Source organism: Mesocryomonas fontinalis, assembly GCF_055730125.2.
Genome location: NZ_JBUZWG020000001.1, coordinates 508,135 through 619,866, shown reverse-complemented (window position 1 = coordinate 619,866; position 111,732 = coordinate 508,135). Strand labels below are relative to the sequence as shown.

The 111,732-nt window shown below is 66.0% G+C and carries 105 protein-coding genes, 2 tRNA genes, 1 other RNA gene and 1 riboswitch (2 of these 109 cut by a window edge); of the genes, 39 read left to right on the top strand and 69 right to left on the bottom strand.

What is annotated here, in order from left to right; all coding sequences use genetic code 11:
- Window positions 1–305 carry the final stretch of a coiled-coil domain-containing protein gene (locus ACZL02_RS02855; RefSeq protein ID WP_472938670.1) on the top strand. The gene continues 793 nt to the left of window position 1, outside the view, so only the last 305 of its 1,098 coding nucleotides appear in the window; the start codon falls outside the window, past its left edge; the stop codon is at window positions 303–305.
- Here ACZL02_RS02855 and ACZL02_RS02850 read toward each other — a convergent pair.
- Window positions 278–1,102 (bottom strand): TrmH family RNA methyltransferase, encoded by an 825-nt coding sequence (locus ACZL02_RS02850; RefSeq protein ID WP_472938669.1) that lies wholly within the window; start codon window positions 1,100–1,102, stop codon window positions 278–280. The genes ACZL02_RS02855 and ACZL02_RS02850 overlap by 28 nt on opposite strands.
- A gap of 201 nt (window positions 1,103–1,303) precedes the next feature.
- Between ACZL02_RS02850 and ACZL02_RS02845 the strand changes: the two genes are divergently transcribed.
- Window positions 1,304–1,765 (top strand): hypothetical protein, encoded by a 462-nt coding sequence (locus ACZL02_RS02845; RefSeq protein ID WP_472938668.1) that lies wholly within the window; start codon window positions 1,304–1,306, stop codon window positions 1,763–1,765.
- 185 nt (window positions 1,766–1,950) lie between these two features.
- On the opposite strand, the gene ACZL02_RS02840 is transcribed toward ACZL02_RS02845, so the two are convergent.
- From ACZL02_RS02840 to ACZL02_RS02790, 11 genes are all read right to left on the bottom strand, one after another.
- Window positions 1,951–3,864: a methyl-accepting chemotaxis protein gene (locus ACZL02_RS02840; protein ID WP_472938667.1), complete on the bottom strand. Its 1,914-nt coding sequence runs from the start codon at window positions 3,862–3,864 to the stop codon at window positions 1,951–1,953.
- 229 nt (window positions 3,865–4,093) lie between these two features.
- Window positions 4,094–4,444, bottom strand: coding sequence for a DUF8776 family protein (locus tag ACZL02_RS02835; protein ID WP_472938666.1), 351 nt, complete (start codon window positions 4,442–4,444; stop codon window positions 4,094–4,096).
- A 32-nt stretch (window positions 4,445–4,476) separates the two neighbouring features.
- Window positions 4,477–5,010, bottom strand: coding sequence for a chemotaxis protein CheD (locus ACZL02_RS02830; protein ID WP_472938665.1), 534 nt, complete (start codon window positions 5,008–5,010; stop codon window positions 4,477–4,479).
- Window positions 5,007–5,396 carry a response regulator gene (locus ACZL02_RS02825; RefSeq protein ID WP_472933699.1) on the bottom strand — a complete coding sequence of 130 codons (390 nt, stop codon included), beginning with the start codon at window positions 5,394–5,396 and terminating at the stop codon, window positions 5,007–5,009. Before ACZL02_RS02825 ends, ACZL02_RS02830 begins: the two co-directional genes overlap by 4 nt.
- An 86-nt stretch (window positions 5,397–5,482) precedes the next feature.
- Entirely contained in the window at window positions 5,483–6,502 is a 1,020-nt protein-coding gene (locus tag ACZL02_RS02820) for a protein-glutamate methylesterase/protein-glutamine glutaminase (protein WP_472938664.1), read from the bottom strand.
- The gene (locus tag ACZL02_RS02815) at window positions 6,499–7,380 is read right to left on the bottom strand and encodes a CheR family methyltransferase (protein ID WP_472938663.1); all 882 of its coding nucleotides are present in this window, start codon (window positions 7,378–7,380) and stop codon (window positions 6,499–6,501) included. The genes ACZL02_RS02820 and ACZL02_RS02815 overlap by 4 nt, the downstream gene beginning before the upstream one ends.
- Before the next feature lie 70 nt (window positions 7,381–7,450).
- Window positions 7,451–7,909: a chemotaxis protein CheW gene (locus ACZL02_RS02810; RefSeq protein ID WP_472938662.1), complete on the bottom strand. Its 459-nt coding sequence runs from the start codon at window positions 7,907–7,909 to the stop codon at window positions 7,451–7,453.
- A 2-nt stretch (window positions 7,910–7,911) separates the two neighbouring features.
- Entirely contained in the window at window positions 7,912–10,170 is a 2,259-nt protein-coding gene (locus tag ACZL02_RS02805; protein ID WP_472938660.1) for a chemotaxis protein CheA, read from the bottom strand.
- A 116-nt stretch (window positions 10,171–10,286) separates the two neighbouring features.
- The gene (locus tag ACZL02_RS02800; protein ID WP_472938659.1) at window positions 10,287–10,655 is read right to left on the bottom strand and encodes a response regulator; all 369 of its coding nucleotides are present in this window, start codon (window positions 10,653–10,655) and stop codon (window positions 10,287–10,289) included.
- Window positions 10,652–10,951 carry an STAS domain-containing protein gene (locus ACZL02_RS02795; protein ID WP_472938658.1) on the bottom strand — a complete coding sequence of 100 codons (300 nt, stop codon included), beginning with the start codon at window positions 10,949–10,951 and terminating at the stop codon, window positions 10,652–10,654. The genes ACZL02_RS02800 and ACZL02_RS02795 overlap by 4 nt, the downstream gene beginning before the upstream one ends.
- Window positions 10,952–11,066: 115 nt before the next feature.
- A complete protein-coding gene (locus ACZL02_RS02790; RefSeq protein WP_472938657.1) occupies window positions 11,067–12,785 on the bottom strand; it encodes a methyl-accepting chemotaxis protein in 1,719 nt (572 codons plus the stop codon).
- 267 nt (window positions 12,786–13,052) lie between these two features.
- Here ACZL02_RS02790 and ACZL02_RS02785 point away from each other — a divergent pair, with 267 nt between their 5' ends.
- Window positions 13,053–13,331 (top strand): hypothetical protein, encoded by a 279-nt coding sequence (locus tag ACZL02_RS02785; RefSeq protein WP_472938656.1) that lies wholly within the window; start codon window positions 13,053–13,055, stop codon window positions 13,329–13,331.
- A 320-nt stretch (window positions 13,332–13,651) separates the two neighbouring features.
- Here ACZL02_RS02785 and ACZL02_RS02780 read toward each other — a convergent pair.
- Both ACZL02_RS02780 and ACZL02_RS02775 read right to left on the bottom strand, forming a co-directional pair.
- Window positions 13,652–13,726 (bottom strand) — tRNA-Glu (locus tag ACZL02_RS02780).
- 100 nt (window positions 13,727–13,826) lie between these two features.
- Window positions 13,827–14,159, bottom strand: coding sequence for a fimbrial protein (locus ACZL02_RS02775; RefSeq protein WP_472933708.1), 333 nt, complete (start codon window positions 14,157–14,159; stop codon window positions 13,827–13,829).
- Between the two features lie 90 nt (window positions 14,160–14,249).
- Between ACZL02_RS02775 and ACZL02_RS02770 the strand changes: the two genes are divergently transcribed.
- Together ACZL02_RS02770 and rpoH are read left to right on the top strand one after the other, a co-directional pair.
- Complete coding sequence (locus ACZL02_RS02770; protein WP_472938655.1) at window positions 14,250–15,296, top strand: RluA family pseudouridine synthase; 1,047 nt, start codon at window positions 14,250–14,252, stop codon at window positions 15,294–15,296.
- 236 nt (window positions 15,297–15,532) lie between these two features.
- Window positions 15,533–16,438: an RNA polymerase sigma factor RpoH gene (rpoH, locus tag ACZL02_RS02765; RefSeq protein WP_472933710.1), complete on the top strand. Its 906-nt coding sequence runs from the start codon at window positions 15,533–15,535 to the stop codon at window positions 16,436–16,438.
- Between the two features lie 111 nt (window positions 16,439–16,549).
- Here the strand turns inward: rpoH and ACZL02_RS02760 are convergent, their stop codons facing one another.
- From ACZL02_RS02760 to ybgC, 15 genes are all read right to left on the bottom strand, one after another.
- Window positions 16,550–18,379, bottom strand: coding sequence for a hypothetical protein (locus ACZL02_RS02760; protein ID WP_472938654.1), 1,830 nt, complete (start codon window positions 18,377–18,379; stop codon window positions 16,550–16,552).
- A gap of 226 nt (window positions 18,380–18,605) precedes the next feature.
- Window positions 18,606–19,898: an adenylosuccinate synthase gene (locus tag ACZL02_RS02755; protein ID WP_472938653.1), complete on the bottom strand. Its 1,293-nt coding sequence runs from the start codon at window positions 19,896–19,898 to the stop codon at window positions 18,606–18,608.
- Window positions 19,899–20,145: 247 nt separating this feature from the next.
- On the bottom strand, window positions 20,146–21,738 hold the full coding sequence (gene serA, locus ACZL02_RS02750) for a phosphoglycerate dehydrogenase (protein ID WP_472938652.1): 1,593 nt from the start codon (window positions 21,736–21,738) through the stop codon (window positions 20,146–20,148).
- Between the two features lie 282 nt (window positions 21,739–22,020).
- Window positions 22,021–23,196 carry a phosphoserine transaminase gene (locus ACZL02_RS02745; protein WP_472938651.1) on the bottom strand — a complete coding sequence of 392 codons (1,176 nt, stop codon included), beginning with the start codon at window positions 23,194–23,196 and terminating at the stop codon, window positions 22,021–22,023.
- Window positions 23,197–23,401: 205 nt separating this feature from the next.
- Window positions 23,402–24,232, bottom strand: coding sequence for an outer membrane protein (locus ACZL02_RS02740; protein WP_472938650.1), 831 nt, complete (start codon window positions 24,230–24,232; stop codon window positions 23,402–23,404).
- Between the two features lie 286 nt (window positions 24,233–24,518).
- Window positions 24,519–25,868 carry a phosphoglucosamine mutase gene (glmM, locus tag ACZL02_RS02735; protein WP_472933717.1) on the bottom strand — a complete coding sequence of 450 codons (1,350 nt, stop codon included), beginning with the start codon at window positions 25,866–25,868 and terminating at the stop codon, window positions 24,519–24,521.
- Between the two features lie 213 nt (window positions 25,869–26,081).
- Window positions 26,082–28,007 (bottom strand): ATP-dependent zinc metalloprotease FtsH, encoded by a 1,926-nt coding sequence (gene ftsH / locus ACZL02_RS02730; protein ID WP_472938649.1) that lies wholly within the window; start codon window positions 28,005–28,007, stop codon window positions 26,082–26,084.
- Window positions 28,008–28,132: 125 nt separating this feature from the next.
- A complete protein-coding gene (tilS, locus tag ACZL02_RS02725) occupies window positions 28,133–29,440 on the bottom strand; it encodes a tRNA lysidine(34) synthetase TilS (protein WP_472938648.1) in 1,308 nt (435 codons plus the stop codon).
- Between the two features lie 77 nt (window positions 29,441–29,517).
- Entirely contained in the window at window positions 29,518–30,501 is a 984-nt protein-coding gene (gene ybgF / locus ACZL02_RS02720) for a tol-pal system protein YbgF (protein WP_472938647.1), read from the bottom strand.
- A 216-nt stretch (window positions 30,502–30,717) separates the two neighbouring features.
- Window positions 30,718–31,260: a peptidoglycan-associated lipoprotein Pal gene (gene pal, locus ACZL02_RS02715; protein ID WP_472938646.1), complete on the bottom strand. Its 543-nt coding sequence runs from the start codon at window positions 31,258–31,260 to the stop codon at window positions 30,718–30,720.
- Between the two features lie 274 nt (window positions 31,261–31,534).
- Window positions 31,535–32,845 (bottom strand): Tol-Pal system beta propeller repeat protein TolB, encoded by a 1,311-nt coding sequence (tolB, locus tag ACZL02_RS02710; RefSeq protein ID WP_472938645.1) that lies wholly within the window; start codon window positions 32,843–32,845, stop codon window positions 31,535–31,537.
- A gap of 97 nt (window positions 32,846–32,942) precedes the next feature.
- Window positions 32,943–34,079, bottom strand: coding sequence for a cell envelope integrity protein TolA (tolA, locus tag ACZL02_RS02705; protein ID WP_472938644.1), 1,137 nt, complete (start codon window positions 34,077–34,079; stop codon window positions 32,943–32,945).
- Between the two features lie 10 nt (window positions 34,080–34,089).
- On the bottom strand, window positions 34,090–34,539 hold the full coding sequence (tolR, locus tag ACZL02_RS02700) for a protein TolR (RefSeq protein WP_472933724.1): 450 nt from the start codon (window positions 34,537–34,539) through the stop codon (window positions 34,090–34,092).
- An 87-nt stretch (window positions 34,540–34,626) separates the two neighbouring features.
- A complete protein-coding gene (gene tolQ, locus ACZL02_RS02695; protein ID WP_472933907.1) occupies window positions 34,627–35,334 on the bottom strand; it encodes a protein TolQ in 708 nt (235 codons plus the stop codon).
- A gap of 246 nt (window positions 35,335–35,580) precedes the next feature.
- Window positions 35,581–36,030, bottom strand: a complete 450-nt coding sequence (ybgC, locus tag ACZL02_RS02690; RefSeq protein WP_472938643.1) for a tol-pal system-associated acyl-CoA thioesterase — start codon at window positions 36,028–36,030, stop codon at window positions 35,581–35,583.
- Window positions 36,031–36,139: 109 nt separating this feature from the next.
- Here ybgC and ACZL02_RS02685 point away from each other — a divergent pair, with 109 nt between their 5' ends.
- Window positions 36,140–38,341, top strand: coding sequence for an esterase-like activity of phytase family protein (locus ACZL02_RS02685; RefSeq protein WP_472938642.1), 2,202 nt, complete (start codon window positions 36,140–36,142; stop codon window positions 38,339–38,341).
- Window positions 38,342–38,714: 373 nt separating this feature from the next.
- Here ACZL02_RS02685 and ruvB read toward each other — a convergent pair whose 3' ends face one another.
- The 11 genes from ruvB to ACZL02_RS02630 all read right to left on the bottom strand — a co-directional run bounded on the left by ruvB (window position 38,715) and on the right by ACZL02_RS02630 (window position 46,875).
- Window positions 38,715–39,764, bottom strand: a complete 1,050-nt coding sequence (gene ruvB, locus ACZL02_RS02680; RefSeq protein WP_472938641.1) for a Holliday junction branch migration DNA helicase RuvB — start codon at window positions 39,762–39,764, stop codon at window positions 38,715–38,717.
- A gap of 71 nt (window positions 39,765–39,835) precedes the next feature.
- The gene (locus ACZL02_RS02675) at window positions 39,836–40,237 is read right to left on the bottom strand and encodes a type II toxin-antitoxin system VapC family toxin (protein WP_472938640.1); all 402 of its coding nucleotides are present in this window, start codon (window positions 40,235–40,237) and stop codon (window positions 39,836–39,838) included.
- Window positions 40,234–40,494, bottom strand: coding sequence for an AbrB/MazE/SpoVT family DNA-binding domain-containing protein (locus ACZL02_RS02670; protein WP_472938639.1), 261 nt, complete (start codon window positions 40,492–40,494; stop codon window positions 40,234–40,236). Before ACZL02_RS02670 ends, ACZL02_RS02675 begins: the two co-directional genes overlap by 4 nt.
- 71 nt (window positions 40,495–40,565) lie before the next feature.
- Window positions 40,566–41,189 (bottom strand): Holliday junction branch migration protein RuvA, encoded by a 624-nt coding sequence (gene ruvA, locus ACZL02_RS02665; RefSeq protein ID WP_472938638.1) that lies wholly within the window; start codon window positions 41,187–41,189, stop codon window positions 40,566–40,568.
- A complete protein-coding gene (locus tag ACZL02_RS02660) occupies window positions 41,186–41,599 on the bottom strand; it encodes a type II toxin-antitoxin system VapC family toxin (protein WP_472938637.1) in 414 nt (137 codons plus the stop codon). Before ACZL02_RS02660 ends, ruvA begins: the two co-directional genes overlap by 4 nt.
- Window positions 41,580–41,849: an AbrB/MazE/SpoVT family DNA-binding domain-containing protein gene (locus ACZL02_RS02655; protein WP_472938636.1), complete on the bottom strand. Its 270-nt coding sequence runs from the start codon at window positions 41,847–41,849 to the stop codon at window positions 41,580–41,582. Before ACZL02_RS02655 ends, ACZL02_RS02660 begins: the two co-directional genes overlap by 20 nt.
- Before the next feature lie 71 nt (window positions 41,850–41,920).
- Window positions 41,921–42,439 carry a crossover junction endodeoxyribonuclease RuvC gene (gene ruvC, locus ACZL02_RS02650; RefSeq protein WP_472933731.1) on the bottom strand — a complete coding sequence of 173 codons (519 nt, stop codon included), beginning with the start codon at window positions 42,437–42,439 and terminating at the stop codon, window positions 41,921–41,923.
- 150 nt (window positions 42,440–42,589) lie between these two features.
- Entirely contained in the window at window positions 42,590–43,339 is a 750-nt protein-coding gene (locus tag ACZL02_RS02645; protein ID WP_472938635.1) for a YebC/PmpR family DNA-binding transcriptional regulator, read from the bottom strand.
- Window positions 43,340–43,573: 234 nt separating this feature from the next.
- Window positions 43,574–44,629 carry a TerC family protein gene (locus ACZL02_RS02640; protein WP_472938634.1) on the bottom strand — a complete coding sequence of 352 codons (1,056 nt, stop codon included), beginning with the start codon at window positions 44,627–44,629 and terminating at the stop codon, window positions 43,574–43,576.
- A 345-nt stretch (window positions 44,630–44,974) separates the two neighbouring features.
- Complete coding sequence (locus ACZL02_RS02635; protein WP_472938633.1) at window positions 44,975–45,796, bottom strand: TIGR00282 family metallophosphoesterase; 822 nt, start codon at window positions 45,794–45,796, stop codon at window positions 44,975–44,977.
- Window positions 45,797–45,954: 158 nt separating this feature from the next.
- A complete protein-coding gene (locus ACZL02_RS02630) occupies window positions 45,955–46,875 on the bottom strand; it encodes a class I SAM-dependent DNA methyltransferase (RefSeq protein WP_472938632.1) in 921 nt (306 codons plus the stop codon).
- A 166-nt stretch (window positions 46,876–47,041) separates the two neighbouring features.
- Here ACZL02_RS02630 and ACZL02_RS02625 point away from each other — a divergent pair, with 166 nt between their 5' ends.
- On the top strand, window positions 47,042–48,052 hold the full coding sequence (locus ACZL02_RS02625) for a ligase-associated DNA damage response exonuclease (RefSeq protein ID WP_472939093.1): 1,011 nt from the start codon (window positions 47,042–47,044) through the stop codon (window positions 48,050–48,052).
- A gap of 25 nt (window positions 48,053–48,077) precedes the next feature.
- Here the strand turns inward: ACZL02_RS02625 and ACZL02_RS02620 are convergent, their stop codons facing one another.
- Window positions 48,078–49,994, bottom strand: coding sequence for a potassium/proton antiporter (locus tag ACZL02_RS02620; RefSeq protein WP_472938631.1), 1,917 nt, complete (start codon window positions 49,992–49,994; stop codon window positions 48,078–48,080).
- A 304-nt stretch (window positions 49,995–50,298) separates the two neighbouring features.
- Window positions 50,299–51,312 carry a type I glyceraldehyde-3-phosphate dehydrogenase gene (gap, locus tag ACZL02_RS02615; protein WP_472938630.1) on the bottom strand — a complete coding sequence of 338 codons (1,014 nt, stop codon included), beginning with the start codon at window positions 51,310–51,312 and terminating at the stop codon, window positions 50,299–50,301.
- Window positions 51,313–51,710: 398 nt separating this feature from the next.
- On the opposite strand from gap, the gene ACZL02_RS02610 reads away from it, so the two are divergent.
- Window positions 51,711–51,995, top strand: coding sequence for a DUF4164 domain-containing protein (locus ACZL02_RS02610; protein WP_472933739.1), 285 nt, complete (start codon window positions 51,711–51,713; stop codon window positions 51,993–51,995).
- A gap of 1 nt (window position 51,996) precedes the next feature.
- Window positions 51,997–52,359, top strand: coding sequence for a cell division protein ZapA (locus ACZL02_RS02605; RefSeq protein WP_472938629.1), 363 nt, complete (start codon window positions 51,997–51,999; stop codon window positions 52,357–52,359).
- A gap of 27 nt (window positions 52,360–52,386) precedes the next feature.
- On the opposite strand, the gene ACZL02_RS02600 is transcribed toward ACZL02_RS02605, so the two are convergent.
- Together ACZL02_RS02600 and ACZL02_RS02595 are read right to left on the bottom strand one after the other, a co-directional pair.
- The gene (locus tag ACZL02_RS02600; protein WP_472938628.1) at window positions 52,387–53,148 is read right to left on the bottom strand and encodes an ABC transporter permease; all 762 of its coding nucleotides are present in this window, start codon (window positions 53,146–53,148) and stop codon (window positions 52,387–52,389) included.
- On the bottom strand, window positions 53,145–54,122 hold the full coding sequence (locus ACZL02_RS02595; protein WP_472938627.1) for an ABC transporter ATP-binding protein: 978 nt from the start codon (window positions 54,120–54,122) through the stop codon (window positions 53,145–53,147). Before ACZL02_RS02595 ends, ACZL02_RS02600 begins: the two co-directional genes overlap by 4 nt.
- 160 nt (window positions 54,123–54,282) lie before the next feature.
- Here ACZL02_RS02595 and ssrS point away from each other — a divergent pair.
- From ssrS to ACZL02_RS02575, 4 genes are all read left to right on the top strand, one after another.
- Window positions 54,283–54,440, top strand: a non-coding RNA gene (gene ssrS, locus ACZL02_RS02590) — 6S RNA.
- A gap of 66 nt (window positions 54,441–54,506) precedes the next feature.
- Window positions 54,507–55,097: a 5-formyltetrahydrofolate cyclo-ligase gene (locus ACZL02_RS02585; protein WP_472938626.1), complete on the top strand. Its 591-nt coding sequence runs from the start codon at window positions 54,507–54,509 to the stop codon at window positions 55,095–55,097.
- Between the two features lie 61 nt (window positions 55,098–55,158).
- Window positions 55,159–55,812: a YitT family protein gene (locus ACZL02_RS02580; protein WP_472938625.1), complete on the top strand. Its 654-nt coding sequence runs from the start codon at window positions 55,159–55,161 to the stop codon at window positions 55,810–55,812.
- Window positions 55,813–55,852: 40 nt separating this feature from the next.
- On the top strand, window positions 55,853–58,369 hold the full coding sequence (locus tag ACZL02_RS02575; protein WP_472938624.1) for a ligase-associated DNA damage response DEXH box helicase: 2,517 nt from the start codon (window positions 55,853–55,855) through the stop codon (window positions 58,367–58,369).
- A gap of 184 nt (window positions 58,370–58,553) precedes the next feature.
- Here ACZL02_RS02575 and ACZL02_RS02570 read toward each other — a convergent pair whose 3' ends face one another.
- The gene (locus ACZL02_RS02570) at window positions 58,554–59,027 is read right to left on the bottom strand and encodes a MerR family transcriptional regulator (protein ID WP_472938623.1); all 474 of its coding nucleotides are present in this window, start codon (window positions 59,025–59,027) and stop codon (window positions 58,554–58,556) included.
- A gap of 288 nt (window positions 59,028–59,315) precedes the next feature.
- Here ACZL02_RS02570 and ACZL02_RS02565 point away from each other — a divergent pair, with 288 nt between their 5' ends.
- From ACZL02_RS02565 to ACZL02_RS02550, 4 genes are all read left to right on the top strand, one after another.
- On the top strand, window positions 59,316–63,176 hold the full coding sequence (locus ACZL02_RS02565; protein ID WP_472938622.1) for a peptidoglycan-binding protein: 3,861 nt from the start codon (window positions 59,316–59,318) through the stop codon (window positions 63,174–63,176).
- Between the two features lie 128 nt (window positions 63,177–63,304).
- A complete protein-coding gene (locus ACZL02_RS02560) occupies window positions 63,305–64,234 on the top strand; it encodes a sulfite exporter TauE/SafE family protein (RefSeq protein ID WP_472938621.1) in 930 nt (309 codons plus the stop codon).
- The gene (locus ACZL02_RS02555) at window positions 64,234–65,178 is read left to right on the top strand and encodes a TIGR02186 family protein (protein ID WP_472938620.1); all 945 of its coding nucleotides are present in this window, start codon (window positions 64,234–64,236) and stop codon (window positions 65,176–65,178) included. The genes ACZL02_RS02560 and ACZL02_RS02555 overlap by 1 nt, the downstream gene beginning before the upstream one ends.
- 4 nt (window positions 65,179–65,182) lie before the next feature.
- Window positions 65,183–65,647: a DUF3429 domain-containing protein gene (locus tag ACZL02_RS02550; protein WP_472938619.1), complete on the top strand. Its 465-nt coding sequence runs from the start codon at window positions 65,183–65,185 to the stop codon at window positions 65,645–65,647.
- A gap of 107 nt (window positions 65,648–65,754) precedes the next feature.
- Here the strand turns inward: ACZL02_RS02550 and pdeM are convergent, their stop codons facing one another.
- On the bottom strand, window positions 65,755–66,471 hold the full coding sequence (gene pdeM / locus ACZL02_RS02545) for a ligase-associated DNA damage response endonuclease PdeM (RefSeq protein WP_472938618.1): 717 nt from the start codon (window positions 66,469–66,471) through the stop codon (window positions 65,755–65,757).
- Between the two features lie 315 nt (window positions 66,472–66,786).
- On the opposite strand from pdeM, the gene ACZL02_RS02540 reads away from it, so the two are divergent.
- The 6 genes from ACZL02_RS02540 to ACZL02_RS02515 all read left to right on the top strand — a co-directional run bounded on the left by ACZL02_RS02540 (window position 66,787) and on the right by ACZL02_RS02515 (window position 73,252).
- Window positions 66,787–68,580, top strand: a complete 1,794-nt coding sequence (locus tag ACZL02_RS02540) for an acyl-CoA dehydrogenase C-terminal domain-containing protein (protein ID WP_472938617.1) — start codon at window positions 66,787–66,789, stop codon at window positions 68,578–68,580.
- A 26-nt stretch (window positions 68,581–68,606) separates the two neighbouring features.
- Window positions 68,607–68,813: a hypothetical protein gene (locus ACZL02_RS02535; RefSeq protein WP_472938616.1), complete on the top strand. Its 207-nt coding sequence runs from the start codon at window positions 68,607–68,609 to the stop codon at window positions 68,811–68,813.
- Complete coding sequence (locus ACZL02_RS02530; RefSeq protein ID WP_472938615.1) at window positions 68,806–69,231, top strand: type II toxin-antitoxin system HicB family antitoxin; 426 nt, start codon at window positions 68,806–68,808, stop codon at window positions 69,229–69,231. Before ACZL02_RS02535 ends, ACZL02_RS02530 begins: the two co-directional genes overlap by 8 nt.
- A 54-nt stretch (window positions 69,232–69,285) precedes the next feature.
- The gene (locus ACZL02_RS02525) at window positions 69,286–70,494 is read left to right on the top strand and encodes an acetyl-CoA C-acetyltransferase (protein ID WP_472938614.1); all 1,209 of its coding nucleotides are present in this window, start codon (window positions 69,286–69,288) and stop codon (window positions 70,492–70,494) included.
- Between the two features lie 75 nt (window positions 70,495–70,569).
- Window positions 70,570–72,771, top strand: coding sequence for an FAD-dependent oxidoreductase (locus tag ACZL02_RS02520; RefSeq protein WP_472938613.1), 2,202 nt, complete (start codon window positions 70,570–70,572; stop codon window positions 72,769–72,771).
- A 109-nt stretch (window positions 72,772–72,880) separates the two neighbouring features.
- Complete coding sequence (locus ACZL02_RS02515) at window positions 72,881–73,252, top strand: DUF4260 domain-containing protein (protein WP_472939092.1); 372 nt, start codon at window positions 72,881–72,883, stop codon at window positions 73,250–73,252.
- 101 nt (window positions 73,253–73,353) lie between these two features.
- Here the strand turns inward: ACZL02_RS02515 and ACZL02_RS02510 are convergent, their stop codons facing one another.
- Complete coding sequence (locus ACZL02_RS02510; RefSeq protein ID WP_472938612.1) at window positions 73,354–74,421, bottom strand: YihY/virulence factor BrkB family protein; 1,068 nt, start codon at window positions 74,419–74,421, stop codon at window positions 73,354–73,356.
- Between the two features lie 186 nt (window positions 74,422–74,607).
- Here ACZL02_RS02510 and ACZL02_RS02505 point away from each other — a divergent pair, with 186 nt between their 5' ends.
- The 3 genes from ACZL02_RS02505 to ACZL02_RS02495 all read left to right on the top strand — a co-directional run bounded on the left by ACZL02_RS02505 (window position 74,608) and on the right by ACZL02_RS02495 (window position 76,813).
- On the top strand, window positions 74,608–75,225 hold the full coding sequence (locus tag ACZL02_RS02505) for a 2-hydroxychromene-2-carboxylate isomerase (RefSeq protein ID WP_472938611.1): 618 nt from the start codon (window positions 74,608–74,610) through the stop codon (window positions 75,223–75,225).
- A 120-nt stretch (window positions 75,226–75,345) separates the two neighbouring features.
- Window positions 75,346–75,993 (top strand): S24 family peptidase, encoded by a 648-nt coding sequence (locus tag ACZL02_RS02500; protein WP_472938610.1) that lies wholly within the window; start codon window positions 75,346–75,348, stop codon window positions 75,991–75,993.
- Between the two features lie 55 nt (window positions 75,994–76,048).
- Window positions 76,049–76,813, top strand: coding sequence for a thermonuclease family protein (locus tag ACZL02_RS02495; RefSeq protein ID WP_472938609.1), 765 nt, complete (start codon window positions 76,049–76,051; stop codon window positions 76,811–76,813).
- Between the two features lie 13 nt (window positions 76,814–76,826).
- Here ACZL02_RS02495 and ACZL02_RS02490 read toward each other — a convergent pair whose 3' ends face one another.
- Complete coding sequence (locus ACZL02_RS02490) at window positions 76,827–78,506, bottom strand: lysine--tRNA ligase (RefSeq protein WP_472938608.1); 1,680 nt, start codon at window positions 78,504–78,506, stop codon at window positions 76,827–76,829.
- A 129-nt stretch (window positions 78,507–78,635) separates the two neighbouring features.
- A complete protein-coding gene (locus tag ACZL02_RS02485) occupies window positions 78,636–79,442 on the bottom strand; it encodes a transporter substrate-binding domain-containing protein (protein ID WP_472938607.1) in 807 nt (268 codons plus the stop codon).
- 151 nt (window positions 79,443–79,593) lie between these two features.
- On the opposite strand from ACZL02_RS02485, the gene ACZL02_RS02480 reads away from it, so the two are divergent.
- A complete protein-coding gene (locus ACZL02_RS02480) occupies window positions 79,594–81,579 on the top strand; it encodes a glycosyltransferase family 2 protein (RefSeq protein WP_472938606.1) in 1,986 nt (661 codons plus the stop codon).
- Window positions 81,580–81,977: 398 nt separating this feature from the next.
- Entirely contained in the window at window positions 81,978–82,214 is a 237-nt protein-coding gene (locus ACZL02_RS02475) for a hypothetical protein (RefSeq protein ID WP_472938605.1), read from the top strand.
- 154 nt (window positions 82,215–82,368) lie between these two features.
- On the opposite strand, the gene ACZL02_RS02470 is transcribed toward ACZL02_RS02475, so the two are convergent.
- From ACZL02_RS02470 to ACZL02_RS02460, 3 genes are all read right to left on the bottom strand, one after another.
- Window positions 82,369–82,626 carry a hypothetical protein gene (locus ACZL02_RS02470; protein ID WP_472938604.1) on the bottom strand — a complete coding sequence of 86 codons (258 nt, stop codon included), beginning with the start codon at window positions 82,624–82,626 and terminating at the stop codon, window positions 82,369–82,371.
- Window positions 82,627–82,935: 309 nt separating this feature from the next.
- Entirely contained in the window at window positions 82,936–83,199 is a 264-nt protein-coding gene (locus ACZL02_RS02465) for a hypothetical protein (protein WP_472938603.1), read from the bottom strand.
- A 345-nt stretch (window positions 83,200–83,544) separates the two neighbouring features.
- Window positions 83,545–84,975: an aldehyde dehydrogenase family protein gene (locus ACZL02_RS02460; RefSeq protein WP_472938602.1), complete on the bottom strand. Its 1,431-nt coding sequence runs from the start codon at window positions 84,973–84,975 to the stop codon at window positions 83,545–83,547.
- Between the two features lie 200 nt (window positions 84,976–85,175).
- On the opposite strand from ACZL02_RS02460, the gene ACZL02_RS02455 reads away from it, so the two are divergent.
- The 6 genes from ACZL02_RS02455 (at window position 85,176) to ACZL02_RS02430 (ending at window position 89,964) form a co-directional block, all read left to right on the top strand.
- Window positions 85,176–85,439, top strand: coding sequence for a helix-turn-helix domain-containing protein (locus ACZL02_RS02455; protein WP_472938601.1), 264 nt, complete (start codon window positions 85,176–85,178; stop codon window positions 85,437–85,439).
- A 129-nt stretch (window positions 85,440–85,568) separates the two neighbouring features.
- Window positions 85,569–85,643 (top strand) — tRNA-Gly (locus tag ACZL02_RS02450).
- A 722-nt stretch (window positions 85,644–86,365) separates the two neighbouring features.
- Window positions 86,366–87,685 (top strand): amidase, encoded by a 1,320-nt coding sequence (locus ACZL02_RS02445; protein WP_472938600.1) that lies wholly within the window; start codon window positions 86,366–86,368, stop codon window positions 87,683–87,685.
- Entirely contained in the window at window positions 87,682–88,464 is a 783-nt protein-coding gene (locus ACZL02_RS02440) for a transporter substrate-binding domain-containing protein (RefSeq protein WP_472938599.1), read from the top strand. The genes ACZL02_RS02445 and ACZL02_RS02440 overlap by 4 nt, the downstream gene beginning before the upstream one ends.
- Window positions 88,465–88,546: 82 nt before the next feature.
- A complete protein-coding gene (locus ACZL02_RS02435) occupies window positions 88,547–89,269 on the top strand; it encodes an ABC transporter permease (protein ID WP_472938598.1) in 723 nt (240 codons plus the stop codon).
- Window positions 89,269–89,964, top strand: coding sequence for an ABC transporter permease (locus ACZL02_RS02430; RefSeq protein WP_472938597.1), 696 nt, complete (start codon window positions 89,269–89,271; stop codon window positions 89,962–89,964). Before ACZL02_RS02435 ends, ACZL02_RS02430 begins: the two co-directional genes overlap by 1 nt.
- A 332-nt stretch (window positions 89,965–90,296) precedes the next feature.
- Here ACZL02_RS02430 and ACZL02_RS02425 read toward each other — a convergent pair whose 3' ends face one another.
- The 6 genes from ACZL02_RS02425 to ACZL02_RS02400 form a co-directional block, all read right to left on the bottom strand.
- The gene (locus tag ACZL02_RS02425) at window positions 90,297–90,623 is read right to left on the bottom strand and encodes a hypothetical protein (RefSeq protein ID WP_472938596.1); all 327 of its coding nucleotides are present in this window, start codon (window positions 90,621–90,623) and stop codon (window positions 90,297–90,299) included.
- A gap of 271 nt (window positions 90,624–90,894) precedes the next feature.
- Window positions 90,895–91,392: a hypothetical protein gene (locus ACZL02_RS02420; protein WP_496258396.1), complete on the bottom strand. Its 498-nt coding sequence runs from the start codon at window positions 91,390–91,392 to the stop codon at window positions 90,895–90,897.
- Window positions 91,393–91,614: 222 nt separating this feature from the next.
- Entirely contained in the window at window positions 91,615–91,968 is a 354-nt protein-coding gene (locus ACZL02_RS02415; RefSeq protein WP_472938595.1) for a RidA family protein, read from the bottom strand.
- Complete coding sequence (locus tag ACZL02_RS02410; protein WP_472938594.1) at window positions 91,965–93,095, bottom strand: NAD(P)/FAD-dependent oxidoreductase; 1,131 nt, start codon at window positions 93,093–93,095, stop codon at window positions 91,965–91,967. Before ACZL02_RS02410 ends, ACZL02_RS02415 begins: the two co-directional genes overlap by 4 nt.
- A gap of 330 nt (window positions 93,096–93,425) precedes the next feature.
- Window positions 93,426–94,373 (bottom strand): LysR family transcriptional regulator, encoded by a 948-nt coding sequence (locus ACZL02_RS02405; RefSeq protein WP_472938593.1) that lies wholly within the window; start codon window positions 94,371–94,373, stop codon window positions 93,426–93,428.
- A 219-nt stretch (window positions 94,374–94,592) separates the two neighbouring features.
- Complete coding sequence (locus ACZL02_RS02400) at window positions 94,593–94,991, bottom strand: winged helix-turn-helix transcriptional regulator (protein ID WP_472938592.1); 399 nt, start codon at window positions 94,989–94,991, stop codon at window positions 94,593–94,595.
- A 181-nt stretch (window positions 94,992–95,172) separates the two neighbouring features.
- Here ACZL02_RS02400 and ACZL02_RS02395 point away from each other — a divergent pair, with 181 nt between their 5' ends.
- Window positions 95,173–95,550 (top strand): VOC family protein, encoded by a 378-nt coding sequence (locus tag ACZL02_RS02395; protein ID WP_472938591.1) that lies wholly within the window; start codon window positions 95,173–95,175, stop codon window positions 95,548–95,550.
- A 28-nt stretch (window positions 95,551–95,578) separates the two neighbouring features.
- Here ACZL02_RS02395 and ACZL02_RS02390 read toward each other — a convergent pair whose 3' ends face one another.
- Genes ACZL02_RS02390 through ACZL02_RS02370 form a run of 5 tightly spaced genes read right to left on the bottom strand, consistent with a single transcriptional unit; the run spans window position 95,579 to window position 100,490 of the window.
- Window positions 95,579–96,235, bottom strand: a complete 657-nt coding sequence (locus ACZL02_RS02390) for an ABC transporter ATP-binding protein (RefSeq protein WP_472938590.1) — start codon at window positions 96,233–96,235, stop codon at window positions 95,579–95,581.
- On the bottom strand, window positions 96,228–97,034 hold the full coding sequence (locus tag ACZL02_RS02385; protein ID WP_472938589.1) for an ATP-binding cassette domain-containing protein: 807 nt from the start codon (window positions 97,032–97,034) through the stop codon (window positions 96,228–96,230). Before ACZL02_RS02385 ends, ACZL02_RS02390 begins: the two co-directional genes overlap by 8 nt.
- Window positions 97,035–97,036: 2 nt before the next feature.
- Complete coding sequence (locus ACZL02_RS02380) at window positions 97,037–97,891, bottom strand: ABC transporter permease (protein ID WP_472938588.1); 855 nt, start codon at window positions 97,889–97,891, stop codon at window positions 97,037–97,039.
- Entirely contained in the window at window positions 97,888–98,916 is a 1,029-nt protein-coding gene (locus tag ACZL02_RS02375) for an ABC transporter permease (protein WP_472938587.1), read from the bottom strand. Before ACZL02_RS02375 ends, ACZL02_RS02380 begins: the two co-directional genes overlap by 4 nt.
- Complete coding sequence (locus ACZL02_RS02370; RefSeq protein ID WP_472938586.1) at window positions 98,901–100,490, bottom strand: ABC transporter substrate-binding protein; 1,590 nt, start codon at window positions 100,488–100,490, stop codon at window positions 98,901–98,903. The genes ACZL02_RS02375 and ACZL02_RS02370 overlap by 16 nt, the downstream gene beginning before the upstream one ends.
- 196 nt (window positions 100,491–100,686) lie before the next feature.
- On the opposite strand from ACZL02_RS02370, the gene nikR reads away from it, so the two are divergent.
- Window positions 100,687–101,097 carry a nickel-responsive transcriptional regulator NikR gene (nikR, locus tag ACZL02_RS02365; protein WP_472938585.1) on the top strand — a complete coding sequence of 137 codons (411 nt, stop codon included), beginning with the start codon at window positions 100,687–100,689 and terminating at the stop codon, window positions 101,095–101,097.
- Window positions 101,098–101,333: 236 nt separating this feature from the next.
- Here nikR and ACZL02_RS02360 read toward each other — a convergent pair whose 3' ends face one another.
- From ACZL02_RS02360 to zigA, 4 genes are all read right to left on the bottom strand, one after another.
- Entirely contained in the window at window positions 101,334–102,098 is a 765-nt protein-coding gene (locus ACZL02_RS02360) for an ABC transporter ATP-binding protein (RefSeq protein WP_472938584.1), read from the bottom strand.
- Window positions 102,095–103,099, bottom strand: coding sequence for a FecCD family ABC transporter permease (locus ACZL02_RS02355; RefSeq protein ID WP_472938583.1), 1,005 nt, complete (start codon window positions 103,097–103,099; stop codon window positions 102,095–102,097). Before ACZL02_RS02355 ends, ACZL02_RS02360 begins: the two co-directional genes overlap by 4 nt.
- 32 nt (window positions 103,100–103,131) lie before the next feature.
- Window positions 103,132–104,178, bottom strand: coding sequence for an ABC transporter substrate-binding protein (locus tag ACZL02_RS02350; RefSeq protein WP_472938582.1), 1,047 nt, complete (start codon window positions 104,176–104,178; stop codon window positions 103,132–103,134).
- A 239-nt stretch (window positions 104,179–104,417) separates the two neighbouring features.
- Window positions 104,418–104,690, bottom strand: a riboswitch (cobalamin riboswitch).
- Window positions 104,691–104,865: 175 nt separating this feature from the next.
- Window positions 104,866–106,068 carry a zinc metallochaperone GTPase ZigA gene (zigA, locus tag ACZL02_RS02345; protein ID WP_472939091.1) on the bottom strand — a complete coding sequence of 401 codons (1,203 nt, stop codon included), beginning with the start codon at window positions 106,066–106,068 and terminating at the stop codon, window positions 104,866–104,868.
- Between zigA and ACZL02_RS02340 the strand changes: the two genes are divergently transcribed.
- Entirely contained in the window at window positions 105,997–106,479 is a 483-nt protein-coding gene (locus ACZL02_RS02340) for an ImmA/IrrE family metallo-endopeptidase (protein WP_472938581.1), read from the top strand. The genes zigA and ACZL02_RS02340 overlap by 72 nt on opposite strands.
- Window positions 106,480–106,575: 96 nt before the next feature.
- On the opposite strand, the gene ACZL02_RS02335 is transcribed toward ACZL02_RS02340, so the two are convergent.
- Both ACZL02_RS02335 and ACZL02_RS02330 read right to left on the bottom strand, forming a co-directional pair.
- On the bottom strand, window positions 106,576–107,343 hold the full coding sequence (locus ACZL02_RS02335) for a hypothetical protein (RefSeq protein ID WP_472938580.1): 768 nt from the start codon (window positions 107,341–107,343) through the stop codon (window positions 106,576–106,578).
- Between the two features lie 4 nt (window positions 107,344–107,347).
- Window positions 107,348–107,983, bottom strand: coding sequence for a HupE/UreJ family protein (locus ACZL02_RS02330; RefSeq protein WP_472938579.1), 636 nt, complete (start codon window positions 107,981–107,983; stop codon window positions 107,348–107,350).
- A 431-nt stretch (window positions 107,984–108,414) separates the two neighbouring features.
- Between ACZL02_RS02330 and ACZL02_RS02325 the strand changes: the two genes are divergently transcribed.
- Both ACZL02_RS02325 and ACZL02_RS02320 read left to right on the top strand, forming a co-directional pair.
- A complete protein-coding gene (locus tag ACZL02_RS02325; RefSeq protein ID WP_472938578.1) occupies window positions 108,415–109,611 on the top strand; it encodes an efflux RND transporter periplasmic adaptor subunit in 1,197 nt (398 codons plus the stop codon).
- Window positions 109,611–111,732: the 5' portion of an efflux RND transporter permease subunit gene (locus ACZL02_RS02320; RefSeq protein WP_472939090.1), read on the top strand. 1,058 nt of this gene lie beyond the right edge of the window; the window shows 2,122 of its 3,180 coding nt (coding positions 1–2,122); the start codon lies at window positions 109,611–109,613; its stop codon lies off the right edge, out of view. The genes ACZL02_RS02325 and ACZL02_RS02320 overlap by 1 nt, the downstream gene beginning before the upstream one ends.

The following is a 111,732-nucleotide window of genomic DNA, read 5'->3' as shown; positions in this document are numbered from 1 at the left end:
TGGGAAGCGGCTCTGCCGGGCAGCGCCTGCGGGCAGCGCTCGAGCGCCAGAACGGCCGAGCGGACGCCACCTCCGCCAGTCCTGCCGAGATCGGCGACGCGATCTCCGACCTTGCCGCCCGCGTCATCCGCATGGTGGCGGTGTCCGAGGGACCGACGTCGCCGCTGGCCCCCTTGATGAAGGCCGAGACCGCCGTCGCCCGTCCGGGCCCGCGGACGCTGGCCGAGCGCGTGGCCTCGCTGACGGACGCTGAGGCGCGCGGCGCGGCAGCTAGCGCTCAACCGGAGCCGGCGCGACCGGCATAGATCCGGTGAAGGGCGATGGCGGCCGAGGTCGCGACGTTGAGGCTGTCGAAGCCCGGCGCCATGTCGATCCGCACCGCCTCCATCGCCTGCATCAGCGAAACCGGCAGCCCCTCCCCTTCCGTCCCGAGAAACAGCGCGGTCGCTCCGGGGCGCTCCAGCGCTTCGGCGCCGAGCTGCCCGCCCGGCGATAGCGCGACACAGCGGAAGCCTGCCGCGGCCAATTGCGCCGCCGCCGCCGCTCCCGTCGCCACCCGCCGGTAGGGGACGGTGAAGACGCTGCCGACGGAGACGCGGATCGCCTTGCGGTAGAGCGGGTCGCATGCGGCATCGTCGACGAGCACCATGCCGGCCCCGAAAGCCGCGGAATTGCGGAAAATCGCGCCCATGTTGTCGTGGTTGGATATCCCGACCGCCACGACGACGCAGCCGCCGGTCTTGGCCAGGCGGCGGAGCGTCCCGTCGTCCTCGACAGCATCGGGGAAGCGCTGCTCGCCATGGGCGAGGACGCCGCGGTGGACGGGGAAGCCGGCAATGCCGTCGAAGGTCGCGCGATCGGTGACGTGAACCGGCGTCGAGGCCGGCAGGCGCGCCAGCAGCGGCTTCAGCCCTTCCAGCCGGTTTTCCAGGATGAGCAGCCGGGTGGCGGCAAAGCGCGGCGATTCGATCAGCTGGCCGATCACCACCGTTCCCTCGGCGATGAAGCCGTTGCGCCCGACGAGATCGCGCTCGCGCACGTCGCGGAAGACCGAGACGCGCGGGTCGTCCAGGTCGGTCACGCGCAGATATCGCTCGTCCATCGCTCGCTTTCGAAAGGTGGCGGCTCGGCGCCAGGTCAGGGCCCAGCGCGGCCGGGCGTCAGTTTCGTGGAGCCGCCCGGCCGCCGCATGACGGCGATGCGAACGGCGGCTTCACGAAATGCGTTCTGCCGCGTGACAAAGTGTCCGCGCCATGCGGACGAAAGTCTTTACTTATCAGGTGAATCAGAAGAACCAAGTCGCATGCGCCATCGTCTCATCATTGCCGGCCTGATCATCACGAGCCTTAGCGGCTGCTCCGGCATGAACGCCCCGAAGATCGATCTCTCGGGCATGGCGCTGCCGCGTTTCGAGCTGTTTCGCTATGGCGTGCCGGAAGCCAGCGTGGCGACGACGCCCTACACGCTGACGCCGGTGCAGCTGGCCGACGTGAAGGCGCAGTTCTCCGCCGAATTCGAGGATGGACGGACGCTGGAGTTCGGTCCGGTCTCGGCGCGGCGCCAGTCCTCGGGCGACCTGGTGATCTGCGGTCTCGTCAACATCAACGAGGCCAGCGGCTCCGCGTCGGGGATGACGCTGTTCGACGGCAGCGGCAAGCCGAACACCGCCGATGGCACCCTCGCCTTCAAGGCACGCCGGGTGGCCGGTGCCAATGCGAAGGCGATCGACATCTACAGCGCGTGCCGCGACGCCGGCGTGCTCTAGATCCAATAAGACAGAGCGTTCTTTATGCGTCCTTCGGGACGTACGGCGCTCTGAGGCCGGACATACCGAACGCTCCCCACCGCCCGTGCAGCACGATCACAAAGGCCACCGACCGCGTGTCGCGACCGGTAGCCTGGTGTCTTTAAATTGCGTGAGGCTGCCGTATCAGCGGCGGACGCGGACGGTCAGAATTCTTCCCAGCCGTCCTGGGCCACCACAGCCTTGACGGCGGCGCCGCCGCTCCCGGTCTGACGCATCTGGACGACCTGGCCGGTGCCCCTCGCGACCGGCGCGCGCGCCAGCGCGGCCTGCCGCTTGGCCGGTGCCGAATGGCTGGTCCGGAACTGCTGGACGAGCCCGGCGAGTTCCGTCGTCTCGGTCGACAGGTTCTGAGCCGCGGCGGTGGTCTCCTCGACCATCGCCGCGTTCTGCTGGGTCACCTTGTCCATCTGGTCGGCGGCGACCGAGACTTCGCGCAGGCTGACGGCCTGCTCGCGGGCCTTGGTGGCGATGCCGGCGACGGCACCGGCCATTTCCGCCACTTGCGTCACGATCTCGTCGAGCGATTTTCCAGACGCCGTCACCAGCGCGACGCCTTGCTCGACTTGGCTGCGCGAGGTGGAAATCAGCGTCTTGATTTCCCTTGCGGCATCGGCAGAGCGCTGGGCGAGGCCGCGCACTTCCTGGGCGACGACGGCAAAGCCCCTGCCCGCCTCGCCGGCCCGCGCCGCCTCGACGCCGGCATTGAGCGCCAGGAGATTGGTCTGGAAGGCGATCTCATCGATCACCCCGATGATCTTGCCGATCCTGTCGGACGAGGTCTCGATCTGGTTCATCGCCTCGACCGCACGCCCGACGACCTCGCCGCCGCGTTCGGCATTCTGCTGCGCGGTGGCGGCGGTCGCCTGCGCCTTTTCCGCGCTCGTCGCCGCCTCGTTGACGGAGCGCGTGACCTCGCTCAGCGCCGCGACCGTTTGCTCGAGGCTCGCGGCCTGCTGCTCGGTGCGCTGCGCGAGGTCTCCGGACGCCACCGAGATCTCGTTGAGGCCGATCCGGATGACGCCGACGGCACCGACCACGGACCCGATCGTCGTCTCCAGCTTGCCGACGCTTTCGTTGAAGGTCGCGCGGATCGGCTCGAACTCGGGCGCCACCGCCTGATCCATGCGAACGGTGAGATCGCCGTCCGAAAGGGCCGCGAAGCCCCGCTCGACCGTCTGGACGAAGAGCCTGAGATCATCGGCCTTGGCGTGATCGACGGCCTTCTGCTCGTCCTGCCGCGCCTCCTGGGAGCGCTGCGCGACGACCGCCGCCTCCTCGAGCCGGATCTTTTCGAGGGCCGCCAGCTTGAAGCTCTCGACCGCCCTCGCCATTTCGCCCACCTCGTCGCGGCGATGGGTCGAGGGAACGTCGAGGTGCGTGTCGCCATCGGCGAGGCCGCGCATCGCCTGCGTCATCTGGGTGATCGGCCGGCCGACGGATCGGGCGAGAAGCAGGCCGAGCCCGATCGCCAGAAGCCCCTCGAAAACCGCGCTGCCGGCGAGAACCTTCACCGCCGTCGCCTCGGCTTCATCGGAGGCGGCGACCCGTCCGGCGACGATGGATTTCTGGGCCTCGGCGATAGACGCGAGGATCGCCTCGCCGTCGCCGAGCCCCATCTTGCCGGTCATCGCCAGGGCCTGCTTGCGCTTGGCCGGCTCCCGCCAGAGCGCCATCTGCGGCTCTGCCTGCTCCTTCTGCCAATTCGCCACGAAGGCCTGCAGCTGCGAGATGCGCTTGCGCTGCTCCGGCAGGACCGTCTCCTGCTGGAAGCGATCCGCCTTCGACGCGAAATCCGCCTGCGCTGCCTGGTAGGCAGCGACGAAGCTCTCGTCACCGGTCAAAAGGAAGCCACGGACCGCGCTCTGCTGCTCGATCATGGACTTCGACAGGTGCTCGACCTCGGTCGAGAGGATCATGCTGTTGCGGTTGGCATCGTCCAGCGCGGCGACGGCCTGGATCTTCTCGTAGACGAGGCCGGTGGCGACGCTCGACATCACGAAGATGGTCGCGAAAGCGATCAGCAGCTTCCGCGAGATGCGAAGGTTCTGGAAGGACATGGACTCTGCTTTCAGGTATGCGGGCGCATGCCTGAAACATAAGTCGCGGCTAATAAAATCCCGTTAAGGTTGATGCTTCTTTGATGTCCGGCTTGCCCGGACATGTCGCGCGCTCGAAAGAGTGTGTCACCGGCCTTGCAGCCCCCCCGGCCGCGCCCCCCACCCGGACGGACCGACGCCAGATGGCAGATGCCGCAGGCGTGCCGCGTCCCGACGGGCTCTGTCCGGCTCAGAAGAACTCGGTTTCGCCTTCATCCTCGGCCTCGACAGCGGCATCCGGCGCATCCTCGAGGCGGCGGCGGAGGTCGCCGAGGGTGATGAGCTGCAGCGCCTGGGTCGGGTTGAGCGTCAGGTCCACCGGCGACGCCATGGCGAGGCAAGCGGTGAACTCCGAGAGGTTGGCAAGGATCTGCTGGGTGTGATCGATGCTCTGCGTCGCACGGATGTATTCGGCATCGTTCAGGCGAGCCGCCACATCGTCCGAGAAGGCGAGGTGGTGGAAATCGTCCGTCGCATCGGCCAGCGCGTGCAGCTCGTACGAAAGGCGGGCGAGGATCGAAGAAACTTGCGTTTGCGACATGGGAGCGGTCCTGGTCGGAAAGGGAGCAGACACTAGAAGAGTTCGAGGTCGCCGTTGGATTGCTGCAGACGAACCGGTGGTGCCGGCAGTGCTGCGGACTTTTCGAGAAGGATCTGACGGGCTCGGCCGGTGTGCGGCCAGTATTCCAGCCGCCGGCCGTTCTCGCCGCCGACATTGCCCCCGGTGTAGGTGATGCCCTCCACGTCCAGAAACTGCTTGGCGAAGGCAGCGTTCTTGGCGCCGATGTCCGACAGGCCGCCGACCGTGCGGGCGCCGCCGAAGAGCTTTGCCTCCAGACGCTCGCGCCGGGCGCCGAGCTTCAGCAAGCCGTTGATCAAGAGCTCCATCAGGTAGAGCCCGTAACTCTCGGAACGCGACTGGCCGTGTCCCTCGCCGCCGCCGGGCAGCAGGAAATGGTTCATCCCGCCGACGCCGGCGATCGGGTCCCGGATGCAGGCCGAGACGCACGAGCCGAGCAGCGTGGTGAGGACGAGGTCCTCGCCCCTGCCCCACTTGGCCTCGCCTTGAATGATGTGCAGGCGTCTTCTCGGTAAGGCTTCGTTCACTGGAGTCTCCCCAGCACGGTTTCGAGGGTCTTCAGGAGCACGGGCGCCGTCAGCGGCTTGATCAGGAAGTTGTTGGCCCCGAGGGCGGCCGCCTTCTGCACCAGTTCGCGGTCGCCACGACCGGTCAGGATGAAGAACGGGGTCTTCTTGGTCGCGGGGAAGGCGCGGATCGCCTTCAGGAGCTGCAGGCCATCGAGCTTGGGCATGTTGAAGTCGGAGATCACGACGTGGCTCGGCGCGGTCATCATCATCTTCAGGGCCTCCTCGCCATCGGCAGCGAAGGCGATCTGGCGGATACCGATCTGGTCCAGCGCGTCGTTGATCAGCATGCGGCTGGTCCTCTGGTCGTCGACCACGAGAACTTTGAGCTGTGCCTTGAAAGCCATGGCTGGCTCCTTTGCATTTTAGAATTGAAGGGTGTCAGACAAGCTCTCGGCATGACGTGCCCGGCCTGCAGAAAGAGGTTGCTCGCTTATCCGAATGTTTCCCGCGCGACGTCGCGCAAGGCTACCTGCTGGGCGGCGGCGCCGATGTCGAAGGCGACCCGCGGCATGCCGTAGACGAGCGAGGTCGCCTCGTCCTGGGCCATGGTCCGCGCGCCGCGTTCGCGCATGCGCAGAAGTCCTTCGGCACCGTCCCGGCCCATCCCTGTGAGGATGATGCCGGTGGCGCGTCCGTCGAAATTGTCGGCGATCGAGTGGAAGAGACGGTCGACCGACGGCCGGTGTCCGGTCATCGGATCCTCCTGATCGAGCTTCAGCCGAGGGCCCCGGCGCCCCTGCACGGTCATGTGCTGGCCGCCGGGCGCGATGTAGACATGGCCGGCCTTCAGCTCCTCGCCATCCTTCGCCTCGCCGACACTGGCACGGCAGATCTTGTCGAGCCGGGCCGAGAACGACGTGGTGAACGCCGCCGGCAGATGCTGGACGATCAGCGTCGGCGGGCAGGCCGCCGGGAAATCCGAGAGCACCTGGATCAGCGCCTCGACGCCGCCGGTCGAAGACCCGATGGCCACGAGATCAGGCCAGCGAGCGCTGTGGACAGCGTCGGGCCGCTGCAGATGCGGCGCCTTCACCTGCGCGTGCTGCTGGGCCATGCGGCGCTTCGCCTTCGCCGCCTCCTTGATCAGCCCCGGCAGATGATCCAGCGTGTTGCCACCGGCGCCGCCCGGCTTGGAGATGCAGTCGAAGGCGCCGATCTCCAGCGCGCGCAAGGTGGCGCCCGCCCCCGGCTGCGTCAGGTTGGAGACCATGATCACGGGCGTTGGCCGCAACCGCATGATCTTCTCGAGAAATTCGAGGCCGTTCATCTTCGGCATCTCGATGTCGAGCGTCACGACATCGGGGTCCAGCGCTTTGATCATGTCGCGGGCCTCGACCGGGCTCGCCGCCTCGCCGACTACCTCGATCCCCGCGTCCTGAACGAGCGCATGCCTCAGCAAGGCCCGCATGGTGCGCGAATCGTCGACGATGAGCACCTTGACCGGGATCATGCCACCGCTCCCTCGAGCCGGCGGTACGAGGTCGTCCCCTCGTAGACGAGGTGGTTGGTGGCAGCCCCCGTCAGCCGCTCGGAATGGCCCATGAACAGGAACCCCTGCGGATGCAGCTGCTGGCAGAAGCGGTGCCAGATCTTCTCGCGCGTCGGCTGGTCGAAGTAGATCGTCACGTTGCGGCAGAAGATGGCGTCGAAGCCGCCGCGCATCGGCCAGGCGCCGATCAGGTTGAGCTCGCGGAAGGAGACGAGCTCGCGCATCGGGTCGGTGACCTCGAGGCCGCCTTGCGCCGGCCGGAACCAGCGCTGCTGCATCGGCCGCGGCACCGGCTCCAGCGCGTTCTCGTCGTAGATGCCGGCGCGGCCGAACGCGACGACATTGGGATCGATGTCGGAAGCGAGGATCTTGATGTCACGCTCGGCGGCATCGGGCATCATCGACAGGATGGTGAGGGCGATGGAATAGGGTTCGTGGCCGTTCGAGCAGCCGGCCGACCAGATCCGGACGCGCCCGCCGCGCTTGGCGGCGTCGAGCAGCGGCGGCAGGACCTGGGCCTTCAGGAACTCGAAATGGTGCTTCTCGCGAAAAAAATGCGTGACGTTGGTGGTCAACGCCGCCAGCATGGTCATCCGCTCGGTGGCACCCTCGGCGCCGGCGATGTAGCCGCAGTATTCCTTGAAGCTGCCGAGGCCGAGCGCCCGCAGCCGCTTGGCAAGGCGCGAATAGACGAGATCACGCTTCGCCGGCACGAGCAGGATGCCGGAATCGTCGTGCAGGATCTTGGCGATGGTCGCAAAATCGTTTTCCGACAGGATGTACTCGTTCGAGCCGCCGCGCTGGCTGGCTTCGGCTCGCTCTGCTTCTGGTCTGGCCATCGGGGCGCCCTTGCGCGAAGTTCAGGCGTCGCCGGGTCTGCCCGGACGACGCACCTTGAAGAAGTCAGTATCAGGCGGCGAGTTCGGTCTGCGGCAGCACCGAGTCGACCGCGATCATCGAGATCATCCGCCCCTCGAAGGCCATGACCCCCCGCACGAAGCTGCGGGCGATCTCCGAGGCGACGTCGGGCGTCGGCTGCAGCAGGTCGTCGGTGACGGTCAGGATGTCCGACACCGCGTCGACCAGGAGACCGACGAGCTGGCGACCGATCCGCACCACGATAACGACCGAACGGGCCGTCGGAACGGTCGGGCCGAAGCCGAGACGGGCGGCGAGGTCGACGATCGGCAGCACCGTGCCGCGCAGGTTGATGACGCCGACCACGAAGTTCGGGGCGTGCGGCAGCGGGGTCGCCGCCGCGAAGCCGCGGATTTCGCGCACGGTGATGATGTCGACGCAGAATTCCTGCTCGCCGATCCGGAAGGCGATGAGCTCGCGCATGCCGGCGTTTTCGCTATGACTGTCCATGGTCACTCCGCTGCCTGTAGATTGTTTGAAAAGAAGCTTGCCTCGAACCGCGAGGTGGCAGTGACGGCGTCGACGTCGAGGATGAGGGCCACCCGCCCGTCGCCCATGATGGTCGCGGCGGCGACGCCCGGCACGTGGCCGTAATTGGCCTCGAGGCTCTTGATCACGACCTGGCGCTGGCCCTGGATGCCATCGAGCAGAAGCGCCGAACGGCTGCCGTTCTCGGCTTCGACGAGGATCGCTACACCGGTCATCGCGTCGGTGGCGCCTTCGCGGTAGCCGAGCTGCTGGGCGACGTCGATCAGCGGCAGGAAGCTGTCGCGCACCGAGATCAGCCGCTGGTCGCTGCCGAAGCCGCGAACGTCGCTCGCCTTCGGCTTTAGCGTCTCGATGATGGCGGTGAGCGGCACCACCAGGGTCTGGGTGCCGGCTGAGACGATCATGCCGTCGAGCACGGCCAGCGTCAGCGGCAGGCTCATCGAGAAGATCGAGCCCTCGCCGGGCTTGGAGGCGATGGACACCCGGCCGCCGAGAGCCTGGATCGAGCGCTTGACCACGTCCATGCCGACGCCCCGGCCCGACAGCTCGGAGACTTCCTCCTTGGTGGAGAAGCCCGGCAGGAAGATCAGGTTGTCCGTCTCTTCGTCGGTCAGCGCCGCGTCCGGCGGGATCAGGCCCTTCTTGATGGCGATGTCGCGGACGACCGGCCGGTTGATGCCGGCGCCGTCGTCGGAGATCTCGATGACGATGCGTCCCGAGCGGTGCATGGCGGCGACGCGGACCGTGCCTTCCTCCGGCTTGCCGGCGGCGAGACGCTTGGCCGGCAGTTCGAGGCCGTGGTCGATGGCGTTGCGGATCATGTGCGTCAAGGGATCCGACAGACGCTCGATGACCGTCTTGTCGACCTCGGTGCCTTCGCCCTCGGTCACCAGCTTGACCATCTTCTTGGTCGCGTCGGCCACCTCGCGCACGAGGCGCGGCAGTCGCTGGAACACCGACTTCACCGGCTGGGCGCGGATCGCCATGACGCTGTCCTGGATTTCGCGGGTCAGCTGCTCCAGCTCGTCTAGTCCGACGGCAACGTCGGTCGCCCGCGCCAGACCGGCGAGCGTCACGCGCTGCGAGAGCATGACCTGGTGGATCACCAGCTCGCCGACGAGGTCGATCAGGCGATCGACGCGCTCGAGATCGACGCGGATGGTGGCGCCCGGCTGGGCACCGCCGCCCTCGCCGGATGTGGCCGCGGGCGCCGCCGCGGCAGGCTTGGCAGCCTTCTGGGCGGCCGGCTCCTCGGCCTTCGACGCGACAGGCTTTGCGGCAGCGGGCATGGCCGCCGCTGCCGGAGCCGGTGCGGCTTCCGGGTCCTCGGCTCCACCGCCGGCCATCAAGCGGGCGAGAAGCGCCGCGGTCTCGGCGTCGACCGCCTCGTTGCCATCGTCATCCGGACCTTCCGGGTTCTCGGTGATCAGCGGCTCGATGGTCAGGGCGCAATCGAACTCGGCAAACTCGAAGATTTCGCGGACCGCGTCCTCGCCGACTTCCGTGTTCAGCGTGACCGTCCAGGACAGGAAGGCGCTTTCCGGATCAAGGTCGCTGAGAAGCGGGGTTTCGGACGTGTCGCAATCGATGTCGATCGCGCCGAGTGCGGCGAGCTCGCGGATCAGCCGGGCGCTCTCGTTCGCCTTGGCGTACATATCGGAGGTCGGCTTGAAGGTGATGCGAAATCCCGACAGCGTGCCGCCCATCAGGTCGTCGAAGTCGATCGCCACCGGGACGAAATCGAACCCGTCCATGCCGTCGCCATCGCCATCGGGGAAGAGCGCGCCCTCGTCCTCGTCCATCGGCTCGGGCACGGCGGCCATCCGGGCGCTGGCGGCGCCCGGGACCAGGTCTTTCAGTTCGGCGACGAGGACCTTGGTGCGCGCCGCATCGACCGAACCGCCGTCGCGGGCGACGGTGATGAGGTCGGCGAGCACGTCGGCGGCGCGCAGCATGATCTTGACGACGTCGTTCGTCGCCTCCAGCCGGTCGGAGCGGACCTCGTCCAGGGTCGTCTCGAAAATATGGGCGAAGTGGACGAGATCGTTCAGGTTGAACGCTCCCGCCCCGCCCTTGACCGAATGAACGGCGCGGAAGACGGCGTTGACGGTGTCGGAATCGGCCTCACCGTTCTCCATGGCCAAAAGGCCGATTTCCAGTTCACCCAGCTGCTCGACGCATTCTTCAAAGAATGTCGCCCGGATTTCCGCCATCGCGTCCATCGCTCAGTCCTCTTTAGCCAGCTCTCTTGGCCGCGCCGTAAGGCGAGTCGGCCATTCCCGCCGCTCGGACGGGATGGTTACGGATGCGGTTTCAACCGGGCTCGCCGTGGCGAGTGTCAGGCTGCGACGCGCCGAATGGCGTCGACCAGCTTGACCGGGTCGAAGGGCTTGACGATCCAGCCGGTGGCGCCGGCCTTGCGGGCACGGGCCTTCTTCTCGACATCGCTCTCGGTCGACAGAACGAGGATCGGGATGACCCGGCGGGCGTGCTCGCTGCGCACTTCCTCGATGAAGGTCAGCCCGTCCATGCGGGGCATGTTGACGTCGGTGATGATCACGTCCGGGTGTTCCATGCCGTCGAGGACCTCGAGGCCGTGCACGCCGTCCTCGGCCTGCACCACGTTGAAACCGCTTTCCTCGAGCGCCCGGCGCAGCATCTCGCGCATGGTCCGGGAATCATCGACCGTCAGAATGGTCATTTTCATTGGGAAATCTCCTTGTCGAGCAAGCTGTCGAGGCTAAGGCCGAGCAGCCTGAGGCCGCCCTCGAAACCGGGTGAGGCGTTGGCGATGTGAAGCGGAACCGAGTCCGCCTTCCAGGTGACGACCGCCGAGAGAAGCACCTGCAGGCACTGCCCGCCGAGGCTTTCGACCTTGGACGCATCGATCTCGAGCGCTTCTCCGCGCAGGCCGAGCAATTGCTCATGCAGCGGTGCAGCGGCGGTCAGATCGAGGCGCGCGGGCAACTCGACGGCCGCGCCCTTTGATGTGTCGCTCGTCATCAGAAGCCTCCACGGGCGCTGGCTGGCCGAATGGGGGTGGTGTTCAGGCGCATGAAAAGACCTTTCTTGAGGACTGCGCTTCGCGTGTCGTCGGCGGCGGCAGGGTTCCGGGCACTCATGCCCGGGCCCCGAAAGCCTGGGTGACCCGTCTGTTCAGCTGGTGCACCGGGGATCCCTGGCGGGTGTGCGCACCGTCTCCGAGGCTGAAGCCTTCGAGCAGATCCGTCAGCGAGTGGGCCTGTTCAGCCAGCTCGTTGCTGGCCGCGGTCGACTCCTCGACCATGGCGGCATTCTGCTGCGTGCCCTTGTCGATCGTGCCGACGGCTAGGCTGATCTCTTGAAGCCCTGTCGACTGGCTGTGGGTCGATTGCACGATCGAGGACACGTGGCTGTCGACCTCGGCCACCCGCCGGGCGATCGACTCCAGCGCCTCGCCAGTCTGGCTCACCAGCCGGACGCCGGCCTCGACCTGATGGCCGGAGGTCGAGATCAGTTGCTTGATCTCCTTGGCCGCCGTCGCCGAACGCTGGGCAAGGCCACGCACCTCCTGCGCCACCACGGCAAACCCCCTGCCCGCTTCACCCGCCCGTGCCGCCTCGACGCCGGCGTTGAGCGCCAGGAGATTGGTCTGGAACGAGATCTCGTCGATGACGCCGATGATCTTGCCGATCTCGTCCGACGAGGTCTCGATGAGGCTCATCGCCGCGATGGCCTCGCCGACGATCAGGCCGGAGCGTTCCGCGTCGGCCCGGGTCTTGGCCACGAGGACACCGGCCTCGTCGGCCCGGCTGCTGGAGAGCTTCAACGTGCCGGCCATCTCAGACAGGGCGGCCGAGGTTTCCTCCACCGCTGCAGCCTGCTGCTCGGTACGGCGGGCAAGATCGTCAGCGGCAGAACGGAGCTGGTCGGCACTCGAATGGATCGCCGTGGCGTTGTCGCTGACGGAGCGCATGGCGACGTTGAGCTTCTGGACGGACTGGTTGAAGTTGGTCCGCAGCGATTCCAGCGAGGGAATAAAAGCCGCATCGAGGTGCTGGTCGAGGTCGCCCTCGGCCAGCCGTCCGAGGGCGAGGCCGATGGTGTCGACCGCCTTCATCCGGTCCGTCAGGTCGGTTGCGAACTTCACCACCTTGGTCACGGCGCCGCGGTCGTCGAGGATCGGGTTGTAGGAGGCCTGGATCCAGACCTCGCGACCGCCTTTGCCGAAGCGCTTGAAGTCCGCGGCCTGATACTCGCCATTGCGCAAGGCGGTCCAGAAGGCCGCGTATTCAGGGCTCCGGGCATAGGAGGGGTCGACGAACATGCTGTGGTGCCGGCCGACGACTTCGTTGGCGGTATAGCCGAGGGCCTCGAGGAAGTTGCCGTTGGCCGCCAGGATGTCACCTTTCGGGGTGAACTCGATGATGGCCTGGGACTTGCCGAGGGCCGCCAGCTTGCTGGCTTCTTCAAGGGCGATGCGCTTGGCGGCGGTGACGTCGCTGGCGAACTTCACCACCTTGTAGACCTTGCCGCGGGCATTGGTGACGGCGTTGTAGGAGGCCTCGATCCAGACGGCTTCGCCGGTCTTCGAGAGCCGCTTGAACTGTCCGGAGACGAACTCGCCGGCCGCCAGCCGCGTCCAGAAGTCTCTGTATTCCGCAGAGTGGCCGTAGGCGGGATCGACGAAAATCGAATGATGCTGACCGACGATGTCAGGGAGTTCGTAACCAAGGACGTGGCAAAAGTTCTTGTTGGCCGTCAGGATCTTGCCGGTGGGGTCGAGTTCGATGATGGCAAAGGATTTACCCATCGCGTTCAACACGTCGGCAGCACTGGACTTGAAGAATGAAACCATCAGGGACTCCTACGCCAACTGCGTCGTCCTTTAGCCTGCTAACAATATGCGACAATCGCTAAGACGCCTCTAATTTCTTAGGTGACTAAAATGTTTCGTCGGGTCAGGTCTTCGATGCCCGTCTGTCGATGCCCCCCCGCAGGCCTTGGAAAAGCCGCTACGCGGTTCCTTCGGTCACGACGCGACGGCGCTGTCCGGTGGCGGGAATTGGTGTTTCAGCCGGAAGGGCGCATAAGCACGGTTTACCAAGCAAAGCAGGGATCACACATGGCCGGCAGGGCAGCATACGAAGACCGCGTCTATACCGTCGTCGAAACCGTCGAACTGGATGGCGGCATCACGCTGACCAAAGGGCAGTATCCCGGACGGTTGCAGTGGACGGAATTCGCCCAGCCAGGCGGCGAGCCGCGGATCGTCAGCAAGCGCTTCGTCCTGCCGCTCTCGGGAGAGCAGGTTCTCGCCCTCGGCGGCAAGCTTGGCCGAACGCAGAAGCTGCGGGAACTCGACGTGACCAAGCTGATCGCAAGCGGCTCGATCACCGTCTGATCCGCAGCCTCCTCGGCGACCCGCGGCTGAAGCCGGATCGTTCCCGGTCGAGGGTCGCCGAGGAAGTACGCCCAACTCTTCGCGCGGCGGCGGGACCGACAGGCTGATCGGGGCATCGAGCCTGAATGTCTACGAAGGGGTACGGCTCTTCGGCGAGGCGGGCTTCGCATCGAGGCGCGCCCGTCATCCGCCGCGCGCTCGGAAGAGCCGTCGACGTCGCGACGTGCCATCCGCAGCCAGCGGCTGTCGCCATTTCACAAGGTTCTCGCGATCAAGCGCAAGCAACACCGGAATTCAGATAGTTATTTAGAAGGGGAGCCTGGTACGCCCAAGGGGAATCGAACCCCTGTTTACGCCGTGAGAGGGCGTCGTCCTAACCGCTAGACGATGGGCGCGTGACCAGTGACGCGGATATAGCCAGGGGCTTTCGGGATGGCAACCCCTTTTCTGCGCCGGAGAGGCGAGCTTGTGGAAAAACCTGCGGGGCGCAGGCGATCAGGGCGCAGAGATACGATAGCGGGCGGTGATGATGCCGGTGGCGAGATCGACCCGGACGAGATCGTCCGCACCGCCCGAAAGCCGCAGCAGCGCCTCGCCGCCATCCAGTGCCATGCTCTCGATCCGGCTTCCGGCGGGCAGCTGCAAGGCGATCTCGGCGGTGCTGGGAACGGCGCGCGTCTGGTTGATCTTGTAGACAACGGCGCCGAGCACCGCCATAACGCCGATCAGCATGGTCGCCACGGCGACCGCCAGCAGCCGCACCATCTTTCGGCGCAGGCGCTCGGTGGCGGGATCGAGCGGGGCCTCGTCGTCGGGCAGGTCGGTCATATCAGTCGCTTTCTTTCCATCGCCCGCAAAGACCCTTCCGCGCGCGGCCGAAGCGGGCGCGGGTCATCGGGGCCGCAGAACTGTCCCGCCATGTCGGAGGATTTCATCGTTACCGGTCCTACAATCCCCGAAGATGCGGAAGCAAGCAGCTTCACCGTCGATGAGGCCTCCAGCGGGCTGAGGCTCGACCAGTTTCTCAGCGCGCAGTTTCCGGGCGTGCTCTCGCGCAGCCGCATCCAGGCGCTGATCGAGGCAGGCGACGTGACGGTGGGCGGAGCCCCGGCGCGCATCACCAAGCGCAAGGTGGCAGAGGGCGACGTCGTCGAGATACTGGTGCCGGAAGCGGTCGATGCCGACCCTCTGCCGGAGAACATTCCGCTGACGATCCTCTACGAGGATGCAAGCTTCGTCGTCGTCGACAAGCCGTCGGGGCTGGTCGTGCATGCCGGCCCCGGCAACTGGACGGGCACCCTGGTCAACGCCCTCCTCCACCATTGCGGCGACAGCCTGTCCGGCATTGGCGGGGTGAAACGCCCCGGCATCGTCCACCGGCTGGACAAGGACACGACGGGCGTCATGGTGGTCGCCAAGAGCGACATCGCGCACCGCTCGCTCGCCGAGCAGTTCGCCGCACACGGCCGCGACGGGCGGATGCAGCGGGCCTACCGGGCGCTGGTCTGGGGCGCCCCGCTCCGGCGCAGCGGCTCGATCGAGGCCGCGCTCGGCCGGTCGAATACCGACCGCACCAAGCGTACCGTCGTCGCCGCCGACCGGCCGGACGCCCGCGAGGCGATCACCCATTTCGACGTCATCGCGCGCTCTTCTCCCGGCGAGGATACGCTGGCCTCGCTGGTCGAATGCCGGCTGGAGACCGGGCGAACGCACCAGATTCGCGTGCACATGGCCCATATCGGTCACCCGCTGATCGGCGACGAGACCTATGGCGGCGGGTTCATGACCAAGGTGAACAAATTGGAGCCATCGGATCGCGTCGTCGTGGAGCAGTTCGGGCGCCAGGCGCTGCATGCCTTCCAGTTGGGCTTCGAGCATCCGGTGACCGGGGAACCGATGCTGTTCGAAAGCGATATCCCTTCAGACATGCGCAATCTCGCCACTGCCCTCGGAATGACGGTCTGAAATCCGGATCTCCCAAACGAGCGCTGCGGCTTCCCGGACGAAGATGCGCACGATCGTGTGAAAAGGGCTGGCGGTTTTATACCGACCGGTCTATTTAAGAGGTCACGCCGCATTTCAGGCGCGAACCTTTGCGATGTCAGGAGAACATCGAGTTGGCCGGGATCGGCGGAGACGCGGTCCAAGGCACGGTCGGCCTCAGAAGAGGCTGCCGGTCACGTCAAGGAGGGTGCAGTATCATGGCCCAGTCCAATCTGCCGAGCATTGCCTCGGGCGAAGGCGGCCTCAGCCGCTATCTCGAGGAAATCCGCAAGTTCCCCATGCTGGAACCGCAGGAAGAATACATGCTCGCCAAGCGGTATGCCGAGCATGACGACCGCAAGGCCGCCCACCGCCTCGTGACCAGCCATCTGCGCCTGGTGGCGAAGATCGCCATGGGCTACCGCGGATACGGCCTGCCGATCGGTGAGGTCGTGTCGGAAGGCAATGTCGGCCTGATGCAGGCGGTCAAGCGCTTCGACGCCGAGCGCGGCTTCCGCCTGGCGACCTATGCGATGTGGTGGATCAAGGCTTCGATCCAGGAATACATCCTGCGCTCGTGGAGCCTCGTGAAGATGGGGACGACCGCCAATCAGAAGCGGCTGTTCTTCAACCTGCGCAAGATGAAGTCGAAGATCCAGGCGCTGGAGGAAGGCGACCTGAAGCCCGACCAGGTGGCGCACATTGCGACCCAACTCGGCGTCAGCGAGGAGGAGGTCATCTCGATGAACCGCCGCCTCTCTGGCGACGCCTCGCTGAACGCACCGATCCGCGCGACAGAGGGCGAGTCCGGCGAGTGGCAGGACTGGCTGGTCGACCAGTCGGAGAGCCAGGAGGCGATGCTGGTCGAACAGGACGAACTCGACCAGCGGCGCAGCATGCTGCACCGGGCGATGGACGTCCTCAACGACCGCGAGCGTCGGATCTTCGAGGCACGGCGGCTGTCGGAAGACCCGCTGACGCTCGAGGCGCTGTCGGACGAGTTCGACATCAGCCGCGAGCGCGTGCGCCAGATCGAGGTGCGTGCCTTCGAGAAGGTGCAGAAGGCGGTGAAGGACACCGCCGAGGCCGCCCAGCGGCAGTTGCGGGTCCTCGAGCCAGCCTGATCAGCGCCTCTCCGATGACGAAAACAAAAAAGGCCCCGAAATTCGGGGCCTTTTCTTTTTGGCGGGACTTTTCCAACCCCGGATAGCGGCGCGGAACGCCGCAGATGGGGTTTAGGTTTTGGCGGCCCAGGCGTCCATCGCCTGCTTGAACACGCGGTCGCCCGGAATGCCCTTCTCGATGGAGATCAGCGCACGGCGTCCGCTGGAATAGGCGAGCGGAATGTCGATCCACTGTTCCTTGCCGAGCAGGCCGAGATTGGTCTGCGTCGCCTGCGCCAGATTGTTCAGCGCGACGATGAAGAAGCCGTCCGAGATCTTGCCGGCAACGCCGATCAGCGGCTCGCCGCGGGCTTCCTCCGTCGGCTTCAAGGCCAGCCGCTGCACATTGGCGATCTGGCCACCGGCAAAGTTCGCGGGAACGTCGAACATCATCTCGATGACGTGGCTCGCCGGCAGCGTGTCGTCGGTGTTGCGGCGGATGGTCATGGTCAGCCGCAGGTTCTCCTCCGGCACATCGGCAACGGCGCGAATCGCCGGCTCCGGCGGGGCCCCGTCGCTCGGCGCTTCCTCGACGACGCTCCAGACGACGTTGCCGCCGCGCTGCGAGCCTTGCTCGGTCTCGGTGCGCTCCTCGTAGAAGACGGCCTTCTGCGCGACCGCGGGCACTGCCGCATCGCCGGGCGTCAGCGCAGCCGTTTCGGTCGTGGGCGCAGGCGTCGCCTCGGCAGCGGCCGGCGGCGCGTCCGCTTCCGCTTCCGGATCCGTCCCTTCGGGGTCGGTCCCTTCCGTCGCGGTGTCCTCCGGCGTCGTCGCTTCGGGCGCGGTCGCCACCTGTGGCACCAGCGGCGCCGGGCTCACGTCCGGCGAGGCGGCGGCGATGTTGGTACCCTCGCCGAAGTCTGCGCCGGTGCCGGCACCGGGGCCCTCGTCGACCTCGGTCCCGTCCGGCATCAGCCGCTGGGTGAAGCGGCGCTTCGGCGCGGCGGTGCCGGTGCTCGTGCCGGTAGCGGACGGCGGCGAGAGAGCCGCGACATCGCCGCCATCGACGGTCGCCGGCGTGGAAGCGGAGGTACCGGCGGACGGCGTCGCCGTGGCGGTCGCCGTCGTGTCGGCCGTGTTCGGCCCCACCAGCATCGCTTCGAGCTGGTCCTTGTAGACATAGGCAAGCGCTGCCGCACCGCCGAGCCCGATGACCACGGCGATGCCGGCCAGCGCCGGGGAGCGGCTGCGGGTCTTCTGGCTGGGCCGGCGGCCATTGGCATAGCGCGGGGCGGCGACATCGGCGACCGGGATGGCGGAAGTGTCGAGACCGGAAGCGCCACTCGTCCGGGCGCCCGGCGACGGCATCATGCCCTCGGCGCTCGGCTCCCGCCGCTCGGGCGGACGGTTCGCGCGGACTTCTGTCCGCGGGGCGTCGAGGCCGCTTCGGCCGGCGTCGGGGACGCGCGGCGCGTCCGGCTCGCCGCGCACCGGGTCGCGGCGCGGATCGGCGCGTATGGCAAGTTCGCTGCCGCTGCTCGTCGCCGTCGGCCAGGCCGGCTTCTGGACGCCTGCCGAAGGACGAGGGCCACGATCGACGTGCGGCAGCGGCGCGGAGGACGCGGGCGGGGCGGACGGGGTCGCGACTGGCGCTCTCGGCGGCGGCGCCGGCGTCGCCGCCCGCTGCTCGACAGCAGGGGCTGCCGGCTTCGGGGCCACCGGCGCCATAGCTGGAACGGGCGCGTCCTCCTGCCCAAGGTAATGATCCTCGGTGCGGTCGATCGCGTCGGCCAAAGCCGAGCGACGGGCCTCGATCAGCTCCTCCGCGAGCGGCGGATTGGCAGCGGCGATCTGCCGCTCGATCGCAGCGCGGGCCTTGTCATAGACCTTGGCCCGCAGTTCGGGCGATGCATTCGGCAGGCCATCGATCGTCTTGCGCAGAACCGCGCTCAAATCCGCCATGGATCGCAGCCCCTTACTGATCGTCTAGGTGTTTGTTGCAGATGCATATTTCGACGTCGACCCTACTGCATATCACCAGCGACCGAAAGCACGGCTGCAGCCGCCGGTGCGGCTTGCCGGTCAGTACATCATCGCTGCGAAAACCGGAATCGATTTTCGACAAGTTCTCTGCAGCATCAATGTGTTCGATCACAGGCAGCTTGCGTCAGGCCGACCCGAAGCAGCCTCAGTCCTGGAACGGATCGCGGACGAGAATGGTGTCGTCCCGCTCCGGCGACGTCGACAGCAGCGTCACCGGGCAGCCGACGAGTTCCTCGATCTGGCGGACGTACTTCACTGCCTGCGCCGGCAGGTCGCTCCAGCGGCGTGCGCCGGCGGTGGTTTCCTTCCAGCCTTCCAGCGTCTCGTAGATCGGCTCCAGCCGCTCGGTCGCGCCGAGCGTTGCCGGAAGGTAGTCGATCTCCTTGCCGTCGAGGCGGTAGCCGACGCAGATCCTCAGCTCGTCGAGGCCGTCGAGCACGTCGAGCTTGGTCAGCGCCATGCCGGTCATGCCGTTGATCGCGACGGCCTGGCGCACCAGCACCGCGTCGAACCAGCCGCAGCGGCGCTTCCGGCCGGTGACGGTGCCGTATTCGTGGCCTTTCTCGCCGAGGAAATCACCGATCTCGTTCAGCTGCTCGGTCGGGAACGGCCCCTCGCCGACGCGCGTGGTGTAGGCCTTGGTGATGCCGAGGATGAAGCCGAGGCTGCCCGGGCCCATGCCGGAACCGGCGGAAGCTTGCCCCGCGACGGTGTTCGACGACGTCACGAACGGATAGGTGCCGTGGTCGATGTCGAGCATCGTGCCCTGCGCGCCCTCGAAGAGGATGCGGTCGCCGGCGCGGCGACGGGTGTCGAGCAATTTCCAGACGTGGTCGATATACGGCACGATCTCGTGTGCGACGCTGGTCAGTTCATCGAGGATCGTCTGCGCCGACACTTCTTCGACGCCGAGGCCACGCCGCAGCGGGTTGTGGTGGGCGAGCAGGCGCTCGACGCGCTCCGGCAGGATCTCCGAATCGGCAAGGTCCATGACGCGGATGGCGCGGCGGCCGACCTTGTCCTCGTAGGCCGGGCCGATGCCGCGGCGCGTGGTGCCGATCTTGGTGCCGGAGTTGGCATTCTCGCGGATCGCATCGAGCTCGCGGTGGAGCGACAGGATCAGCGAGGCATTGTCGGAAATGCGCAGCGATTCGGGGGTGATCGAGACGCCCTGCGCCCCGAGCCGGGTCTTCTCGGCGACGAAGGCATGCGGATCGAAGACCACGCCATTGCCGATCACCGAGAGCTTGCCCGAGCGCACGACGCCGGACGGCAGCAGCGAGAGCTTGTAGGAGACACCGTCGACCACCAGCGTGTGGCCGGCGTTATGGCCGCCCTGGAAGCGAACGACGACATCGGCCCGCTCGGACAGCCAGTCGACGATCTTGCCCTTCCCTTCGTCGCCCCACTGCGATCCGACGACGACGACATTGGCCATGCAACTCTCCTTGGGGCGGGTCGCCCTCTCCTGCATCGCCCTCCGGCCTCAGGCCATGAAAAACGACGCCGCCCGACGTTCGGCCAAATGAAGGCTGGGAACGGGGCTTCGCAAAACGGCCGGACTATAGTCAGGGAGCGCCGGGGAAGCGAGGGTGCAGCGCGCGTTTTCCGCCGGCATCCCCCGCGATATCGCCAGCAGAAGCGGGAGGGACAGGACGCCCCTCCCCCAACGCCTTTCGGCGCGATCAGATGTCGAAAGACAGGAGCTTCGCCTGACCGATCTTCTTCAGCCCGCGGATCTCATCCATCACAGCTTCCGACAAGGGCTCGTCGAGGTAGAGGATGGCGATGGCATCGCCGCCCTTCTCGTTGCGGCCGAGATGGAAGTTGGCGATGTTGATGTTGTTGCGGCCGCAGAGCGAGCCGAGCTCGCCGATGATGCCGGGCTCGTCCTTGTTGGTGGTGTAGAGCATGTGGCGGCCGACCTCGGCCTCCATGTTGATGTCCTTGATCTGGATGAAGCGCGGCTTGCCGTCCGAGAACGAGGTGCCGGCGACCGAGCGCGAGAACTTCTCGGTGGTGACCGTCAGCTTGATGTAGCCGTCGAAGACGCCCGACTTGTCGCGCCGCACCTCGGAGACGAGGATGCCGCGCTCCTTGGCCATCAGCGGCGCGGAGACCATGTTGACCGACTGCATCAGCGGCTTCAGGAGGCCGGCCAGCGCAGCGCTGGTCAGCGCCCGCGTGTTCATCGCACCCGGCGCGCCGTCATAGACGATCTCGACCGACTTGATCGGATCCTCGGTGACCTGGCCGACGAAGGAGCCGAGGATTTCCGCGAGCTTGACGAAAGGCGTCAGCAGCGGCGCCTCCTCGGCCGAGATCGAGGGCATGTTGAGGGCGTTCTGCACGGCGCCGGAGATGAGGTAATCCGACATCTGCTCGGCGACCTGAAGCGCGACGTTCTCCTGCGCTTCCTCGGTGGAGGCGCCGAGATGCGGGGTGCAGACGACGTTCGGCAGGTTGAACAGCGGCGAGTCGGTCGCCGGCTCGGTCTCGAACACGTCGACGCCGGCACCGGCCACCTTGCCGGACCGGATGCCGTCGGCGAGGTCCTGCTCGACGACCAGCCCGCCGCGGGCGCAATTGATGATGCGCACGCCGTCCTTCATCTTGGCGATTGCGGCGGCGTCGATGATGCCGCGGGTCTTGTCGGTCATCGGCGTGTGCAAGGTGATGAAATCGGCGCGCTGGAACAGCGTCTCCAGCTCGACCTTCTCGATGCCGAGCTGGGCGGCGCGCTCGGAGGAGAGGAAGGGATCGAAGGCGATGACCTTCATCTTCAGGCCGACGCCGCGCGTCGCGACGATGGCGCCGATGTTGCCGCAGCCGATGATGCCGAGCACCTTGCCGGTGATCTCGACGCCCATGAAGCGGTTTTTCTCCCACTTGCCGGCCTGGGTGGAAATATCGGCGGCGGGGAGCTGGCGGGCGACGGCGAACATCAGCGCGATGGCATGCTCGGCGGTGGTGATCGAATTGCCGAAGGGCGTGTTCATCACGATGATGCCCTTCCGCGAGGCGGCGGGGATGTCGACATTGTCGACGCCGATGCCGGCGCGGCCGATCACCTTCAGCTTCGTCGCAGCGGCGATGAGCTTTTCGGTCACCTTGGTGGCGGAGCGGATGGCGAGGCCGTCATACTGGTCGATGACGGCGAGGAGCTTGTCCTTGTCCTTGCCGAGGTCCGGGATGTAGTCGACCTCGACGCCGCGATCCTTGAAGATCTGGACGGCGGTGGGAGAAAGCTGATCGGAAACGAGAACGCGGGGGGCCATGGGGTGAGTCCTTGGGGTGTCGTGCGTGAATGGACGGAATTAGCAATCGGGGAGTTTGGAGACTCGGACCAACCCCGGCCTCGTCATCCCGGCCTTGAGCCGGGATCCATTCCAAATCGCTCAACGAGGTCACACGGGTGGACCTTACGTTCTGCATCGGAGTGATGCGGATACGGAGAGGAATGGATCCCGGCGAAACCAATGGTTTCGCAGAGCTGAAGGCCGGGATGACGAGGTCCAAGGTGGACGGATCAATTCAAACGTAGCAAGCGCTCTGCGTCTTCAGGCCGCCTGAGCCAGCGTCGCCTTCTGTGCCGCGTAGGCATAGGCGAGCCACGGCATCAGGGCCTCGAGGTCGGAGGCCTCGACGGTAGCGCCGCACCAGATGCGGAGGCCCGGAGGGGCGTCGCGGTAGGCGCCGATGTCGAGGGCGACGCCCTCCTTCTCCAGCATCGCGACGACGCTCTTTGCGAAGGCTTCCTGCGCATCAGCCGGTAGTGCGACGATCGCGGGATCGACGAATTGCAGGCAGACGGAGGTGTTGGAGCGGATCGCCTTGGAGGTCGCGAGGAAGCCGAGCCACAGGTTGGCGTCGACGAAGCGCTCGATTACCGCAAGGTTGGCGTCGGCGCGGGCCTTCAGGCCGTCGAGGCCGCCGACCGTCTTCGCCCAGCCGAGCGCATCGAGGTAGTCCTCGACGCAAAGCATAGACGGGGTATTGATCGTCTCGCCCTTGAACAGGCCCTCGATCAGCTTGCCGCCCGAGGTCATGCGGAAGATCTTCGGCAGCGGCCAGGCCGGCTTGTAGGTGACGAGGCGCTCGACGGCGCGGGGGCTGAGGATCAGCATGCCGTGCGCGGCCTCGCCGCCCAGCACCTTCTGCCAGGAGAAAGTGACGACATCGAGCTTGTCGTAGGGCAGGTCCTGCGCGAAGGCGGCCGAGGTCGCATCGCAGATCGTCAGGCCCTGGCGGTCGGCCGGGATCGCATCGCCGTTCGGCAGGCGCACACCCGACGTGGTGCCGTTCCAGGTGAAGACGACGTCGCGGTCGAAGTCGACGGTCGCGAAATCGACGATGTCGCCATAGCCGGCTTCCAGCGTGCGGACGTCGGCGAGCTTCAGCTGCTTGACCGCATCGGTGACCCAGCCGGCGCCGAAGCTCTCCCATGCGACGAGGTCGACGCCGCGGGCGCCGAGCAGCGACCACATGGCCATTTCGACCGCGCCGGTATCTGAGGCGGGGACGATGGCGATACGATAATCGGCGGGGACGCCGAGAATTTCGCGGGTTTCGTCGATGGCTTGTTGGAGCTTGGTCTTGCCGACCTTGGCGCGGTGCGAGCGGCCGAGCGCTGCATCTTCGAGCGCCTGGAGCGACCATCCGGGGCGCTTGGCGCAGGGGCCGGACGAAAATCGAGGATTGGCCGGACGGATGTCCGGCTTCGTAGTGTTTGTCATCTCTGCTATCCTCACAGATAGATTGCATCCCGTTGGGGGGATGTGTCCCACTGACCGGGCTATGCTTCTCCAAGGCCGCCGTCAAGCGTCAGTTGTGTGAAGCCAGAGATTTCAGGAGGCCGCGGGACGCCTTCCCCGCCAACGCAAAAACGGCAGGGGTTTCCCCCCGCCGTTCGGCATATCCGGTTCTTAGCCGACGCTCGGTCTAGAAGAGCGAGTAGCGCAGGCCGGCGGTGATCGTGTGACGGTCGAAGCCGTTGTCGCGGCCCTGGACGCCCGTGGCGCCGAGGCCGGCGGTGTAATCGTCGAAGCCGAACATGTCGCCGTCATCGACATTCACGTAGCGGTAGCCGACATCGAGCTTCAGCGACTGCGTCAGGTCGTAGGAAGCGCCTGCCATCAGGGCGTAGGCGAAGCGCCAGGAGTTCTCGCCTTCCAGCGTGATGGTATCGAAGTCCTGGCCGGCCGCGTAGTTGGTCGACTTGAAATCGTCATAGCTGACGTTGACCGCACCGACGCCGCCGCCGATGTAAGGCGTGAAGCCGGCGAAAGTCCCCAGGTCGACATAGGCGTTCGCCATCAGTTCCCAGGCCTTGGCCTTGCTGGTCTCGACCGAGCCGCAGAAGCCGAGCTGGCAGTTCTCGCCCTCGTTGCGGCCGTCGACGTCCGCCTGCCAGTAGTGTGCGGTCAGGTCGCCGCGGAAGTAGTCGGTGAACTGGTAACCGAAACCGAGACCGACATCCGGGCCGGCGTCGAACTTCCAGCTGTCGTATTCCTGAGTGTCGTAGCCGGTGCCGCAATCGACGCCGCACGCGACCGAGCCCGGAGGAGCGTAGGTGCGGTAGTTGCCGTCGGTCTTCGACTTGAAGTCGTAGGAGACGTCGCCGCGGAGGTACCAGCCGGAGCCGATCTCGACCGGCACGATCTCCGGCACTTCGTCATAGGTCGGCTCGATCATGTCGGCCGCGACGGCGACGTTTGCGAGGGGAATGAACCCGACAACGCCCAGCAACAGTACCTTGATAAGCGTCTTCATCGCCGTTGCTCTCTTCCTCTGACAACCTTGCACCGGGAGATTCCCGAACTGACTGGCTGCAATGTGGAGGAGAAAACTTAACTGGAGATTAACTGTGTTTGTTTACCGCGTTCGTTAGCGAAGTTTAAAGCATAGGGAGCCAAGGATGGCGCCCCGGTGTTGTCGGGCCGCCACTTGACCGGCCGCCACCTCCCGGGCAAGCCCACCGGGCAACGCCGGCAAACGTTGCCGGCGCCTGGTTCAAATGTCCTGTCATCTCGCTGAAGGCGATGTCGCTACGTGCGACTTAAGCGGCAACCTGGCCGAGGGCGCCGACGATATCGTCGACGACACTGCGCACCAGCAAGGGATCGTCACCCTCGGCCATGACCCGGATGAGGGGCTCGGTGCCCGACGGACGGATGACCAGACGCCCCGAATTGCCGAGCCGCTCGCGCCCGGCGGTGATGGCCGACTGCACCTGCGGCTTTTCCAGTGGCTCGCCGGTCGAGAAGCGGACGTTCTTGAGGATCTGCGGCACCGGCTCGAACTTGCGGCAGGCTTCCGACACCGGACGACCGCTCTTGCGCACCACGGCCAGCACCTGCAGGGCGGAGATCAGACCGTCACCGGTGGTGCCGTAGTCCGACAGGATGATGTGGCCGGACTGTTCGCCGCCGACATTGTAGCCGTGCTGGCGCATGTGCTCGACCACATGGCGATCGCCGACCTTGGTGCGCGCCAGCGCCATGCCGTGGTCGCCGAGGAAACGCTCGAGCCCGAGATTGGACATGATGGTGGCGACGATGCCGCCCGCGGCGAGCCGCCCGTCCTCCTGCCAGGACTCGGCGATGACCGCCATGATCTGGTCGCCGTCGACAACCTCGCCGTTCTCGTCGGCGATCAGCACGCGGTCGGCGTCGCCATCGAGGGCGATGCCGATGTCGGCGCGCACTTCACGCACCTTGGCGCAGAGCGCCGCCGGGCTGGTGGAGCCGCAACCCTTGTTGATGTTGACGCCGTTCGGGTCGACGCCGAGCTTCACCACCTCGGCCCCGAGCTCCCACAGCACCTCCGGCGCCACCTTGTAAGCGGCCCCGTTGGCGCAATCGATGACGATCCTCAGGCCGTCGAGCGTCAGCGTCTTTGGCAAGGTGCGCTTGGCGAATTCGATGTACCGGTCACGCCCGCCATCATCGTAGCGCTTGGCGCGGCCAAGCCGCTCGCCGGTCGCCAGCTGCCGCGACATGTCCTCGCCGACGAGGTGCTCGATCTTCGCCTCGATCTCGTCCGAGAGCTTGTACCCATCCGGGCCGAACAGCTTGATGCCGTTGTCCTCGAACGGATTATGCGAGGCCGAGATCATCACGCCGAGATCGGCCCGCATCGACCGGGTGAGCATGGCCACCGCCGGCGTCGGCATCGGGCCGAGCATCAGGACATCCATACCCACGGAGGTGAAGCCGGCGCAGAGGGCGGGTTCGATCATGTAGCCGGAAAGCCGGGTGTCTTTGCCGATCACCACACGGTGGCGATAGTCGCCGCGGCGGAAGGCGATACCGGCGGCCATCCCGACCTTCATCGCGATCTCGGCCGTCATCGGATAGGTGTTTGCGGTACCCCGGATGCCGTCGGTGCCGAAAAACTTCCTCGTCATGGCTGTTCCTTGAAAAGGGTAGAGACGTCTGCCGCCATTGGAGATGGCTGTAAGGCGCCGAGCATGCCGCAAAAAGTAAAATAGAATGTCAGTATATCTCGCTGGCCTTACCGCCGAGCGTTCAGCCTTCCACACCACAACGAAAAAGCGGCCCGGAGGCCGCTTCAACGTTGGGCCCAACGCCCGTCCTGTATCTGCCGTTTATGTCCACCGTCAGGCGGTGGGCTGCGGCTCCAGGCCAGCCTCAGGCTTCGGCCGCGGCGACGATCCGGTCTTCGGGACAGCCGAGCCGCGCGAGGGCGGAGTATCATCGCCCATGTCGCGGGCCAGCGTCTTGCCGGCGATCAGGTCGCGAACCTCGTCACCCGAAAGCGTCTCGAACTCGAGCAGTCCCTTGGCGACGATGTGCAGTTCGTCGAGATGCTCGTTCAGGATCTTGCGCGCCTTGTTCTCGGCCGCCTCGATGATGCCGCGCACCTCCGAGTCGATCATCCGCGAGGTGTCCTCGGACATGTTCTGCTGCTGCGATACGGAATGGCCAAGGAAAATTTCCTCCTGGTTCTGCCGGTAGCGCAGGCGGCCGAGCTTCTCGCTCATGCCGTACTCCATCACCATCGCGCGGGCCATGTTGGTCGCCTGCTGGATGTCGTTGGAGGCTCCCGTCGTGACGTTGTCGAGGCCGTAGATAATCTCTTCGGCGGCACGACCGCCGAAGATCATCACGAGACGCGCTTCCATCTCGTTCTTGCGCATGCCGTAGCGGTCGCGCTCCGGCAGGTTCATCGTCACGCCCAAGGCACGGCCGCGCGGGATGATTGTCACCTTGTGCAGCGGGTCGTTGAACGGCTCGTGAATGCCGACCAGAGCATGACCGGCCTCGTGATAGGCGGTCAGCGCCTTCTCGTCCTCGGTCATGGCCATCGAGCGACGCTCGGCACCCATCATCACCTTGTCCTTGGCATCCTCGAACTCGAGCATGGTGACCAGGCGCTTCGAACGACGGGCGGCCATCAGAGCCGCCTCGTTGACGAGGTTGGCAAGATCGGCACCGGAGAAGCCGGGCGTGCCGCGGGCGATGGTGCGCAGGTCGACGTTCGGGGCCAGCGGCACGTTGCGCACGTGCACCTTCAGGATCTTCTCGCGGCCGCCGACATCCGGGTTCGGCACCATGACCTGGCGATCGAAACGGCCTGGGCGAAGCAGCGCTGGATCGAGAACGTCGGGACGGTTAGTCGCGGCGATGAGGATAATGCCCTCGTTCGTCTCGAAGCCGTCCATCTCGACGAGAAGCTGGTTCAACGTCTGCTCGCGCTCGTCGTTGCCGCCGCCGAGACCGGCGCCGCGATGGCGACCGACGGCGTCGATTTCGTCGATGAAGATGATGCAGGGGCTATTCTTCTTGGCCTGCTCGAACATGTCGCGCACGCGGCTGGCGCCGACGCCGACGAACATTTCCACGAAGTCGGAACCGGAAATCGTGAAGAACGGCACATTGGCTTCGCCAGCGACCGAACGGGCCAGCAGCGTCTTACCCGTGCCGGGAGGGCCGACGAGCAGCACGCCGCGCGGGATCTTGCCGCCGAGACGCTGGAACTTCTGCGGCTCTCGCAGGAATTCGACGATCTCCTCGAGATCCTGCTTCGCCTCGTCGACGCCGGCGACGTCCTGGAAGGTGACGCGGCCGTGTGCTTCGGTCAGGAGCTTTGCCTTCGACTTACCGAAGCCCATCGCCTTGCCACCGGCACCACCCTGCATCTGCCGCATCAGGAACACCCAGACGCCGAGGATCAGGAGGATTGGGCCGAAGGACAGCAGCATCGACCAGATCGGGTTCGAATTGTCGCTCGGCGGGGTCGCGGTGATCGCGACGTTCTTCGACTCGAGCCGCTGGATCAGGTTGGGATCGCCAGGCGCATAAGTCTGGAATGGCGTTGCGCCATCGGTGTAGCTACCCGAAATCCGCGGTCCCTGAATGGTGACGGACCGAACGCGACCCGCGTCGACGTCGCTCAGAAATTTGGAATAGGCGACATCGGTCGCGCCGGCGGATTGCGAGTTGCCCGAAAACAACTGGAACACCGCGATCAACAACAGCGCAATGATGGCCCACAGCGCGAAATTGCGAAAATTCTGGTTCATTTGAGGTCCTGAGATTCACGCCGCTGGCGTCATGAGACCGCGCCAACGCTCCCGCAGAAGATAGGAGCCCGGCTGTCCCTTGCCAACAGGCTTCGGCGCTTTTGCCGCGATTTGCGGCCCCGGAGTTAATGCAAAGGATCGTAGACGCGAGAATTCCGCGGATTGTCCGTTGCGCAAGTTTCTGGGAGGTCGGCGGCTAGACGCCAGGAAACGCGCTGACAAAGGCCGAGAACCGGGAGGCCGGCCCCGAGCTTGTCGTACAGGACCTCGGGCACGGCCAGGAGATCGCCGGAGGGGCCGACGAGGACCGGCAAGCAGCGCTGTGTCGCATTGCCGCGTCCAAGGCTCCCCAACGCGACAAAGCGGGCGGCCCCGGCGAACGCCGGCCAGTCGACGTCGAAACGGCCATCGAAGACGGCATGGCGATGGTGCGGCGACACAGCGAAAAAAGCCGGACCGACCCTTCCGAACTCACGCTGAAAAACGATGCGCCTCCCCGCCTCCACGATGACGCCGCCGAGTGTCTGAACCTGCCGTTCATTGCCCGCCCGCACCGTCAGCAGGGAGGCCTGCAGCCGTGCCGTCGCCTTGCGCTCGGGCGGATAGGCGGTTCCGCCGACGGCCGGCAGGATCCGGGCCAAAAGTTCGAAGCCGAGAACGCCGTCGAGGTCCGCGAAGGCCGCGGCATCGAGCGTCAGCGTGCCGCAGGGGTCGACGTCGAGACGGCCATCGGCGAGGAGACCGCCGATCAGGCCGCCGAGCTGCGCGTCCTGACGGTCGCGGACGGTGCCATGGTGTTCGATGCGGCAGAGCATCGCAGCGCGGTCGAACCCGCCTGACGCCAACGTGCCGCGAAGCCGGACGCGGTCGTAGCGGCGGTCGTGGTTGCTGGGGTCGTCGACCGGCTGCAGGGGTGCGGCCGCGGCCTTGAGGAGAGCGCCGGGCACGCCGAGGAAGGGCCTCAGCAAGACGAGGCCGGGCGCCAGTGCCCGTGCCGGCCGCATGGCGGCGAGACCGCGGTCACCGGATTTCCGCGCGGCGGCCAAAAGATGGGTCTCGATCTGGTCGTCCTGGTGGTGGGCGGTCATCACCGCCTCAGCGCCAAGGTCGCGTGCGGCTTCCGTGAGAAGGCGATAGCGGGCATCGCGGGCGCGGCCCTGCAGATTGCCGGCCAGCTTGTCGCCCTCCCAGCGCCGGACCGAATGCGCCAGCCCCAGCCCGCGCGCGAGGCGGCCAACGAAGAGGGCCTCCTCGGCCGACCGGGACCGGAGGCCATGATCTACGGTCACCACATGAAAACGCGTTCCTGCCTCACCATAGGCAGCTGCCGCCGACATCAGCGCCAGCGAGTCCGGACCGCCGGAGACGGCGAGGACGATCGTTCTGGTCGCGTCGGGTCTGATATTGGGGAGAAAGCCGAGGGAGGCCGACAACCGATCGCGCGCAAGCTCTGGCCAAAGCGCCGAGGGCGGGCATTCGACCGAGGTCGCCGGGATTGTGGCAGGCAGGCTCAGCAGTTGCTGGCGGCCGATTCCGCCTGCAGCTTCTTCTTCACGTTGGCGCTCATCTGCGGGTAGCGCTTGCTGACTTCGCGGAAGGTGATGCAGGCGGTATCGCGGTTGTCGAGCTTGGCCAGCGACATGCCGAGCTTCAGCATCATCTCCGGCGCCTTCGGGTTCTTCGGGTAGCTCTTCTGTGCGCCAAGGAAGACTTCGGCGGCATCGGTGAATTTCTGCTGCTGGAAGAGGCTCTCGCCCAGCCAGTACTTCGCGTCCGGCACGTCCTTGGCATCGGGATAGGTGTCGGCATACTGCCGGAACGAAGATTCCGCGAGCTGGTAGTCGCCCGCCAGCATGTAGTTGTAGGCGAGATCGTACATCTCCCCTGCCCCGTTCGGCCTGACGGTGGCGACCGTCGACGAGCCCGAGCCGGCCGTCGCGCGCGACGGAGCGGCACCGGTACCGGCGCCGAGGCCCGACGTATCGAGGCCGCCATCGCCGAGGAGATCGCCGATCGCGTCCCCGTTCGGCGCGGCACCGGCGGGCGGCGGGGTCGCGGAGGCGGTGGCCGTCGCCGGCGCACGTGCGGGGAGCTGAGCCGTCGCGGTGGGGGCAGCGGGAGCTGCCGTTGCCGGGGCCGCCTCGCTGCGCTTGCCGGGCGCGGCACTGCCCTTGCCTTCGATCTCCTGGAAGCGGAACTCGTTGTCTTCCTGCGTCTTGCGCAGCTGCTCCTGCAGCTGCAGCACCTGGAAGGACAGTTCCTCGAGCTTGCCGTTCAGCCTGCGGTTATCCTCTTCCAGCTGGTTGATACGCTGGATCGGGTCGCTCGCCTGGGCGTAGCGCACCGGTGCCTCGGCTTGCACCGCAGGAGCCCGGCGCTCCGCTGCCTGCTCATCCTTGCCGAGCCCGAAAGGCAAGGTCAGCGCCTGGGCCGGCATGGCTGCGCCGAGCAACAGAAGCGTCGTCGCCCAGCGGGCCAGCTTCAACATCTTCATTCCCGCATATTCTCCTTGAGCCGCCGAGAGGCAGGCCACCCCGGCATACCGGACGGCAGCGATACCATTCTGGGCAGATCGACTTGGCCAAAGTTGGGCCGGCACGCCGGTGCTGGCCGACATATCGCGTGGCATCTTTACCAAGATCGGGCACAAACGAAAGCGGCCCCGAAGGGCCGCCACGTCATTTCATCCAGGTAGTCGGTCGGCGAGCGATCAGCTGCCGGCGCCGTTGAGCACGGTGACCGCGCGACGGTTCTGCGACCAGCAGGAGATGTCGTCGCAAACCGCGACCGGACGTTCCTTGCCGTAGGAGATGGTGCGCATCCGGTTGCCGGAGACGCCCTGGCGGGCCAGGTACTCGCGGGTCGCGGCAGCGCGGCGGGCGCCGAGCGCCAGGTTGTACTCGCGGGTGCCGCGCTCGTCGGCATGGCCTTCGACGGTGATCGAGTACTGCGAGTACTGGTTCAGCCAGCGCGCCTGGGCGGTGAGGATCTGCTGGGCATCGGCGCGGACGACCGAGGAGTCCGTGTCGAAGAAGATGCGGTCGCCGACGTTGACGGTGAAGTCCTGGCTGGTGCCCGGCGCGGCATTGCCGCCGCGGCCGTTCAGGCCACCGGCACCGCCGGCTCCGTCCAGACCAAGACCCGAGGCATTGTCCGGCAGGCCGCCGTTCTTCTTCGCGCAACCGGCGACGGCCAGGGCGGCCATGAGGGCAAGGGCAATGCGGCTATGGGCCAAAACAGCGATCCGGCTCATGGCCAGCTCCTTCGTATTTGATATGTTGTCGTTACCAGACGTTTACGCTGAACAGACTTAAGACCGAGTAAACGCCGGCAATGAAACACTGAATCGAATTGACGATTCCCCTGCCTGCACAGCCTTTTGAGTCCGCATGAAGGCAGGCGGGCAAGAACCGCCGTCGCACCGTTCAACCGCGTTCGTTCTGCTGCAAACAGTGACGCCCGCGCATCACTGCGCGGGCGTCGTCATTCTGGCAAGCGGTCAATTCACCTGCGCGATAACGCGCAGTCTACTCCCGCGATGGCGACCAGGCCGGGTCCGAGGCGTAGCCCGGCGTTCCGATCTTCTGCTCGTTCCGCCCGGTGAGGTCGATCGAGTAGAGCTGCGGGCCGGCGCCGCCCTGCGGATCACGGAAGAACATCAGGACTCGGCCATTCGGCGCCCAGGTCGGGCCCTCGTTGTGGAAGCCCGAGGTCAGGATGCGCTCGCCCGAGCCGTCGGGCCGCATGACGCCGATCTGGAACTGGCCACCGGTCTGCTTGGTGAAGGCGATGAGATCGCCGCGCGGCGACCAGACGGGGGTGGAGTAGGAGCCGTCGCCGAACGAGATGCGCTGCTGGCCGGAGCCGTCGGTGCCCATCATGTAGAGCTGCGGGCGCCCGCCGCGGTCGCTCTCGAAGACGATCCGCGAGCCGTCCGGCGCATAGGACGGCGCCGTGTCGATGGCGGTGGTCGAGGTCAGCCGCGTCGTGGCGCGCGAGCGCAGGTCCATCGCGTAGATGTTGGCATTGCCATCCTGCTGCAGGCTCATGATCACCTTCTGGCCGTCCGGCGAGAAGCGCGGCGCGAAGGTCATGCCGGGGAAGTTGCCGACAGCCTCGCGCTGGCCGGTCTCAAGCTGCAGGAGGTAGACCCGCGGCTCCGACTTGCCGAACGACATGTAGGTGATTTCCTGGCGGTTCGGCGAGAAACGCGGGGTCAGCACGAGGTCGGAACCATCGGAGAGATAGTTCACGTTGGCGCCGTCCTGGTCCATGATCGCCAGCCGCTTGACGCGGGCGGTCTTCGGACCGCTCTCCGAGACGAAGACGATGCGGGTGTCGAAATAGCCCTTCTCGCCGGTAAGCCGCTCGTAGATTGCGTCGGCGATGATATGGGCGACGCGGCGCCAGTTGTCGGGGGTGGTGTAGAACTGCTGACCGTCGAGCTGGGTGCCCGCGAACGTATCCCACAGCCGGAACTCGACGCGCAGCCGACCATCCGCCTCGGGCGTGACCTTGCCGGTGACGATCGCCTGGGCATTGATGACCGTCCAGTCGGCGAAGCGCGGCGCGGCATCCGGACCCAGATCCTTCTGGATGAAGGCGGACGGGTCGATCGGCTTGAACAGCCCGGTGCGGTTCAGGTCGGCGGTGACCACCTGGCTGATCTGCTGGCCGATCTTGCCGCTGGCCTGGAACGTGTTGATGGCGATCGGCAGCGGATCGACGTTGCCGCTGGTGATATCGATCTCGATGGCGGCGGACGCCGGCGTCAGCGTCGCTGTCGCACCAACGAACAGCGCCAGCGCAGCGAACAGCAGCTTGAGTTCTCTTTTCATGTCAGACCTTCATCAACTCGGGTAGAGGGAACAGCCGAGCGGGTCGACATGCGCCTCGATCTCGTGCCCTGCCGCGCCGCGACAAGGCCTCAGGTTCTCAATACATCGCGCTCGGGTCGAAATTCAGCGTCGTCTCTTCCCAGCCGCCGGCATACATCTCGGCCGGAAGGTTGAACGGGGCGCAGCGACGGATCGCGCGCACGGCCGCTTCCGCCGCGATCCGCTCGGCACCCGAGCCGCCCCCGCCGCGCACGATCTCCGGCGCGCCGACGAGGCCGCCGGACGGATCGAACTGGATCTTGATCGAGACCTTCAGCGAATCCGGCTCTGCACCACCCGCCGGCACGGAATAGCAGCGCCGCATCTGCTCGTTCAAAAGCCCCTGGATCTCGCCGAGCTGGCTGCGCGACAGCTTGGTGCCGGTCGTGCGCTCGCTGCCGAGCGAGGCCTGTTCGGTCGAGCGCTTGGCTCCGCCGCCGGCGGCCTTCTGCTTGTTGATCACGGCGGCCGCCATCGCCTCGAAGTCGGAATCGCTGTCGGCTTCGCTCGGCTTCTTGGAGTCGGACTTGTTCTGCTTGGCCGGCTTCGGGGTCTCGGTCTTGGTCTCCGCGGGCTTGGCGTCGGCGACCTTCACCGGGGTCGGCGGACGAGGCTTGGCAGCCGGCACCGGCACTTTCTCGAGCGCCGGCTCGGGCTTCGGCTGCTCTTCCGGCGTCGGCTCGGTCTTGTCCTCGGCGATCATCTCGGCGAGCGGATCGATCTCGGGCGTGACTTCCTTCGGCGGCGTCGGCTTCGCCGCTTCCTTCACCGGCTCAGGCTTCGGCTCGGGCGGCTTCGGCGGCGGCGGCGGGGCCTCCGCGACCTTCGGCGCCTCGGGCTCGGGCTTCGGCTCGACCTTCGGCTGCGCGACGGGTTTCGCGCCACCGGTCTGCGGGGTCACGTTGCGCGTCTTGTCGGGCGTCGGCGGGGTGTCGAGGTCCGCCTCGTTGTCGCCGGTGTTCTCCGCCGGCATCGGCAGCGTGGCCGGGCGCGTCGTCGGGGTCGGTGCCGGCTTCTCGGAGACCGGCGCCTTCTTCTCGCCCTTCACACCCTCGAACTGGTCCGACAGGATGATCTCGACCGGCAGCGCCTCGGCATAGCTCGCGTCAAGCGGCTTCGGGCCGGAGATCGACCAGAGACCCCAGGTGAGGAGCGCGACGTGCAGGACGGAGGATGTGACGAGGCCGGACTTCATAGCCGTTCGATCAGCTCGTGGTTTCGGTATCGGTGACGAGACCGATATTGGTGAAGCCGGCGGCCGAGATCAGCGCCATGACGCGGATCACGCTGCCATAGTCGACGTCCTTGGCGGCGCGCACGAAGATGCGCTCCTGGTAACCGGTCTTGGCGATCTCGGTGAGCTTGGAAACGACTTCGGCCTCGGCGATCTCGGTCTCCTGGATGAACACCATGCCGTCTCCGCGCACGGAGACGCTGATCGGCTGGGTCTCGGCGTTGAGCGCCTTCGCCGCCGTCTTCGGCAGCTCCAGCGGAACGCCGACCGTCAGCATCGGCGCGGCGACCATGAAGATAATGAGCAGCACCAGCATGACGTCGACCATCGGCGTCACGTTGATCTCGCTCATCGGCCCCCGCCCGCGGCGTCTGCGCCGACGGGAACCGCCCGATGCCGCTCCGCCTGTGGACATGCCCATATCGTCGGCTCCTTCGCCCTCGAAGCTCTACGCTCCGATCGTGTCAGCTTGAGAGCGCCGCAGTGGCGCTCGCGTGTCGTCGGGCGTTCAGCGCGCCGGGGTCTTCTCGTCGATCTGACGCGACAGGATCGCCGAGAACTCGTCGGCGAAGGCCTCGAGGCGCATGCCGAGCTTGCCAGCATCGGCCGACAGCTTGTTGTAGGCGATAACCGCGGGGATCGCCGCGACGAGGCCGATGGCCGTGGCGAGCAGCGCCTCGGCGATGCCGGGTGCGACGACGGCAAGGTTCGTCTGCTTGGAGGCAGCGATCGCCTGGAACGAGGTCATGATGCCGATGACCGTGCCAAACAGACCGACGAAGGGGCCGGCCGAGCCGACGGTGGCGAGGAAGCCGAGGCGCGACTCCAGGCTGTCCATCTCCCGCGCCAGGGTGACGTCCATCGCCTTCTCGATGCGGTTGTGCAGGCCGATCGGCGAGCGTGCGCCCTTCTCGAAGGACTTTTTCCACTCGCGCATGGCGGCAACGAACAGGGCACCCATGCCCGTCGTCTTGCGCTCGGAGAGGGTCTGGTAGAGCTCCTCCAGCGACTGACCGGACCAGAAATTGTTCTCGAACGTGTTCAGCTGACGCCGGAAAGCACCGAAGCGCATGGTCTTGTCGACGATGATCGCCCAGGTCCAGACCGAGGCCATCAGCAGCCCGAGCATCACCATCTTCACGATGAAGCCGGCCTGCCAGAACAGATCCCAAAGTCCCACGCCGTGCTCCGGAGCTGCCAAAGCGCTCTGCGCGATCTCGTTCATGCGATTGACCCTCGAATCGATGCCGCTGAAGCAGCCGTGCGGCCGTGTGGACCGCGATGCACCATCGTCGTCCCGGACCACCTGTCCGTTCCGCTGTTAGGCTCAGTGCTTCAGAAGACCCGCCATGCTCTAACAATTTGAATCAAGCGAAAGAATGGCAAGCGACATCAGCGCTTTGAGCCCGGCTATTCAAACAGCATTAACGTTAAGCAATCGTTGCGAATTGTTGCGGTGCCGTCACGGCAGCGGCAGCGGCCGCTCCAGAATGGCCGAAACCGCCTCGGGCATCCGGCGTGGTTTGCCTTCGGGCGAGATCACGGCGACCTTCACCTTGGCTTCCACCAGCATCGTTCCGCCTGCGAAAATCCGCTGGTCGAGAATGATCCGCGCGCCGCCGAGCAGAACCGTGCGCGTCTCGACGGTCAGCACATCGTCGATCCGGGCGGGCCGCAGAAAGTCGATCTCCATGTGGCGGACGGCGAAGGCCATCGGCTCGCCGAAGGCGCCCTCCGCCAGTTCGCGGTGGCCGATGCCCTTCAGCCGGAGGAAGTCGGTCCGTCCGCGCTCCAGGAAGTGCAGGTAGCGCGCGTGGTAGACGACACCGGAAAAGTCCGTGTCCTCGAAATAGACGCGCACGTCGAGCGCATGGCCGTAATCGGTCAGCCGTCCGGAAAGATGATCGGTCATGCCGCCGCAATAAGAGATCGCACGGGATTTGTCATGCCGGAGGGTGTCATCGCCCTGTCACGCAGAGCTGCTTAGGGACCACGACCTTTCCGCTATCCCGAGAGCAACGATGACCTTCCCGAAGACCGCATCCCTTGCCGCCTTGCTGCTGGCGTCCACCGCACTCGCGGCCGCGGCCGAACCCGTGTTCAACCGGATCGCCTCGTTTCCCGTCGCCAGCAACCTGCCGGAAGGCACCGACCCGAAGACCCCGACATCCTCGGAGATCGTCTCGGCCTCGCAGGACGGCATGACGCTGGTCTACTCCGACAGTCCGCATGGCGGCATCGGCTTCGTCGACATCACCGACCCGAAGGCACCCAAGGCCGGCGGCTACGTGAAGTTCGAGGGCGAGCCGACATCGGTCGCCTTCGCCGGCAGCAAGGCGCTCGTCGGCTTCCGGACATCGGAGACCAAGGCCAATCCGTCGGGAGAGCTCGGCGCCGTCGACATCGCCACGAAGGCGCAGAGCCCGGTCTGCGAACTCGGCGGCCAGCCGGACTCGGTCGCCGTCGCGCCGGACGGCAGCTTTGCCGCGATCGCCATCGAGAACGAGCGCGACGAGGATCTGAACGACGGTGCCCTGCCGCAGATGCCCGCAGGCTTCCTCGTCACCGTACCGCTCTCCGCCGACGGCACGCCGGACTGCGCGGGCCTCAGGAAAATCGAGATGACCGGCCTTGCCGAAATCTCGCCCGAGGATCCGGAGCCGGAATTCGTCGACATCAACGCCAAAGGCGAGATCGTCGTCTCGCTGCAGGAAAACAACCATATCGTCATCGTCGACGGCAAGACCGGCACGGTGACCTCGCATTTCTCGGCCGGCAGCCTCGCACTTGAGGGCGTTGACACGGCAAAGGACGGCAAGCTCGACTTCTCCGGATCGGTCGAGGCGCGTCCGCGCGAGCCCGACACCGTCAAATGGCTGAAGGGCGACCGCATCGCCGCCGCCAACGAGGGCGACTGGAAGGGCGGCACGCGCTCGTTCACGATCTACAACCGCGACGGCAGCATCTCCTACGAGTCCGGCCCGTCCTTCGAGCAGGCCGTCGCCCGCCTCGGGCATTTCCCCGACAAGCGCGCCGACAAGAAGGGCATCGAGCCCGAAGGCTTGGCCACCGGCACTTTCGACGGCGAGGATTTCCTGTTCGTCCTCTCCGAGCGCGGCTCGGTCGTCGGCGTCTATAAGGACACCGGCAATGAGCCCGTCCTGACGCAAATCCTGCCGTCGGGCATCGCGCCGGAAGGCGCGACGACCATCGCGTCCCGCAACCTTCTCGTCACCGCCAACGAGAGCGATCTCGTCGAGGACGGCGCAGCCCGCTCGCATGTGATGCTCTACGGGCGCGCCGAGGGCACGCCCGCGTATCCGCAGATCGTCAGCCAGGACGTCGACGGCAAGATCCAGGGTTTCGGCGCCCTCTCCGGCCTCGTCGCGGCGGACACGCCGAACCAGTTCTATGCGATCAGCGACTCCGTCTATTCGTCGGCGCCCAGCATCTACACCGTCGACGCATCCCAGAAGCCGGCGAAGATCACCGCCACCACCGTCGTCACCCGCGACGGCAAGCCGGCCAAGAAGCTCGACCTCGAGGGCATCGCGCTCGACGGCAAGGGCGGCTTCTGGCTCGGCAGCGAGGGCAACACCGAAAAGGAAGTGCCGCACGCGCTGCTGCACGTCGACGCCAAGGGCGCGATCATCGAGGAGATCGCCTTTCCGAAGGAGTTGCTGGATGGCGAGACCCGCTTCGGCACCGAGGGCGTGACCCTCGTCGACGGCAAGATCTGGCTCGCCATCCAGCGGCCGTGGAAGAACGACCCGAAGAACCAGACCAAGCTCGTCTCCTACGACCCGGCCGCCAAGACCTGGGGCGCCGTGCTCTACCCGCTCGATGCAGCCGAAGACGGTCTGTGGACCGGCCTGTCCGAGATCACCGCGCATGGCGACCACGTCTACCTGATCGAGCGCGACAACGGCATCGGCCAGACCGCCAAGCTGAAGACGATCACCCGCGTCGCCATCGCCGACCTCAAGCCTGCGCCGCTTGGAGGCAGCCTGCCGGTGGTGAAGAAGGAACTGGTGCGCGATCTGTTGCCGGCCCTGAAGTCGGCGACCAACGGCTATGTCGTCGATAAGGTCGAGGGCCACGCGATCGATCAGGACGGCCTGATGACCATCGTCACCGACAATGACGGCGTCGACGACTCGTCGGGCGAGACGCTGTTCTTCCAGGTCGGCAAGACGACGGAGAAGTCGGCGTCGCTGAACTGAGCAAAAGACCGGGCGCTAGAGCATGCTGCGATTGGGTAGACTTGCCCAATCAAAGAAAGATGCTTTCGTTTCAGAGAGATAGAGCGTCCTTTGTGCATCCAATTGGATGCACGGGGTCTAGCAAGCACGGCGTTTCACCGCCAACCTCACCGCTCGTCATCCTCGCGCGCCAGCGCGGGGACCCATGCCTCGGCGTTGCCGCGCCGGTTCGGTACCGGAGCAGCGCGGCCCCGTCATGGCATGGGTCCCCGGGGCCAAGGCCCCGAGGATGACGAGGCGAACGGAGAGCGCGAACCTCAACCGCCGAAAGAGGAAGCCGCCAGCAAAGGCTTTCATTACCGCTTCATCGCGCCGCCCCGCCCCAGCCCTCAAATCAATCAACGTCCGGCGCATCTTCGAACAGCGTCGTCTGCGCGCCTTGCCAGCCCTGCGGAACCGCGAGGCCGATGTGGCGGAAGGCGTGGGCGGTCAGCACGCGGCCGCGCGGCGTCCGCTGCAGGAACCCCTGCTGCAGGAGATAGGGCTCGACGATGTCCTCGATCGCATCGCGCGGCTCCGACAGGGCGGCCGCGATGGTTTCGATGCCGACCGGGCCGCCGCCGAAGTTCAGAGAAATCAGGTCGAGATAGCGCCGGTCGAGCTGGTCGAGGCCGAGGCTGTCGACCTCGAGCCGCGTCAGTGCGGCATCGGCGATCTTGCGGTCGACGATGCCCTCCTCCGCCACATGGGCGAAGTCGCGCACCCGGCGCAGCAGGCGCCCGGCGATGCGGGGCGTGCCGCGCGACCGTCGTGCGATCTCGCGGGCACCGTCGTCTGACAGCGACAGCCCCATGATCCGGGCGCCGCGCTTGACGATCAGTTCGAGCTCCTCGACCGTATAGAAGTTCAGCCGCACCGGGATGCCGAAGCGGTCACGCAACGGCGTCGTCAGCAGGCCGACGCGGGTGGTGGCGGCGACAAGAGTGAATTTTGCGAGGTCGATCTTCACCGAGCGCGCCGCCGGCCCCTCGCCGATGATGAGGTCGAGCTGGAAATCCTCCATGGCGGGATAGAGGATTTCCTCCACCGCCGGGTTCAAGCGGTGGATCTCGTCGATGAACAACACGTCGCGGTCTTCGAGATTGGTGAGGAGCGCCGCGAGATCACCCGCGCGGGCGATGACCGGGCCGGAGGTCGAGCGGAAATTGACGCCGAGTTCCTTGGCCATGATCTGCGCGAGCGTCGTCTTGCCAAGGCCCGGCGGCCCGACGAAGAGCACGTGGTCGAGCGCCTCGCCCCGCCCCTTGGCCGCCTCGATGAACACCTTCAGATTGGCCCGCGCCGCCGCCTGCCCGACGAATTCGTCAAGACGCTGCGGGCGCAGCGAGCTGTCGGCATCGTCGCCGCTGAGTTCGGGGGTGAGCAGGCGCGTGGGCTCAGTCAAGAAATTGCCTCGCAGAGGTTTGAAAGCGGCACATCACTGGCCATTGAGCTGAGGAAGTCCGCCAGACCGGTTTACGCAACCAGTACCATGGGTTCGAGCTGTCGGCTGGCGTCGCGGTCAAGGGTCAGCGTTCGATCGCATCCAGCGGCTTCATTGCCGAGAGCGATGAGGGCATCCGAAAACCCGGCTCCCGCCCGTGCCCGTTCGACGGCACCGAGGACGAGATCGAGCCTGTCGACCCGGACGCCCGGCCGTTGGCAAAGGCCGGCGACCACGTCGAGAATGTCCGGCATGGCGTATCCATAGCGCGAGCGGAGGGTCCAGACGAGTTCGACAAGAACGATCCAGCTCACCTGCACCGGGGTCTGCGGCGACCGCGACTGAAAGAAAGCCCGCGCCAGCTGTGTCTGGAGGCTGTCGTCATCGACGAACAGGCGCAGAAGCACGTTCGTGTCGACCCCGCTCGGCTTCATCCGCCTGCGTCTTCGTCGAGAACATGCGATGACACGGCCGCCGCCACCACGTCGTCCATGTCCTCGACCTTCAGCCCCGCGCCTTTCGGAGGGCGCCCCAGAATGCCCGCCATGTCGGAAATCCGTTCCTTGCGCGGGATGACAACGGCGCGACCATTGTCCACCTTCCACTCGATCAGAGATCCTTCGTCGAGCCCCAGTTGATCCCGCACAGCCTTCGGGATCGTCGTCTGGCCCTTCGAGGTCACCGTTCCCATCGTTGCCATCGCGACCCCGCCCACTTCCTTACTTTCTTCGCGGTAAGGAGTAGCATGGGGGCCCCTACCCGTCACGACCGGGCGAGCTCGCGCAAGCCCAGGCGAATCAGCGTCGCCGAGCTCGGTTCTTCGCCCGCGCCCTTCAGCGCGGCCGACACGGCCGTCGCGGCCTGTTCGCGGGAATAGCCGAGGTTGACGAGCGCCGAGACCGCGTCGGTGATCGGCGCCGGGGCGAGGCCGTCGCCGAGATTGCGCTTCAGGTCCATGGCGGGGGCGTCGAGTGCGCCGGCGAAGGCAGGCGCCTTGTCCTTCAGCTCGGCGACGATGCGGGCCGCGACTTTCGGGCCGACGCCCGGGGCGCGGGAGACCATCGCCTTGTCCTGCAAGGCAATGGCGCTCGCGAGTTCGCCCGTCGACAGCGTGCCGAGAATGGCCAGCGCCACCTTGGAGCCGACACCCTGGACGTTCTGCAGGAGGCGGAACCAGCCGCGCTCGAGGTCGCTGGCAAAGCCGTAGAGCCGCAGCATGTCCTCGCGCACGTAGGTTTCGATGAAGAGGACCACCGCCTCGCCCGGGCCCGGCATTGCGCCGAGCGTGCGGGCGCCGCAGAAGGCGATGTAGCCGACCCCGTGCACGTCGACCACGACATGATCCTCGCCGATCTCGTCGATCGTCCCCTTCAGCTTTCCGATCACGTGTGGGTCTCCGGGGAAATGATGTCGAGGTCCGGGAAATAGCTGCGGTAGCGGGGGGCATCGCGGGTCAGCAGTCGATGCCCTCCGACGAGCGCATGGGCGCCGATCAGGAAATCCGGCAAGGTCCGCTCCCGGCGACCGCCCCGCCGGCGGTAGCGGGCCTGCGCAAGACCTGCAGGGAAAGCGGCCGCGACCGGAAAATCCTCACGCCGCGGCTTGAGCCACGCCAGACGTTCCAGAAGATGCGCTTCCCCGACATCGGCAAAGGCGAGTTCCGACCAGACGATGGCGCTGATGATGACCGCCCCATTCCTCAATCCGTCGATCGCCGCTTCGACCGACGGCTCAAACATCGGCCCGTCCCCCAGCATGTCGATAAAGACGTTGGTATCAATGAGAGTCGAGGTCATCGCGCGCTCCCCTCATGTCGTCGACATAGGCTTTTCCATCGAGACCGCCGGTATCGATCGTGCCGCGCATCTGTTCGATCTGGAAGTCGAATTGCTGCCGCAGCAGCTGCCGGTCAGAGGACGGCTGGCGGCGGGCGATCTCGACGCCGTGCGCCCGCTCGATGAACTCGACCTCGCTGCCAGGCTTGATGCCCAGCCGATCGCGGATCGCCTTGGGGATGGTCACCTGGCCCTTCTCCGTCACCCTCATCGCGACCCCTCGGCGTCGAGTAATACCTTGTCGGTATTACCTACGCAGCCCAAGAGAACAAGTCAAGAACATCAGAGCTTCTCGAACGCCGCGCGGGCGGCGGCGGACTGGCGGTGGTGAGTGTGGCAGATGGCGATGGCAAGGGCGTCGGCAGCGTCCTCGGTGTCGAAGGTGGCGCGCGGCATCAGCACCTTGACCATCATATGGATCTGCTTCTTGTCGCCGTGGCCGACGCCGATCACCGCCTTCTTGACGGCGTTCGGCGCGTATTCCGCGACCTTCAGACCGGCCAACGCCGGCACGACCATGGCGATGCCGCGGGCCTGGCCGAGCTTCAGCGTGGCGACCGCGTCCTTGTTGACGAAAGTCTGCTCCACCGCCGCCTCGTCCGGCTTGTAGCCGTGCACGATGGTGCTGAGCCCCTCGTAGAGCTGGCAGAGCCGCGAGGCGAGATCGAGCGTCGCGTCGGAGGTCACGGTCCCCGCCGCGACGAAACTCAGGGAATTGCCGATGCTCTCGACGACGCCCCAGCCGGTCCGGCGCAGGCCGGGGTCGATGCCGATGATGCGGATGACCGCTCGCTGCAACACTTTACTCTCCCCTTGCCACCTCGAATCATCCGGAGATAGCAGACAAAGAGTGAACGAAGTGGAACAAATCGCCAACAAGCCGGAGATCGGACGAACCGATCACCGTCGTGTCCCACTGTTGCCGACCCCCACCGGGGCGGGATGCCCGGATCAGGCCGCCGACAGCTTCGCCATCAACGCGTCGTCGACCTCGAAGTTCGCGTAGACGCTCTGCACGTCGTCGTCGTCCTCGAGATTGGCGATGAGGCGCATGACGCTTTCCGCCTTTTCCTCGTCGACCGGCACGCCGTTCTGCGGGCGCCACACGATCTTGACGCTCTCGCTGGGGCCGAGCGCCGCCTCGAGCGCGCTCGACACCTCGTTGAGGCTCTCGAAACTGGTGGTGACGGTGTGGCCTTCCTCGTCGGAGACCACGTCATCCGCGCCGGCCTCGATCGCCGCCTCCATCACCGCATCGTCGCCGCCGGCTTTCGGCGCGAAGACGATCTCGCCGACCTTATCGAACATGAAGGAGACCGAGCCGGTGGCGCCCAGCGCACCGCCGGACTTGGTGAAGTAGGAGCGCACGTTCGAAGCGGTGCGGTTGCGGTTGTCGGTCAGCGCCTCGACGATGACGGCGACGCCGCCCGGCCCAAAGCCCTCGTAGCGGACCTCGTCGTAGTTCTCGGCATCGGCGCCGGAGCCCTTCTTGACCGCCCGCTCGATGTTGTCCTTCGGCATCGACTGCGCCTTGGCGTTGTTGATCGCCAGGCGGAGGCGCGAGTTCATGTCGGGGTCAGGCAAGCCGGCCTTGGCAGCCACGACGATCTCGCGGGCGAGCTTGGAAAACAGCTTCGACTTGATGCCGTCCTGACGCCCCTTGCGGTGCATGATGTTCTTGAACTGGGAATGACCTGCCATGGGGCACCTGTCTCGTCGTGTCGTCGGATGATCGCGAAGCTATAAAAAATCGCGCGCCAAAGGTCCAGAACGCTTCGCGCCGCCCGCATGACGCACTGCAAGGGTCAGACGGTATTGTTCGCGCTCCAGCACACCCTTGAAGCGCGTGGCGGTTTCCGCCCGAGGGTACGGCGGAAACGAAAGAAGCCGGCTCGCGCCGGCTCCCCTCGTCTTTGTCTTATGTGCTCAAGATGCTCAGCTGCCCTTGCGGGAGTCCGAACGGCTCTTGAGGAGGCTTGCTACCGTCGTGATCACCAGGATGCCGACGATGACCGAAAGCGAGAAGCTCGTCTCGATGTGCGGCAGGCCCGCGATCCCCTCACCCCCGTTGATGAACGGCAAGGTGTTCGCCTCCATCGCGTGGATGATCAGCTTGACGCCGATGAAGGCGAGGATCAGCGACAGGCCGATGCCGAGATAGACCAACCTGTCGAGCAGGCCACCGAGCAGGAAGTAGAGCTGCAGGAGGCCGAGCAGGGCGAAGGCGTTGGCGGTGAAGACGATATAGGGCGCATCGGTCAGGCCATAGATCGCCGGGATCGAGTCCAACGCGAACAGGAGATCGGTCATGCCGAGCGCCAGGATCACGATGAACATCGGCGTGAAGAAGCGCTTGCCGTTCTCGATGACGGTCAGCGCATTGCCGCGGAAGTCCGGCACGGTCGGCAGATGGCGCTGGACGTATTTGACGATCGCGTTCGGTTCGTACTCCTCGTCCGTCGACTTGGCGCCATGCTTCAGGCTCTCGGAGGCGAGCTTCCACGCCGTCCAGATCAGGAAGATGCCGAAGATGTAGAACACCCAGGAGAACTGCTCGATCGCCGCGGCGCCGAGGGCGATGAAGATGCCGCGCATGACCAGCGCGATCACGATGCCGATCAGCAGTGCCTTCTGCTGATAGGCGGCCGGGACGGCGAAGCTCTTCATGATGATGACGAAGACGAAGAGGTTGTCGACCGACAGCGACTTCTCGGTCACGAAGCCCGCGAAATACTCGATGCCGTGCTGGCGGTCCCAGTACACCCAGACGCCCCAGCCGAACAGCAAGGCGATGCCGACATAGAAGGTCGACCAGAGCGCCGCTTCCTTGAAGCTCGGCTCATGCGGCTTGCGCACATGGGTCAGGAAGTCGAAGACGAAGAGGGCGCCGATTGCGCCGACCGTCGCAAGCCACACCCAGGTGGGCACCGTGTCCGGCGAGATTCCGGTTAGCGCGGTTTCCGCCGCTGCGGTCGATATCGGCTGCTCCAACACATTCTCCTTGGCGCCCGATCATCCGGATCAGGGCGTCTCTTCGTTCGCAGCGCGGGGCCGCGGCTGTCAGCGAGACGACTGGAGGGTGTTGTCGACCGGCGGCAAGGCTGCTGCCGGCGGATAACGCTCTTCCCACGTCCCGAGACCGGAGCCCTCATGGCGCCCGGCAATCGACAGATGGCGATGGATTCGGGAAGCGCAATGTGCCGCAAGCCGCCATTGCGACATTTCGTCACCAGAGACGGATGAACCGGCCATCAGAAGCTGGTGATCCCGTCACCGGCGGTTGGTAATCCCGCCACGGGAGACTGGTGAACTCGTCACCGGCGGCCAGCAATTCCATCACCAGAAGCTGGGGATCGTCTCTTCCAGCCGGGGACCGATGCGCAGCGGCGCGACCTTTTCGGCAAGGCCGGTCCTGTCGGAAATCTCGACGGCCAGGCCGGCGATCGTCGCGGGCCCTTGCGCCGCATCGAAGCGCCCGCGTGGGATCTTGGTGAGGAAGCGGTTCAGCGGCTCCTCCTTCTCCATGCCGAGCGACGAATCGTAGTCGCCGCACATGCCGGCATCCGACTGGTAGGCGGTGCCGCCCGGCAGGATCTGGTGATCGGCGGTCGGCACATGGGTATGGGTGCCGACGACCAAGCTGACCCGTCCGTCGAGGAAATGGCCAAAACACTGCTTCTCGCTGGTCGCCTCGGCATGGAAGTCGAAGATGATGGCGTCCGCCTGCTCGCCGAGCGGACACGCGGCGACGATGTCGCCGGCGCAGCGGAAGGGCTCGTCGAGCTCGGGGTGCATGAAGACGCGGCCCATGACGTTGGCGACGAGCACGCGGGCGCCGTTGCGAGCCTCGAACAGGCCGGAGCCGTTGCCGGGCGCGCCTTTGGGATAGTTGGCGGGCCGCAGGAACCGGTCGTGCCGGGTCGAGAACTCCAGCGCCTCGCGCTGGTCCCAGACATGGTTGCCGGTGGTCATCACGTCGGCGCCGGCGCGGCGGGTTTCCTCGAAGATCTCCTCGGTGATGCCGAAGCCGCCGGCGGCGTTCTCGCCGTTGACGACGACGAAGTCGAGCTTCAGGTCGGCAATCAGACCGGGCAGCTTCTGGTAGACCGCCGTGCGGCCGGAGCGGCCGACCATGTCGCCGAGAAAGAGAAAACGCATGGCGCGGCCTTCTGTACTGGGTTGGAGGCCCGCGACCACGAAGAAGGGCCGCTGCGGCTGATGGGAACAGGTCATTCCTGGCTGCGGCGGGTAACACGCAGGGCATGACGAGGTCCAGCAAGACGGGCGCTGCCTCGCGGCAGCGTGCAGGAGGGCGATTACGCGCCGCTTGCCCCGGCGACGAAGATCATGCCGGCGACCGGCAGTCCGCGGTCCTGACGCAGCACCACCGTTTTCCGGCCGAGCACCCGCATCCCGTTGGCGATCAGCAAGGCTTCGACCGATGCCGGCGAATGGGCATAGCGGAGCGACGCGCCGAGCACGTAGGGCTCAGTGCCTTCAGAGGTTTCGATCGAGAAGGCGAAGAGGCCCGCGGGCTGCAGCAAGGCGGCGATCCGGACGAGGAGCGGCGCGAGCTCGCCGATATAGATCAAGACGTCCGCCGCGGTGACGAGGTCGAAGAGCCGGCCGCCGGGATCGAAGGCGACGATGTCGGCGCACACCAGCGCATCGTAGACTTTCTTGCGCCGGGCCTTCTCGAGCATGCCGCCGGACAGGTCGACACCGGTCAGACGGTCGACCGAGGCCCGCAGGCGCTCGCCCAACAGGCCCGTGCCGCAGCCGAGGTCGAGCACCTCGGCAAAGCGGTGGTCGGCGCCGACCACCGCCTCGACAGCGATCATCAGTTGCAAGGGCGCGCCATAGCCGAGCCGGTCGACCAGCGAGGTCTCGAACCGATCGGCATACTGGTCGAACAGGCCGCGGACGAAGGCCGGCGAGGCGGTTTCCGGCACGGGCGCAGCGCCAAGGGCGGCGAGCTTCAACCGCGCGCCGTGGCCGTCGAGGGCATCGAGCGACGCAGCAAGGCGATAGGCGTCGAGGGCTGCCTCGACATCGCCCGCCTTCTCTAGGAACCCGCCGAGCACGACCCAGCCGGCGGCCCACCGGGGCGCGAGGTCGAGCGCCTGGCGCATCAGATCGGCAGCTGCGGCGAACGCGCCCTCCCCCGCCAGCTCTGCGGCATAGTCGGCACGCCGGTCGGCGAGAGGCTCGCAGGAACCGTTTAAATCCTGGATCATGGGAATTGCTTTTTGCCGGAGGCAGCGATGGCTGCTGCATGCGCCGCATTCCGCCTTCCGGCAAGGGGAGTGCCTTCCTCCAAGGGCAGAGCGGCTTGCGCCTTCTCCCGCGCCCGGCCGCGCGATCTGGCTCCCGCGCCCAGCCGCGCTATCTGGCTTCTAGATGATGCGCTCCGAAGATCTCCTCCGCCCGACGCCCAACGGCCTCTACTGCCCGCCCGGCGATTTCTACATCGATCCGGTGAAGCCGGTGGAGCGCGCGCTGATCACGCATGGCCACGCCGACCATGCCCGGCCGGGCAACACCAAGGTCCTGGCGACGCGGCAGACCCTGGAGATCATGGCGATCCGCTACGGCGAGGATTTCGCCGTCGAGCGCCAGGCGGCCGAGCTCGGCGAGCGCATCGAGGTCAACGGCGTCGGCATCTCCTACCATCCCGCCGGACATGTGCTCGGCTCGGCGCAGATCCGGGTCGAGAAGGACGGCCTCGCGATCGTCGCCTCCGGCGACTACAAGCGGCGGAGCGATCCGACCTGCGAGGATTTCGTGCCGGTCACCTGCGACGTCTTCATCACCGAGGCGACGTTCGGCCTGCCGGTGTTTCGGCATCCGTCCGGCCGCGAGGAAATCCGCAAGCTGATCCAGTCGACCCGGCAGTTTCCGGAGCGCGCCCACCTCGTCGGCGCCTACGCGCTCGGCAAGGCGCAGCGGGTGATCCGGCTGCTGCGCGACGAGGGCTACGACGCGCCGATCTATATTCATGGCGCGCTGAAGAAGCTCTGCGACTATTACGAGAGCCAGGGCATCGCGCTTGGCGAGCTGCTTCCCGCCACATCCGAGACGGCGAAGAAGGGCGACTTCGCCGGAGCGATCGTCGTCGGCCCGCCCTCGGCCTTCGCCGATCGGTGGGCGCGGCGGTTTCCCGATCCGGTCTCGTGCTTCGCCTCCGGCTGGATGCGGGTTCGCCAGCGCGCCCGGCAGCGCGGCGTCGAGCTGCCGCTGATCATCTCCGATCACTGCGACTGGGACGAGCTGACCGAGACCATCACCGAGATCGCTCCGTCCGAGGTCTGGGTGACCCATGGCCGCGAGGAGGCGCTGGTGCGCTGGTGCGCGCTGCAGGGGATCGCCGCCAAGCCGCTGCACCTCGTCGGCTACGAGGACGAAGGCGACTGAGCGTGCCACGCCGGCAAGTACGCGATCAGGCGCGTCCCGGCGGCTCGGCAGTAGCTGTACTTTCGGCCATCTGAGCCTCGGCTTCGGCTTCGCGCTCGGCCAGCGCCAGCGCATCCAGGCGATCGGCCGCGCGGGCCTCGCGCCGGGCGCGGCGGGCCGCCAGTCCGGCCTTCGCGATCCGCACGATGTCGCGGATGTTGAGGAAGATCGGGATGCGCGGGCGGCCGCCTTCCGGCTCCAGCGAGAGCCCGACATCGACGATGTTGCCGAGGCCGTCGGTATCCCTGACGATGAGTTCCACCGGCCCCATCGGCACCCGGTCGCCGTATTCGGCACGGCCACCGAGCTGCTCGGTCATCAGTTCGGCGATGGTCTTCTCGGCAGCTTCCGGCAGGAGCCCGATCCCGTAGGCGGCATCGAGGAACTTCGCAGGCTTGGCGGGGTCGACGGTGAACTCGCCAAAGAACTCCGCATCGTCCTCGCCGACCGCCAGCGAGTGGGCGAACAGCCGGTCGAGCAGGCGGGGATAGCGCGGCGAGATGAAGAGGTAGACGTAGTCTCCCTCCCGAAGCCGCCCGGCATATTGGTAGCGCATCGACTTGCCGTCGCGGATCACCAGCGACGGCCGCGCCCAGCGCGGCACCCGCTCGCCGCGAGCGACGGGACTACCGGCGACGACCTTGTAGGACAGAAGCTCGTGGTGCGCGGTGCCCGGCAGTTCCAGCTCGACCTTCTCGACCGGGCCGATCCGCGGCGGCACGATCAGGCCAAGCTTGGTCGCGACGAAGCCGATGGTCCAGCCCTGCACCAGCAGCGAGGCCAGGACGATGATAAAGCCGACGTTGAACAGGACCCGGTTCTCGTCGATGCCGCCCAGCAGCGGCAGGATGGCGAGAAGGATCGACACCGAGCCGCGCAGGCCGACCCAGGAGATGAAGGCGGTCTCGCGGCTGTTGAAGTCGAACGGCAGCATCGAGAACCACACCGCGACCGGCCGCGCGACGAAGATCAGGAACGCGGCGAGCCCTATGGCCGGCAGCGCGATCGAGGGGAACTGCGACGGCGTGGCGAGAAGGCCCAGCACCAGGAACATGATGATCTGCGCGAGCCAGGTCATGCCGTCCTGGAACTGCTTCAGCGAGGCGTGCGAGCGGATGTTGCTGTTGCCCGCATAGAGCCCGGCGACATAGACCGCCAGGAACCCCGACCCATCGAGCGCCCCGGTGACGGAAAAGACCAGGAAAGACAGCGCAAGGGTGAAGATCGGCGTCAGCCCGCGCTCGAGCTTCAGCCGGTTGACGAGAAAGCGGATCATCCATCCGCCGACGAGACCGAACACCAGGCCGAGCCCCATCTGCTGGGCGAACAGGACGAGGAGCTCGATGCCGATCTCCTCGGCGCCCCCACCCTTGGCGACGATCTCGACCAGCGCGATGGTGAGGAAGATCGCCATCGGGTCGTTGGTGCCCGATTCCACCTCCAGCGTGGAGCGCACGCGGTCGCGGATGTTGATGCCGCCGATGCGCAGCAGGAAGAACACCGCCGCCGCGTCCGTCGAGCCGACGATCGAGCCGAGCAGAACGCCCTCCAGCCAGGGGATGTCGAGCACGTAGGACGCGGCCGTGCCGAAGATCGCCGCCGTCAGCGGCACCCCGAGCGTTGCCAGCGTCAGTGCGGGTGCTGCCGCGTGCTTGAACGAGGACAGCTCGGTGCCGAAGCCTGAATCGAACAGGATGATCGACAGCGCGATGGAGCCGACGAAATAGGCCAGCTGCGCATTGTCGAACTCCAGTCCTAGCCCGTCGACCCCGGTAAACAGGCCGATCGACAGGAAGAGCAGCAGCAGGGGGGCGCCGAAGCGCAAGGCGAGAAGGCTGGAGAACGCCGCGACGAGCACGAGGATCGTGCCGACCAGAATCACGAGATACATGGATTCGTGCATGGCGTTCGCTTCTCGTCGGCAGCGGCTCCCGGCGTGGCCACGGCGATCGTCTGCCCCTCGGATCCGGATCGGACGCAAAGGGCTGGCTTCAGGATGTCGGGTCGACGTGCCGGGCTGATCCCGGAACAGCGGTGTCGAAGCGGTCTGTGCATTGCAGCAAGGCCGAATGGTCGAAGCAAGGCATTTCGGGCGAGGCCGTCTGACCAAGGCGAAGCTTCGACTGGCAAACGCAGAACGCCCGGAGCACGGCCCCGGGCGTTCTGGATCTCACGATGTTCCGCCGGGCGCCACGCGCCCGCCGAGGTCAGACCTTGGAGAAGGCGACCGCGGTGTCGGACATGCGGTTCGAGAAGCCCCACTCGTTGTCGTACCAGGACAGGATGCGCACGAAGGTGCCGTCCATGACCTTGGTCTGGTCCATGTGGAAGACCGACGAATGCGGGTCGTGGTTGAAGTCATGGCTGACGTTCGGCGCGTCGGTGTAGCCGAGGATGCCCTTCAGCGGGCCGTCGGCGGCGGCGCGGATGAGACCCTGGATCTCCTCGACCGTGGTCGAGCGCTTGGCGACGAACTTGAAGTCGACCACCGAGACGTTCGGCGTCGGCACGCGGATCGACGAGCCGTCGAGCTTGCCCTTGAGGGCCGGCAGCACGAGGCCGATCGCCTTGGCGGCACCGGTCGAGGTCGGGATCATCGACAGCGCCGCGGCGCGGGCGCGGTAGAGATCCTTGTGCATCGTGTCCAGCGTCGGCTGGTCGCCGGTGTAGGAATGGATGGTCGTCATGAAGCCGGTCTCGATGCCGATGGCATCGTTCAGCACCATGGCGACGGGCGCGAGGCAGTTCGTCGTGCAGGAGGCGTTGGAGATGATCGTGTCGCCGGCGACCAGCGTGTCGTGGTTGACGCCGTAGACAATGGTCTTCTCGCCGTTGGGCGAGGCCGAGAGCGGGCCGGAGATGACCACCTTCTTGGCGCCGGCCTCGATGTGGGCGGCAGCCTTGGCGGCATCGGTGAAGATGCCGGTGCACTCCAGCGCGATGTCGACGCCGAGTTCCTTCCACGGCAGGTTCTTCGGGTCGCGCTCGGCGGAGACGCGGATCGGGCCGCGGCCGACGTCGATCGTGTCGCCCGAGACCGTCACGGTGCCCGGAAAGCGGCCATGGACCGAATCGAAGCGGATCAGGTGGGCATTGGTCTCGACCGGGCCGAGGTCGTTGATGCCGACGACCTCGATGTCGGTGCGACCGGACTCGATGATCGCCCGGAGGACGTTGCGGCCGATGCGGCCAAACCCGTTGATTGCGACGCGAACTGCCATTGTCATTCCTCCAGAAGGATCTGCCCAGCCATGGTCTCGGGGCATCCGCGGGCCGGTTCTCGGCGCGTTCATGGGGGTGCCCCAAGAGAGCGCGCCGTCTGCGATGGCCGCATGCGGACACGCGGTGTTCTTAGCGATATTCCCCCCGAGGTAAACCCGCAGGGCAAGATAATGCCACGACGCTGCGAATTCCCATCGGCTTCGGCACGGGCACGGACGCGCGTCTGGTCTGCGCCTGCGCCGCTTCGCCGAGCGCCTTCCGGACCGGCTGGTTTCCACCGCGATCTGCCGGGCTGCCGTTTTGACAGTTGCAAGCCGGGGCCGAATGCCGCAGGAATCACCGCACTTACGATCGTCCGCTGGACCGGATCGTGAGGCGTTGAGGAGTTGCCGACACCATGCCCGAAGAAAGCCCGCTCGATGCCGCGTCCCGCCGTCTCGACAAGGCGTTGCAGCGGCTCGGCCATGCCGTGGACGGCCAGCTGGCGCGCGAGCATCTGGTGCGCGAGGCCGAGGCCGAGGTGCAGCGCATGACCGCCGACCGCAGCCGCCTCGCCGGCGAGCTCGACACCTGCCTGTCGCGCGCCGAACGCCTGGAGCATGCCAACCGCGAGGTCTCGCGCCGCCTCGTCGCAGCGATGGAGACGATCCGCAGCGTGCTCGAACGCCGCAAGGAGGCCTGAGATGCCGCAAGTCGTGGTGACGATCGACGGAAAGACCTTCCGCATGGCATGTGCCGAGGGCGAGGAGGATCACCTGACCGGCCTTGCCGCCGCGGTGGACGACCGCGTCAACGAGTTGCGCAAGAGCTTTGGCGAGATCGGCGACCAGCGCCTGGTGGTCATGGCGGCGATCATGGCGACGGACGAGCTGGCCGAGCAGCGCCGCAAGGTCGCCGCGCTCGAGCAGGCGCTCGCCGACGCCGGCAACGACCGCGCCGACGCGATCAACGGGCTGAATGCTGGCGAGACCCGCTTCGTCGCCCACATGAACGAGGTCGCGGCGGCGATCGAGAGCGTCGCGGCGAAGATCGACGGCCGGGCCTGATCCCCGGCCGCCGTCGCTATTATCGGGCTACGACTTGAAGCGGTATCCGGTCTTGAAGATCCAGAAGATGCCGGCAAGACAGGCCGCCATGAACAGCACGGTCATGCCGAGGCTGACGCCGATGGCGACGTCGGAAATGCCGTAGAAGCTCCAGCGGAAGCCGGAGATCAGGTAGACTACCGGGTTGAACATGGTCACATCCTGCCAGAACGGCGGCAGCATCGAGATCGAGTAGAAGCTTCCCCCAAGGAATGTCAGTGGCGTGATCACCAGCAGCGGCACGATCTGCAGCTGCTCGAAGCCATCCGCCCAGATGCCGATGATGAAGCCGAACAGGCTGAACGTGACCGCCGTCAGCACCAGGAAGAGCAGCATGAAGACCGGGTGCTCGATCCGCAGCGGCACGAACAGCGTCGCGGTCGCGAGGATGATCAGGCCGAGGATGATCGACTTCGTCGCCGCCGCGCCGACATAGGCGATGGTAATCTCCATGGCGGAGATCGGGGCCGAGAGCAGTTCGTAGATCGTGCCGGAGAAGCGCGGGAAGTAGATGCCGAACGAGGCGTTGGAGATGCTCTGCGTCAGCAGCGACAGCATCATCAGGCCCGGCACGATGAAGGCGCCGTAGCTGATGCCGTCGATTTCGGTCATGCGCGAGCCGATCGCCGCGCCGAACACGACGAAGTAGAGCGAGGTCGAGATCACCGGCGCGACGATGCTTTGGAACACCGTCCGGCGGGCGCGCGCCATCTCGAACAGGTAGATGGCTTTGATCGCGTGGACGTTCATGGCCGCTCTTCCCTGACGAGGCTGACGAAGATTTCCTCCAGCGAACTCTGCTTGGTCCGAAGGTCGCGGAAGCTGATGGAAACATCGGCCAGCGCCTTCAGCAGCGCCGTGATGCCGGTGCGCTCGCCTTGGGTATCATAGGTGTAGACGAGCTCGCTGCCGTTCTCGGCGAGCGACAGGTCGAAGCCCGCCAGTTCCTGCGGCACCGCGGCGAGCGGCTTGTGGAGGCTGAGGATCAGCTGCTTGCGGCCGAGCTTGCGCATCAGCTCGGCGGTTTCCTCGACGAGGATGATCTCGCCATGCGAGATGACGCCGATCCGGTCGGCCATCTCCTCGGCCTCCTCGATGTAGTGGGTCGTCAGGATCACCGTGACGCCGCTGTCGCGCAGCCCCCGCACCACCTGCCACATCTCCTGGCGCAGCTGCACGTCGACGCCGGCCGACGGTTCGTCGAGGAAGAGGATCCCCGGCTCGTGGCTCAGCGCCTTGGCGATCAGCACCCGCCGCTTCATGCCGCCGGATAGCGTCATGATCTTGGCGTCGCGCTTGTCCCATAGGGACAGCTCTTTCAGCACCTTCTGGATATAGGCGGGATTGGCCGGCTTGCCGAACAGGCCACGGCTGAAGGTGACGGTGTCGAACACCGTCTCGAACGCGTCGGTGGTCAGTTCCTGCGGCACGAGGCCGATCGTCGCGCGGGCGGCGCGGTAGTCGCGGACGATGTCGTGGCCGTCGGCGGTCACGGTGCCGTGGCTCGCGGTGACGATCCCGCAGATGATGCTGATCAGCGTCGTCTTGCCCGCGCCGTTCGGTCCGAGCAGCGCGAAGATCTCGCCGCGGCGGATTTCGAGATCGACGTTCTTCAGCGCCTGGAAGCCGGACTTGTAGGTCTTCGCCAGCCCCGAAATCTTGATGATGGGCGGCGCGCCCGCCGACGCCGGCGGCGGATTCGTCTGGGGAGATATGGCTGACACGGGGGGTATCCTTCGGAGAGGCCGTCACCGGCCCTTGGTCAAACGCTACAAGTCGGTCGAAAGCGCCCGGGAACAAGGGGCAGCTTGCCGACCAAGGATATTCGCCAAATCGAGCTTCGTGCTCTGGCGGGGTTCCACGATCCCGCCTATATCAAGGGCCGGCGAGCTGCGCGGTCCGACAGGGGTAACATTTCCTCGGGGCCTTACGCATCCCCTAGGGAGCTGTCCCTGTTCCGGCCCGTGGGCTGGAGTATATGGCGCCCACCTACATTGTAGGTTCCCGGGATCGATCATCTCATCGGCCGATGTGGCTCGTCGACCTTTCCCTCTCCGATCTGCCGCCGTATCAACCGGGCTGAACCAGTCTCGGGCGGGGTAGTGCGCATGGACGCGATCAGGCAGGCAAAGGCGGCGTTGCGGCGCGAGGTGCTTGCACGCCGTGACGCGCTCGATCCAGCCGACCGGCTTGCCGCATCGCTGACCATCGCCGACGCCGTCGCCGCCATGCTGGAGTTTCCGCCGGGCACGATCGTGTCCGGCTTCCTGCCGATCCGCTCCGAACTCGATCCGCAGCCGCTGATGCGGCAGCTTGCTGATCGCGGTGCAAGGATTTGCGTGCCCGCGATCGTCGACGGCCAGCTGCAATTCCGTGAGCTCGGGCCGGACTCGCCCCTCGTCGTGCAGGGTTTCGGGACCCTCGCGCCCGGACCGGAGGCTGCGGTCCTAGACCCCAAGATCATGCTGGTGCCGATGGCGGCCTTCGACGCACAGTGCCACCGGATGGGCTACGGCCGCGGCTTCTACGACCGGGCGATCGAGGCGCTGCGGGCCAAGGGCATCACACCCCTGCTCGTCGGCCTTGCCTTCGCGGCACAGGAGGTCGCGGCGGTGCCGGTCGAGGCGCATGACGTCGGCCTCGACCTGGTGGCGACTGAGCGCGAAATGCACAGGAGACCGGCAGAGCACGGCCATTGACGAAGGCAGCTGACGGCCTTCAATAGTAAATATTGCATTGCAGCAATCCGGAGCCCTGCCCATGCCGTTCAACGAAAAGGCCGATCGCCGGCGCGGCCTGTTCGGCAACTGGCAGGCGACGGCGACGCGGCACACGCCGCTCGAGGACGCGCAGGCGATCTTCACCGGCACGGTGCTGACCGCCCTCGGCATCGCCATCCTCGCGCATCTCGGCTTCCTCACCGGCGGCACTGCGGGCCTCGCCTTCATCCTGCACTATGCGACCGGCTGGAATTTCGGCCTGCTCTTCTTCCTGATCAACCTTCCCTTCTACATCCTCGCCATCCAGCGCATGGGCTGGGCGTTCACCGTCAAGACCTTCATCGGCGTCGCCATGCTCTCCCTGATGACAGCGGTGCAGCCCGCGCTCCTCGCCTTCGGCCCGATCGACCGCACGACCGGCGCCGTTCTCGGCGGCCTCCTGATGGGCTTTGGGCTGCTCGCGCTGTTCCGCCACCGGGCGAGCCTCGGCGGCGTCGGGATCCTTGCGATCTACCTGCAGGACCGCTTCAAATGGCGTGCCGGGCTGACGCAGCTGTCGATCGACCTTCTGGTGCTGGCGCTGTCCTTTACCGTCGCCGACCCCGTCGCGATCGCCTTTTCCATCCTCGGCGTCATCGTGCTGAACCTCTTTCTGGCGATCAATCACCGCGCCGACCGCTATATCGCGATGTAGGCGCCTTGCGCGGCGCAGCGGCCGGCTTACCTCTTCCCGGGTGAGCAGCCCTTCCCCCCTCCCCCTCGCCGCAGATTTTCCGGAAGCTTTTCAAGCCTGGTTCACGGCGAAAGGCTGGGTGCCGCGGCCGCACCAGCTGGACCTCCTGCAACGGGCCGAGGCCGGCGCCTCCGTGCTGTTGATCGCCCCGACGGGAGCCGGCAAGACGCTTGCGGGCTTCCTGCCGGCGCTCGTCGACATCACCCGGCGCGGCAAGCCGAAGCCCGGCACGCGCTCACGCGGCATCCATACGCTCTACATCTCGCCGCTGAAGGCGCTCGCCACCGACATCGAGCGAAACCTGCAGAAGCCGGTGGCCGAGATCGGCATCGCGGTGACGCTGGAGACGCGCACCGGCGATACCAGCCAGTCGAAGCGGCAGCGCCAGAAGCTGAAGCCGCCGGACATCCTGCTGACGACGCCCGAGCAGCTGGCATTGCTGATCGCCTCGAAGGACGCGCGCAGCTTCTTTTCGGACCTGCGCTACGTCATCTTCGACGAGCTGCATTCGCTCGTCACCTCGAAACGCGGGGAGCTGCTGTCGCTTGGGCTGGCGCGGCTGCGCATGCTGCAGCCCCATCTGCAAACGATCGGCCTATCCGCCACCGTCGCCGAGCCGGACGATCTGAGGGCCTGGCTTGTCGCACAGTCGCCGGGGACGTCGCCGCTGTCCGACCTCATCACCGTCGAAGGCGGCGCGCGGCCGGAGATCACCATCCTGAAATCCAATGAGCGCGTGCCCTGGCAAGGGCATACCTCGCGCTATGCGATGCCCGAGGTCTACGAGGCCATCAAGGCGCACCGGACGACGCTGCTGTTCGTCAACACCCGCAACCAGGCGGAAAACCTCTTCCAGGAACTCTGGCGCATCAACGAGGAGACGCTGCCGATCGCGCTTCATCACGGCTCGCTCGACGTCGGCCAGCGCCGACGTGTCGAGGCGGCGATGGCGGCGAACAAGCTGCGTGCCGTGGTCGCGACCTCGACGCTGGACCTCGGCATCGACTGGGGCGACGTCGATCTCGTCGTCCACATCGGGGCGCCGAAGGGTGCCTCGCGCCTCGCCCAGCGCATCGGCCGCTCCAACCACCGGATGGACGAGCCGTCGAAGGCGATCCTCGTTCCCGCCAACCGCTTCGAGGTCATGGAGTGCCAGGCAGCGCTCGACGCCAATTATCTCGGCCACCAGGACACCCCCCCGATCCGCATCGGCGGCCTCGACGTCCTCGCGCAGCACGTGCTCGGCATGGCCTGCGCCGAGCCTTTCCGCAGCGAGGACCTCTACCGCGAGGTGACGTCGGCTGCGCCCTACCGCGACCTCGATCTCGAGACCTTCGAGCGTGTCATCGACTTCGTCGCGACCGGCGGCTACGCGCTGAAGGTCTACGAGCGCTATGCCAAGATCAAGCTCGCGGAAGACGGCACCTGGCGCATCGCGCACCCGCGCGTCGCCCAGCAGTACCGGATGAATTCGGGGACCATCATCGAGGCCGAGTCGCTGAATGTCCGGCTGATCGGCAAGAAGACGCGCGCCACCAACAGCCGCGGCGGCATGGTGCTCGGCAAGATCGAGGAGGGTTTTCTCGAGACGCTGTCGATCGGGGATACCTTCCTGTTCGCCGGCAAGGTGCTGCGCTACGAGGGCATTCTCGAGAACGTCTGCCTGGTCACCAAGACCGTCGCCGACGACGCGAAGGTCCCGTCCTATGCCGGCTCGAAGTTTCCGCTGACGACCTTCCTGGCGGCGAAGGTCCGGCAGATCCTCGCCGATCCCGAGCGCTGGGGTGCCTTGCCCGAACAGGTCGGCGACTGGCTGAAGATCCAGAAGCGCAAATCGATCATCCCGCGCGCCGACCAGCTGCTGATCGAGACGTTTCCGGTCGGGCGGCGGTTCTTTATGGTCGCCTACCCGTTCGAAGGGCGGCTGGCACACCAGACGCTCGGCATGCTGCTGACGCGCCGGCTGGAGCGTGCGCGGGCCAAACCCCTCGGCTTCGTCGCCACCGACTACGCCATCTCGATCTGGGGGCTCGGAGACATCGGCGGGATGATCTCGAAAGGCAAGATCTCGCTCGACGAGCTCTTCGACGAGGACATGATGGGCGACGATCTCGATGCCTGGATGGCCGACTCCTACCTTCTGAAGCGGACCTTCCGGCAGTGTGCGGTGATCGCCGGGCTGATCGACCGCCGGCATCCCGGACAGGAGAAGACCGGGCGGCAGGTGACCGTCTCGGCCGATCTCGTCTACGACGTGCTGCGCCAGCACGAGCCGGACCACATCCTGATGCGGGCGACCTGGGCGGATGCGGCGAGCGGGCTTCTGGACGTCGGGCGGGTGTCGGACATGCTGGCGCGCATCAAGCACCACATCGTCCACCAGGACCTTCCGGAGATTTCCCCGCTGGCGGTCCCGATCATGCTCGAAGCCGGGCGCGAGAGCATCGTTGGCGAGGCACAGGACGAGCTTCTGTCGGTCGCGGCGGAGGCGGCGATGATCGAACGGGCGCTGAGCTGAGCTGAAAAGCTGTGTTACAATTCGCCTCGGCCCGTTACCCGAAATTCGCGACTAAAAGTCCGCTCGAGGCAAGTTTCTCGGCGTCGAGCGTGCCTCATTCAGCGCAGGTTAAGATTTCCAGGAATCGTTAACCGGCTTCTGATCGATGCCGTCTTGTGGTGCGCGCCGGCAACCGGCGCGCCGATCAGGCCTTGGAGGCCTGAAGCTGATCGCGCACGAAAGCGATCGCCACGTCCATCGCCTTCAGCGACCGATCGATCTCTTCCTTCTGTTCCAGAAGCACTTCCTGCTGCTCCTCGAACCGGTTCAGCGCAGTCTCCATCTGGCGGCGCTTGCCATTGGCCTCGTGATAGATCTCGATCAGCTGCTTGGCTTCCGTCAGCGAGAAGCCAAGTGTTTTCGCCAGCAAAATCAACCGCAGGCGCGCCCGGTCACGGCGCGAATAGAGACGCGTGGTGCCGCGACGCTCGGGATTGAGCAGGCCGCGATCCTCGTAAAAGCGCAGCGTCCGCAGCGTCACGTCAAACTCGCGGGCGAGGTCGCCGATCTTGAAAACACTTTTCTGGGGCTGCTCATCGACAGTGCGCCCGAGCAGAAAGTCGATGTCGAGAGGGACGGCTTGAGCGTCGCTCATCTCATTTTCGGTCAGTTTTTTCATCAGCAGTCCAGAACGAAACACTGACAGGAATCGGGAGAACCTGTGAGCGATAGGGGCGGGAAATCAGGCAGTCCCCGGGACTATCTCAGCAATTGCGGCGCTTACAAGACAGGTTGCCTTAAGCGGCAATCCAGCTTCGCTCCTCCCTCACGTCCTAAACCCGCAGAATGTAATGGTCATTAACCGACTGTTTACCCTGTTCGAAGATTTCTGGCTTCGTCGGGTATCGATGCAAAAAACTGTCTGTGGCGAGAGTCAACGGGCTCAAGAGCCTCAAGGGATCTGACGATGGTCAAGTCGAATACACCTTTGAAACTGCCACAGAGAGACGACGACCATTCGCCCCTGGCATCGCTCAGCCGGACCCTCGAAGCGCTCGAGATCAGGCTCGCCAAGATCACCCCAGCCAAGCCGAGGACGGAGACCGGCCCGGTCGCGCCCTCCTTCGCCCCGACGGTCGATACCGCTCCGGCCGGCCAGCCGGCGCCGGCGCCCGTTGGCGAGAAGCGCCGCTCGACGCTGGCGGACGCCGTTTCCGAGATCGTCATGCGCCGGCAGATGCTGGACCAGGCGCCGCATCTGGCAGCGCCGGTGCGCCAGCATGAGCCGCGCGCTCACACCAACATCGCCGCACAGGGAACCGGTGCGGGCATCGGCCAGCGCTTCGAGGCGCTTGCCGGCGATGTCGAGGCACTGCGCCGCGAAGGCAGCAACTATTCGCTGATGGCCGAGGTCGCAGAGGAACTTCAGCGTCTTCGCCAGGAGATGAAGGCAGAGGGCACGCCGCGCAGCGACCCGCGCTTCGATGCGATGCGCGAGGCTTTCGACGCGCTGCGCCAGATGATCGAGACCCGGCAGAGCCCGGAAGCGATCGACGGCGGCATGAGCGAGATCTCGCAATCGCTGGCCCGCATGACCGAGGAAGGCGCCGACCGCTCGACGCTGAACACGCTGCGCGCCGAGCTCGAGGAGTTGCGCGGCCTCTTCGGCGAGCTCGCCAAGGAGCGCACGCTGGCGGCTGTCGGCCGTCGCTGGGACGCCTTCGAGAACCGCTTCTCGGTGCAGTCCGAGCGCGAGACCGAGTCCCGCAGCGATCTGAAGAACGAGCTCGAGCGGCTGCGCGAGTCGCTGCGCTCGCTTGCCAGCGAGGATCAGGTCCGCGCCGTCGAGAAGCGCTGGGACGAGTTCGAGGACCGCTACCTCGGCGCCACCATGGCGGCACCGCAGGATCCGGCGATCTCGCAGCATCTGCGCGACGAACTCGAGGGCCTGCGCGAGAAGCTCGAGGGCATGAGCGACGCGGCAGCCGTCTACGGCGATCCCGACCGCTGGGGCGCGATCGAGAAGCATCTCGACTCCAAGGAAGTCGAGATCAGCATCCAGCGCCTCGCCGACCGCATGGCCGACATCGAGACCGTCCTTGCCCGGCTGCCCCAGAGCCTTGGCATCGGTCCTCTGGAGGAGCGTATCCATTCCCTGACCGTCGGCGTCGACGCGCTGGCCCGCCGCAGCAACGAAGCCGACCTCGAGAACTTCGTGGCACTGGAGGAGCGGCTCGACGAGATCTCGCGCGCGATCGTCGCCACCTCGCTGCAGCCGGCGCCCATGCTGGACATGGCCCCGATCGAGCGGATCGAAGCCCGCATCGCGACGCTGACCTCGCGGGTCGACCGGATTGCCGACGAGGGCGATGTTGAGGTCCTGTCGCTGCGCATCGCCGAGCTGTCCGACCGCGTCGAGGAACTGGCCATCAACCCCGCCGCCGATGCGCTGGCGCAGCGGATGACGGATCTTGCCGACCGGCTGGAAGTCGCCTTCACCGAGATGGAGCAGCCGCGGATCGACACCGAGGCGATCGAGCAGCGCCTCTCGGCGCTCGCGCTGCGCCTGGAAGACGCGGTGCAGCCGCGCGCCGACAACGAGATGATGCGCTCGCTCGAAGCCCAGATCGCCCGCCTGTCGGAGCATCTCGGCAATTCTGCCGGCCTGTCGGACGAGTTCGAGATCGAGTTCGACCGCCGGCTTGCCGCCGTCGAGCAGCGGATGGAGGAAAACCGCGAGGCCCTGATCATCGCCGCCCGCGAGGCCGCCGACGAGACCGCCTTGCGCATGCAGGCCGCCGGTGACCGCCGCCAGGGCGAGCACGTCGCTCAGTTGTCGGAGAACCTGCGGTCGCTGGAAGCCCTGTCGCGCGAGACCGACGATCGCTCCAACAAGGTGTTCGAGGCCGTCCACGCCACGCTCCTGAAGATCGTCGACCGGCTGGAGCAGATCGAGACCGATATCAGCGGCAAGGCTGAGAGCGAAGACGACCTCGAGGACGCCCGGCATGACCGCGTCGCCGCGCACAAGGCAGCGGCAAGCCTCGACCTTGCGGCAGAGAGCCGCGAGCCCGCCGGCTTGCGCAGCTCCCCGATGCAGCCGCTGCGGGCGCACCACCAGGAAGCGTCCGAGACGATCGTCGCCGAGCGCACGGTCGGCTTCTCGGCCGGCACCGCCGACGATCGTTCGCTGGAACAGGTTTCCGCGCCGTCGATCGACGCGTCCGACATGATCGACCGGAGCGAGGTCAACCGGCCGCTGGAGCCGGGCTCGGGCGCGCCCGACATCGGCGCCCTCCTGGAACGCGTGCGCCTGCAGCAGCGCAGCAAGCTCGAAGGCACCAATGAGCCGACGGGCGAGGCCGAGACCCGCGCCGCCGCCCGGCGTGCGGCACAGGCTGCTGTCGCCGAGGCCGAGATGCTGCGCTCGCCGGCCGGCGGCATCGGCGCTGCCAGCGACAAGCTGTCGCTGGTGCAGCGCATCGCCCGCCGCCGCAAGACCATCCTCACCGGTGTCGTCGCGGTGCTGGCCGCGCTGGCCGCGCTGCCTGTCGGAAAGACGCTGATGGACAATTATGGATCTGGCGAAGGCGTTCGCATCGAAAGCAATGCCGCGCCCGCGCAGACGTCGATGCAGGCCGCCATCGTCGAGACACCCTCTTCCGCTACCGCCCCGACCGCTGGCTCTTCCGACACGATCGAGACCGCCTCGGTCGCAGCACAACCCGAGGCGATGGCTGCACCGCTGGCACCGACCGTCAGCGCCCGCGCCTCCGCTTCCCCTTCCGCCCGCAGCGCGGCGACGGTCAGCTATCCTGCGGCCGCCACCGTGGCCCCGCAGGAAACGGCCGACACAGGAGCGACGGTGCCAGCATCCGGCAAGACCGAAATGACCGGCAGCAGCGATCCCCAGATCATCCTCGCCTCGGCCATCGCCAAGCTGCCGGCCTCGGCCAGCGGCGCCGCTCCTGCCCTGCCGGCCAGCATCACCGCCCCCGCGCTGATCGAAGCCGCCGGAAAGGCGGATCCGATGGCGCAGTTCGAGATCGGGCTGCGGCTGCTCGAAGGCCGCGGTGCCGAGCCAGACGCCGCCGCCGCGCTGAACTGGTTCGCGCAGGGTGCCCGCAACGGCTTCGCGCCGGCGCAGTACAGCCTCGGCACGCTGTTCGAGAAGGGCAACGGCGTCACCCGCGACACCGGCGCCGCCCGCGACTGGTATCTCCTCGCCGCCAAGCAGGGCAACATTCGCGCCATGCACAACCTGGCCGTCCTCTACGCCACCGGCATCGAGGGCAAGTCGGATCCGGAGACCGCGGCCACCTGGTTCGAGAAAGCCGCCGACTACGGCATGCGCGACAGCCAGTACAACCTCGGCATCCTCTACGCCCGCGGCTCGGGCGTCGAGCAGAGCCTCGTCCAGTCCTACAAGTGGTTCGCCATCGTGGCGGCGGCCGGCGACAAGGATGCCGAGTCCAAGCAGAACGAGATCGGGGCATCGCTGTCGGCGGACGAGCGCAAGGCGGCGGACGCCGCAGTCGTCGCCTGGACGCCGATGGAGCGCAACGAGCGGGCCAACACGGTGGAAGTGCCGCAGGAATGGACCGAGCTGAAGGCGGAGAAGACCGCCTCCGTCGACATGAAGCGCGCCGTGCGCAACATCCAGGCGATCCTCTCCAAGCTCGGCTACGATGCCGGAACACCCGACGGCGTGCTCGGCGGCAAGACCGTCAGCGCCATCTCCAAGTTCCAGAAGGAAGCCGGCCTCGATGCCACCGGCAAGATCGACGAGCCGCTGATCCGGGCGCTGCTGGCGCGCAAGAACGGTTGAGGCGCAGGAGCGCCCGGTTAACCCTTTGGGGGCGCGAAAGACTGGCGGGAAATTGACATGTGGAAGGGGTCAGGCCAAGACGGTCTGGCCCCTTTGTCGCATTGCGGCAAAGCACCGAGACCGTGCCCTTGAACCTTTACCTGCCGATTGCCGAGATCTCCGTGAACATGCTGGTCATTATCGGCATGGGAGCCGCCGTCGGCTTTTTGTCGGGCATGTTCGGGGTCGGCGGCGGCTTCCTCATCACCCCGCTCCTGATCTTTTATAACATTCCCCCTGCGGTCGCGGTCGCCACCGGCGGCAACCAGGTGATCGCCGCGTCCTTCTCGGGAGCGCTCGCGCACTACAAGCGCGGCACGATCGACCTCAAGCTCGGCAGCATGCTGCTGATCGGCGGTGCGCTCGGCTCGGTCGTGGGCGTTGCGATCTTCACCATCCTCCGACGGATCGGCCAGCTCGATCTCGTCGTCTCGATCCTCTACGTCGTGATGCTTGGAACGGTCGGCGGGCTGATGCTGGTCGAGAGCATCAACGCCATGCGCCGGGTCGGCGCCGGCGGCTCCGGCGAGGTGGCGGGGCATAGCCGCAACAACTGGGTCAACAAGCTGCCGCTGAAGATGCGCTTCCAGCGCTCCAAGCTCTACGTCTCGATCATCCCGGTGCTCGGACTCGGCTTCGCCATCGGCATTCTCGGCGCGGTGATGGGCGTCGGCGGCGGTTTCATCATGGTGCCGGCGATGATCTATCTGCTGCGCGTGCCGACGAACGTCGTCATCGGCACCTCGCTGTTCCAGATCATCTTCACGGCAGCCATCTCCACCGTCCTGCAAGCGGCGACCAACACGACGGTCGACGTCGTGCTGGCCTTCCTCCTGATGGTCGGCGGCGTCGTCGGCGCGCAGTTCGGCGCCCAGGCCGGCCGCAAGCTGCGCGGCGAGCAACTGCGGGCACTCCTGGCGATCCTCGTCCTCGCCGTCTGCGCCCGCCTCGGCGGCGAACTCATCGTCGGTCCCGGCGACATATACTCGATCAGCCTGCCGAGCGGCGAGGTGAAATGATGCGTCCGGTGGTCGGCAAGGCGCTTCTCACGCTCACGGTCCTGCTGCTGCCTTCGACCCTTGCGGATGCCCAGACGCCGGCCCCGTCGACGGCGCCGCCGCCAGCCGCGCGGGCGCCCGGAGCGCCGCCGGTCAGCAGCCCTTCATCACCCGAGATCACCATTCGCACCACGCCGAAATTCGTGCCGCAATCGCTGCCCGAACCCGGCAAGTCCGCCGCAGCGGCAGGTCTTCCCGAGACCTTCGAGATCGGACTCTCGACCGAGCAGATCGTCATCGCCTCCAACTTCAGCGGCGCCCGGCTGGTGGTCTTCGGCGCGCTCGACAATGCCGATGGCCGGGTGCTGCGACAGGGCGGCTACGACATCATCGTCGCGCTGGAAGGCCCGAAGACGCCGCTGGTAGTGCGCGAGAAGGAACGCGTGCTCGGCCTCTGGATCAACCGCGGCTCAGAGAGCTTCTCCAGTGCGCCGGCCTCCTACACGTTGGCCTCGACCCGCCAGTTGAACGACGTCGCCCCGCAGAAGACGCTGGAGCAGTTGTCCATCGGCATCGACAACCTGCGCACCGACGTCGGCCGCGACCCGCTGGTCAACTCGCCCAACCGCGACGAATACGCGACGGCCCTCCGCCGCATCCGGATCAGCCGCGGCCTCTACGCGCAGTCCTTCGGCGCCGTCGAGTTCGTCAGCCCGACGCTGTTTCGTGCCGACCTCGCACTGCCCGCAGACCTGCCGGTGGGGCTGCACACGGCGCGCGCCTTCCTGTTCCGCAACGGCGTCTTCCTGCGCGAGCGCGACGAGAAGCTCTGGGTGGTGAAATCCGGTTTCGAGACGACGGTATCCAACCTTGCGGTCCGCTACGGCGTTCTTTACGGCGTGTTCGCGGTGGCGCTGGCCATGGTGACCGGCTGGCTTGGCCGGGTGATCTTCAAACGGGACTGATGCCATGACGCTTATCGCCGACGACGACACCGCGCCGGCCAAGAGCCGGATGCTCTGGATCCTTGGCCTTGGGGGCCTGATCCCGTTCATCGTCATGAGCGGCCTGCTGGCCTATGCCGGAACCGCCTTCATCGCCTTCGACCTGCTGGTCAAGGCGTTGTCGGGTTATGGCGCGGTGATCCTGTCCTTCCTAGGCGGCATCCGCTGGGGCGCTTCGCTGATGCGCGCCAGCCGTGGACGGCTAACGCTCGCGCTCTCCGTCCTGCCCTCGCTGTTTGCGTGGATCTGCCTGTTCCTGCCGGTGCCCTGGCTGTTCGCAGCGCTCGGCGTCGGTTTCCTGGCGCAGGGCATCTGGGACGTGACGGCGATCCAGCGTGGCAAGCTGCCGGAAGCGTTCCGGACACTTCGGATCGTCCTGACGGCCGTCGTCGTCCTCTGCATGATCGTCGCGTTCGTCTCGACCTACTAGAGCATCTTGCGATTGGGTAGACTTACCCAATCAAGGAAAGATGCTCCAAATTCAAAACGATAGAGCGTCCTCTGTGCATCCAATTGGATGCGCGGCGCTCTGACCTCTCAGCGGCAGAGGCTCGAAAAAGCGATGGGGTAGATGCTGCGGATGCCGATCACGTAGGCCTTCGCGCAGCCGGCCCGGAACAGTCCGTGAAACGCCCGATCGAGAACGTTCAGGCCGCCGGTGTTGACGCCGAAGGACGGCATGATCATCCGCTCGCCGTCCGAGGCAAAGCAGGCCCCGCGCACGCTGCGGCCACCGCCGCCGACGCGGGCGACGGGATGCAAATGGCCGGCGATCTCGCCCGGCACATGACCGGCGCTCGGCTCGTGCCGGAACGTCCAGGCACCGATGGTGACGCATTCCAGCGTTTCTCCGCCGACAAAGGCCGGCGGCTCGGGATCGTGGTTGCCCGAGATCCAGATCCATTCGCGTCCGGCCATCAGGCTCACCAGCACCTCGCGATACTTCGCGGGCATGAAGGCAGCGCCGTGCCGATCGTGAAAACTGTCGCCGAGGCAGACGACGCGTTTGGGCTGGTAGCGCTCCAGCGCAAGACCCAGCAGCTCAAGCGTCGCCGCCGTGTCGTAGGGCGGCAGCATCATGCCGCGGCGCGCGAAGGCTGCCCCCTTTTCGAGGTGCAGGTCGGAGACGACGAGCAGGCTTTCCGCCGGCGCAAAGATCACGCCGGAGGGGTCGCAGACCAGCGCACCGCCGTTCAGCGATGTCTCGATTCCCTCGCACTCCGCCTGCCGCATCCGGCGCAGGATCGCATTCATCCGCTGTCGCATATCCGTTGATTCGTCGGGGCCCAGTCGAATCCGCTTTGCTTTTCAAAGCAAGTGCGACCGAAAGCCCTCCGGGTCGATAGAGGCTGCGGCAGGCGCTGTCACGGACCATCGGAGCACAAGTCGGTCATTCCCGCAGCCGCACTGCGCACAGCCGTGCATCTGGCATGCCGCGCTGCCCGGCGTTTCGTCCCGTGATCCTCGCCAGCTTGCTTTTCCAAGCCGCCCTTGAAAGCGCCCGCCCGAAACGGTATGTCTTGCACGTTGACGTAAACGTCAAAGTTTGCGCCTTGGAGGAGGACAAGCATGCCGGTCTACCAGGCTCCCGTCGCAGATACGCTCTTCGTGCTGAACGACGTTCTTGGCATCGATCGGCATTCGAACCTCCCGGGCTTTGCCGACGCTTCGCCCGATATCGTCGAGGCCATTCTTGGCGAGGCCGGGCGCGTCGCCTCCGAAGTCTTCCATCCGCTGAACCAGGTCGGCGACCGCGAGGGCTGCACCCGGCATGCCGACGGCTCGGTGACGACGCCTGCGGGCTTCAAGCAAGCGTACGCGACCTTCCGGGAAGGTGGCTGGGGCGGTCTGTCGGCTGAAGTTGAGTACGGCGGCCAAGGCCTGCCACACACGCTGTCGGCGGCCGTCAACGAGTTCATGTCCTCGGCCAACATGGCGTTTGCGATGTATCCCGGCCTCACCGCCGGCGCGATCGCGGCGATTACCATCCACGGCACGGACGAGCAGAAGCGCGCCTATCTACCCCACATGATCGACGGCATCTGGACCGGCACGATGAACCTGACGGAGCCGCATTGCGGCACCGATCTCGGTCTGCTCCGGACCAAGGCCGTTCCGAACGGCGACGGCAGCTATTCGATCTCCGGACAAAAGATCTTCATCTCGGCCGGCGAACATGACCTCTCGGAGAACATCGTCCACCTCGTCCTCGCCCGCATCGAGGGATCGCCGGAGGGCACCAAGGGCATCTCGCTGTTCATCGTCCCGAAGTTCGTGCTCGATGCCGAGGGCAAGTCCGGCGTGCGGAATGGTGTCTCCTGCGGCTCCATCGAGGAGAAGATGGGCATCCACGGCAACGCCACCTGCGTGATGAACTACGACGGCGCCACCGGCTTTCTCATCGGCGACGCCGACAAGGGCCTCCGGGCGATGTTCACGATGATGAACGAGGCGCGGCTCGGCGTCGGCATCCAGGGCCTCGCCATCTCCGAGATCGCCTACCAGAATGCCGTCGTCTACGCCCGGGACCGCATTCAGGGCCGCTCGCTCTCGGGCACCAAGGCGCCGGAGAAAAAGGCCGACCCGATCATCGTCCACCCCGACATCCGCCGCATCCTGATGACCATCCGCTCGGTCAACGAGGCCGGCCGGGCGCTGGTGCTGTGGACGGCGCTGAAGGGTGACCTCTCGCATCGCGCCGAGGACGAGAAGGAGCGCGAGGCCGCAGACGACTGGATGGGCCTGATGACCCCGGTGATCAAGGGCGTCCTGACCGACAAGGGTTTCGACAATGCCGTGATGGCACAGCAGGTCTATGGCGGGCACGGCTATATCCAGGAATGGGGTATGGAGCAGTTCGTGCGCGATGCCCGCATTGCCCAGATCTACGAGGGCGCCAACGGCATCCAGGCGCTCGACCTCGTCGGCCGGAAGCTCGCGCTGAACGGCGGCCGGGCGATCCAGGCGTTCTTCGCGGAGGTCGGCGCGTTCTGCGAGGAACACCGCTCGGACGAAAAGATGGCCCCGTTCACGAAGGGCATCCACAAGGGCTCGAAGGATTTGCAGCAGGCGACGATGTGGCTGATGCAGAACGCCATGATGAAGCCCGACAATGCCGGTGCCGCCTCGACCGACTACATGCACCTCTTCGGCCTCGTCGCACTCGGCTACATGTGGGGCCGCATGGCGAAGACGGCGCAGGACAAGCTTGCGGCCGGTGAAGGCGACGCGGCCTTCATGGAGAAGAAGCTCGTCACAGCCAGCTTCTTCATGGAGCGCCTGATGCCCGAGACCGCAGCGCATCTGGCCCGCATCCAGTCCGGTGCGGACACGATGATGGCGCTGGACGCGGAGGCGTTCTAGAGGGCGCCGCGCGGGAGCTCCGTGCGGTGAAGCGCGAGGCTTTCCTGCGGGAACTGCGAAAAGAAGCGCGACGACTGGGTCTGGATTTCCGGATCATTGAAGGAAGTGGCAAGGGTAGCCATTATCGGGTGCATCTCGGTGCGCGGTTTACGACGATCCAGAGCGGCGAACTGACCCCGACGATGGTGCGGACCCTCCGCAAGCAACTGGGACTGGAGGACGGCCATGCATGATTACCGCTACCTCGCCATTCTCACCGACGATCCGGACGGCGGCGTCAACGCCACCTTTCCCGACGTGCCGGAGGCGATAACGTTCGGGAGTGACCGAGCCGAAACACTGCGCGCTGCGGCCGAAGCCCTGGGACTGGCGTTGCGCGGTTATATGGCTTTCGGCCGTGAGTTGCCGACATGCGGCGCGAAGGGAGACATCATGGTGTCCCCGCACGCCGACGACCTTCTGAAGATCGCCTTCATCGAAGAATTTCGGCGCGCCGGTTTGTCAAAGGAAGCGTTTCAAAGTTTGTCCGGGCTGAAGTCCTGGCAGTTGGACGCGCTCCTTGATTCAGACCATCCCGATACCGTCGCCGATCTCGAAAATGCGCTTGCGGTGCTCGGCCGCAAGCTACGCCTCGTCGTCGAGGCGGCTTAGTCAGAAGCCGCGGGCAGGCCTGCGGCACAGCCCATCAGCCCGGGAGGCTCCAACATGGCCGAAGCTTACATCTACGATCACGTCCGCACCCCGCGCGGCCGCGGCAAGAAGGACGGCGCGCTGCACGAGGTGCCGGCGGTCCGGCTCGGCGCCAAGGTGCTGGAGGCGCTGCGCGACCGCAACGGCATGGACACGTCGAAGGTCGACGACATCATCTATGGCTGCGTCGATCCGGTCGGCGAGGCCGGCGCGGTGATCCCCCGCGCGTCCGCCTTCGAGGCCGGCTACGACGTCAAGGCGCCGGGCATGCAGATCTCGCGCTTCTGCGCGTCGGGGCTGGACGCGGTGAACATCGCCGCCGGTGGTATCGTCCAAGGCGCGCACGACCTCGTCATCGCCGGCGGCGTCGAGTCCATGTCGCGCATCGGCATGGGCATGGCCGGCGGCGCCTGGTTCATGGACCCTTCGGTCGGCATCCCCTCCTACTTCATGCCACAGGGGGTCTCGGCCGACCTCATCGCCACCAAATACGGCTTCAGCCGCGACGACGTCGACGCCTATGCCGTCGAGAGCCAGAAGCGGGCGGCGACCGCCTGGTCGGAAGGCCGCTTCGACAGGTCCGTCGTGCCGGTCAAGGACCAGAACGGCCTCGTCATCCTCGCCCGGGACGAGCACATGCGCCCCGCGACCGACATGCAGTCGCTGGGCGCGCTCAACCCATCGTTCGCCATGCCCGGCGAGATGGGCGGCTATGACGCCGTCGGTATCCAGGCGCATCCCGAGATCGAGGCGATCAACCATGTCCACCATGCCGGCAACTCCTCCGGCATCGTCGACGGCGCCGCCGGTGTTCTCCTCGGCTCCAAGGAGGGCGGCGAGATCCTTGGCGCCCGCCCCCGCGCGCGCATCCATTCCTTCGCCAATATCGGCTCCGACCCGGCGCTGATGCTGACCGGCCCGGTCGACGTCACGCAGAAGCTGCTGGCCCGCACCGGCATGACGCTCGCCGACATTGACCTGTTCGAGCTGAACGAGGCCTTTGCCGCCGTGGTGCTGCGCTACATGCAGGCCTTCGACATCGACCACGCGAAGATGAACGTCAACGGCGGCGCGATCGCCATGGGCCATCCGCTGGGTGCGACCGGCGCCATCATCCTCGGCACGGTGCTCGACGAACTGGAGCGCACCAACAAGACCACGGCGCTGGTCACGCTCTGCATCGGCGCCGGCATGGGCACCGCGACGATCATCGAGCGCGTCTAGGTTTTCCCAGCGGGATAGCGGGACGGCACGGGCTTCTAGCGAACAGCGGGCGTGGCAACACGCAGGGAGAGACACATGACGAACTTCACCACCGAGACCGATAGCGACGGCATCGCCCTCGTCACCTGGGACATGCCGGACCACTCGATGAACGTTTTCACCGAGGAGGTGATGGGCGAGCTCGACGCGTTGATCGACCGCTTTGCTGGCGATGCCACGGTCAAGGGCGTGGTGATCACGTCGGGCAAGGAGGGCAGCTTCACCGGCGGCGCGGACCTCAAGATGCTGCGCGGCATGTTCGAGCAGTTCGAGGCGAAGAAGGCGGCTGATCCCGAGGGGGCGATCGCCGAGCTGTTCGAGCGCGCGGGCCGCATGTCGTTGATCTACCGCAAGCTCGAGACCGCGGGAAAGCCGTGGGTCGCGGCGATCAACGGCACCTGCATGGGCGGCGGCTTCGAGCTGGCGCTGGCCTGCCATGGGCGGGTCGCCGCCACTACGGCGAAGATGGGCTTGCCGGAGGTGAAGGTCGGCCTCTTCCCCGGCGCCGGCGGCACCCAGCGCGTGCCGCGGATGACCGACACCCAGTCGGCGCTGCAGATGCTCTTGAAGGGCGAGACGCTCTCGGCTTCGAAGGCGAAGGCGATGAAGCTGATCGACGAGGTCGTGCCGCAGGCGGATCTCGTCGCCAAGGCCAAGGAGATGCTGAAGGCCGGCCTCTCGCCGGTGAAAGCCTGGGACCAGAAAGGCTTCAAGCTGCCGAACGGCCCGGTCTACTCGGCGCAAGGCGCGCAGCTCTGGCCGGCCGTTTCCTCGCTCTACCGCAAGGAGACCTCGGACAACTATCCCGGTGCCCGTGCCATCGTGAAATGCGTCTACGAGGGGCTGCTGCTGCCGATCGACCAGGCGCTGAAGGTCGAGCAGCGCTGGTTCACCAACGTGCTGCAGACGACGGAAGCAGCGATGATGATCCGCTCGCTCTTCGTTTCGCTGCAGGAGCTGAACAAGGGCGCCCGCCGTCCGAAGTCGGTTGCCCCGCAGACCCTGAAGACAATCGGCGTCGTCGGGGCCGGCTTCATGGGTGCCAGCATCGCCTATGTCACCGCCAAGGCGGGTTTGAAGGTCATCCTCGTCGACCGCGACCAGGAAGCCGCCGACAAGGGCAAGGCGCACAGCCAGGGCCTGATCGAGAAGCTGGTCGGCCAGGGTCGCGCCACCAAGGACGAGGCGGCAACGCTGCTCGGCCTGATCACGCCGACGCCGGACTATGCGGCACTCGCCGAGGCCGACCTCGTGGTCGAGGCGGTGTTCGAGGACCGCGAGGTCAAGGCAGAGGTCACCCGTAAGATCGCCGCCGTGCTGAAGCCGGGCGCGATCTTCGCGTCCAACACCTCGACGATCCCGATCACCTCGCTCGCCGAGGCCTTCCCGGACCAGACGCGCTTCATCGGCATCCACTTCTTCTCGCCGGTCGACAAGATGATGCTGACCGAGGTAATCATGGGCGAAAAGACCGGCGAGACGGCACTGGCCGCAGCGCTCGACTATGTCCGGGTGATCAAGAAGACCCCGATCGTCGTCAACGATACCCGCGGCTTCTTCGTCAACCGCTGCTTCCTGCGCTACATCTCGGAAGCCTACGACATGCTGATCGAGGGCGTCCCCGCGACGATGATCGAGAACGCGGCGAAGTTCGCCGGCATGCCCGTCGGCCCGCTCGCCCTGAACGACGAGACGGCTGTCGACCTCGCGCAGAAGATCATGAAGGCGACGATCCGCGACGAGGGCGAAGCCGCGGTCAACCCGGCGCACTTCGCGCTGATCAACAGGATGGTCGACGACGAGGGCCGGCTCGGCCGCAAGAACGGCAAGGGCTTCTACGACTATCCCGCCAAGCCGGCCAAGAAGAGCCTGTGGCCAGGCCTGAAGGCGCTCTACCCGCAGAAGAAGGTGGAAGACGTCGACTTCCCCGAGCTGAAGCAGCGGTTCCTCGTCACCATGGCGCTGGAGGCCGCACGGACCATGGAGGAAGGCGTCGTGACCGATCCACGCGAGGCCGACGTCGGCTCGATCCTCGGCCTCGGCTTCGCGCCCTATACCGGCGGGATGATCTCCTACATCGACGGCATGGGTGCAAAGACTTTCGTGGCCCTTTGCGAACGGCTGGCGGCGAAGTACGGCACGCATTTTGCCCCGACGCCGCTGCTCCGCGACATGGTCGCCAAGGGCGACAGCTTCTACGGCCGCTTTGCGCCGGTCCAGGAAACCCAGGCGGCGTAGGCGCCGGATTGCCGGTGGGATGCCTTCTGTTCAATGCACCCCGCCGCAGCGATCTTGATCACCCCCTCGGAAAGGAATAACCCGTCCTTACGAATAAGGGGCCGATCCTCTGGCAGAACTCGTTTTATGGCAGCGGCTTGAGGGCGCATTGATTTTTGCGGCTGGCATAGCGTTGTGCTGGCATTTCGCCGACGGGATATCCTGGTGGGCGGCGGTCTTGTGGTTCTTCGTACCGGACCTCAGCTTTGCCTCATACCTGTTCGGGCCGAGGATGGGGGCGTTTGGCTACAACCTGACGCACATCTACGGATGGGGGGCGGCTCTGCTCGCTTTCGGGTTGATGACGGCGAGCCCGGCTATCACCGTCGTAGGCGCCCTCTGGCTTGCCCATTCCGGTTTCGACCGCATGCTTGGATACGGGCTGAAATCGTCAGAGGGGTTTTCGCACACGCATCTCGGCCGTATCGGAAACCAAGGCTGATTAGCAGTGCGTACGAAAAGACGCACAGAGGTGCTCTCGCGGTCCGCATTGCATTCTGTGCCTGAACGCGACGGCTCCCACCCGTAGACTGGATCAGAAGCTCAGACGCTCTGCGTCTTGCGGACCCGGCGGAAGAGCCCGCGTTTCTCGCTGGTCGCCGGCTTTCCCCGAGAGGCGCTCTTGCCGATGGTATCGGCCACCCGCGCCCCGCGCTCGCCCAGCGGCTTTGCCGGCAGGTCCGTCGTGTCGAGCGCGGTCTGGTGCTCGAGTTCGGCGTTGATCTCGGCGCCGATAATGAAGATCGTCGAGGACACCCAGACCCACATCATGAAGCCGATGACGGCGCCGAGCGAGCCGTAGGTCGCGCCGTAGTTGGCGAAGTTCTGGAGATACCAGGAGAAGGCGATCGAGGCGGCCAGCCAGACCACGGCCGTCAGCAGCGCCCCGAGAAAGACCCAGCTCCAGCGGGCACGGTTCCGGCTGGGGCCGTAGCGGTAAATCATGGCGATGGAGCCGACGATCAGCGCGAACACCACGGGCCAGCGCAGCGAGGCGATCAGCACGTCGCTGAAGCTCGACAGGCCGAAGATCTTCATGATCACTGGGACGACGCCGACGGTGACGATCAGCATGATACCGATGACCACGGCGCCGAGGGTGAAGCAGAAGGCGACGAGGTTGAGCTTGATGAAACCACGCTGCTCCTGCTCGCCGTAGGCGACATTCATCGCCTCGAAGAGCGTCTTGATGCCGTTGTTCGCGCTCCACAGCGCGACCGCGAGACCGATGATGAAGCCCCGCGACAGCGAGGCCGGGTCCTGGCTGACCAGCGTCTCCAACTGGTTCTGCAGGAGTTCGGTGCCCGCCTGCGGCAGGAACTGCCCGATGAAGGCGATGTGCTCGGAAATGGTCGAGGGATCGGCGACAAAGCCGTAAGCGGAGACGAACACGGCGAAGGCGGGGAACAGCGCGAGCAGCAGATAGAAGGTGGCGCCCGCCGCGATTAGCAGCACGCGATCCTCGAAGAACGAGACGTAGAGCCGGACGAGGACGTCCTTCCAGCCCTTCCACGGAATTGCCGTCGGATGGGCGGCATCCCGCCCCCGGCCGGGCTCGCTCGCCCGCCGGCGCATTTCCTCGCTGGTGCTGGTGGCGAAACGAAGGCTCATGATCTGTTACTGTCCTGTTTCGGTGCGTCTCTCGCACGAGCGCCAGCAGCGCATTGCCCACAGAGCACACCGCGGAACGCTCCACAACAATGCCATAATTCCGCCGAGGTTCCTGGAGGAAACGCTTGCTGTCACGGCCCTCGGAGGGATAAGGCGAGCAGATTGACCGGCAACGAGGAGCGACCGATGACGATCGATTATTATTACAGCTCCTCCTCTCCCTACGCCTATCTCGGGCACGAGGAAATTCGCTCCGTCGCCGGCCGGCACAATGCCAAGCTCAATCTCATCCCGGTCGATCTCGCGGCCGTCTGGGCGGTATCGGGCCAGGTCCCGATCGCCAAGCGGCCGAAGATCCGCCAGGACTACCGGCGGATCGACCTGCAGCGGGTGGCGCAGCGCCGCGAGCTGCCCTTCAATGTCGAGCCCCGGTTCTTCCCGGTCGATGCCTCCTTCGCCGACCTCTGCGCGGTCGCGCTGATCGCGCTGGGCGAGAACCCGATCGATTTCGTCGAGAAGGTGTTCACCGGTGTCTGGGTCCGCGACGAGGACATCGCCGACCGCGTGCAGATCGAGGCCTATCTGAAAAAGCTCGGCTTCGACGCCGCGACGGTCATGGCGAAGGCCCAGGCACCGGAATCCGCCGCCATCCGCAAGGCCAATGCCGATGCTGCGGTCGCGGCCGGCATTCCGGGCGTTCCCGGCTATGTCCTCTCCGGCGAGCCGTTCTTCGGCCAGGACCGCATCGATGATCTGGAGCATGCGTTGGACAGCGGACGCCGGCCGCTGCGGATCGGCGAGTAGCGCCAGCGCCGAAACGTGGTTGGCAACGAATCCCGCCACTGGACAAGCTGAGTGGCGGCCACTACACAAGGGGCCTCGGAGGTATATATTCCTCCATTCTTGGAACGACGGACGGTCACGATGTTATCGCATGAGCGCATCTGGGCAGCGATAGATACCCTTGCCAAGCGGCACCGGCTGTCGCCGTCCGGCCTGGCCAAGAAGGCCGGCCTCGACCCAACGACATTCAACAAGTCGAAGCGGAACAGCGTCGATGGGCGGCCGCGCTGGCCCTCGACCGAGTCGATCTCCAAGATCATGGCCGCCACCAGTTCGACGATCGAGGAATTCCTGACCGCCATGCCGGGTCCCGGCGCCGGCGCGAGCGGGTTGCGCGCGCCCTCCTCGGTGCCGTTGCTGGGCTTCGCCCAGGCTGGCGGCGGCGGTTTTTTCGACGATAGCGGGTTTCCCGTCGGCCAGGGCTGGGACGAGATCGTGCTCCCGCAGGCAGGCGGGACGGAGCCGGTCTATGCCCTCGAGGTCGCGGGCCAGTCGATGACGCCGCTGTACCGCGAGGGCGACATCGTCATCGTTTCGCCCGGCACGTCCGTGCGCCGGGGCGACCGGGTGGTGGTGCGCACCAAGTCCGGTGAGGTGATGGCGAAGATCCTGCAGCGCCAGACCGCACGAACGATCGAACTCGCCTCGGTCAACCCTGACTTCCCGGACCTGCAGTTCGGGGTCGACGAGATCGAATGGGTCGCCCGCATCGTCTGGGCCAGCCAGTGATCGCTGACGGTTTTCTCCCCGCCTGCCGGCGGCCGCAAGCGGACCCCAAGGCCTGATGTCTCTGGATGCCGGCAGCGCCTCGCCGCGCGCGGACGTCGAGCGAGGCTTGAAGATCGCACTGGCGCTGGCCGTGCTCGTGGTTCTCGTGTTTTCGCTGGTTGGACCTGAGGGACGGCGCGCGCAGGCCAGGGCGGAGGCACAGGCAGCGGCAGCGAGCCGGCCCCTGGACACCGGTACCCGCCGGCCACCCGTATCGGCAGCCCCAAAGCCAGGATCGGCACCGCCGGCCTCGCTGGCGGAAGCCCCCGCCGGGCGCGTCCTGCCGCCGCCCCCCGTCGCAACGCTGGCGCCCTCCTCCAACCGCCTTGGCGGCCCGCGTCCGACCAGCGTCACCGCGCAGGTCGAAATGATGGGACCACCGGCACCGCGACTTCGGCTCCTGCCGCGACCGATCGCCGTCGACAGCGCGACCTTTCAGGTCGGCAGCGGCAGGCTCCGCCTGGTCGGCATCGAACCGCTGGCGACGTCGGCAGTCTGTGGCGAGGGCGGCAGTGCCTGGCCGTGCGGCATGCAGGCCCGCACCGCCTTGCGCGGATGGCTGCGCTCGCGATCCATCCTCTGCAGCGTGCCGGACGGTTTCGGCAGGCGCGACGAGACCATTGCCGCCCGCTGTCAGCTCGGCGACGCGGACATCGCGGAGTGGCTGGTCGAGAACGGCTGGGCCCGTGCGCGGGATACCAGCCGCTATACGATCGTCGAGGACAAATCGCGCGAGGCCGGCCGCGGCATGTGGCGGACGGGAGGCTCCGCCGCACCTTGATTGGAAAGCGGCCTCAGCCGGCGGCGAGCTTGCCGTCGAGCGCGTCCCGGATCAACCGGCGGGTTTCCGGAATGCCGTAGAGCGAGACGAAGGAGCCGAAGCGCGGACCTCGCTCCTGGCCGATCAGCGTCTGATAGAGCGCCTGGAACCAGATGCCGGAGACGCCCGGGCCGCCATTCGGGCCGGTCTTCTTCAGGTCCTGGTAGCGCTCGATCGGGCGGGCGACATCGAGGATCGCATCCTGGATCGTGTCGCTGTCGACCGTCCCGCCGCCGGCCTCTTCCTGCAGGACGCCAAGCTTCCCATCGAGAGTCTCCAGCGCAGCGCGCTCGACCTCGTCGGGGGCGCGAAAGACCTTGGACGGCGCGACGAAGTCGGTGAAGTAGCGCAAGGCATAGCCGACCATGCGGTCGAGTTCCGGCGCCGTTTCGGCCGTGACGCCGGGGGCATAGCGGGTGATGTAGCCCCAGAGGGTGCCGCTGTCGCCGGCATTCGATGCCGAGACGAGGTTCAGGAGCATGGCGAAGGGTACAGCGATGCCCTCGGTCGGCGGCACGCCGTTGTGGATGTGCCAGACCGGGTTCTGCAGCTGCTGCTGGAGTGTCTGCCGGCCGAAGGCGTCGAGGAAGGAATAGTACTCGTCGACTGCTTTCGGGATCACGTCGAAATGCAGGCGCTTGGCGGCGCGCGGCTTGCCGAACATGTAGAATGACAGGCTCTCCGGCGAGGCATAGGCGAGCCAGTCCTCGATCGTCAGGCCATTGCCCTTCGACTTCGAGATCTTCTGCCCCTTCTCGTCGAGGAAAAGCTCGTAGTTGAACCCTTCCGGCGGCAGGCCGCCCAAGGCCCGGCAGATCTTCGAGGACAGCGTGACCGAGTCGATGAGGTCCTTGCCGGCCATCTCGTAGTCGACGCCGAGTGCGGTCCAGCGCAGCGCCCAGTCGGCCTTCCACTGGCACTTCACGGCGCCGCCGGTGACGCTGGTCTCGATCCGCTCGCCGGTGTCGGGATCGGCATAGGTGATGGTGCCGCGTTCGGCGTCGCGGTCGATCATCGGCACCTGCAGCACGATGCCGGTGCGCGGATGGATCGGCAGGAACGGTGAATAGGTGGCGCGGCGCTCTGCCCCCAGCGAGGGAAGGATGACCTCCATCACCTCGTCATAGCAGCGCAGCATGGTCAGCAACGTCTCGTCGAAGCGGCCGGCGGCGTAGTAGTCGGTGGCCGAGGCGAACTCGTAGTCGAAACCAAAACGGTCTAGAAAGGCGCGCAGCCGGGCGTTGTTCGCCGCCCCGAAAGACGGGTATTCGTTGGAGAACGGGTCCGGAATGCGGCTGAGCGGCTTGCCGAGATGCGTCAGCATCATCTCGCGGTTCGGCACGTTCTCCGGCACCTTGCGCAGGCCGTCCATGTCGTCGGAGAAGCACAGCAGCCGCGTCGGCACCTTGTCCGCCGTCAGCGCGCGGAAGGCAGTGCGGACCATCGAGGTGCGCGCCACCTCGCCGAAGGTGCCGATATGCGGCAGGCCCGAGGGACCATAACCCGTCTCGAACAGCACGGGACCCGTCTTGCCGGTTCTCTCGCGTCGCTCAACCAGCTTGCGGGCCTCCTCGAACGGCCAGGCGTTCGAGGTCTGAGCCTGCGTGACCAGCTCGTCGGTGACAGTCAGAAATTCGTGCCGGGCAGCGGCCATGAGATCCTCGGTCTTGTCGGTCGGTGAACGGCGCCGATGCGAACCCCGACGGGGCCGCAGCGCTCCCGCCGCTGGGATCGTCTATGGCGGGGCGGGCGCGCCGTCAACAAATCCGGAGATCGATCGCCGTCAGAACGCGCTGAGCGGGAAATAGCGGAGCATCAGCTCCGAGAACCGGCGCTTGGCGACGACCTGGCCGATGGCATAATCGAGCGCCTTGGCGAGGTCGGCGTTCTTCTTGTCGACGGCAATCGCCAGACCCTCGCCGAGAAATCGCTCGGAAAAATACGGCCCGCCGGAAAAGCTGCAGCAGTTCTCGGCCGCATCGCTCTCCAGCCAGAACGCGAAGCCAACGCCGTCACCGAAGACTGCATCGACCGTCCCGCCGCGCAGGGCAGCGAAGGCCAGATCGCGGCTGTCGAACGGCACCGGTACCGCCACCGGGAAATACGCCTTCAGCATGGCCTCGTGGGCGCTGCCGGCAACGACGCCGATGCGCTTCTCCGCGAGCGTCGTCGCGAATGGTGCGGCCAGCGGCCGGTCGTTTCGGGTGACGAAGCGCGCGGCGAAACGGAAATAGCTCTCGGTGAAGGCGAGTGCGCCCCGGTTTTCCGGCGTGACCGCGACGCCGGCGATCACCGCCTCGGCCTCTCCCCGCTGCAGCGCCGGCAAAAGGTCTGCGAACGGCCGCGCCTCGATCTGGCACCGATCGATCAGGCCCAGCTCTTCGCAGGCAGCGCGGACAAGATCGACGTTGAAGCCGCCAAGCCTGCCGCGGGCATCGAGAAAGTTGAACGGTGGATAGTCCACGCTGGTCAGGAACCGCACCCGCTCCAGCGCCGGCAGAGCCGGTTTGGCAAGACGCTGCCGCTGATCCCAGAAGTTCGGCGTGGCGGCTTCCTGTGCGCCGGCAACAACCGCCGTTAGCAAAAGCATACCCGAACAAGCAACCTTGAAGAGAAGTCGAGACACCAATCATTCCCTCAGCGGTTTGTTCACGCCATCCGCGCTTCAGTGGAGGATCACCGCCATAGGTTGCGTCAACAAGCGGTGGCACACCATGCCGTCTCCAGCAGGATACGCTGATATGCGTGACGAGGGGACCCTCGCAAGGACTTCCTTGCGATCTCTCGACGATCCATCCCCTGCTAGATCCGAAACGCTGGCCGCGGGAGAGGCGCCCGACCGGCCGGACGGCAGATCAGGCCTTCCCGCCGCCCGACTGCCGACCCTTCTCGGACAGCTCGGCATCACTCCCGCAGATCTTGCCACCGCGCGCCTTGCCGCCCGGCTGAACGGCTCGGACGTCGGGCTGGAGTTGATCTGCGCCGGCAAGGTCAGCGAGGAAGACCTGGCCGAGGTCATCGCCAAGGCGCTGGCTATACCGGTGGCGTCGATCCCACCGGGCGACGGCATCGTCGGCAAGCCGAGATGGCCCTCCCCCGCGGTTACCGCCTGTCCGAGATCGCTGCGGACCTGTGACGAGGAGCTCAGCGGGAAACTCTTCGTCGCGCCGCGCCTCGAGGACATCGGCACCTTGCGCGACATTCTCCGCCGCCATCCCGCCCGCCGGTCCTTGGTGCGCGTGACGACGCCGACGGCAATCGCCCGCCGTTTCGCGGAGGCCTCGTCGACGGCCCGCAGCGACGCGGCCCGCCTCAGCCTTTCCGCCTGGTCACCTGCGCTGTCCGCGCGCGAGGTGCTGACCGGGCCACAGGGGCTGGCCTGCGCGGGCGCATTGGCGCTTCTCGTCGCTGCCTTGTGGTTCGCCGCCGGTGCGGTGATCCTTGCCGTTCACCTGTTGATCCTGCCGCTGTTCCTCGTCGGGAGCCTCTGGCGGGTCAGGGCAGCCCTCGACATTTCTCGCGGTCACCCGATCGCTCACCGAAACGACCACTGCCCGCCCCAGCGGCATCCCGTCTATTCCGTCCTCGTCGCCCTTCACCGGGAGTCGGAGATGGTCCCGCGGCTGGTCGCCGGGCTAGCGGCGCTGCGCTGGCCGCGCTCCCGTCTCGAGGTATTGCTGGTGTGCGAGGCCGACGACCCGGCGACCATCGCGGCCGTGGAGGAAGCCATTCTCGGCGAGCCCGGTTTTCAGATCGTCCTGGTGCCGCCGTCGCTGCCCCGCACCAAGCCGAAGGCATTGAACGTCGCCCTGCCGCTCGCCACCGGCGAATTCCTGGTTCTCTACGACGCCGAGGACCGGCCGGACCCCGAACAGCTCCGCGCCGCCTGGCAGGCGTTCCAACGGGGCGGAACGCGTCTTGCCTGCGTGCAGGCGCCGCTGGTCATCGGCAACGGCACCTGCAGCTGGCTGTCGGGGCATTTCGCGATGGAATATGCCGCACTCTTCCGGGGCTTCCTCCCCTGGCTTGCCCGCGAGGGCCTTCCGCTGCCGCTCGGCGGCACCTCCAACCATTTCCGGCGCGAGGCGCTCGTTGCGGTCGGCGCGTGGGACAGCCACAACGTCACCGAGGATGCCGACCTTGGCATCCGTCTCGCCCGCCGCGGGCTGACCGTCGGAACGATCGACGTGCCGACCGGTGAGGATGCGCCGGAGCGCTGGAGCATCTGGCTGCGGCAGCGGACGCGGTGGATGAAGGGCTGGATGCAGACCTGGCTGGTCCACATGCGCCACCCCATCCGGCTATGGCGCGAACTCGGCCCTCGCGGCTTCCTCGCCTTTCAGGTCCTGTTCTTCGGGATGGTGGGGTCCGGCCTTGCCCACCCGCTTTCCCTGGTGTTCATCCTCTACTCCTTGAGCACGGCCCATGGTTCTACCCCGCTGTTCAAGGCGCTGGTCGTGGCGGATACCGTTATCCTGGTTCTTGGGTATCTCGCCTACGGCGTGCTGCTCCTGAAGTCGCTCGCCCCTGAGGAAAGAACCCTGTTCCGGCCGCTTTTCGTGTCGGTCTATTTCTACTGGATGCTGATCAGCCTTGCCGTGCTGCGGGCGATGATTCAGTTGGTGTCCGCACCGCATCATTGGGAGAAAACCCCGCACGGCATGGCCGCCAAGGCGAAGGCCGGGCTCCCGCCATCTCGAAGGTTGGCCGTTCCCGCAGCAGAATGACACGGCGCAGGCCGCCATCGCCGATTTCGCTCCGGCGCAACGCTCAGCGCGCCCGCCGTGCCGACATCGGAAACGCCGGAAAAGTGCCCCTAGAGACAGGCGCTCGTCCTTAATGGGGTGAGGCCAAGCGATCTTCCGATGCCCGGGATGGGAAGAAGGAAAGATTTCTGAGACCGGCGCCCGCAGGCATCTGCGGTAGTGGCGGGCGCGTGTTATCGTCTCGCCGTCGCCGGAGCCCTTACGCAAGCGCCGATCCTTCAGCGATACAGGGCTCGCCGTCCGTCTGCCGTCGCAACGGCCTTCGCCAACGACCGGGCAAACTGCAATTTCCGCGAGCTGTCGGGAACAGGATGCATCCGGCAGCGAGAATAACCGTACCTGATTATTCGGCAACGAGAATGATCGACATGATGCCTCGGCTCAACCCTCTCCAAATCCTCCACCTGATCGCGCGGCTGCGAAAGTCCGCCGAGGACGGTCAGCAACGCGTTGGCGACTACGATGACGACGGCCTTCAGCTATGCCTTGCATCCGGGCTGATGGTCGATGCCGCCGATACGCTGGAGGCTCTGATGGCCGAGTGGCCCGCCAACGACGACCGTCCGGAGAGGAAGCTGGACGATCGTCAGCAATAGGTCGGGCGACCGTTCAGCGGCGAGTTTCGACGTAACGACAAAGCTTAATGGCATCTGAGACATCAGCTTTTCGTTGGCTCGTGTGCCAACGGCGGCTTTCTCGCGTTAAGACGGCCAGCTTTGTGGCACGAAGTCATTCGACCGCTGACCTGGATTATCCCTGGTGCCACATGGGCTCGTTCAACCGCGCTGAGATCCACTCCTGCGCGTGATCGATGTCGTCGAAGACTTGGTCCGGCGGATACGGCAAGGTCCCGAAGGTCGCCTCGAGGTTCCATTTGCCCGCGTACCGAACGCCATGGACGTGCTCTTCCAGACGCACGATCACGGCGACGAGGTGTTCGCCCTCGTAGACCAGAAGGCCGTTCTCGTCCGTGCTGGTCGTCGCGACCTTTACCGGCTGCAAGCGCAAGGCCTTTCCTCCCGTCATGAAGTGACCGACTGACGTCCGAACCCGGAAACGTCTGCCTGTCCTCACCAGGACTACGGATGATCGGCGGCATCGGATGCGCTGTCACGCGAACGTGTTGCAGGACTATCGATGACGGAGTCCTTCAGCAGCGGACCGACCTCCCGGCATGAACGGATGCGGGGCTGAAGCACGTACGGTGGAATTTGCGCTGGAGCGCGGTGAGTTTACCCAATCACCGGATGTTCGCGGACAAGGCAGACATGAAAACGGGGGCCTCAGCCCCCGAATTCCGTCGTCTGGAGATTCAGATCAGGAAGAAACTTCCTCGTCTTCCGTCTCTTCGCTCTTGGAAGCCTCGACCTTGGCGGCCTTTTCAGCAGCGACCGCATCGCGCTCGACCTCGCGCGCAGACGACTGATCCGCCATCAGGAGCCAGGCGGCTTCCGCACGCTTGCTACGATCCCGGACATTCTCGAGCTTTGTCTCGGACGCTTCACGCGCACACTCGGCCGCGCGTGCCAGATAGAATTCGCTAGCCAAAGCCACCGCATGCTCCTTGATCGACGAACCCAACACAACCTGGAAACCCGCCGATCAGGGGTTCGAGGCGACCGCAGCTCTAGGCGCGGTCCACGCACCGAGATCCCATAGGTGCAGATCTCGTGTGTTCAAGTGTAAGAGATGGGGCAATTGTCAGAAAATACAAGCACGACGACCGATTGACTGTCCCGGCTCTGCCTCAATCGCGGGATGACAGCCCGATGCGTCGCTTTTTCGCGGCGTCGGTCTGGATGGCGACGGCAGCGCCAGCGTGCGCGGGAACGCCCGGACAAGGCAGACAAGCAGGCGCGGCCCGTTCGCGACGGGGCGAAGCCGGCACCCCACCTCGGCGGCAAGCCGCCGAGGTGGGGTAGAGCCTCAGGCCGCGCCGTAGCCGACGACGCCCTTGATCTCCAGAAATTCGTCGAGGCCGAAATCGGCATATTCCCGGCCGTTGCCGGATTGCTTGTAGCCGCCGAACGGGGCGCCCGCGTCCCAGGCGGGGTAGTTGATGTAGACGTTGCCGGCGCGCATCTTGGCCGCCACACGGCGTCCGCGGGCAAGGTCCGCCGTCTGCACATAGGCGGCGAGGCCATAGACGGTGTCGTTGGCGAGCTCGACCACTTCGTCCTCGCTGTCATAGGCCAGGATCGACAGGACGGGCCCGAAGATCTCCTCTCGGGCAATGGTCATGTCCGGCGTGACGCCCGAAAACACCGTCGGCTTGACGAAATATCCGCGGTTCAGGCCGTCGGGACGGCCAAGACCGCCGGCGACAAGGTTGGCGCCTTCGGAAATGCCGCTCTGGATCAGCTTCTGGATCTTGTCGTACTGCACCTGGCTGACGACAGGGCCGAGCGTCGAACTGTCGGCGTCGGCTGGCCCAACCTTGAAGCCTGCCGCGGCCTTCGCCGCGATCGCCGCCGCCTCGTCGGCGCGTCCCGCCGGGACGAACATGCGCGTCGGCGCATTGCAGGACTGACCGGAATTGCCGAAACAGCCGGCGACCCCCTTGCTCACCGCCACATCGAGATCGACGTCGTCGAGGAGGATGTTGGCCGACTTGCCGCCGAGCTCCTGGTGAACGCGCTTGATCGTGTCGGCGGCGGACTTGGCGATCAGGATGCCGGCCCGCGTCGAGCCGGTGAAGGAGACCATGTCGATGCCGGGGTGCTTCGAGATCGCCTCGCCGACGCCCGGGCCATCGCCGTTGACGAGGTTGAAGACGCCCTTCGGCACGCCGGCCTCGTGCATCATCTCGGCAAACAGGAGCCCGCTCATCGGTGCGATCTCGCTCGGCTTCAGCACCATGGTGCAGCCGGCCGCGAGCGCCGGCGCGACCTTGCACATGATCTGGTTCATCGGCCAGTTCCACGGCGTGATCATGCCGACGACACCGATCGGTTCCTTGGCGATCAGCGTGGTGCCGCGCACCTCCTCGAACGAGTAGGTCTCGAGCGTCTCGATCATCTTCTCGAGGTGCAGCGAGCCCATGGCCGCCTGGGAAGAATTGGCCATCGCCAGCGGTGCGCCCATCTCCTGGCTGATCGCCGACGCCATCTCGCCGTAGCGGGCCTTGTAGACCGCCAGCAGCCGGCGCATCAGCGCCAGGCGCTCCTCACGGCTGGTCAGCGAAAACGTCGCAAAGGCGCGGCGGGCGGCCGCGACCGCCTTGTCGAGGTCCGCGGCGGTGCCGATGGAGATCTCGGCAAAGGCCTCCTCGCTTGATGGATCGATCACGGCAAGCGTTGCCGGGACGATCGGGTCGACCCATTCTCCGTCGATATAGAACTTCAGCGCGTTGGCCATGGCTGTTCCCTTCCGGTGGCGATCTAACCCCTATGGCGTAGCGCGCGCCCGGCTCGGGGGTCAACGCATCGCCGCAGCCGCCTGCGTGCCGGTGCCGAGATAAGGCGATGCACGTCCGTACCAGATCGGATTTGTCGATGGCCGGCTGCATCCCCCTGCCGGCGGATCCCGTAGCTGCCCCCATGACGGAGAAGAGCAGCATGATGGCGGCAAACGAGGACAGGATTTCGCAACGGGCGGCGGCGGCCCTCGCGGGAGGGGTTTCGCCGACACGGGTGTTTCGGATGGAGGCCGAAATGGCGCTTGCGCGGCTTGCGGCGCGCGCCAACCTGCCGATCGACCGGCTGGAGCGCATCGAAAGCGGATATCCACCGCGTCTCGACGAGCTCCTGGCATTGGCGAAAGTTCTTTCGGTCCCGGCCGAACGCCTGTTCAGCGAGAAGAGCGAGGACGGGCCGGCCTAGGCATCGCCTCTCCGACCCGCGGCCCGCAACCGGCTCTGCCAATAACTCCCTAGGACCGATGCCGGCGATCCCGCCGACCCGTCGAAAGCCTTGCGCCGGAACGCCCGACCCTTTAAGAAAGTCGCGAGCGCGGGCGTAGTTCAGTGGTAGAACGCCAGCTTCCCAAGCTGGATGTCGTGGGTTCGATCCCCATCGCCCGCTCCAACCTTTCCAGGGTTTTAAAAAAAGCCGCAACCTGCCCTACCTCGATTGGACGGGTATTGGACGGGTCGAGGGAAAACACGGGGCTCGCCCATTGGTCTTCGGCGAAATGCAAGAGCCATGGGAAAGAACAACCATTTCGGCTGGATCGTCGGCCCTACCACCGGAGGCGTATCAGACCGCTACGAAGGCGAAGTCAGCATATACTTTGGGCGACCCGTTGGGTCCGGATCAGTGCGGCCTGTCCTATTAGCGATGGCGATGTCACCAGTGGGCGAATTCGCTCAGCGGCCGCCTTCACCGGAATGAGCTGTTGCGGGTAGCAGTAGTGCTTCGGTACCCGAGACCTCTAAATAGGGTAGCCGGTCCGGGTTGGCTTGTTGAGATGCGAGAGCCCCCTCAGCCGAGCCGCTTGCATCCGATTTCTCTGCCGAACCGCGGGCCGCCGCCGGTCGTCATTCGTCTACGTCCGACAGAAGCCCCCAAGGTTTCGCGCTACGGCCAATGCCCCGCACTTGATAACTTTTGCGATGGAACTGCGCGAGAACCGTCATTAGCGCATTCTGGAGGCATCTCTTAGCGTCGGCCAGTCTTATAGCACTCCTTCGCAGATCGGCTCCAATGGGCCTGTTCAATCCCCACCAAGCTCTCCGCCTCCAGGTAATGAGGGCATGCACACTGGCTTACCATCCTACGCTCGGGCCATCACGTCGTTGAGGCCGACAATGGATTGGCCAACAGCACGACAGGTCGTCGATGCCGCACTGGCAAGGATCGACGCGGCAAATGGCAAGATCAACGCATTGATCCTCGTCGATGCGTCCAGCGCACGCGAGCACGCGGACGCCCTTGATCGAACGCCGATGCACCAGGGCCCGCTCGCGGGCACGACCTTCGTCGTAAAAGACCTCATCGACGTCGCTTCGCAGGCAACCCGCGGCGGCTCCAGATTACTTTGTGACCTCCCCGTCACCCACGATGCTGCCTGCGTGTCCCGGCTGAAGTCTGCCGGGGCAATCATGCTCGGCAAGGCCAACATGCACGAGCTGGCGGTCGGCGGGGCTGTGAAGCCGTGGTTCGGACAGGTGCTCAATCCGCTTTCGACCGAGCACGGGACTGGTGGCACAAGCAGCGGCTCGGCAGGCGCGGTGGCGGCCGGCTTTTGCAGCTTCTCGCTCGGCACGGACTCCGGTGGTTCCAACCGCTCCGTCGCGGCCGCCTGCGGCCTCTACGGATACAAGCCGACCAACGGCCTGATCGCATCGGAGGGCGTCCTGCCGACGGCGCCGAGCATGGATACGGTAGGCTTGATCGCGCCGTCGGCGGAACTGATGTCGACATGCCTCGGTGTCCTCACTGCCGACGCCGCCCCGATGCAGGCCGCGTCCCTGAAGGGACGTACCTTCGGACGGCTGATCAACCTTCTGGCCAGTCGGATGGACGGCGTCGTCTCGGAGGCGTGGGAGCATGCCTATGTTTCCGTCGCCGAGGCAGGTGGCCGGGTTGTCGAACTCGAAGTGGAAGCCCCCGGGGCTCTCGCGAAAGCCGGCGTCGCGATCCTTCGCCGCGAGTTCGTCGAAACCTATGGCGAGAGGATCGACCGCTCGCGCGACAGCGTCGGCCCGGCAGTCCACGCCTTCCTTCGAGCCAGCCGCGAGGTTTCACGGGCCGAGTACGAGGAGGCGACCGCGTTGCGGACCGAGCACCGCAGGCAATGGGCGCGGATGCTTTCGGATATCGACGGGTTCCTCTCGCCAACGGCACCCGGCCTTGCGCCGGACCTCGGAGCCGAGATGACCGCCGTCGGTGAGACACGGGTCCCTTATGGCGCCGCGGGCGCCGAGTTCCGGATGTGGGCCAACACCATCGGGATCCCGGCGATCGCGATTCCCGTACGGCGCAATGAGGGCCTGCCGGCCTCCGTCCAGCTCGCGGGCGGCGCGAACTCCGACCGGCTTCTCATGGGCTTCGCCGCAGCACTGGGCCACGCCATGACCAAGAAAACTGCTGTCCCATCCAACTCGACCCACGGAGAGAAGCCATGAAGAGAATTGCCCGCACCGCCCTCGCCCTTCTCGGCATGGTCGCCGCGTCCACGTCAGCCGTCAGAGCCGAGGACGTCATCCGTTTCGGCCTGGCCGCCGAACCCTACGCGCCATTCTCCGTGAAGGATGCGGCCGGCAACTGGTCCGGATGGGAGGTCGACTTGCGCGACGCCGTTTGCGCCGAGCTGAAGGCGAAGTGCACGTGGGTCGAGGTCGCCTGGGACGGCATTATCCCTGCCCTCCAGGAGAAGAAGTTCGACGTGATCTGGTCGTCGATGTCGATCACCGACGAGCGCAAGAAGGTCATCGCCTTCACCGACAAGTACTACTATTCCCCCGCGGTCTGGGTTGGCGCGAAGTCCGACACGAAGAAGTACGATCCCGCCGATCCGGCCTCGATGGAGGGAGTGATCGTCGCGGCACAGAGCGCGACGACGCATGCCTCGTTCATGGACAAGCATTTCAAGGACCACGCGGAGCTCAAGCTCTACGACACCCTCGACAACGAGACCGCCGACCTCAAGGCCGGCCGTGTGGATCTCGTGATGGCGGGCGGCATCCAGATCGCCGACTGGCTGAAGTCGACCGACGGGGCCGGTTACGAGATCAAGGTCAAGCTGCCGAACGACCCGCTTTTCGGCGACGGCGACGGCGCGGGTCTTCGCAAGGAGGACAACGCGCTGCGGGAGAAGCTGAACGGCGCCATCACCGCAGTCCGTGCCAGCGGCGAATACAAGAAGATCACCGCCAAATACTTCGACTTCGACATCTACGAATAGCCGGGCGCTGACATCCCGACCCGGGGCATGCAGGCCTGCCAGCATGCCCCTTCCATGCGTCCTTCCAGCAAGGCAGCGTCCCATGCCCGATCTGACGCCTTGGCTGGCGCCCCTCGCCTACGGCCCGACTGGCTGGGGAGACGAGCTCCTCTACGGGGCGTGGCTGACAGTGGCGATCTCGCTCTGTAGCTACGTCTTCGGCTTGGTGCTGGGCCTTCTCGGAGCGATGGCCAGACTGTCGACGAACGACGTCATGCAGTCCATCGCGTGGTTTTATACGACCGTCGTCCGCGCGGTACCGGAACTGCTGCTCATCCTGCTGATCTACTACACGAGCACGTCCGCCATCCGCTCGCTCGTCGTCGGGCTCGGCATCGCCCGGGACTTCGAGGTCAACAGCTTCCTCGCGGCCTGCCTTGCGTTGGGCATCGTCCAGGGCGCCTACAGCACCGAAGTCTTCCGGGGGGCGATCGTATCGATCGGGGCGGGACAGCCCGAAGCCGCGAGGTCCCTGGGCCTGTCGAACTGGCTGACCTTCCGGCTGGTGGTCTTCCCTCAGATGCTCCGCGCGGCACTTCCTGCCCTCGGCAACCTCTGGCTCGTCGTGCTGAAGGAAAGCTCGCTGATCTCCGTCGTCGGCTACAGCGAAGTCCTGTTCACCGCGAAGACGGCTGCGGGGGCGACCCGCCAGTATCTCTATTTCTTCACCGTGGCGGCGCTGGTGTTCCTCGTCATGTCGATCGTCTCCACCAGCCTCTTCCAGTTCCTGGAAAACCGGGCCGGCAAGCATCTGCGGAGGACCTGATGGACGCTGAGTTCGCCGCGCTGCTGGCAGGCAAGCTGCTTGAAGGCCTGAAGATGACCCTCCTCCTGCTGCTGGTCTGCGGCGTAGCGGGAAACCTCCTCGCAGTCCCCGTCGCGCTGGCCCGCATCTCGGGCACAAGGTTCCTCAGGGCTCCCGCCTACTGCTTCATCCTGGTGATGCGCGGCACTCCGGTGCTGGTGCAGCTCTACCTGATCTATTTCGGTCTCGGCGAGGTCCTCAGCCAGATGCCCGCCGTCCGACACAGCATCCTGTGGCCCTATCTGCGCTCGGGCTTCTGGTACGCGGCACTGGCACTGACGCTCAACACAGCCGCCTACTGCGGCGAGATATTGCGCGGAGCGCTCGGCAACGTCGCGAAGGGTCAGGTGGAGGCAGCCAGGTCGCTCGGCATGCGCGGTTTTCCGATCATGATCAAGATCGTCGTGCCCCAAGCGATCCGCGCCGCTCTTCCATCGCTCGCCGGGCAGAACATCCTGCTGCTCAAGGCGACGTCCCTGGCGTCGACCATCACGATCTTCGAGGTCATGGCCGCCGCCAACCAGGTGAGGTCCGATACCTTCCGGGTCTACGAGAGCCTGTTTGGCGCCGCGATCGTCTATGTCGTGCTGACCTATCTGCTGACCGCGGCTTTCTCGGCAATCGAGACACGGTTGGGTCGCCCCTATCGCCGGTGAGGCGCGCGTTTCGGCCCCAAGCTTGGCGTTGGTCGAGATCGCCGTGATCGTTAAGCTCTAGTAGACAGTCGGGGCCGGGCACCGCTGGACCCAAATTGGGTCGACACCAGTGAGAGGTGTTGAAGCGGATAAGCCACCCGATTCCCGCCGCGAACTTTGGGACCCGCCCGTTACGATCAATCCGGCAATCGGAAGCGAATATCAGTCGAGCTCGACGTCTGGAGCGAAGCGGAAGTGGATGGCTGGCGCGGGTGGAAAGCTGCCTGTCCGCTTGGAGGCAGAGATTGGCAAAAACTGACATTCCGGCAGGAGTTTGGGCCGATAATGGACCTTCAGGCGTCAAATTTGCGAATTTTAGTCTGGTCTTGCATTGGGAGCCTTGCAGCTTTCGGTGGTCTCACTCCGCTTCTTACCCATGCGATGAACACGGCACCGACAAGAATTGTGGCGAGGAAGAAGGCATTCATACCAACCGCGAACCAAAACGTTTCGGGGTCTGTGTCGATCGATACGATCCCGTGCCGACGTGCTCGAATGGTCCCATAACTCCAAGCTCCGCAGAGTTCGGAAACAACGAAGATCGTGCAGCCTCCTACGACGATAGCTGCGATCGTATGCTTAGCACGTTCGAGCAGGCGGTCGCGATCGAAACGATCCAAGTTGAAGCCCTCTCCTACAGCGCTGATGCATACTATCGGACCAATGTTTCAGGGGACGCTCATGACTGGAAAGTTTTGATCCTTGAACGACCGCTTCGGGTCGGCAGCGGGAAGCCCGGTTCTGGGCGTCCGTTTCGACGGCGCCGATCGGCTCTACAGGGAGAAAAGAAGTCGGTCTGATTTCAGGGATTACGCCCTACAAGTTGGGGTTAGGTATGTCATCACTTCCGCTAGTCCAAAGGAGCGGTGAGGTCGAGAACTTTGAGCGGGGTCAGTTCGTCATTTCTCGATATCCCAGCCCGTCGTTGCGCCAACGCTTGCTTCCGTCCTTATTCATCACGTCGGGCCAAGCCCGCAGACGTTCGACAGCAACGGCGCCTCTGCCAGGTACACGCAGCAGCGTATCGGGGCCATTGCGGCCAGACACAACGACGTAGGTCACGAACTCGCCGTCCGACACACAATCTGTCCCGCTACGCTCTTTCAGCGTGCCGCGATTGAGAGCGTATCCCGTATCACGTACCGTGGTTAGTCTACGCCAGTCGACATTTACACGGGAGGCACCGATTGCAAGGCAGAGGTACTCTGGCGTGACTGAGATCAGCGCGTTATTCGCACGGCGTTCCAAGGCCAACGCCGTGAACGCCCATACCTGAGCGCCAAACCAAATAGTTATGAAGATAGCACCGGATATCCGGGCTAGGCGGCTCGAAAACGGAGGGACATTTAGCTTCGGCGGTTTGGCGAGGATACCCCTTGGATCTGCCACTGAAATTTCCTTCTCAGATTGCCGAACGGAAGAACTTTGCGCCAGCCGTCCTTAAGGCTGGCGAGTATGTCATTACTCGGTGAGTATCGGTTTGTCCGAATGGGTCCAAGCATCGGGCTGCTGCCGACGTCCGCTTTCAGCTCTTGGATGACATAAGATTTAGCGCCCGAAATGGGTCGAGAGCAGCCGCGTCGTCTCAAGACACAGCGACCCAACGCCCGATCAGGAAGACAGCGCAACCGTGAACTGGATCTCGACCAGGATGTCGGGCAGGCCCAGCACCGCCTGAACGGTTACCCGCGCAGGCGGCTCCTCCTTGTCGATCCAATCGACCCAGGCGAGGTTCATCTGGTCGAAGTCGGCGATATCGCGAAGCCAGATCGTCGCGCTGATGATCAGCGATCGGCTGGAGCCTACCTGTTCCAGAAGAGCGTCCGCCTTGGCGAGGACCTGCGCGGTCTGGCCACGCGCGTCCTGCTGGCGATCGTCCGCCGTCAGTCCGGAGAAGTAGGCGACCTTCTCGTGCACGACGACTCGGCTGAGGCGCTCGGTCTTTCCAATGCGCTGCAGGCTCATGCCCTCTGCCCCGAGCCGTTTTTGGCGACCATGAAGCGGTCGGGACGGAAGTCCTTCAGGCTAGCGTGAACGTCGCCGCGGACGACCTCGTCGGCGACCGCCTTGCCGAGATAGGGTGCGATCGTCACGCCGCTGTGGGTGACGGCCACGTAGTAGCCGCTGACGCCCGGGATCCAGCCGCTGCACGTCAACCTGTCGCTCGGGATCGGCCGCATCGTCGTGCGGATGGACTCGAGGTCCTGACCCTTGATCGACGGCAGAATCTGCGCGACGGCCTCGACCAGAAGCGCCGCCTCCTCGCCCCTCGCCTCCAGCGGGCGAAGCTCGGGGACAAGGGAGTCGACCGAGATCTTGTGGATCATCAGGCGCCCGGCGCCGTCCGGACGGACGTCGAGGTCGTCCATGTGGAACTGGCGCTGGATCGTTGCGGCCACGGGGAAGGTGAAGCCCAGCACGCCGACGTTCGAGGCCATCGGGATCGGTGGGACGCCATCGAGAACGCGGTCCGCCCAGCTTCCGGTGCAGTTGACGATGACGTCCGCCTCGAAGACGGTGCCATCGGCGGTGCGGACGGCCTTCGCAACGCCATCCTCGACGTCGACGGACGTCGCGCCGACGAAGGGGTGGATCACGGCGCCCCACTTCTCCTTCGCCGCTCTCAGGAGCCAGGCGGAGTAGAGCACGGGATCGACCCAGCCCTCCTCGGGGTAGTAGATGATCGGGGAATCCTTGATGGCGGCAAGGTCGATCTCCGGCTCGAGATCCTTCAACCGGGACTGGCTGATCCATTCGACCCCATAGCCCCACTCCTGCATCTGGTCGGCGTTTTCGAGCTGGGCGGGCCAGTCCTCTTCCTTGCTGTACCATTCGAGGCTGCCGGTCTGCTTGAACCAGGGCGCGTTGCCGAACTCCCTGCTGAGATCGAGATGCGCCCGCATGCCGGCGACGTTGAGGGCGAAGTACGATTGCGGCCGCTTGCCCGTCGCGTTCGTCCAGGCGAAGCTTGCCGCCGACGCGCCGCCGGCGATCTTCCCGGCTTCCAGAACCGTCACCTGCGCACCAGCCTTCGCCGCCTCGTAGGCCACCGAACTTCCGACGATCCCGGCTCCCAACACAATCACGCGCATGCTCTTCTCCTCGTGGATCCGTCTCGACCTGCATTGCCTTGGCGATGCACGGGCCACCTTAAGCGGCGGTGTCGGTCCACTTGTGTAGAAGGGGGGTATGCCGGTCAAACAACCTGATCGAGGCGGCTCATGCTGAATAGTTATGAAGCTGTGTCGGTCCAAGTCGCGAGCCTGACGGGCGCCACAACTATGAAAACAGCCCGCAATCCATGCGCGGGCTGTTCTGTGGTCCAGCGTGAGGAAAGGAATATCGTCCGGCCCTTCGAGCTCTTCTACGCCCCGACGAAGTAACCGGCGGTGACCACCTTGCCCGCCCCGCCGCCAAGGCGGTCACTCACCCAGAGCCCTGATCCCGTTGTCGACACCGTTCATGTAGTCCCGGGTCGACTGGATCAGGTGCTCGATGAAGGTGTCGGAGACGGACGAGGCGATCGTTCCCCAGGGCCTGTAGACGCTGAGGTTGACGTTGAGCTGCGGGCGGAAGTCGCGGATCTCGATCGGCAGGTCCCTCGCCATCCAGGCCGACAGCCGATCGACGACGGCGACGCCGACGCCGTTGGCGACGAGATTGACGCAGCTCGCCGAAAGGGCTGCCTCGACTTTCAGGACCCGCTTGGAGCCACGCTCCTCGCAGAGCGCATCGAGCTGTCGGCGCATCGGATCCCCGGCGCCGAGCGAGACGAAGTCCATTCCGTCGAGGTCGTCGGGCTGGACGACCGAGAGCCGGCTCAGGGGATGGCCTTTCGGCATGATGCAGACGGGCGGCGTCGCGGTGAGCGTCCGCCGAACAACCGATGGAGTTTCGTCGTCGAGCTCTGCGGCGACGCCGATGTCGAGCTGGTTGCGGCTTGCACGCTGAATGATGGTCGACGAGCTCCGGATGTCGATCGAGATCGCGACGTCGGGATAATTCCTGGTGAAACTGGCAACGATCGACGGCAAGAGGGTCAGGCCGAAGGCCGGGAGCGCCGAGATGTTCAGCCTGCCGCTTCGGAGCTCCTTGATCTCCTTGGCGATGATCGAGATCCCGCGAACGGTCTCGAAGACCCGCTGGACTTCCGCGAACAGCATGTGCGCTTCGGGGGTCGGGATCAGCCTCTGCCTGTGATTGCGGAAGAGGGGAAAGCCCGCCTTCTCCTTCAGGTGGATCAGCATCTTGCTGACGGCCGGCTGGGTGATGTTGAGGGCGTCGGCTGCCTTGGTGGTCGTGCCGTGGGTCATGACCGCGGCGAAGGCCTCGATCTCCCGGGGCGTGAATTCATTGTCGCTCGGAATCATGCGGCAATCCTCAACTTGCGGGGAATGTTCCCGATCGCATCGGAAAGGGCAACCGTCCAACCTTGAGTCAACGATGAGGTCCGTTGCCGGAGGCGATCAGGCCTGCTTCTCCAAGACAAAGGGCAAACATGTGCTGAGCCAGCGGGTCGCCGCATTCTGCTTGAGCCTGACGTTTCTGGTCTAGCTGTAGAGCGTAGGGAACGCGGAGCACCGCCATGGCTATCGGGCGTCGAATGAGCTTCGCGCCACCTTGACCCCGTCTGCGTTCGCGGCAACCCAATCCACCAACCCTTGCAACGCGGGCAGCAGGCTTCTCCCCATGGGGGTCAGCTCATACTCCACCCGGGGAGGGACCTCCGCGAAAAGCTCGCGCGTCACCAAGCCGTCCCGCTCCAGATTTCGCAGCGTGAGCGACAGCATCCGCTCGGAAATCGCCGGGATCGACCTCTTGAGCCCGGAGAACCTCGCCCGCTCGCCGGGGAGCATGGAGAGCGCGAGCATGATGAAAATACTCCACTTGTCCCCGACCCTGGTCAGCAGCTCGCGAAACGCAACCGGATCTTCGTGGCCACACAAAAGGCCGGGGGAAATCTGTATATCGACGGCTGACTTGCTCATGCTTACTTTCATGTTAGCTGCCCACATCAATGTGGGTTCTTGTGGATCAGCATGAGTGACACTATAAATTTCTTACGGAGAGTTAGCGTCAAATCCTAGAGCAAAACATCAAATTTACGCCTGCCCCCGCATCTTGTGGGACGACTTTCCCTGCTGACAACTCAACAACAGGACGCCCGCAATGCTCGACCATATCATTCTAACTATCAGCAAGATCGATGTATCTCTGGCGTTTTATGAAGCAGCCCTTGAGCCGTTGAACATCAAGTTCTTCATGCCCTTCAAGGGAAAGGATGGTCATCCTGACCTCTGGGGGTTTGGCGACGGCCAAAGCGCGATCTTCTGGCTCAAGGAAGGCAAACCGAACCCAGACGCGATCCATTGGGGATTCAAGGCCGACAGCACAGCCCTCGTCGATCGGTTCTACGAGGCCGCCATCGCGGCCGGTGCAACGGACAACATCTCCCCGCGTGCCCGCCTGGAATACTATCCGGGATATTACGCGGCGGACGTCAGGGATCCCGACGGATACTCGTTCGAAGTCGTCCACAAAGGCTGATGCAGCTTTTGGGCAGACGGCCCGGCAACTATCGCCCCCCTCGGTCACGTGAGTCCGGTAGCTGGGACGGCTGCGGCTTTTGTCGTCCGGTGTCCAATCGAAACCTCGATCCGGCAATCCTGGAAAGCAGCGCCTCATCATGGCTGATCGCGAGGATGCCGATCGAGCGTATCGCGGCGAAGGCAAGGAGCCTCGCCCAGATATCCGCCTGTCCGATCGCGTCGAGCGCGCCGGTGATCTCGTCGGCCACGAGATAGCGTGTCCCCGGGGCGAGCGAGCGCAGGATCGAGACCCGCTGCAACTGGCCTCCGGAGAGCTCGTGCGGGTAGCGGTCGAGCCAGTCCGGGCGAATGCCGAATGCCTTCCTGTCCTTCTCGTTCGGCGCCCAGGCCTCCAAGAGGATCCGGCCGATCCGCCAACGCGGGTTCATCTCGAGGATCGGCGTCTGCGGCAGGCGCTGAACAGGCTGAAAGCCTGTAGTGGGGAGTGCCGCTCCATCGATGTGGACGTCGCCGTCCGCCGGACGCAGGTGACCCGCGAGAATGCGCCCGAGCGTGGTCTTGCCGCAGCCGGACGGGCCGGATAGGCCGACGATCTCTCCTGGACGGATCGTCAGGCTCACGCCGTCGAGGACGACGGGGCCTTGCCGCCCATGGCCGAAGACGATGTCGCGCGCTTCAAGCACCGATCCGCTCCAATGGCGCTAAGAAATCGTTCTCCGGCAAAGCGCGCCACAAGTCGCGAGCGTAGGAGGAACGAAGGCACGCGCCGTCACCGGAAAAGTCTTCCGCCCGCTCCGCGCCGAGGAGAACGCCCTCTCTCATCACCGCCACCCGATCGACATGTGGGACGACAGAAGAGAGGTCATGCGTCACCACGATCACCGCCCTGCCCCGGTCTGCGAGCCCGCGAAGGTGACCGAGGACAATGGCCACGTTGGCCGGATCGAGCCCGTCCGTCGGCTCGTCAGCGATGACGAGATCGGCGTGGCCGACCGTCGCCATCGCCAGCAGCACGCGGCGCGCCATCCCGCCCGAGAGAGCATGGAGGTAGGCCTGGGTTACGCTGGCCCGAAGGCCGAGCTCGTGCAGGATCAAGGCGGAGGCTTGCGCGGAGCGACCTCGTGCCAGGCCCGAGCGTTCGGCGGCCCATCTCACCTGGCTCCCGACCCGGGCCAGAGGATCGAGATGGGCGATCGACTGGGGAACAAGCGCGATCCGGCGACCTCGCAAGGTCCGCAGGGATGCATCGTCGAGCGTGACACCTTCAAACCGTATGCTGCCCTCGACCGAGGCATTGCGCGGCAGGATGCCAAGGACGGAATGGGCCAGCAGGCTTTTGCCGGCTCCGGACGAACCGACGACCGCGAGAAGTTCGCCGGGAGCGACGTTCAGGCTGACATCGCTGAGGCACGTGATCTCACGGCGACGCAGGAGGCCGTCGTAGCGGCGGAAGCGGATCGTGAGGTTCTCGATCTCCAGCATCGTCAGTCCTGCCCGGAGCGCGGGTCCGCCCAGAGCCGCAGGCCCCCGTCGATGGCGTCGAAGCAGAGCACGAGGGCGAGGAGGCAAAGGCCGGGGAACACGCCGAGCCACCATTTGCCCGCGCCGAGATAGCGCATCGCGTCCGAGAGGATGATCCCGATGGCGGGTTTCGAAGGCTCCAGACCGAAGCCGAGGAAGGTCAGTCCGGCCTCGTGCAGGATCGCGTGCGGGAAGAGGAGGACGAGGCCGACGAGGAGCTGCGGCACGAGATGCGGCAGGACGTGGTGGCGCGCGATGTAGTGCCACGGTTTGCCGAAGGCGCGCGACGCCTCGACATAGCCGGAGGATCGAACCTGGAGGAGTTCGCCCCGCAGGATCCGGGTCAGCCGCGGCCAGTGCGTGAGCGCGACGGCGACGATGACGGCGCTCGTGCCGCCGCCCATCGCGAAGGCGATGAGGATCAGGAGCACGAAATGCGGAAGCCCGAGCGCGGCATCCACGAGAAACGAGACCGCCGCATCCCAGACGCGTCCGAGCATCGAGGCGAGCACCAGGAGAAGCGCAAGGGTGGACGAGATCGTGGCGGCGAGCGTCCCGACCCACAGGCTGGCGGCCAGGCCTTTGACGGTGCGCGCCAGCATCTCCCGCCCCATGGCGTCGGTGCCGAACGGATGCGCCATGGACGGCGGCAGTAGTCGGGCGCCGAAGTCGGAACGGATGCCGACGGGACCAAGCCACCAGGCGTCGACAAGAACGGCGACGATGATCGCCAAGCCCAGCGCGGCGACACCGAGTGTCGCGACGCGCCCGGCGGATGGGCCTTCGAGGCTTCGGGTCTGAGTTGGGATGTCCGTCATCGGAACAGGTCGATCGCGGCGGTCTCGCGCTTCGCGGCGATGCGCGGGTCGAGGACGCCGTAGAGGAGGTCCGCAACGGTATTGCCGCCGGAGACGATCGCCGTCGTGAGAAGCGTGATGGCGAGCAGCAGAGGCACGTCGCCGCGCACGCCCGCCTCGACCGTCGCGCGTCCGAGCCCGGGATAGGCGAAGACCTGTTCGGCGAGGACCGAACCGCCGAGGATCTCGCCGATGGATGCGAAGAGGATGGTCAGGGCGGGGAGCGCTGCGTTCCGGGCGCCGTGGCGGAGCGCGACATCGAACCGGGATGCGCCCTGCGCGGCCGCGAAGAGCGCGAAGTCCGACCGCATGATCTCCGCCATCTTCGCCCGCGTGTGGAGCGCGATCTGGGAGACCCCGAGAAGCGACAGCGTGGCGAGCGGCAGCGCGAGATGACGGAGCCGATCCGCCAGCGTCACGTCTGCCGACACGACGCCGATCGGGCCGGCGCAGCAGACCGGGGTCCATCGCAGTTGGACCGAGAAGACGACGAGGAGGAGGATGGCCAGCCAGAAGGTCGGCGTCGACGCAAGGACATAGGCGTAGACGCGGATCATGCGGTCCATCCACGATCCTTCGAACGCGCCGGCAAGGACACCGAGCGCGAAGCCGAGGAGGCCCGACAGGATCCACGCCGTTCCAGCCAGCGCCAGTGTCGCGCCCAGACGCTCGCGCAGGACCTCGGCGACGGACGCGTTGAAGGTGACGCTCCAGCCGAGATCGCCGGAGAGGATGCGGCCCGCCCAGCGCGCGAACTGGACGACCGCCGGCCGGTCCAAGCCCCAGGCACTCGCGATGAGGGCGCGCTGCTCGGGATTGACCCGGGCGATCGCCGGGCCGAGATAGGCGTCGATCGGATCGATCGGCGAGAGCTTGGCCAGCGTGAAGGCCACCGCCGACACCGTCACGAGGATCATCGCAAGCCGGACGAGGCGCCGGGCAGCGACCTTCGCGACCCTGCCCGACCGGGTCAATTGCAGGTCCATCGCCAGTCCTGGATCGTTGCCGTGATGGGCCAGCCGTGGCCATGCGGCTCGATCTGGGTCTGGCCGACGTCGAGGCACTGGTTGGCGAAGTAGACGTGGTCGAGATTGACGAGCCAGCCCCAGGCCGCGTCGCCCCGCTGGCCATAGCCCGTCGTGCCGTCGAAGGCGGCGGCTCGCCAAGCCGGAAAGGACGCCTCGAGGCTTCCCGCGGCCTGCGCCTCGGCGAAGTGCGCGTCGACGGCGGCGTTCCGGTAATAGGTCGGGTTGAGGTACTCGACCCCGGCGACCGAGGAGTCGTAGAGGTTGAAGAGTTGGAGCGGCGAGTGGCTGCCGAAACCGAAGATCACGGGCTCGGCATGCATCACGCGGTTGATCGCGTCCCAGGACGAGCCCTTCGCCGTCGCCTCGATCCCGAGCGGACGCAGGAGCTCGGCGACCGTCTCGGCCAGCGCCTGGCGCGTCGTGTCGGAGGCGGGATAGTTGATCGGGAAAGCGGCGCGGATCCCGCCGCGGGCGCGCACCCCATCGCTGCCCTCGATCCAGCCAGCCTTGTCGAGGATCGCCTTGGCGCCATCCGGATCGAACGCGACGGTCTCTCCCTCGCCTGCCCACGGCAGACCATCGGCTGGTCCGTAGGCGGGTGTCCCGTGGCCATGCAACGCGACGTCGACGACTTGGGCGCGGTCGAGCCCCAGATTGATGGCCTGCCGGATCGCCTTGTCGGACGTCACGGCGTTGCCGAGCCTCTCGCCCTCCGCGTTCGACTTGCCCTCGTCGGGCAGCATGGGAAAGCTGATGCCGCGGTTGTCGACGGTGCGGGCCGTGACCGTCTGGAAGCCGTCCGGCACTGCGTCAGTCGAGACGCCGGGTACCGACACGAGGTCGACGGCCCCGGCGCGGGCGGCGGCCAGTCCCGCGTCCTCGCCGGTGAAGAGGAAGGTGATGCGCTCGAAGGGCGAGGCCTTGCCGTAATAGCCGGGATTGCGTTCGACGATGAGCTGCTCGCCCTCCTGCCAGGAGACCATCCGGTACGGGCCGGAGCCGACCGGGTGGCGGGCGTAGTCGGTGCCGTAGCGCGCGGCCGGGACGATGCCGAGCGTGTGGAAGCTCTCGGTGAAGGTGATCCACGGCTTCTTGAGGCGGAAGACGATCGTCGTATCGTCGGTGGCCGTCGCGCTATCGAGGACGGAGAGGTCGAGGGCGCCCGCGGTCTTCGCGCCGCGATCGAAGGTGAACGCGACGTCCCTTGCCGTCAGCCTCGTCCCGTCGGAGAACCTGGCGTCGCTCCGGATCACGACCTTCCAGGTCAGACGGTCGTCCGAGAGGTCCCAGCTTGTGGCGAGGTCCGGCTGCGTCGCCAGCGCCGCGTCGCGGGTCAGAAGCGTCGACTGGAACAGCGGATGACCATAACTCCCCCAGCCGAGCAGCGGATCGTAGCCCGTCTCCGGTTCTCCACCGATCGCCAGCACCAGATCGGTCTTCGAAGCCGCCGATGCGACCGATCCCCCGAGCCCTGTCAGAAGGAGCGCCAGCACCGCGTTCTTGGTAACGGTGCCTCGGCGTGATCCTCGCATCATTCTGGTCCCTATGTTCCACCAACGACCAAGGGTCGAATCGACGCGGACCATAAGGGCAGCAAAGTATGAGGTCTACCGAGAAACATCTTACTCACGATGAGCGCGTTCGTACGGAGCGTTCGGCTGGAGACCTTGCATCAGAGCGCCGAGACAAGGCAGGTGTCGGGACGAAGAGCGAATGGGAGCCAGAGCCATGCAACGCGTGACCGTCACCCTCGACGACGAACTGATGGCGGATCTCGACGCGATCATGGCCGAGCGCGGCTACCAGAACCGTTCCGAGGCCATCCGCGATCTCGCACGTGCCGGGCTCACGCAGGCCAAGGTCGACAATGGCAACGTCGGCGACTGCGTGGCGGCCTTGGTCTATGTCTACGACCACAATGCCCGCGACCTCTCGCGCCGCCTGACGAACACCCACCACGACCATCACGACCTGTCGGTGTCGAGCCTCCACGTGCATCTCGACCATGAGACCTGCATGGAGGTCTCCGTCCTCAAAGGGCCGACGAAGGAAGTGCGCCACTTCGCCGAGCACGTCATCGCCGAACGCAGCGTCCGCCACGGCGAACTGGTGCTGATCCCGGCACACCGAAGGGATTGAAGCCACGCGCCAGGCCGGCCTTCAGGGACGAACGGCGGAGACGACGAAGAACGGCGTCCCGCCGGGGACGGCGACAAGGCGAACAGGTGCTGCCAACTTTCCGGTGTCGAAGCCCTGATCGTCCAGCAGAACGCTGGCCTTACACTCGCTGGCGCCGCGATGGAGTGGAAGACGCCCTGCCAGCTCGGGCGGATAGACTGGATCGGTCTGCGGCAGGGTTTTCTTCCGAGCTGGCGCTAGTCGACGAGGAAGTGCACGTGAGGCCCGATGTGGTATGGCGATGCCAGGACCCGGGTCCGAACCTTGAAGACCCTTTCCAGAAGAGGCTCGGTCAGCACCTCGGCAGGCGTTCCGAGCATCACGGCGCGGCCGTGGTCGAGGACGAGAATGCGGTCGCAGAACATCGCGGCGAGGTTCAGGTCATGCAGTGCGACGATCGTCGTGGCAGGCAGCTTCGCCACCAGCGACAGGATCTCGAGCTGGTGCTGGATGTCGAGGTGGTTGGTCGGCTCGTCGAGCAGGAGCTCGCTCGGGGCCTGCGCGAGGGCGCGGGCGATGTGGACGCGTTGACGCTCGCCCCCGGAAAGGGTGTGCCAGAGCTGCCGGCGTTTCTCCGTCATGCCGACATGCGCGAGCGCGTTCGTAGCCCGCATTTCGTCGTCGTTCGACCAGGGAGAAAGGGGGCCGAGATGCGGGGTGCGGCCGAGACGGACGACCTCGAGGACGGTGATGTCGGTCTCGGTGGTCGCCTGCTGCTCGACGAGCGCGATCCGCCGGGCGATCTCGGCCCTCGGCATCGCCGCAAGGTCCGTCTGGCCGAGCGTGATCACACCGCTGGCGACCTTTCTCAGCCGGCAGATCAGGCGAAGAAGGCTGGACTTGCCGGAGCCGTTGGGCCCGATCAGGCCGAGCGTCTCGCCCGGCACGGTCTCGAGGCTCACGCCATCCACCAGCAGTTGGCCGCCGATGCCCCAGCTCACTTTTTCCAGGGTGATCGTCATGTCGGCCGCCGCGCACGGTAGAGGATGAAGGCGAAGGCCGGCGCGCCGAAGAGTGCGGTGACGACGCCGATGGGCAGGATCTGCTGCGGCACGATGGTGCGCGAGACGATGTCGGCGAAGACCATGAAGACCGCGCCGATCATCAGCGAGGCCGGCAGCAGGCGGGCATGGCCGGGACCGACCAGGAAGCGGGCCGCGTGCGGGACGATCAGGCCGATGAAGCCGATCGAGCCGACGATGCTGACCATGGTCGCGGTCATCGCCGCGGTGATGCCGAACAGCACCAAGCGGACGCGGGTGACGGGGATGCCGAGGGCCGAGGCGGCATCGGTGCCGAAGGTAAAGGCGTCGAGCGCCCGCGCGTGGAAGGCGCACACCGCGAAGCCGGCCAAGGCGATCGGCGCCGAGACGTAAACGTCGGGCCAGCGCACCCCGCCGAGATTGCCGAGCAGCCAGAACATCACCCCGCGCGACTGCTCGGCGTTCGCCGAGGTGGTGACGATATAGGCGGTGATGGCGTTGAACAGTTGCGAGCCGGCGACGCCCGCGAGGATGATGCGGTCGACGCCGCCACCGGCGCCCGCAGCCAACACGGAGACCAGGGCGAAGGCGATTGTCGCGCCGAGAAACGCCCCGCCGGACAGTGTGATCGCCCCGCCGCCAAACCCCGCGATCATCACCGCCACCGCACCAGTCGATGCACCTGCGGAGATGCCGAGGACATAGGGATCCGCGAGAGCGTTCCTGAGCAGCGCCTGGAGGATCGTCCCCGAGATCGCCAGTGCGCCGCCGCAGCAGGCGGCAACGAGGGCACGGCTGAGACGGTAGTCCCAGATGATCCCCTCCTGGATCCGGCTGAGCTCGAAACCCGTGCCGAACAGCCCGTTGCCGAGCGCCTTGAACACCGTCGCCAACGGTATGGTCATCTCGCCGATCGATACGGCGATGCCGATGGCGAGGACGAGCAAAGCCAGCGAGGCGGCAGCGGAGAGGGCGCGCACGCCCCATCCGCCGCCCAGCAGCGCGCCGCCGTTCAATTCGCCAGCCCGAACGACTTGATGCCGTTCGCCAGGGCCTCGAGTCCGTCGACCGCGCGAATGGTCGGGCTCATCGCCTGCGAGCTCATCTGGATGAAGTGCTTTCCCTTCACAGCCTCGAGCTGGCTGGTGACGGGGTCGGTCTCCAGGAACTTGATCTTCACCGCCGGGTCATCGGCGACGTAGCGGCGGCGGTCCATGTCGGCGATTACGATCACCTTCGGATCGGCGGAGACGATCTTCTCCCAGCTCACCATCGGCCATTCCTCGGCGGTGGTGATGACGTTGGTCGCGCCGACAGCATTCATCAGGAACGCTGCCGCGCCGTTCTTGCCGGCGACAAAGGCGTCGCCCTGGACCTCCTTGCTGGAGAACCAGAACACCACCGGCACGCCCTTCGCCCGGATGTCGGCGACGGAGGCGATCGCCGCAGCTTCGCGGGCCTTTAGATCGGCGATCAGCGTGTCGCCGCGGTCGCTGACATCGAAGATCTCGGCGAGCTCGTGGATCTGCTGATAGACGAGGTCCATCGTGAACATCTGCTTGCGGGTGCCGTCGCCACCGCCCGAATTGTCTTTCTCGACGCAGTCTGCCGGGGCGACGTAGGTGTCGATCTTCAGTTCGGCGAACTGCTCGCGCTTGCCGACGATGCCGTTCGGACCGACATGCCATTCGAACTGGGCGGTGACGAGTTCCGGCTCCTGGCCGACGACCGACTCGAAGCTTGGATCATTGTCCGCCAGGCGTTTGATCCTGGCGTTCTCGGCCGCGTACTGCTTCAGCACGGGCCCGAACCAGACCGCGGTGCCGACGATCTTGTCGGCGAGGCCCAGCGACAGGAGTATCTCCGTGTCGCTCTGGCCAATGGCGACGACCTTCGACGGCGCATGGTCGAAGGTGACGCCGACGCCGCAGTTCTCGATGGTCAAAGGATAGACGGTCCTGCCGGCCGCAAGGCTCGGCGCAGCACCGAAAGCCAGCGCCGCGAGTGACGCAAGACCTGCGCGGCGGAGGCAGCGCAGCAGAGATCGGGGAGCGGTCATCGTTGTTCTCCTGGAAGGATGCGGGTCATGACGGACGGTCCGCGATGCAGGCGCGCGGACAGGCTAACCGTCGGCTCCCGCGTGAAGCGGGCCGTGGCGTGCGGTTGCGAGGGATCGCCGGGGCGCCCTACGGGCGCGCGCGATCTCGACCGGAGGGCAACAAGGGGAAGGGTTCGGCGTCGAAACGCCGTCGAAAAGCCGTCATGGGCATCCTTTCCGAGCAACCCCGCTCGAGACAGTGGATCGATCGCTTGACGGCAGGTCTCCTGGCTCGCGGAGGTCGCACCGATCATCTGCCTTCCCACGATGCCCGAGGGTCTTCGCAGTGGCATGGCGCTGGGGTGAACCCGGCGGCCCACCGCACCTCTCGAGGGAGAAGCGCGGGGATGATCGGCATCCGCTTACAGTTGCGGGGGCAGCCACGGTTTCGGCCCCGATTGGGTCGTCCTCACCGTGTTCCCTTTTAATCCCCCGGGCTTGTCGCCGCGGGGAAACCGTCGCGTCCTGCCTACGCGGCGCGATGCGATGGCGTCAATCGGCCATGCGTCAACGTGCGCCGGACCCGCCCACCGCAAGGGCCGTATAGGTCATGCCCCCCGCGCGATGGCGGATCTCCTTGAGACCGCGCGGCAATGGCCGTCCTCTCACGTCGGTGGACGCAGAGGCGGCAAGACGACAGACGGCCGGTCAGGCGCGGGGCGCCCAGTCGGGAAACGGATCGGCAAGACGCGCCCATGCCTCCGGCGCAAACTCGGCGGTGTCGAGGAGGCAGGCGTCCAGTCGCTTGCGGATCGCCGCCTCGTCCATCGGATCGGTGCCGATGAACACGATCTCCTGGCGCCGATCGCCCCAGACGGGATCGAGGACGGGCTGCATCAGGCGCTGCCACTCCGGCGTATCGGGCCATCTCGCGCGGGGGACCGCTGCCCACCAGAGGCCGCGCTTCTCGGTCTTCACCAGCGCGCCCGCCTGCGCGATCTCGCCGACATGGTTTGGTCGCGTCGCCAGCCAGAAGAAACCCTTGGCACGGATCACGCCCGGCCAGCCCTCGCCGACGAAGCCGTGGAACCGCACCGGGTCGAGCGGTGCGCGCGCCCGATAGACGAAGGAGCGAATCCCGTATTCCTCGGTCTCCGGCATATGGTCCGCAAAGCCGTTGAGTTCGCGGTACCAGAGCGGGTGCTCGTGGGCGCGATCGAAGTCGAACAGCCCGGTGCCGAGGACCTCGCCGAGCGGCACGACGCCGTGATCGGTCTCGACGATGCGGGCATCGAGGTTGAGGGCACGGATGATCTTCAGGGCGGCGTCGCGCTGGCCGGGGCTGGCATCCGCGATCTTGTTGAGGACGATCACGTCGGCGAACTCGATCTGCTCGACGAGGAGGTCGACCAGGGTGCGGACGTCGCCTTCGCCCGCCGTCTCGCCGCGGTCGCGCAGGAAGTCGGTGGAGGCGTAATCCTTCAGGAGGCTTGCCGCGTCCACCACCGTCACCATCGTGTCCAGCCGGGCGACATCCGACAGGCTGCGGCCCTCCTCGTCGCGGAACTCGAAGGTCGCAGCCACCGGAAGCGGTTCGGCAATACCGGTGGACTCGATCAGCAGATGGTCGAAGCGATCTTCCTCGGCAAGTCGGCGGACCTCGGCCAGGAGGTCGTCGCGAAGCGTGCAGCAGATGCAGCCATTGGTCATCTCCACCAGCCGCTCGTCCGTGCGCGACAGGTCCGCCCCACCGTCCCGGACCAGAGCCGCGTCGATGTTCACCTCGCTCATGTCGTTGACGATCACGGCGACGCGCAGGCCCTCGCGGTTGGTCAGGACATGGTTGAGAACGGTCGTCTTCCCCGCGCCGAGAAAGCCGGACAGGACGGTAACGGGCAACTTTCGCATCAGGGCTCCTTCACGAACAACGTCGCGAGGTGTGTAATGTTATTTCATTACATTCGCAAGCCGGGAGTGAGTTGCGGCGGTCAGGACTGGTTCACTTTCTTCCATGAGGCCGGACATGTCTTGCTGCATGGCAAGAAGGGCATGTTCGTGGAGGACTGCAAGGACGACCCCGCCGACCCCGCTGACCCCAAGGAGATCGAGGCGAACCAGTTCGCAGCGAATATCCTCATCCCGCGAGCCGAGATGGACGGGTTCATCGCGCGCCGGCGCTTCGACGAGGGAACGGTGGTGGAATTCGCCGAGAGGTCCGGTATCGCCCCCGGCATCGTCGTAGGCCGCCTCCAGCATGCGGGGCTTGTCCCGTTTGGGTCGGCGTTGACGAAGCTGAAGACGAGGCTCGACTGGCCCGGATGAGCCTCGCTCGGCGAAGAAACCGGCGGGCCTCCTTTTTTGGGGGGGTCGGCGAGGAACTGGCCAACCGGAACCGGCAACTTCCAGCACGGGCGACCGTCAGTTTGTACCCTTCGGCATGCCCCGATCGCCGAAGGGCACGGGAACGACGTCCTCGCCCGGACGCATTCCGGGCGCGAAGTCCGGGATGGCCGGTGGTCTCGACGACGCCTCCGCCGCGGGCCTCGCGATGTCCGGCACCGACGCCGTAACCGGGAGCACCTGGACCGCGGACAACAGTAGCCCGATCGTCAGCAGCCAGCTCCCCGCGATGCGTTCCCCGATCGGCACCCAGCTCCAAGCGACCAGGCGACGAAAGGCCGATGTCATAAGGGCCAACCCGGCCGCCGACAGGAAGCTCCCCGCACCGAAACTGTATCCCTCTGGAGCGGGATCGTTGATGGCGGCCGTGAGAAGCAGCATCGCCGCGAAAGCAAAGGCCGCGACGGGACTTAAGCGAGTTCGCCAGCGCCCTTTCCCGACCAGCAAGAGACCGGACAGGAGGCAGGCCCCCGGTCCGAGAAGGTGGAGATAGGCGTAGGTGGACGGCGCGGTAAGCCTTGGCCACACGCCAGAATGCCCGGAGGCAATGGCGAGACAGGCCCCGCCAACGAAGGCTACCCAGCCGATCCACGAACCCTCTCGGTTGTCAGAGCCGAGGGCCAGACCCAGTCCGATGATCGCCAGCCAACGGTCGGGGCTTTCGAACATGAAGGCCGCGCCGGCGCGAACTCCGTCGCCCACTAGAGTCGGCGGAAGGAGCCAGGCGGAGAGCAGCGCGGCGACACCGATGAACAGACCTGGGATGGCGGAGCGCAAGACCGGCATGAATTCAGGCCAGCAGGAACCACACGCCGCCGAGGGCGATGGCCCCGCCGAGCGCCCGGGCAAGGAAGCCGCCGAACGGCTTCGACAAGAGGAGCCCAACACCAATTCCCAGCACGTGGATCAGTCCCGTCGCGATCACGAAGCCGACGGCGTAGTTTGCGGGGTCGGCCGCCCGCGGCAGCTCAACGCCGTGCGCATAGCCATGGAAGAGAGCAAACACCGCGATCAGCGCGAGCGCGACGAACTCGTTCGGCCTCCATGCCGCGGCGATGGCGGTTCCGAGCACCATGATCGAGACCGCGATACCGAGCTCGACGCTGGGCATCGGCAGTCCCCCCATCCCGGCGATGCCGCCGAGTGTCATGATCAGCGGGAACGTCACCGGAAGCGTCCAGACGGAGCGCCCGCCCATCTGGGCGCCCCATATGCCGACGGACAGCATGGCCAGGAAGTGGTCCAGCCCGGTGAGCGGATGTTCGAAGCCGCTCGAGAACCCGGCGGCGCGACCAACGATGTGGGCGGCCGCGGGATGGTCGGAAAGGAGAAAAAGACCGAGCGCGAGGGCGAGGAGCGGCGCTCCCAGCCTCCGAGGACTACTGGAAGGAAGCCGGAAGCCAATCCGGATGTCGACGACGCTCATGTTGGCTCCCGCGCAGCCTGCCTCGGGTGAGCGGAGCGCTCGAAACGTCCCTCCCGCAAGTTAAATCGCCGCAAGGCGCGGGACGGTGCAGCTTCCCGGTCGCCACTGCCCCCTAGCAAGCGATGCTGATAATTGGGGGCCGGTGCGGATGTCCGCCCGTACGATCTCATCTTCCGCCGAGAGCAGTCGGCCGAGGCATCACGCCGGCGTGACAGCGAAGACAAGTCTGGTCACGCAAAGCATATTGTGCGCCGCACTATTGTGATGGCCGCGTCCTAGTCCGCACGCTGGCCGCGTTTATTTACGCCGGGGAGTTAGATCCATTTTGCATCAGAGTTTGACCTGATCTGGAAGCCTGAGTGCGGTTTGCGCAACGGCTCTCGTACCGATCGCGTTGACGGCTGATCCTCTACTGTCGACCGGCGGGACCCATGACCAGACGACTTGCCTTGTTCTCTCGCCGCGCCCTTGCTCTTCCGGCGATCCTCGGTGCTTGCTGGCTCCTGGCTGGCTGCAATTCTGAAGCGGATGAGGCCAAGGCCCCGGAGAAACCGCCGACCGAGGTCGGGTTTGTCACAACGAAGACGGAAGACGTCTCGCTCATCACGGAACTCGCGGGCCGAACCGCGGCCTTCGAGACCTCGGAGGTTCGCCCGCAGGTATCGGGTCTTCTGCAGGAGCGGCTGTTCACCGAGGGCGCGACGGTCGCGAAGGGTGATATTCTTTACCAGATCGATCCGAGCCTGTTCGAGGCCGCGGTGGCAGAGGCACGGGCCAATGTCGCCAGCGCCAAGGCGACCGCGGAGAATGCCAGCGGCCAGGCGGACCGGTTGCGGCCGCTGGTGCAGAAGGGCGTCGTCAGCGAGCAGTCCTTTACTGATGCAGCCGCGACCTCGAACGCGGCGCTGGCCGCCGTTGCCCAGACCGAGGCGCGGCTTCAGACCGCCGAGATCAACCTCCGCTTCAGCCGCGTCTCCGCGCCGATCAGCGGGCGGATCGGACGATCGGTGTCGACGACCGGCGCGCTGGTCTCGGCCGCCCAGACCGATCCGCTCACCACCATCCAGCGGCTCGACCCGATCTTCGTCGACATCCAGCAGTCGTCGACCTCGCTCCTGAAACTGCGCGGCGCGCTGGCGTCGAGCAAGGTCGCGGCGAATACTGCCGAGGTTCGGCTGAAGCTCGAGGACGGCAGCGACTACCCCCTGAAGGGCACGCTGAAATTCACCGAGGTGACGGTGAGCCCCGATACCGGCTCGGTAACGTTGCGGGCGGAGTTTCCGAACCCGGACGGGCTTCTCCTTCCCGGCATGTACGTGCGCGCCGTGTTCTCCCAGGCGCAAGCCCGGAACGCGATCCTGGTGCCGCAGCAAGGCGTTACCCGCAATCCCCGCGGCGAGGCGACGGCCCTGATCGTCGGGAACGGCGACAAGGTTGAACTCCGCAAGATCGAGGTCGGGCGGGCTATCGGCGATCGCTGGCTGGTGACCGGCGGCCTTTCCACCGGCGACCGGCTGATCGTCGAGGGCGTCTCGAAGGTGAAACCGGGCGCTGTCGTCCGCCCCGTGGAAGCGAAGCTCGACGAGAAGGACGGGAAGGCGGCGGAAAAGCCGGTCGCCTCGCTATGATCAGCAAGGTTTTCGTCGACCGCCCGATTTTCGCCTGGGTGATCGCGATCGTCATCATGCTGGGCGGCGCCGGATCGATCTGGCTGCTGCCGATCGAGCAATACCCGGACGTCGCGCCCCCGCAAGTCAACATTCGCGCCACCTATCCCGGCGCGTCGGCGGCGACGCTCGAGTCCAGCGTGACGCAGGTCATCGAGCAGCAGCTGACTGGCCTCGATGGCCTCATCTATTTCACCTCGACCTCCTCGGCCGAAGGCACGGTGACCATCGCAGTGACGTTCGACAAAGGAACTGATCCGGACATCGCGCAGGTGCAGGTCCAGAACAAGGTCCAGCAGTCGGTTTCGCGCCTGCCGCAGCAAGTTCAGCAGCAAGGCCTGACGGTGACGAAGTCGAACAGCGACTTCCTTCTGGTCGCAGCGGTCTACGACGAGACAGACCGCGCCACCGACGCCGACATCTCCGACTATCTCGCATCGAACCTGCAGGAGCGGATCGGTCGCTTGCCCGGCGTCGGCGACACCAACCTCTTCGGCTCGCAGTATGCGATGCGGATCTGGCTCGATCCCGGGCGCCTCTACTCCTACGGCCTGATGCCCGCCGACGTCATTTCCGCGATCGAGGCGCAGAACACGCAGGTCGCGGCCGGGCAGATCGGCGCCCAGCCCTCGCCGCCGAACCAGATGCTCAACGCCATCGTGACGGCACGGTCGAGGCTGACGACGCCCGAGGCTTTCGAGAAGATCGTGGTGCGAACCGAGAGCAGCGGCGCGCGCGTGGTGCTCAGCGATGTCGCCCGCGTCGAGCTCGGCAAGGAGAACTACACCCGCTTCACCCGTTTCAACCGCCATCCGGCATCGGGCATCGCCGTCCAGCTGGCGCCCGGCGCCGACGCGCTGGAGACGGCCGAGCTCGTGAAGAACCTCGTCGAACAGCAGTCCGAGAGCATGCCGGACGGCTACCGCGTGACCTTCCCGCGCGACAGCACCGACTTCATCCGCCTGTCGATCGACGAGGTGGTGAAAACCTTGATCGAGGCGATCGTCCTCGTCGTCGTCGTGATGTTCGTGTTCTTGCAGAACTGGCGGGCGACGCTGATCCCGACCATCGCCGTGCCCGTCGTGGTGCTCGGCACCTTTGGCGTTCTGGCGCTATTTGGCTACTCGATCAACACGCTGACGCTCTTCGGCATGATCCTGTCCATCGGCCTTCTCGTCGACGACGCGATCGTGGTCGTCGAGAATGTCGAGCGCGTCATGGAGGAAGACCCCGACATCTCGCCGCGCGATGCGACGCTGCAGTCGATGGGCGAAATCCAGACGGCGCTGATCGCAATCGCGCTGGTGCTGTCGGCAGTGTTCCTGCCGATGGCGTTTTTCGGCGGGTCGACGGGCGTGATCTACCGCCAGTTCTCGGTGACCATCATCTCTGCGATGGTGCTCTCGGTGGTCGTCGCGCTGGTGCTGACGCCGGCGCTCACCGCCAGCATGCTGAAGCGGCGGACGGATGCAAAGAAGCGGCGCGGGATCGCCGCCCTCGTCGGGCGTCTCGGCGATGGCTTCAACCGGGGCTATGACCGGTTGCTCGGGCGCTATGTCGCCGGCGTCAAAGGGGCGATCCACCGCGCCTGGCTGTCGCTGATCGTCTTTGCCGGGATCGTCGCCGGTCTGATTTTCCTCTTCCTGCAGCTGCCGGGCGGCTTCCTGCCGGTCGAGGACCAAGGCTACGGCATCGTGCAGTACACGTTGCCGCCCGGTGCGACCCTTCCGCGAACCGTCGACACCGCGGCGGCCATCGAGGATCACTTCCTGGAGACGGAAGGCGCCAACATCGCCGGACTGTTCACCATTTCGGGCTTCCGCTTCAGCGGCTCCGGGCAGAACGTCGGACAGGGCTTCGTGCAGTTCAAGCCGTGGGATGATCGCAAGGGCGAGGAGAACGGCGCGACGGCGATCGTCGGCCGCGCCAGTGGCCAACTCGGCAGCGGTCTGCGCGATGCACAGTTCTTCGCGCTGACGCCGCCCTCGGTCCAGGGGCTCGGCCAGTCCAACGGCTTCACCATGCAGCTCCTGAACAGTGGCGAGCTCAGCCGGGACGAGTTCAAGGCAAGGCGTGACCAGC

Coding starts and splice junctions, on each gene's coding strand:
- ACZL02_RS02825 (WP_472933699.1), bottom strand. CDS start 5,396: ATGGCTTTCAAGGCACAGCTCAAAGTTCTCGTGGTCGACGACCAGAGG.
- tolB (WP_472938645.1), bottom strand. CDS start 32,845: ATGAAAAGAGAACTCAAGCTGCTGTTCGCTGCGCTGGCGCTGTTCGTT.
- rpoH (WP_472933710.1), top strand. CDS start 15,533: ATGGCCCAGTCCAATCTGCCGAGCATTGCCTCGGGCGAAGGCGGCCTC.
- ACZL02_RS02445 (WP_472938600.1), top strand. CDS start 86,366: ATGGATTGGCCAACAGCACGACAGGTCGTCGATGCCGCACTGGCAAGG.
- ACZL02_RS02800 (WP_472938659.1), bottom strand. CDS start 10,655: ATGAAAATGACCATTCTGACGGTCGATGATTCCCGGACCATGCGCGAG.
- ACZL02_RS02360 (WP_472938584.1), bottom strand. CDS start 102,098: ATGACGATCACCCTGGAAAAAGTGAGCTGGGGCATCGGCGGCCAACTG.
- ACZL02_RS02655 (WP_472938636.1), bottom strand. CDS start 41,849: ATGAGGGTGACGGAGAAGGGCCAGGTGACCATCCCCAAGGCGATCCGC.
- ACZL02_RS02485 (WP_472938607.1), bottom strand. CDS start 79,442: ATGCTTTTGCTAACGGCGGTTGTTGCCGGCGCACAGGAAGCCGCCACG.
- ACZL02_RS02380 (WP_472938588.1), bottom strand. CDS start 97,891: ATGACGGACATCCCAACTCAGACCCGAAGCCTCGAAGGCCCATCCGCC.
- tolA (WP_472938644.1), bottom strand. CDS start 34,079: ATGAAGTCCGGCCTCGTCACATCCTCCGTCCTGCACGTCGCGCTCCTC.
- ACZL02_RS02790 (WP_472938657.1), bottom strand. CDS start 12,785: ATGGTTTCATTCTTCAAGTCCAGTGCTGCCGACGTGTTGAACGCGATG.
- ACZL02_RS02820 (WP_472938664.1), bottom strand. CDS start 6,502: ATGATCCCGGTCAAGGTGCTCATCGTCGACGATTCGCGCACCATGCGG.
- ACZL02_RS02760 (WP_472938654.1), bottom strand. CDS start 18,379: ATGGCGGATTTGAGCGCGGTTCTGCGCAAGACGATCGATGGCCTGCCG.
- ACZL02_RS02610 (WP_472933739.1), top strand. CDS start 51,711: ATGCCCGAAGAAAGCCCGCTCGATGCCGCGTCCCGCCGTCTCGACAAG.
- ACZL02_RS02330 (WP_472938579.1), bottom strand. CDS start 107,983: ATGAGCGTCGTCGACATCCGGATTGGCTTCCGGCTTCCTTCCAGTAGT.
- ACZL02_RS02490 (WP_472938608.1), bottom strand. CDS start 78,506: ATGGCCGCTGCCCGGCACGAATTTCTGACTGTCACCGACGAGCTGGTC.
- ACZL02_RS02550 (WP_472938619.1), top strand. CDS start 65,183: ATGACGCTTATCGCCGACGACGACACCGCGCCGGCCAAGAGCCGGATG.
- ACZL02_RS02505 (WP_472938611.1), top strand. CDS start 74,608: ATGACGATCGATTATTATTACAGCTCCTCCTCTCCCTACGCCTATCTC.
- ACZL02_RS02745 (WP_472938651.1), bottom strand. CDS start 23,196: ATGACAAACACTACGAAGCCGGACATCCGTCCGGCCAATCCTCGATTT.
- nikR (WP_472938585.1), top strand. CDS start 100,687: ATGCAACGCGTGACCGTCACCCTCGACGACGAACTGATGGCGGATCTC.
- ACZL02_RS02740 (WP_472938650.1), bottom strand. CDS start 24,232: ATGAAGACGCTTATCAAGGTACTGTTGCTGGGCGTTGTCGGGTTCATT.
- ACZL02_RS02675 (WP_472938640.1), bottom strand. CDS start 40,237: ATGAAGCCGAGCGGGGTCGACACGAACGTGCTTCTGCGCCTGTTCGTC.
- ACZL02_RS02645 (WP_472938635.1), bottom strand. CDS start 43,339: ATGGCAGGTCATTCCCAGTTCAAGAACATCATGCACCGCAAGGGGCGT.
- ftsH (WP_472938649.1), bottom strand. CDS start 28,007: ATGAACCAGAATTTTCGCAATTTCGCGCTGTGGGCCATCATTGCGCTG.
- ACZL02_RS02510 (WP_472938612.1), bottom strand. CDS start 74,421: ATGAGCCTTCGTTTCGCCACCAGCACCAGCGAGGAAATGCGCCGGCGG.
- ACZL02_RS02340 (WP_472938581.1), top strand. CDS start 105,997: ATGGTTGAGAACGGTCGTCTTCCCCGCGCCGAGAAAGCCGGACAGGAC.
- ACZL02_RS02770 (WP_472938655.1), top strand. CDS start 14,250: ATGTCGGAGGATTTCATCGTTACCGGTCCTACAATCCCCGAAGATGCG.
- ACZL02_RS02520 (WP_472938613.1), top strand. CDS start 70,570: ATGACGAACTTCACCACCGAGACCGATAGCGACGGCATCGCCCTCGTC.
- gap (WP_472938630.1), bottom strand. CDS start 51,312: ATGGCAGTTCGCGTCGCAATCAACGGGTTTGGCCGCATCGGCCGCAAC.
- ACZL02_RS02525 (WP_472938614.1), top strand. CDS start 69,286: ATGGCCGAAGCTTACATCTACGATCACGTCCGCACCCCGCGCGGCCGC.
- ACZL02_RS02500 (WP_472938610.1), top strand. CDS start 75,346: ATGTTATCGCATGAGCGCATCTGGGCAGCGATAGATACCCTTGCCAAG.
- ACZL02_RS02845 (WP_472938668.1), top strand. CDS start 1,304: ATGCGCCATCGTCTCATCATTGCCGGCCTGATCATCACGAGCCTTAGC.
- ACZL02_RS02670 (WP_472938639.1), bottom strand. CDS start 40,494: ATGGGAACGGTGACCTCGAAGGGCCAGACGACGATCCCGAAGGCTGTG.
- ACZL02_RS02605 (WP_472938629.1), top strand. CDS start 51,997: ATGCCGCAAGTCGTGGTGACGATCGACGGAAAGACCTTCCGCATGGCA.
- ACZL02_RS02810 (WP_472938662.1), bottom strand. CDS start 7,909: ATGGACAGTCATAGCGAAAACGCCGGCATGCGCGAGCTCATCGCCTTC.
- ACZL02_RS02335 (WP_472938580.1), bottom strand. CDS start 107,343: ATGCCGGTCTTGCGCTCCGCCATCCCAGGTCTGTTCATCGGTGTCGCC.
- ACZL02_RS02410 (WP_472938594.1), bottom strand. CDS start 93,095: ATGCGCGTGATTGTGTTGGGAGCCGGGATCGTCGGAAGTTCGGTGGCC.
- glmM (WP_472933717.1), bottom strand. CDS start 25,868: ATGACGAGGAAGTTTTTCGGCACCGACGGCATCCGGGGTACCGCAAAC.
- serA (WP_472938652.1), bottom strand. CDS start 21,738: ATGGCCCCCCGCGTTCTCGTTTCCGATCAGCTTTCTCCCACCGCCGTC.
- ACZL02_RS02415 (WP_472938595.1), bottom strand. CDS start 91,968: ATGAGCCTGCAGCGCATTGGAAAGACCGAGCGCCTCAGCCGAGTCGTC.
- ACZL02_RS02840 (WP_472938667.1), bottom strand. CDS start 3,864: ATGTCCTTCCAGAACCTTCGCATCTCGCGGAAGCTGCTGATCGCTTTC.
- ACZL02_RS02635 (WP_472938633.1), bottom strand. CDS start 45,796: ATGCGTTTTCTCTTTCTCGGCGACATGGTCGGCCGCTCCGGCCGCACG.
- ACZL02_RS02460 (WP_472938602.1), bottom strand. CDS start 84,975: ATGGCCAACGCGCTGAAGTTCTATATCGACGGAGAATGGGTCGACCCG.
- ACZL02_RS02835 (WP_472938666.1), bottom strand. CDS start 4,444: ATGTCGCAAACGCAAGTTTCTTCGATCCTCGCCCGCCTTTCGTACGAG.
- ACZL02_RS02755 (WP_472938653.1), bottom strand. CDS start 19,898: ATGGCCAATGTCGTCGTCGTCGGATCGCAGTGGGGCGACGAAGGGAAG.
- ACZL02_RS02540 (WP_472938617.1), top strand. CDS start 66,787: ATGCCGGTCTACCAGGCTCCCGTCGCAGATACGCTCTTCGTGCTGAAC.
- ACZL02_RS02325 (WP_472938578.1), top strand. CDS start 108,415: ATGACCAGACGACTTGCCTTGTTCTCTCGCCGCGCCCTTGCTCTTCCG.
- ACZL02_RS02530 (WP_472938615.1), top strand. CDS start 68,806: ATGCATGATTACCGCTACCTCGCCATTCTCACCGACGATCCGGACGGC.
- ACZL02_RS02350 (WP_472938582.1), bottom strand. CDS start 104,178: ATGACCGCTCCCCGATCTCTGCTGCGCTGCCTCCGCCGCGCAGGTCTT.
- ACZL02_RS02585 (WP_472938626.1), top strand. CDS start 54,507: ATGGACGCGATCAGGCAGGCAAAGGCGGCGTTGCGGCGCGAGGTGCTT.
- ACZL02_RS02385 (WP_472938589.1), bottom strand. CDS start 97,034: ATGCTGGAGATCGAGAACCTCACGATCCGCTTCCGCCGCTACGACGGC.
- ACZL02_RS02850 (WP_472938669.1), bottom strand. CDS start 1,102: ATGGACGAGCGATATCTGCGCGTGACCGACCTGGACGACCCGCGCGTC.
- ACZL02_RS02570 (WP_472938623.1), bottom strand. CDS start 59,027: ATGAAAAAACTGACCGAAAATGAGATGAGCGACGCTCAAGCCGTCCCT.
- ACZL02_RS02555 (WP_472938620.1), top strand. CDS start 64,234: ATGCGTCCGGTGGTCGGCAAGGCGCTTCTCACGCTCACGGTCCTGCTG.
- ACZL02_RS02370 (WP_472938586.1), bottom strand. CDS start 100,490: ATGCGAGGATCACGCCGAGGCACCGTTACCAAGAACGCGGTGCTGGCG.
- ACZL02_RS02495 (WP_472938609.1), top strand. CDS start 76,049: ATGTCTCTGGATGCCGGCAGCGCCTCGCCGCGCGCGGACGTCGAGCGA.
- ACZL02_RS02430 (WP_472938597.1), top strand. CDS start 89,269: ATGGACGCTGAGTTCGCCGCGCTGCTGGCAGGCAAGCTGCTTGAAGGC.
- ACZL02_RS02580 (WP_472938625.1), top strand. CDS start 55,159: ATGCCGTTCAACGAAAAGGCCGATCGCCGGCGCGGCCTGTTCGGCAAC.
- ACZL02_RS02475 (WP_472938605.1), top strand. CDS start 81,978: ATGATCGACATGATGCCTCGGCTCAACCCTCTCCAAATCCTCCACCTG.
- ACZL02_RS02435 (WP_472938598.1), top strand. CDS start 88,547: ATGCCCGATCTGACGCCTTGGCTGGCGCCCCTCGCCTACGGCCCGACT.
- ACZL02_RS02600 (WP_472938628.1), bottom strand. CDS start 53,148: ATGAACGTCCACGCGATCAAAGCCATCTACCTGTTCGAGATGGCGCGC.
- ACZL02_RS02805 (WP_472938660.1), bottom strand. CDS start 10,170: ATGGACGCGATGGCGGAAATCCGGGCGACATTCTTTGAAGAATGCGTC.
- ACZL02_RS02480 (WP_472938606.1), top strand. CDS start 79,594: ATGCGTGACGAGGGGACCCTCGCAAGGACTTCCTTGCGATCTCTCGAC.
- tolR (WP_472933724.1), bottom strand. CDS start 34,539: ATGGGCATGTCCACAGGCGGAGCGGCATCGGGCGGTTCCCGTCGGCGC.
- ACZL02_RS02375 (WP_472938587.1), bottom strand. CDS start 98,916: ATGGACCTGCAATTGACCCGGTCGGGCAGGGTCGCGAAGGTCGCTGCC.
- ACZL02_RS02660 (WP_472938637.1), bottom strand. CDS start 41,599: ATGACCTCGACTCTCATTGATACCAACGTCTTTATCGACATGCTGGGG.
- ACZL02_RS02625 (WP_472939093.1), top strand. CDS start 47,042: ATGCGCTCCGAAGATCTCCTCCGCCCGACGCCCAACGGCCTCTACTGC.
- ACZL02_RS02685 (WP_472938642.1), top strand. CDS start 36,140: ATGACCTTCCCGAAGACCGCATCCCTTGCCGCCTTGCTGCTGGCGTCC.
- ACZL02_RS02785 (WP_472938656.1), top strand. CDS start 13,053: ATGGCCGGCAGGGCAGCATACGAAGACCGCGTCTATACCGTCGTCGAA.
- ACZL02_RS02405 (WP_472938593.1), bottom strand. CDS start 94,373: ATGATTCCGAGCGACAATGAATTCACGCCCCGGGAGATCGAGGCCTTC.
- ACZL02_RS02565 (WP_472938622.1), top strand. CDS start 59,316: ATGGTCAAGTCGAATACACCTTTGAAACTGCCACAGAGAGACGACGAC.
- ACZL02_RS02775 (WP_472933708.1), bottom strand. CDS start 14,159: ATGACCGACCTGCCCGACGACGAGGCCCCGCTCGATCCCGCCACCGAG.
- ACZL02_RS02440 (WP_472938599.1), top strand. CDS start 87,682: ATGAAGAGAATTGCCCGCACCGCCCTCGCCCTTCTCGGCATGGTCGCC.
- ybgF (WP_472938647.1), bottom strand. CDS start 30,501: ATGAAGATGTTGAAGCTGGCCCGCTGGGCGACGACGCTTCTGTTGCTC.
- ACZL02_RS02620 (WP_472938631.1), bottom strand. CDS start 49,994: ATGCACGAATCCATGTATCTCGTGATTCTGGTCGGCACGATCCTCGTG.
- ybgC (WP_472938643.1), bottom strand. CDS start 36,030: ATGACCGATCATCTTTCCGGACGGCTGACCGATTACGGCCATGCGCTC.
- pal (WP_472938646.1), bottom strand. CDS start 31,260: ATGAGCCGGATCGCTGTTTTGGCCCATAGCCGCATTGCCCTTGCCCTC.
- pdeM (WP_472938618.1), bottom strand. CDS start 66,471: ATGAATGCGATCCTGCGCCGGATGCGGCAGGCGGAGTGCGAGGGAATC.
- ACZL02_RS02795 (WP_472938658.1), bottom strand. CDS start 10,951: ATGACGAGCGACACATCAAAGGGCGCGGCCGTCGAGTTGCCCGCGCGC.
- ACZL02_RS02400 (WP_472938592.1), bottom strand. CDS start 94,991: ATGAGCAAGTCAGCCGTCGATATACAGATTTCCCCCGGCCTTTTGTGT.
- ACZL02_RS02395 (WP_472938591.1), top strand. CDS start 95,173: ATGCTCGACCATATCATTCTAACTATCAGCAAGATCGATGTATCTCTG.
- ACZL02_RS02630 (WP_472938632.1), bottom strand. CDS start 46,875: ATGATCCAGGATTTAAACGGTTCCTGCGAGCCTCTCGCCGACCGGCGT.
- ACZL02_RS02815 (WP_472938663.1), bottom strand. CDS start 7,380: ATGGCCAGACCAGAAGCAGAGCGAGCCGAAGCCAGCCAGCGCGGCGGC.
- ACZL02_RS02455 (WP_472938601.1), top strand. CDS start 85,176: ATGATGGCGGCAAACGAGGACAGGATTTCGCAACGGGCGGCGGCGGCC.